At 50.8% G+C, this 111,908-nt stretch carries 121 protein-coding genes, 7 tRNA genes and 1 pseudogene (2 of these 129 only partly in view); 50 read left to right on the top strand and 79 right to left on the bottom strand.

Features of this window, described 5'->3' with window-relative positions; translation table 11 throughout:
- Positions 1-264, bottom strand: the start of a protein-coding gene (prmB, locus tag OGW16_RS20935) for a 50S ribosomal protein L3 N(5)-glutamine methyltransferase (protein WP_043017082.1). Its footprint begins 669 nt before the window's first position; the window shows 264 of its 933 coding nt (coding positions 1-264); its start codon is at positions 262-264; its stop codon lies beyond the left edge, outside the window.
- A 166-nt stretch (positions 265-430) separates the two neighbouring features.
- On the opposite strand from prmB, the gene smrB reads away from it, so the two are divergent.
- Entirely contained in the window at positions 431-982 is a 552-nt protein-coding gene (smrB, locus tag OGW16_RS20930) for an endonuclease SmrB (RefSeq protein ID WP_003839296.1), read from the top strand.
- 80 nt (positions 983-1,062) lie between these two features.
- Here the strand turns inward: smrB and sixA are convergent, their stop codons facing one another.
- The 4 genes from sixA to OGW16_RS20910 all read right to left on the bottom strand — a co-directional run bounded on the left by sixA (position 1,063) and on the right by OGW16_RS20910 (position 5,675).
- A complete protein-coding gene (gene sixA, locus OGW16_RS20925; RefSeq protein WP_003028179.1) occupies positions 1,063-1,548 on the bottom strand; it encodes a phosphohistidine phosphatase SixA in 486 nt (161 codons plus the stop codon).
- Positions 1,549-1,756: 208 nt separating this feature from the next.
- Positions 1,757-3,904, bottom strand: coding sequence for a fatty acid oxidation complex subunit alpha FadJ (gene fadJ / locus OGW16_RS20920; RefSeq protein ID WP_286518776.1), 2,148 nt, complete (start codon positions 3,902-3,904; stop codon positions 1,757-1,759).
- On the bottom strand, positions 3,904-5,214 hold the full coding sequence (gene fadI, locus OGW16_RS20915) for an acetyl-CoA C-acyltransferase FadI (RefSeq protein WP_043017084.1): 1,311 nt from the start codon (positions 5,212-5,214) through the stop codon (positions 3,904-3,906). Before fadI ends, fadJ begins: the two co-directional genes overlap by 1 nt.
- Positions 5,215-5,390: 176 nt before the next feature.
- Complete coding sequence (locus OGW16_RS20910) at positions 5,391-5,675, bottom strand: YfcZ/YiiS family protein (protein ID WP_003028186.1); 285 nt, start codon at positions 5,673-5,675, stop codon at positions 5,391-5,393.
- A 371-nt stretch (positions 5,676-6,046) separates the two neighbouring features.
- Between OGW16_RS20910 and fadL the strand changes: the two genes are divergently transcribed.
- Complete coding sequence (gene fadL, locus OGW16_RS20905) at positions 6,047-7,327, top strand: long-chain fatty acid transporter FadL (protein ID WP_043017085.1); 1,281 nt, start codon at positions 6,047-6,049, stop codon at positions 7,325-7,327.
- A gap of 59 nt (positions 7,328-7,386) precedes the next feature.
- On the opposite strand, the gene mlaA is transcribed toward fadL, so the two are convergent.
- A complete protein-coding gene (gene mlaA / locus OGW16_RS20900; RefSeq protein WP_043017086.1) occupies positions 7,387-8,142 on the bottom strand; it encodes a phospholipid-binding lipoprotein MlaA in 756 nt (251 codons plus the stop codon).
- A gap of 288 nt (positions 8,143-8,430) precedes the next feature.
- Between mlaA and OGW16_RS20895 the strand changes: the two genes are divergently transcribed.
- The 3 genes from OGW16_RS20895 to OGW16_RS20885 all read left to right on the top strand — a co-directional run bounded on the left by OGW16_RS20895 (position 8,431) and on the right by OGW16_RS20885 (position 10,852).
- A complete protein-coding gene (locus OGW16_RS20895; RefSeq protein ID WP_043017087.1) occupies positions 8,431-9,372 on the top strand; it encodes a formate/nitrite transporter family protein in 942 nt (313 codons plus the stop codon).
- Positions 9,373-9,447: 75 nt separating this feature from the next.
- Positions 9,448-9,522: transfer RNA gene (locus OGW16_RS20890), tRNA-Arg, on the top strand.
- 163 nt (positions 9,523-9,685) lie between these two features.
- Positions 9,686-10,852 carry a tyrosine-type recombinase/integrase gene (locus OGW16_RS20885; RefSeq protein WP_193145088.1) on the top strand — a complete coding sequence of 389 codons (1,167 nt, stop codon included), beginning with the start codon at positions 9,686-9,688 and terminating at the stop codon, positions 10,850-10,852.
- A 118-nt stretch (positions 10,853-10,970) separates the two neighbouring features.
- Here OGW16_RS20885 and OGW16_RS20880 read toward each other — a convergent pair whose 3' ends face one another.
- From OGW16_RS20880 to OGW16_RS20710, 35 genes and pseudogenes are all read right to left on the bottom strand, one after another.
- Entirely contained in the window at positions 10,971-12,029 is a 1,059-nt protein-coding gene (locus OGW16_RS20880; protein WP_172860820.1) for an acyltransferase, read from the bottom strand.
- Between the two features lie 115 nt (positions 12,030-12,144).
- Positions 12,145-14,145 (bottom strand): phage tailspike protein, encoded by a 2,001-nt coding sequence (locus OGW16_RS20875; RefSeq protein ID WP_286518775.1) that lies wholly within the window; start codon positions 14,143-14,145, stop codon positions 12,145-12,147.
- A 154-nt stretch (positions 14,146-14,299) separates the two neighbouring features.
- Positions 14,300-16,276: a P22-gp16 family phage DNA ejection protein gene (locus tag OGW16_RS20870; RefSeq protein ID WP_286518774.1), complete on the bottom strand. Its 1,977-nt coding sequence runs from the start codon at positions 16,274-16,276 to the stop codon at positions 14,300-14,302.
- Positions 16,276-17,631 (bottom strand): phage DNA ejection protein, encoded by a 1,356-nt coding sequence (locus OGW16_RS20865; RefSeq protein WP_286518773.1) that lies wholly within the window; start codon positions 17,629-17,631, stop codon positions 16,276-16,278. Before OGW16_RS20865 ends, OGW16_RS20870 begins: the two co-directional genes overlap by 1 nt.
- Positions 17,632-17,640: 9 nt before the next feature.
- Positions 17,641-18,333 (bottom strand): P22-gp17 family phage DNA ejection protein, encoded by a 693-nt coding sequence (locus OGW16_RS20860; RefSeq protein ID WP_193145092.1) that lies wholly within the window; start codon positions 18,331-18,333, stop codon positions 17,641-17,643.
- Between the two features lie 2 nt (positions 18,334-18,335).
- A complete protein-coding gene (locus OGW16_RS20855) occupies positions 18,336-18,797 on the bottom strand; it encodes a DUF2824 family protein (RefSeq protein WP_286518772.1) in 462 nt (153 codons plus the stop codon).
- Positions 18,797-19,540: a phage tail protein gene (locus tag OGW16_RS20850; protein ID WP_286518771.1), complete on the bottom strand. Its 744-nt coding sequence runs from the start codon at positions 19,538-19,540 to the stop codon at positions 18,797-18,799. Before OGW16_RS20850 ends, OGW16_RS20855 begins: the two co-directional genes overlap by 1 nt.
- A complete protein-coding gene (locus OGW16_RS20845) occupies positions 19,540-20,958 on the bottom strand; it encodes a packaged DNA stabilization protein (protein ID WP_286518770.1) in 1,419 nt (472 codons plus the stop codon). The genes OGW16_RS20850 and OGW16_RS20845 overlap by 1 nt, the downstream gene beginning before the upstream one ends.
- A complete protein-coding gene (locus OGW16_RS20840; protein WP_286518769.1) occupies positions 20,958-21,458 on the bottom strand; it encodes a packaged DNA stabilization gp4 family protein in 501 nt (166 codons plus the stop codon). The genes OGW16_RS20845 and OGW16_RS20840 overlap by 1 nt, the downstream gene beginning before the upstream one ends.
- Positions 21,394-21,683: pseudogene (locus OGW16_RS20835) on the bottom strand (hypothetical protein). Before OGW16_RS20835 ends, OGW16_RS20840 begins: the two are co-directional and overlap by 65 nt.
- A gap of 40 nt (positions 21,684-21,723) precedes the next feature.
- Positions 21,724-23,022, bottom strand: a complete 1,299-nt coding sequence (locus OGW16_RS20830; protein ID WP_286518768.1) for a P22 phage major capsid protein family protein — start codon at positions 23,020-23,022, stop codon at positions 21,724-21,726.
- A complete protein-coding gene (locus OGW16_RS20825) occupies positions 23,019-23,933 on the bottom strand; it encodes a scaffolding protein (protein WP_286518767.1) in 915 nt (304 codons plus the stop codon). The genes OGW16_RS20830 and OGW16_RS20825 overlap by 4 nt, the downstream gene beginning before the upstream one ends.
- A gap of 13 nt (positions 23,934-23,946) precedes the next feature.
- Entirely contained in the window at positions 23,947-26,112 is a 2,166-nt protein-coding gene (locus OGW16_RS20820; protein ID WP_286518766.1) for a portal protein, read from the bottom strand.
- Positions 26,112-27,572 carry a terminase gene (locus OGW16_RS20815; RefSeq protein ID WP_502873978.1) on the bottom strand — a complete coding sequence of 487 codons (1,461 nt, stop codon included), beginning with the start codon at positions 27,570-27,572 and terminating at the stop codon, positions 26,112-26,114. Before OGW16_RS20815 ends, OGW16_RS20820 begins: the two co-directional genes overlap by 1 nt.
- Complete coding sequence (locus OGW16_RS20810; protein WP_023230548.1) at positions 27,569-28,102, bottom strand: terminase small subunit; 534 nt, start codon at positions 28,100-28,102, stop codon at positions 27,569-27,571. The genes OGW16_RS20815 and OGW16_RS20810 overlap by 4 nt, the downstream gene beginning before the upstream one ends.
- A 2-nt stretch (positions 28,103-28,104) precedes the next feature.
- Positions 28,105-28,242: a hypothetical protein gene (locus tag OGW16_RS20805; protein ID WP_286518764.1), complete on the bottom strand. Its 138-nt coding sequence runs from the start codon at positions 28,240-28,242 to the stop codon at positions 28,105-28,107.
- A complete protein-coding gene (locus OGW16_RS20800; RefSeq protein ID WP_286518763.1) occupies positions 28,223-28,615 on the bottom strand; it encodes a hypothetical protein in 393 nt (130 codons plus the stop codon). The genes OGW16_RS20805 and OGW16_RS20800 overlap by 20 nt, the downstream gene beginning before the upstream one ends.
- Before the next feature lie 8 nt (positions 28,616-28,623).
- A complete protein-coding gene (locus tag OGW16_RS20795) occupies positions 28,624-28,860 on the bottom strand; it encodes a DUF2560 family protein (RefSeq protein ID WP_172860791.1) in 237 nt (78 codons plus the stop codon).
- A 394-nt stretch (positions 28,861-29,254) separates the two neighbouring features.
- Positions 29,255-29,716 (bottom strand): lysis protein, encoded by a 462-nt coding sequence (locus tag OGW16_RS20790; RefSeq protein ID WP_286518762.1) that lies wholly within the window; start codon positions 29,714-29,716, stop codon positions 29,255-29,257.
- Positions 29,713-30,207 carry a lysozyme gene (locus OGW16_RS20785; protein ID WP_286518761.1) on the bottom strand — a complete coding sequence of 165 codons (495 nt, stop codon included), beginning with the start codon at positions 30,205-30,207 and terminating at the stop codon, positions 29,713-29,715. Before OGW16_RS20785 ends, OGW16_RS20790 begins: the two co-directional genes overlap by 4 nt.
- Positions 30,179-30,373 carry an HP1 family phage holin gene (locus OGW16_RS20780; protein ID WP_455768328.1) on the bottom strand — a complete coding sequence of 65 codons (195 nt, stop codon included), beginning with the start codon at positions 30,371-30,373 and terminating at the stop codon, positions 30,179-30,181. Before OGW16_RS20780 ends, OGW16_RS20785 begins: the two co-directional genes overlap by 29 nt.
- Before the next feature lie 468 nt (positions 30,374-30,841).
- Positions 30,842-31,531, bottom strand: coding sequence for a bacteriophage antitermination protein Q (locus tag OGW16_RS20775; protein ID WP_286518760.1), 690 nt, complete (start codon positions 31,529-31,531; stop codon positions 30,842-30,844).
- Positions 31,528-31,674 (bottom strand): YlcG family protein, encoded by a 147-nt coding sequence (locus tag OGW16_RS20770; RefSeq protein WP_275368732.1) that lies wholly within the window; start codon positions 31,672-31,674, stop codon positions 31,528-31,530. Before OGW16_RS20770 ends, OGW16_RS20775 begins: the two co-directional genes overlap by 4 nt.
- Positions 31,675-31,855: 181 nt before the next feature.
- Complete coding sequence (locus OGW16_RS20765) at positions 31,856-32,443, bottom strand: recombination protein NinG (protein WP_286518759.1); 588 nt, start codon at positions 32,441-32,443, stop codon at positions 31,856-31,858.
- Positions 32,436-32,873 carry a recombination protein NinB gene (locus tag OGW16_RS20760; protein ID WP_286518758.1) on the bottom strand — a complete coding sequence of 146 codons (438 nt, stop codon included), beginning with the start codon at positions 32,871-32,873 and terminating at the stop codon, positions 32,436-32,438. The genes OGW16_RS20765 and OGW16_RS20760 overlap by 8 nt, the downstream gene beginning before the upstream one ends.
- A gap of 545 nt (positions 32,874-33,418) precedes the next feature.
- Positions 33,419-33,607, bottom strand: coding sequence for a hypothetical protein (locus OGW16_RS20755; RefSeq protein WP_172860778.1), 189 nt, complete (start codon positions 33,605-33,607; stop codon positions 33,419-33,421).
- Positions 33,600-34,562: a DUF551 domain-containing protein gene (locus OGW16_RS20750; protein ID WP_502873980.1), complete on the bottom strand. Its 963-nt coding sequence runs from the start codon at positions 34,560-34,562 to the stop codon at positions 33,600-33,602. Before OGW16_RS20750 ends, OGW16_RS20755 begins: the two co-directional genes overlap by 8 nt.
- Positions 34,563-34,871: 309 nt before the next feature.
- On the bottom strand, positions 34,872-35,381 hold the full coding sequence (locus OGW16_RS20745) for a hypothetical protein (protein ID WP_286518756.1): 510 nt from the start codon (positions 35,379-35,381) through the stop codon (positions 34,872-34,874).
- 297 nt (positions 35,382-35,678) lie between these two features.
- Entirely contained in the window at positions 35,679-35,972 is a 294-nt protein-coding gene (locus tag OGW16_RS20740) for a phiTE_015 family protein (protein ID WP_286518755.1), read from the bottom strand.
- 2 nt (positions 35,973-35,974) lie between these two features.
- Positions 35,975-36,373 carry a hypothetical protein gene (locus tag OGW16_RS20735; protein WP_286518754.1) on the bottom strand — a complete coding sequence of 133 codons (399 nt, stop codon included), beginning with the start codon at positions 36,371-36,373 and terminating at the stop codon, positions 35,975-35,977.
- 5 nt (positions 36,374-36,378) lie between these two features.
- Positions 36,379-37,149, bottom strand: coding sequence for a replication protein P (locus OGW16_RS20730; RefSeq protein WP_233638886.1), 771 nt, complete (start codon positions 37,147-37,149; stop codon positions 36,379-36,381).
- 2 nt (positions 37,150-37,151) lie between these two features.
- The gene (locus OGW16_RS20725) at positions 37,152-37,859 is read right to left on the bottom strand and encodes a helix-turn-helix domain-containing protein (RefSeq protein WP_286518971.1); all 708 of its coding nucleotides are present in this window, start codon (positions 37,857-37,859) and stop codon (positions 37,152-37,154) included.
- Entirely contained in the window at positions 37,828-38,037 is a 210-nt protein-coding gene (locus OGW16_RS20720; protein ID WP_286518753.1) for a ClpX C4-type zinc finger protein, read from the bottom strand. Before OGW16_RS20720 ends, OGW16_RS20725 begins: the two co-directional genes overlap by 32 nt.
- A 21-nt stretch (positions 38,038-38,058) precedes the next feature.
- Entirely contained in the window at positions 38,059-38,361 is a 303-nt protein-coding gene (locus OGW16_RS20715; protein WP_112778466.1) for a CII family transcriptional regulator, read from the bottom strand.
- 143 nt (positions 38,362-38,504) lie between these two features.
- Positions 38,505-38,723 (bottom strand): transcriptional regulator, encoded by a 219-nt coding sequence (locus tag OGW16_RS20710; protein ID WP_080096710.1) that lies wholly within the window; start codon positions 38,721-38,723, stop codon positions 38,505-38,507.
- 111 nt (positions 38,724-38,834) lie between these two features.
- Between OGW16_RS20710 and OGW16_RS20705 the strand changes: the two genes are divergently transcribed.
- From OGW16_RS20705 to OGW16_RS26395, 18 genes are all read left to right on the top strand, one after another.
- Positions 38,835-39,539, top strand: coding sequence for an XRE family transcriptional regulator (locus OGW16_RS20705; RefSeq protein WP_286518969.1), 705 nt, complete (start codon positions 38,835-38,837; stop codon positions 39,537-39,539).
- Positions 39,540-39,948: 409 nt separating this feature from the next.
- A complete protein-coding gene (locus tag OGW16_RS20700; protein ID WP_286518752.1) occupies positions 39,949-40,233 on the top strand; it encodes a hypothetical protein in 285 nt (94 codons plus the stop codon).
- Positions 40,234-40,276: 43 nt separating this feature from the next.
- Positions 40,277-40,513 carry a hypothetical protein gene (locus tag OGW16_RS20695; protein WP_286518751.1) on the top strand — a complete coding sequence of 79 codons (237 nt, stop codon included), beginning with the start codon at positions 40,277-40,279 and terminating at the stop codon, positions 40,511-40,513.
- Positions 40,514-40,683: 170 nt separating this feature from the next.
- Positions 40,684-40,995 (top strand): superinfection exclusion protein, encoded by a 312-nt coding sequence (locus OGW16_RS20690; RefSeq protein WP_286518750.1) that lies wholly within the window; start codon positions 40,684-40,686, stop codon positions 40,993-40,995.
- Between the two features lie 151 nt (positions 40,996-41,146).
- Positions 41,147-41,356, top strand: coding sequence for a cell division protein FtsZ (locus OGW16_RS20685; protein WP_286518749.1), 210 nt, complete (start codon positions 41,147-41,149; stop codon positions 41,354-41,356).
- Between the two features lie 71 nt (positions 41,357-41,427).
- Positions 41,428-42,399: a coiled-coil domain-containing protein gene (locus OGW16_RS20680; RefSeq protein WP_286518748.1), complete on the top strand. Its 972-nt coding sequence runs from the start codon at positions 41,428-41,430 to the stop codon at positions 42,397-42,399.
- Between the two features lie 8 nt (positions 42,400-42,407).
- A complete protein-coding gene (locus OGW16_RS20675; protein ID WP_071697797.1) occupies positions 42,408-42,596 on the top strand; it encodes a hypothetical protein in 189 nt (62 codons plus the stop codon).
- An 8-nt stretch (positions 42,597-42,604) separates the two neighbouring features.
- Entirely contained in the window at positions 42,605-43,312 is a 708-nt protein-coding gene (locus OGW16_RS20670) for a Rad52/Rad22 family DNA repair protein (protein ID WP_181633873.1), read from the top strand.
- A complete protein-coding gene (gene ssb, locus OGW16_RS20665) occupies positions 43,313-43,819 on the top strand; it encodes a single-stranded DNA-binding protein (protein WP_181633874.1) in 507 nt (168 codons plus the stop codon).
- Positions 43,820-43,832: 13 nt separating this feature from the next.
- Complete coding sequence (locus OGW16_RS20660; RefSeq protein WP_286518747.1) at positions 43,833-44,117, top strand: hypothetical protein; 285 nt, start codon at positions 43,833-43,835, stop codon at positions 44,115-44,117.
- On the top strand, positions 44,117-44,278 hold the full coding sequence (locus OGW16_RS20655; protein ID WP_286518746.1) for a hypothetical protein: 162 nt from the start codon (positions 44,117-44,119) through the stop codon (positions 44,276-44,278). Before OGW16_RS20660 ends, OGW16_RS20655 begins: the two co-directional genes overlap by 1 nt.
- The gene (locus OGW16_RS20650; protein WP_286518745.1) at positions 44,275-45,405 is read left to right on the top strand and encodes a DNA-methyltransferase; all 1,131 of its coding nucleotides are present in this window, start codon (positions 44,275-44,277) and stop codon (positions 45,403-45,405) included. Before OGW16_RS20655 ends, OGW16_RS20650 begins: the two co-directional genes overlap by 4 nt.
- 97 nt (positions 45,406-45,502) lie before the next feature.
- Positions 45,503-45,781: a hypothetical protein gene (locus OGW16_RS20645; protein WP_286518744.1), complete on the top strand. Its 279-nt coding sequence runs from the start codon at positions 45,503-45,505 to the stop codon at positions 45,779-45,781.
- On the top strand, positions 45,778-45,999 hold the full coding sequence (locus OGW16_RS20640) for a TraR/DksA family transcriptional regulator (protein WP_286518743.1): 222 nt from the start codon (positions 45,778-45,780) through the stop codon (positions 45,997-45,999). Before OGW16_RS20645 ends, OGW16_RS20640 begins: the two co-directional genes overlap by 4 nt.
- Positions 45,999-46,400, top strand: coding sequence for a phage protein NinX family protein (locus tag OGW16_RS20635; RefSeq protein ID WP_286518742.1), 402 nt, complete (start codon positions 45,999-46,001; stop codon positions 46,398-46,400). Before OGW16_RS20640 ends, OGW16_RS20635 begins: the two co-directional genes overlap by 1 nt.
- Positions 46,363-46,602, top strand: coding sequence for a DUF4222 domain-containing protein (locus OGW16_RS20630; protein WP_286518741.1), 240 nt, complete (start codon positions 46,363-46,365; stop codon positions 46,600-46,602). Before OGW16_RS20635 ends, OGW16_RS20630 begins: the two co-directional genes overlap by 38 nt.
- Before the next feature lie 8 nt (positions 46,603-46,610).
- Complete coding sequence (locus tag OGW16_RS20625; RefSeq protein ID WP_286518740.1) at positions 46,611-46,847, top strand: hypothetical protein; 237 nt, start codon at positions 46,611-46,613, stop codon at positions 46,845-46,847.
- A gap of 18 nt (positions 46,848-46,865) precedes the next feature.
- Positions 46,866-47,186: a helix-turn-helix transcriptional regulator gene (locus OGW16_RS26395; protein WP_321203136.1), complete on the top strand. Its 321-nt coding sequence runs from the start codon at positions 46,866-46,868 to the stop codon at positions 47,184-47,186.
- 153 nt (positions 47,187-47,339) lie between these two features.
- Here the strand turns inward: OGW16_RS26395 and OGW16_RS20615 are convergent, their stop codons facing one another.
- Together OGW16_RS20615 and OGW16_RS20610 are read right to left on the bottom strand one after the other, a co-directional pair.
- Positions 47,340-47,969 carry an ECs1377 family protein gene (locus OGW16_RS20615; protein ID WP_043017088.1) on the bottom strand — a complete coding sequence of 210 codons (630 nt, stop codon included), beginning with the start codon at positions 47,967-47,969 and terminating at the stop codon, positions 47,340-47,342.
- A gap of 174 nt (positions 47,970-48,143) precedes the next feature.
- Positions 48,144-50,042 (bottom strand): methyl-accepting chemotaxis protein, encoded by a 1,899-nt coding sequence (locus tag OGW16_RS20610; protein ID WP_047409736.1) that lies wholly within the window; start codon positions 50,040-50,042, stop codon positions 48,144-48,146.
- Between the two features lie 375 nt (positions 50,043-50,417).
- On the opposite strand from OGW16_RS20610, the gene OGW16_RS20605 reads away from it, so the two are divergent.
- Positions 50,418-50,957: a DUF2058 domain-containing protein gene (locus OGW16_RS20605; protein ID WP_043017090.1), complete on the top strand. Its 540-nt coding sequence runs from the start codon at positions 50,418-50,420 to the stop codon at positions 50,955-50,957.
- Positions 50,958-51,061: 104 nt separating this feature from the next.
- On the opposite strand, the gene pgtA is transcribed toward OGW16_RS20605, so the two are convergent.
- Genes pgtA through pgtC form a run of 3 tightly spaced genes read right to left on the bottom strand, consistent with a single transcriptional unit; the run spans position 51,062 to position 55,504 of the window.
- Positions 51,062-52,309 carry a two-component system response regulator PgtA gene (gene pgtA / locus OGW16_RS20600; protein WP_080626272.1) on the bottom strand — a complete coding sequence of 416 codons (1,248 nt, stop codon included), beginning with the start codon at positions 52,307-52,309 and terminating at the stop codon, positions 51,062-51,064.
- Entirely contained in the window at positions 52,299-54,293 is a 1,995-nt protein-coding gene (pgtB, locus tag OGW16_RS20595) for a two-component system sensor histidine kinase PgtB (protein ID WP_170928031.1), read from the bottom strand. The genes pgtA and pgtB overlap by 11 nt, the downstream gene beginning before the upstream one ends.
- An 11-nt stretch (positions 54,294-54,304) precedes the next feature.
- Positions 54,305-55,504, bottom strand: a complete 1,200-nt coding sequence (gene pgtC / locus OGW16_RS20590) for a phosphoglycerate transport regulator PgtC (protein WP_286518965.1) — start codon at positions 55,502-55,504, stop codon at positions 54,305-54,307.
- Between the two features lie 416 nt (positions 55,505-55,920).
- Between pgtC and pgtP the strand changes: the two genes are divergently transcribed.
- Positions 55,921-57,312, top strand: a complete 1,392-nt coding sequence (pgtP, locus tag OGW16_RS20585) for a phosphoglycerate transporter PgtP (protein ID WP_043017094.1) — start codon at positions 55,921-55,923, stop codon at positions 57,310-57,312.
- Positions 57,313-57,419: 107 nt separating this feature from the next.
- Here the strand turns inward: pgtP and OGW16_RS20580 are convergent, their stop codons facing one another.
- Positions 57,420-57,662 carry a YfdY family protein gene (locus OGW16_RS20580; protein WP_043017095.1) on the bottom strand — a complete coding sequence of 81 codons (243 nt, stop codon included), beginning with the start codon at positions 57,660-57,662 and terminating at the stop codon, positions 57,420-57,422.
- A 439-nt stretch (positions 57,663-58,101) separates the two neighbouring features.
- Here OGW16_RS20580 and lpxP point away from each other — a divergent pair, with 439 nt between their 5' ends.
- Positions 58,102-59,022, top strand: a complete 921-nt coding sequence (lpxP, locus tag OGW16_RS20575) for a kdo(2)-lipid IV(A) palmitoleoyltransferase (RefSeq protein WP_043017096.1) — start codon at positions 58,102-58,104, stop codon at positions 59,020-59,022.
- Between the two features lie 41 nt (positions 59,023-59,063).
- Here the strand turns inward: lpxP and OGW16_RS20570 are convergent, their stop codons facing one another.
- The gene (locus OGW16_RS20570; RefSeq protein ID WP_286518739.1) at positions 59,064-59,678 is read right to left on the bottom strand and encodes a lysozyme inhibitor LprI family protein; all 615 of its coding nucleotides are present in this window, start codon (positions 59,676-59,678) and stop codon (positions 59,064-59,066) included.
- A 343-nt stretch (positions 59,679-60,021) separates the two neighbouring features.
- Here OGW16_RS20570 and ypdK point away from each other — a divergent pair, with 343 nt between their 5' ends.
- On the top strand, positions 60,022-60,093 hold the full coding sequence (ypdK, locus tag OGW16_RS20565; protein ID WP_010723117.1) for a membrane protein YpdK: 72 nt from the start codon (positions 60,022-60,024) through the stop codon (positions 60,091-60,093).
- A 65-nt stretch (positions 60,094-60,158) separates the two neighbouring features.
- Here ypdK and alaC read toward each other — a convergent pair whose 3' ends face one another.
- On the bottom strand, positions 60,159-61,397 hold the full coding sequence (alaC, locus tag OGW16_RS20560; protein WP_286518738.1) for an alanine transaminase: 1,239 nt from the start codon (positions 61,395-61,397) through the stop codon (positions 60,159-60,161).
- 387 nt (positions 61,398-61,784) lie between these two features.
- On the opposite strand from alaC, the gene OGW16_RS20555 reads away from it, so the two are divergent.
- Genes OGW16_RS20555 through OGW16_RS20545 form a run of 3 tightly spaced genes read left to right on the top strand, consistent with a single transcriptional unit; the run spans position 61,785 to position 65,110 of the window.
- Complete coding sequence (locus OGW16_RS20555) at positions 61,785-63,482, top strand: sensor histidine kinase (RefSeq protein ID WP_087051437.1); 1,698 nt, start codon at positions 61,785-61,787, stop codon at positions 63,480-63,482.
- Between the two features lie 14 nt (positions 63,483-63,496).
- Positions 63,497-64,231: a two-component system response regulator YpdB gene (gene ypdB / locus OGW16_RS20550; RefSeq protein WP_043017099.1), complete on the top strand. Its 735-nt coding sequence runs from the start codon at positions 63,497-63,499 to the stop codon at positions 64,229-64,231.
- Between the two features lie 15 nt (positions 64,232-64,246).
- Positions 64,247-65,110: an AraC family transcriptional regulator gene (locus OGW16_RS20545; protein ID WP_286518737.1), complete on the top strand. Its 864-nt coding sequence runs from the start codon at positions 64,247-64,249 to the stop codon at positions 65,108-65,110.
- Between the two features lie 367 nt (positions 65,111-65,477).
- Here the strand turns inward: OGW16_RS20545 and ptsP are convergent, their stop codons facing one another.
- The 6 genes from ptsP to glk form a co-directional block, all read right to left on the bottom strand.
- On the bottom strand, positions 65,478-67,973 hold the full coding sequence (ptsP, locus tag OGW16_RS20540) for a phosphoenolpyruvate--protein phosphotransferase (RefSeq protein WP_286518736.1): 2,496 nt from the start codon (positions 67,971-67,973) through the stop codon (positions 65,478-65,480).
- Between the two features lie 23 nt (positions 67,974-67,996).
- On the bottom strand, positions 67,997-69,037 hold the full coding sequence (gene ypdE, locus OGW16_RS20535; RefSeq protein ID WP_286518735.1) for an aminopeptidase: 1,041 nt from the start codon (positions 69,035-69,037) through the stop codon (positions 67,997-67,999).
- Positions 69,037-70,122 (bottom strand): aminopeptidase, encoded by a 1,086-nt coding sequence (gene ypdF / locus OGW16_RS20530; RefSeq protein WP_286518734.1) that lies wholly within the window; start codon positions 70,120-70,122, stop codon positions 69,037-69,039. Before ypdF ends, ypdE begins: the two co-directional genes overlap by 1 nt.
- A gap of 17 nt (positions 70,123-70,139) precedes the next feature.
- Entirely contained in the window at positions 70,140-71,387 is a 1,248-nt protein-coding gene (locus OGW16_RS20525) for a PTS fructose transporter subunit IIC (RefSeq protein WP_286518733.1), read from the bottom strand.
- A gap of 20 nt (positions 71,388-71,407) precedes the next feature.
- On the bottom strand, positions 71,408-71,734 hold the full coding sequence (locus OGW16_RS20520; protein ID WP_003028254.1) for a PTS fructose transporter subunit IIB: 327 nt from the start codon (positions 71,732-71,734) through the stop codon (positions 71,408-71,410).
- 218 nt (positions 71,735-71,952) lie between these two features.
- Entirely contained in the window at positions 71,953-72,918 is a 966-nt protein-coding gene (glk, locus tag OGW16_RS20515; protein WP_043017106.1) for a glucokinase, read from the bottom strand.
- 204 nt (positions 72,919-73,122) lie between these two features.
- On the opposite strand from glk, the gene OGW16_RS20510 reads away from it, so the two are divergent.
- A complete protein-coding gene (locus tag OGW16_RS20510; protein WP_100194631.1) occupies positions 73,123-74,358 on the top strand; it encodes an ion channel protein in 1,236 nt (411 codons plus the stop codon).
- Here OGW16_RS20510 and OGW16_RS20505 read toward each other — a convergent pair whose 3' ends face one another.
- Positions 74,359-76,011 carry an alpha-keto acid decarboxylase family protein gene (locus OGW16_RS20505; protein ID WP_286518732.1) on the bottom strand — a complete coding sequence of 551 codons (1,653 nt, stop codon included), beginning with the start codon at positions 76,009-76,011 and terminating at the stop codon, positions 74,359-74,361.
- A gap of 181 nt (positions 76,012-76,192) precedes the next feature.
- Between OGW16_RS20505 and mgrA the strand changes: the two genes are divergently transcribed.
- Complete coding sequence (mgrA, locus tag OGW16_RS20500; RefSeq protein ID WP_047409686.1) at positions 76,193-77,182, top strand: L-glyceraldehyde 3-phosphate reductase; 990 nt, start codon at positions 76,193-76,195, stop codon at positions 77,180-77,182.
- A 137-nt stretch (positions 77,183-77,319) separates the two neighbouring features.
- Positions 77,320-77,646, top strand: a complete 327-nt coding sequence (gene ypeC / locus OGW16_RS20495) for a DUF2502 domain-containing protein YpeC (RefSeq protein ID WP_003834889.1) — start codon at positions 77,320-77,322, stop codon at positions 77,644-77,646.
- 32 nt (positions 77,647-77,678) lie between these two features.
- On the opposite strand, the gene OGW16_RS20490 is transcribed toward ypeC, so the two are convergent.
- Complete coding sequence (locus tag OGW16_RS20490; RefSeq protein ID WP_043017113.1) at positions 77,679-78,917, bottom strand: Nramp family divalent metal transporter; 1,239 nt, start codon at positions 78,915-78,917, stop codon at positions 77,679-77,681.
- The gene (locus OGW16_RS26485; RefSeq protein ID WP_418219455.1) at positions 78,914-78,988 is read right to left on the bottom strand and encodes a hypothetical protein; all 75 of its coding nucleotides are present in this window, start codon (positions 78,986-78,988) and stop codon (positions 78,914-78,916) included. The genes OGW16_RS20490 and OGW16_RS26485 overlap by 4 nt, the downstream gene beginning before the upstream one ends.
- A 273-nt stretch (positions 78,989-79,261) precedes the next feature.
- On the opposite strand from OGW16_RS26485, the gene nupC reads away from it, so the two are divergent.
- On the top strand, positions 79,262-80,464 hold the full coding sequence (gene nupC / locus OGW16_RS20485) for a nucleoside permease NupC (protein WP_042306965.1): 1,203 nt from the start codon (positions 79,262-79,264) through the stop codon (positions 80,462-80,464).
- A 143-nt stretch (positions 80,465-80,607) separates the two neighbouring features.
- Here the strand turns inward: nupC and OGW16_RS20480 are convergent.
- Positions 80,608-80,683 (bottom strand) — tRNA-Ala (locus OGW16_RS20480).
- 42 nt (positions 80,684-80,725) lie between these two features.
- Positions 80,726-80,801, bottom strand: a tRNA-Ala gene (locus tag OGW16_RS20475).
- A gap of 221 nt (positions 80,802-81,022) precedes the next feature.
- Here OGW16_RS20475 and OGW16_RS20470 point away from each other — a divergent pair.
- Together OGW16_RS20470 and OGW16_RS20465 are read left to right on the top strand one after the other, a co-directional pair.
- Positions 81,023-81,385 carry a YfeC-like transcriptional regulator gene (locus OGW16_RS20470; protein WP_006683575.1) on the top strand — a complete coding sequence of 121 codons (363 nt, stop codon included), beginning with the start codon at positions 81,023-81,025 and terminating at the stop codon, positions 81,383-81,385.
- 1 nt (position 81,386) lies between these two features.
- Entirely contained in the window at positions 81,387-81,779 is a 393-nt protein-coding gene (locus tag OGW16_RS20465) for a MerR family transcriptional regulator (protein WP_043017115.1), read from the top strand.
- A gap of 56 nt (positions 81,780-81,835) precedes the next feature.
- On the opposite strand, the gene gltX is transcribed toward OGW16_RS20465, so the two are convergent.
- Positions 81,836-83,251, bottom strand: coding sequence for a glutamate--tRNA ligase (gltX, locus tag OGW16_RS20460; protein WP_286518731.1), 1,416 nt, complete (start codon positions 83,249-83,251; stop codon positions 81,836-81,838).
- Positions 83,252-83,509: 258 nt separating this feature from the next.
- On the opposite strand from gltX, the gene OGW16_RS20455 reads away from it, so the two are divergent.
- The 4 genes from OGW16_RS20455 (at position 83,510) to OGW16_RS20440 (ending at position 83,910) form a co-directional block, all read left to right on the top strand.
- A tRNA-Val gene (locus OGW16_RS20455) sits at positions 83,510-83,585 on the top strand.
- A gap of 46 nt (positions 83,586-83,631) precedes the next feature.
- A tRNA-Val gene (locus OGW16_RS20450) sits at positions 83,632-83,707 on the top strand.
- Positions 83,708-83,754: 47 nt separating this feature from the next.
- Positions 83,755-83,830: transfer RNA gene (locus tag OGW16_RS20445), tRNA-Val, on the top strand.
- 4 nt (positions 83,831-83,834) lie between these two features.
- Positions 83,835-83,910, top strand: a tRNA-Lys gene (locus OGW16_RS20440).
- Positions 83,911-84,059: 149 nt separating this feature from the next.
- On the opposite strand, the gene OGW16_RS20435 is transcribed toward OGW16_RS20440, so the two are convergent.
- The 3 genes from OGW16_RS20435 to xapA form a co-directional block, all read right to left on the bottom strand.
- Entirely contained in the window at positions 84,060-84,944 is an 885-nt protein-coding gene (locus tag OGW16_RS20435; RefSeq protein ID WP_286518730.1) for a LysR family transcriptional regulator, read from the bottom strand.
- A gap of 98 nt (positions 84,945-85,042) precedes the next feature.
- A complete protein-coding gene (locus tag OGW16_RS20430; RefSeq protein WP_043017118.1) occupies positions 85,043-86,299 on the bottom strand; it encodes a nucleoside permease in 1,257 nt (418 codons plus the stop codon).
- Between the two features lie 57 nt (positions 86,300-86,356).
- Positions 86,357-87,190 (bottom strand): xanthosine phosphorylase, encoded by an 834-nt coding sequence (gene xapA, locus OGW16_RS20425; protein ID WP_043017119.1) that lies wholly within the window; start codon positions 87,188-87,190, stop codon positions 86,357-86,359.
- A 291-nt stretch (positions 87,191-87,481) separates the two neighbouring features.
- Between xapA and OGW16_RS20420 the strand changes: the two genes are divergently transcribed.
- Positions 87,482-87,823 carry a FlxA-like family protein gene (locus tag OGW16_RS20420; RefSeq protein WP_043017120.1) on the top strand — a complete coding sequence of 114 codons (342 nt, stop codon included), beginning with the start codon at positions 87,482-87,484 and terminating at the stop codon, positions 87,821-87,823.
- Here OGW16_RS20420 and OGW16_RS20415 read toward each other — a convergent pair.
- Complete coding sequence (locus OGW16_RS20415; RefSeq protein ID WP_043017121.1) at positions 87,814-88,740, bottom strand: LysR family transcriptional regulator; 927 nt, start codon at positions 88,738-88,740, stop codon at positions 87,814-87,816. The two genes, OGW16_RS20420 and OGW16_RS20415, sit on opposite strands and share 10 nt — an antisense overlap.
- An 89-nt stretch (positions 88,741-88,829) precedes the next feature.
- Here OGW16_RS20415 and OGW16_RS20410 point away from each other — a divergent pair, with 89 nt between their 5' ends.
- Positions 88,830-89,828 (top strand): bile acid:sodium symporter family protein, encoded by a 999-nt coding sequence (locus OGW16_RS20410; protein WP_047409665.1) that lies wholly within the window; start codon positions 88,830-88,832, stop codon positions 89,826-89,828.
- On the opposite strand, the gene OGW16_RS20405 is transcribed toward OGW16_RS20410, so the two are convergent.
- The 3 genes from OGW16_RS20405 to zipA all read right to left on the bottom strand — a co-directional run bounded on the left by OGW16_RS20405 (position 89,825) and on the right by zipA (position 93,145).
- Positions 89,825-90,043, bottom strand: coding sequence for a DUF3820 family protein (locus tag OGW16_RS20405; protein WP_003038102.1), 219 nt, complete (start codon positions 90,041-90,043; stop codon positions 89,825-89,827). The two genes, OGW16_RS20410 and OGW16_RS20405, sit on opposite strands and share 4 nt — an antisense overlap.
- Before the next feature lies 1 nt (position 90,044).
- On the bottom strand, positions 90,045-92,060 hold the full coding sequence (gene ligA / locus OGW16_RS20400) for an NAD-dependent DNA ligase LigA (protein WP_047409663.1): 2,016 nt from the start codon (positions 92,058-92,060) through the stop codon (positions 90,045-90,047).
- A gap of 71 nt (positions 92,061-92,131) precedes the next feature.
- Positions 92,132-93,145: a cell division protein ZipA gene (zipA, locus tag OGW16_RS20395; RefSeq protein ID WP_043017124.1), complete on the bottom strand. Its 1,014-nt coding sequence runs from the start codon at positions 93,143-93,145 to the stop codon at positions 92,132-92,134.
- Between the two features lie 230 nt (positions 93,146-93,375).
- Here zipA and cysZ point away from each other — a divergent pair, with 230 nt between their 5' ends.
- The 5 genes from cysZ (at position 93,376) to crr (ending at position 98,236) form a co-directional block, all read left to right on the top strand.
- Positions 93,376-94,137, top strand: a complete 762-nt coding sequence (cysZ, locus tag OGW16_RS20390; RefSeq protein WP_087052468.1) for a sulfate transporter CysZ — start codon at positions 93,376-93,378, stop codon at positions 94,135-94,137.
- A 163-nt stretch (positions 94,138-94,300) separates the two neighbouring features.
- A complete protein-coding gene (gene cysK, locus OGW16_RS20385) occupies positions 94,301-95,272 on the top strand; it encodes a cysteine synthase A (protein ID WP_003038091.1) in 972 nt (323 codons plus the stop codon).
- A 383-nt stretch (positions 95,273-95,655) separates the two neighbouring features.
- Positions 95,656-95,913, top strand: coding sequence for a phosphocarrier protein Hpr (gene ptsH, locus OGW16_RS20380; RefSeq protein WP_043017126.1), 258 nt, complete (start codon positions 95,656-95,658; stop codon positions 95,911-95,913).
- A 45-nt stretch (positions 95,914-95,958) separates the two neighbouring features.
- Positions 95,959-97,686: a phosphoenolpyruvate-protein phosphotransferase PtsI gene (gene ptsI, locus OGW16_RS20375; RefSeq protein WP_008785405.1), complete on the top strand. Its 1,728-nt coding sequence runs from the start codon at positions 95,959-95,961 to the stop codon at positions 97,684-97,686.
- 40 nt (positions 97,687-97,726) lie between these two features.
- A complete protein-coding gene (gene crr, locus OGW16_RS20370; protein WP_000522253.1) occupies positions 97,727-98,236 on the top strand; it encodes a PTS glucose transporter subunit IIA in 510 nt (169 codons plus the stop codon).
- Positions 98,237-98,445: 209 nt separating this feature from the next.
- Here the strand turns inward: crr and OGW16_RS20365 are convergent, their stop codons facing one another.
- Complete coding sequence (locus OGW16_RS20365) at positions 98,446-98,685, bottom strand: hypothetical protein (protein WP_043017128.1); 240 nt, start codon at positions 98,683-98,685, stop codon at positions 98,446-98,448.
- A complete protein-coding gene (pdxK, locus tag OGW16_RS20360) occupies positions 98,682-99,548 on the bottom strand; it encodes a pyridoxine/pyridoxal/pyridoxamine kinase (protein WP_087052467.1) in 867 nt (288 codons plus the stop codon). Before pdxK ends, OGW16_RS20365 begins: the two co-directional genes overlap by 4 nt.
- A gap of 82 nt (positions 99,549-99,630) precedes the next feature.
- Between pdxK and ptsJ the strand changes: the two genes are divergently transcribed.
- Entirely contained in the window at positions 99,631-100,923 is a 1,293-nt protein-coding gene (gene ptsJ, locus OGW16_RS20355; RefSeq protein WP_213733286.1) for a MocR-like B6 salvage transcription factor PtsJ, read from the top strand.
- 13 nt (positions 100,924-100,936) lie between these two features.
- Entirely contained in the window at positions 100,937-101,653 is a 717-nt protein-coding gene (locus OGW16_RS20350; protein WP_043017131.1) for a type 1 glutamine amidotransferase, read from the top strand.
- A gap of 90 nt (positions 101,654-101,743) precedes the next feature.
- Here the strand turns inward: OGW16_RS20350 and cysM are convergent, their stop codons facing one another.
- The 7 genes from cysM to OGW16_RS20315 all read right to left on the bottom strand — a co-directional run bounded on the left by cysM (position 101,744) and on the right by OGW16_RS20315 (position 108,315).
- The gene (gene cysM, locus OGW16_RS20345) at positions 101,744-102,655 is read right to left on the bottom strand and encodes a cysteine synthase CysM (RefSeq protein WP_043017132.1); all 912 of its coding nucleotides are present in this window, start codon (positions 102,653-102,655) and stop codon (positions 101,744-101,746) included.
- Between the two features lie 67 nt (positions 102,656-102,722).
- Positions 102,723-103,820 (bottom strand): sulfate/thiosulfate ABC transporter ATP-binding protein CysA, encoded by a 1,098-nt coding sequence (cysA, locus tag OGW16_RS20340; protein ID WP_047409650.1) that lies wholly within the window; start codon positions 103,818-103,820, stop codon positions 102,723-102,725.
- Positions 103,810-104,685, bottom strand: a complete 876-nt coding sequence (cysW, locus tag OGW16_RS20335) for a sulfate/thiosulfate ABC transporter permease CysW (protein ID WP_043017134.1) — start codon at positions 104,683-104,685, stop codon at positions 103,810-103,812. Before cysW ends, cysA begins: the two co-directional genes overlap by 11 nt.
- A complete protein-coding gene (gene cysT, locus OGW16_RS20330) occupies positions 104,685-105,518 on the bottom strand; it encodes a sulfate/thiosulfate ABC transporter permease CysT (protein WP_003038061.1) in 834 nt (277 codons plus the stop codon). The genes cysW and cysT overlap by 1 nt, the downstream gene beginning before the upstream one ends.
- Positions 105,519-106,535 (bottom strand): thiosulfate/sulfate ABC transporter substrate-binding protein CysP, encoded by a 1,017-nt coding sequence (gene cysP / locus OGW16_RS20325; RefSeq protein WP_043017135.1) that lies wholly within the window; start codon positions 106,533-106,535, stop codon positions 105,519-105,521.
- 158 nt (positions 106,536-106,693) lie between these two features.
- Positions 106,694-107,485 (bottom strand): SDR family oxidoreductase UcpA, encoded by a 792-nt coding sequence (gene ucpA / locus OGW16_RS20320; RefSeq protein ID WP_080626260.1) that lies wholly within the window; start codon positions 107,483-107,485, stop codon positions 106,694-106,696.
- 173 nt (positions 107,486-107,658) lie between these two features.
- Complete coding sequence (locus OGW16_RS20315; protein ID WP_043017137.1) at positions 107,659-108,315, bottom strand: FadR/GntR family transcriptional regulator; 657 nt, start codon at positions 108,313-108,315, stop codon at positions 107,659-107,661.
- Between the two features lie 144 nt (positions 108,316-108,459).
- Here OGW16_RS20315 and OGW16_RS20310 point away from each other — a divergent pair, with 144 nt between their 5' ends.
- Complete coding sequence (locus tag OGW16_RS20310) at positions 108,460-109,776, top strand: anaerobic C4-dicarboxylate transporter family protein (RefSeq protein ID WP_043017138.1); 1,317 nt, start codon at positions 108,460-108,462, stop codon at positions 109,774-109,776.
- Positions 109,777-109,900: 124 nt separating this feature from the next.
- On the opposite strand, the gene OGW16_RS20305 is transcribed toward OGW16_RS20310, so the two are convergent.
- On the bottom strand, positions 109,901-111,217 hold the full coding sequence (locus OGW16_RS20305) for an anaerobic C4-dicarboxylate transporter family protein (protein ID WP_047409640.1): 1,317 nt from the start codon (positions 111,215-111,217) through the stop codon (positions 109,901-109,903).
- Positions 111,218-111,279: 62 nt separating this feature from the next.
- On the bottom strand, positions 111,280-111,908 hold the 3' portion of the coding sequence (gene argH, locus OGW16_RS20300; RefSeq protein ID WP_043017140.1) for an argininosuccinate lyase. The gene runs 748 nt beyond the window's last position; the window shows 629 of its 1,377 coding nt (coding positions 749-1,377); its start codon lies beyond the right edge, outside the window; its stop codon occupies positions 111,280-111,282.

Genomic DNA, 111,908 nt, shown 5'->3' with positions numbered 1-111,908 from the left:
AATGCGCTCATTGACGCGGCGAATCACGCGTTCAACAATACGATGGCGCTCGCTGGAAGTCAGACGCGCGGTACGCATATCTTCTGGAATATCCAGCGGCAGATAAAGTGACGGCAGCACCAGCTGTACAGCTTCGTCCCATGGGTTATCCGTGCCATGGCCATACCAGATGTTCGCCGCGCTAAAACGGCTGACCGCCCAACGCAACATGTCCTGAATGGTATGCAGTTCACTCACTGCTTCATCGACGAAAATTTTATCCACGTATTCCTCCAGGGCATGCTCGTATTAAATTCGGCGGCTAGTTTGCCACGAAGACGGCGATAAATCAGCATTCACACAGGGCCTGAGAGCGAAAATTGCGTTTTAAGCGATCGGATGCCCGCCGAGTCGGGTTAAACTAGCGGAAAATAAAAGTTGAGACTCTCGAATGAAAAAGAAAACATCGCTCAGCGAGGAGGATCAGACGCTGTTTCGCCAGCTGATGACCGGTACGCGTAAAATTAAACAGGACACCATTGTTCACCGCCCCCCACGTAAAAAAATTGCCGAGGTTCCGGTTAAAAGGCTGCTACAAGAGCAGGCTGATGCCAGCCACTATTTCTCGGACGAGTTTCAGCCGCTGCTGAATACGGACGGCCCGGTAAGATACCTGCGTGCCGACGTGAGCCATTTCGAACTGAAAAAAATGCGCCGTGGCGATTACTCCCCGGAGCTGTTTCTCGATCTGCACGGACTGACCCAGCAGCAGGCCAAACAGGAGTTAGGCGCGCTGATTGCCGCCTGTCGTCGCGAACATGTGTTTTGTGCCTGCGTGATGCATGGCCACGGAAAGCATATTCTTAAGCAGCAAACGCCGCTCTGGCTGGCGCAGCATCCGCACGTGATGGCGTTTCATCAGGCGCCGAAAGAGTACGGTGGTGACGCCGCGCTGCTGGTACTGATTGAAGTGGAAGAGTGGCTGCCGCCTGAACTTCCGTGATGCAGAAAAACAGAAAGAGCCGCATTTGCGGCTCTTTGATTTTTCGGATGACGGCTGCGCCTTATCCGATTCCAGACTTTTTAAATCGCTTTTGCCATTTTCAGGTTACACGGGCTCATCTGCCAGTTAAAAGTCCCCTTCCCGCTCTCATCAAGCGTAACGCTGGCAATCGCTGATGTGGTAAACATCGGCGGTGTTTCGCCCGGGCAAAGCTCAGACACCAGATATCCCACTAAAGGCAAGTGAGAGATTACCAGTGCCGTGGCGATACCTTCATTGGCCAGAGCCTGTAAATAGGCGCTGACCAGACCGACATCGCCGCAGGGAGTCAACTCCGGCAAAACATCCACACCGGTTGGCAGGTTCATACACTCCCCCACCACATCCAGCGTTTGTTCGGCTCGTAGGAACGGGCTCACCAGAACACGTTCGATATCCACTTTTTGACCTTTCAGCCAGTTCGCCATCAGGCGAGATTCGTCACAACCACAAGAGGTTAAGGGACGAACCGAATCACTGGCGGCATCGAGGGCTGCGTCGCCGTGACGCATGATAAAAACTTGCATATTGCACCGCTTTTGTTAACCAGAATCACCGACACCTTTATCCGCAGCCCCTATTGACCGTGGTAACGATGTGGTGGCCGGCATTGTGCCTTATCCATTCACCGAATGAAACGCTGTTTTTTACCTCAACGACGTAAGTATAGTCAATCTCTGTTTACATTTTGAGCGAGACCCATACATTCAGTGCGGATTCATCCTACGTTTGACCTCATGAATTCAGGTCAGTTTCCCCAATATTCCAGAATTTTTCACCGCGTTCCGCCATCTGCAATAACTGCTCACACGGTGTAAACCGCGAGCCGTATTGCGTGGTCAGCCGTTGCAGAGTCGCAACCACTTCACCCGCGCCGAGAGAATCCATATACCGGAACGGGCCGCCGAGGAATGGCGGAAAACCAATACCAAATACAGCGCCGATGTCGCCATCACGCGCGCTGCGGACTATCTTCTCGTCGAAACAGCGTGCTGCTTCATTGAGCATTAACATGACGCACCGCTCAGCTATCTGCACGGCGGTAAGCCGGCCCTGACCCTGGACGCCAATAAGCGTATAAATTGCAGGGTCGACCTGTTTTTTGCTTTTACGCCCTTTCACTCCATAAAGATAGAAACCCCGACCATTTTTTCTACCTTTGCGATCGTCATTCAAAATTGAAGCAACAACATTTGCAGGCGCGCTAAAACGTTCTCCATATGCAGCCTCAAGCACTGGTATAATTTTAGTGCCCGTATCAATTCCGACCTCATCCAAAAGTTGGATTGGCCCGACCGGAAAACCAAACTTAACCAGCGCGGCGTCAATGGTTTCAACCCGCTCGCCTTCGGTTAGCATACGTATAGCTTCGTTGATGTAAGGCGCTAAAATGCGGTTAACATAAAATCCAGCCTTATCCCTGACCACTATCGGTGTTTTACCCTGTTTTTTCGCCAACTTAACGGTTGTCGCAATCGTCTGCTCAGAGGTCGTGGCATGCGGGATAACCTCGACCAGCGGCATCTTTTCCACCGGGCTAAAGAAGTGTAAACCAATGACTTGTTCAGGCCTGGCAGCGTTCGCTGCAATATCGCCAATCGGCAAAGAAGAGGTGTTTGAGGCAAAAATGGTATGAGATGCGCAATTCTGCTCAACTTCTGCCACCATCTGTTGTTTTAAGGCCAGATCTTCAAAAACGGCTTCAATAATCAGGTCGCGATGCGCAAAGCCACGGTAGTCGGTTGATCCCGAAATCAGCGCCAGCTGTTTATCACGCTCGCTGCCTTTGATATGACGGCGGCGAACCTTCGTTTCAAGCTGTTCCCAGCTGTACTTCAGCGCGTGGTTGATTCCCTTAGCGTTTATGTCTTTGATACGCACCGGTACGCCGCCTTTACAGGCCGTCACGTAAGCAATACCGCCGCCCATCAGACCACCGCCCAAAATGCCTACGCTGTTAAGCGGGCCGGGTTTCGCATCACTTCCCGGATCCTTTTTCACATCGGTGTTGGCAAAAAAGATGTGCCGCAGCGCCTGAGACTGAGATGTCATCGCCAGTTCACCAAACGCGCGGGCTTCTGCGTCGTAACCGCTGCTGCTACCTTGCGCCAGACCGGTTTCGATGACCTCAAGGATACGTTCTGTTGCAGGGTAGTTACCTTGCGTTTTTTGCGCCGTCTTTTTACTGGCCATGCGGAATAACAGCGCCCGCCCCAGCGGCCCCGCTAACACACGCTCTCGCACCGGCAGAGTTCGATGAGCGGAACTGTCCTTTTTAGCCAGTTCCACGGCGGCTTCCAGTAAAATGGTATGCGGTACAACTTCGTCCACTAAGCCAACTTTCAGCGCCTGTTTTGCGCGTAATTGTTTTCCGGAGAGGATCATATCCAGCGCGGTACTAACGCCAATCAGACGGGGCAGCCGCTGCGTACCGCCGGAGCCAGGCAGCAGACCAAGCTGCACTTCGGGCAAACCCAGTACGGTTTTAGCATCATCGGTACAAATACGGTTATGGCACGCCAGCGCCATTTCCAGGCCACCGCCGAGGCATGCGCCATGAATCGCGGCGATAACCGGGATCGGCAAGGCATTAATTTCCGCCATAATCTGTTGCCCCTGACGGGCCAGCGTTTCGGCTTCCTGTGCGCTGCGACAGCTACCGATCATGTTGATATCCGCCCCGGCGATGAAGTTATCGGGTTTAGCCGAAATGAACACTACGCCACGCAATGCTTTGTTATCGCGAATTTGTTTCAGAATGGCCCGCACCTGAGAAGCAAACTCCGCCTTCAGGGTATTCATTTTTTCTCCGGGTACATCAATGGTGACAACAGCAACGTTATCCAGACGTACGTTTAGCGTAAAAGCCAATGTCATTTCCATTATTCCGCCTCCAGAACCATTGCCGCACCCAAACCACCTGCCGCACAGGCTGTCACTAAACCAAAACCGCCGCCACGACGTCGTAACTCATGGAGGGTTTGGGTGATCATCCGCGCGCCGGTCGCCGCAAAAGGATGTCCATAGGCAATCGATCCGCCCAGCACGTTAAATTTGCTGTCATCAACCTCGCCAGTGGCATGCGCCCTGCCCAGCACGTCGCGGGCGAAACGTTCGCTGCCCAGCAGTTGAAGATTCGCCAGCGTTTGTGCGGCAAAGGCTTCATGCATATCGATCAGGGTTAAATCTGCCATCGTCAGACCCGCTCTTTCCAGAGCAAGCGGCGTTGACCACGCCGGTCCCAGCAGCATGTCCTGCCAGACATCAATGGCGGTAAAGGCAAAACTACGCAAGTATCCCAGCGGCACCAGTCCCAGCTCTTTCGCACGCGACTCCGTCATCATAATCACGGCGGCTGCGCCGTCAGTTAGCGGGGTACTGTTCGCCGCGGTCACTGTGCCATGCTTGCGGTCAAAGGCCGGACGCAATTTTGCGTAATCGGCCAGCGTAGAGTTGCCGCGAATATTGTTATCTTCTGCAAAAGGATCTTTAAACGGCGGTGCGTAGGTCGTCATCACCTCATCTGCCAGTTTTCCTTCAGCCCACGCCTGAGCGGCACGCTGATGAGAACGATGCGCCAGGGCATCCTGTTGTTCTCGCGTAATACCATAAGTTTTGGCCATTTGCTCGGCCGTATCCCCCATGCGTAAACCAGTAGAATACTCAGCGACGGCTGGCGGCACAGGCATCAGGTCACGTAAGCGCAGTCGGGAGAAAAGTTTAAGACGCTGACCGGTGGTCCGGGCCTTATTGACATCCACCAGCACCCGCGCCAGCTTTTTGCTGACGCCAATCGGCAGAACTGACGACGAGTCCGCACCGCCGGCAATTCCTGCGCGAATCGTCCCCGCCATCAGGCTTTCCGCGACATTCGCCACTGCCTGAAAGCTGGTGGCACAGGCCCGGCTTACGCTGTAGGCATCCGTGTGCACATTCATCCCGGTCCCCAGCACAATTTCACGAGCAATATTGGGGGCTTCAGGCATTTGCACCACCTGGCCAAAAACCAGTTGTTCAATCACATCTGCGGGTATTTCGCTGCGCGCCAACAGTTCGCCAACAACCATTTTCCCCAAATCTACGGCGGGAATGCCATGAAACGCGGTTGCCTGACGGGCAAATGGCGTACGCAATCCGCTTACGATGGCGATGCGATCGCCCTGGCGGGTAACCAGCGGTAAAGCCTGACTCATAACACTCCCCTGTAAAAAATAAAAATAAGTGGTCTGACCTGATCACAGTCTTAACCAATTTTTTACATTTAGCCAAGCGGAGAGAAAAGAAAGTGGGAGCTAAGACACAGTGAATAATCACTGACAGTTACGAAAAAGCCCTTGCTACCAGGCAGCAAGGGCTTTTTTTGAAGGGATTAACGCAGGCCCAGCTGGAAGATCAGCGTTTCAGCTTCACAGGCAAAAACAAAGTCGATATCCAGACGCACACCTTCAGACACTTCAGTAAAGGTCGAGGTGATTTGGCAAGGCTCAGATTCCACGCCACGCGCCTTTTCAGTCAGAGCAGCCAGCGTTTCTTCTGCTTCTGCGCGATTCGCGAACACACGGCTGTATGACGCGGTGCAATCGGAGTTGTCCATGATGGTGCCAACATCCATACAGCAGCAAACCGGGGTTTCATCAGCACTGCATTTACTCATTGTAGATTTCCTCTGTATTCGCACCTGAGGTGCCAGATAAACGATGGGGATATTTTACGCTCCCATTATTCGCCTCTCCAGTCGTTAATTGTATGAAATGAGATAAGTGACCGAAATCACACTTAAAAATGATCTAAAACAAAAATCACCCAAACAGGTGAGTGCGCATACCCGCAATTTTGCCAGCTGGATCGCGTTTCCGAGATCAGAATTGAAAATATTTATAAACATACTTGCAACATTTCAGCTGGTCCGACCTATACTCTCGGCACTGGTCTGATTTCTAAGTCGTACCTCAGACCCTACACTTCGCGCTCCTGTTACGGTATGTAACATTGTTTGTATAAAAATAAATCAATGAGGTTATGGTCATGAGCCAGAAAACCCTGTTTACAAAGTCTGCTCTCGCAGTCGCAGTGGCAATTATCTCCACACAGGCCTGGTCTGCAGGCTTTCAGTTAAACGAATTTTCTTCCTCTGGCCTTGGCCGGGCATATTCGGGTGAAGGCGCTATTGCAGATGATGCAGGTAACGCCAGTCGTAACCCGGCACTGATTATGATGTTCGACCGCCCTACTTTTTCTGCGGGTGCGGTGTATATCGATCCAGACGTTAATATTTCCGGTAGATCGCCATACACCGGACGCAGCACCGATGCGGACAACATCGCCCCTACGGCGTGGGTTCCCAATGCGCACTTCGTGATGCCTATTAACGACCAGTTTGGTTGGGGTGCTTCTGTCACGTCAAACTATGGCCTGGCAACCGAATTTAACGACAGCTACATCGTCGGCGAATACGGCGGTAAAACCGACCTTAAAACGGTCAACCTGAACCTGAGCGGAGCCTATCGACTGAATGATAGCTGGAGCTTTGGTGTTGGTTTTAATGCCGTTTACGCCGATGCAAAAATTGAACGTTATTCCGGCGAACAAACTGCTGCATTGCCGAAAGTGGACCAGAAAATTGCCAGCCTGAAGGGTGATGAATGGGGCTACGGATGGAACGCCGGTATTTTGTATGAGCTGGATAAAAATAACCGTTATGGCTTAACGTACCGCTCTGAAGTCAAAATCGACTTTGATGGCGATTATAAAAGTGGTATCCGTACTCAGGCCAACGCGTTACCTGGCGCAGGCACGGCGTTCCCGTGGGGAACAACCAATGCCACAGTCCCAGGTTCTCTGACGCTTAACCTGCCGGAAATGTGGGAACTGTCAGGCTACAACCGTGTAGACCCGCAGTGGGCGATTCACTACAGCATCGCATACACCAGCTGGAGCCAGTTCCAGGAGCTGAAAGCAACCGGCACCAACGGACAAACGCTGTTCTATAAAGAAGAAGGCTTCAAGGATTCTTACCGCATCGCGCTGGGTACGACTTATTACATGGATAAAAGCTGGACCTTCCGCACCGGTATCGCCTATGACGATAGCCCGGTTCCTGCGAGCAAGCGTTCCATCTCCATTCCTGACCAGGACCGCCTGTGGCTGAGTGCGGGTACGACTTACGCATTCAATGATGATGCGTCCATCGACGTTGGCGTCTCTTATATGCACGGTCAGAAAGTGACCGTCAAAGAAGGCCCGTATACTTTCGACTCTGAAGGTAAAGCCTGGTTGTTCGGTACCAACTTCAACTACGCATTCTGATTTTCTTCAGATATAAAAAAGGTGAGCTTTTTAGCTCACCTTTTTATTTTCATCAGTCCTTACTCGGAATCGATCTCTTTTAAATCGTCCTGAATGTCTTTCGCGTTCGGGTTTTCTTCTGGTTTGAGTTTCCCACCGTTCGCAATAAAGTCATGACGCTGGAAGTAAGCCTCACGCACCATGATGTAAGGATCGGAAGACTGACGCAGCAGACCGTCGGAATCGAGCAGTTGCGCGCGGGTTTCAATCCCTTCAACCGTCCATTTGCCTATCGACAACGGCCATGTCAGCCAGGACAGTACCGGATACAGCGTATCCACCATGTCGCCGCCATCATCACGCAACGTGAAGCTGCCATAGAATGGAAGCTGCATATACGGTCCGTAACCAACGTCATAATGGCCTAACGTACTACCAAAACGGTGCGGTTCAACGCGCTGTAACTTCGGATTAGCCATACCTGCCACGTCAATAAGGCCGCCCATACCTAACAGAGTATTCAGGAAGAAACGGGTAAAGTGCACCATTCCCTGATAAGGGTCACCTTGCAGGAAGTAGTTAACCATGACGGCCGGCTCTTCAAGGTTGCCGGTAAAGTTACTTAAACCATTACGTGCCGGCTGCGGGACATAATCACGCCAGGCTACGGCTACCGGTCGAACAACGTATGGATCTAAAACATTAAAGTTGAAGTTGTACATGGTGCGGTTGAACCCTTCAAATGGATCCGAACGCCCCTGCTGTTCAGTACCGGAGCTCGCACACCCCACCAAAAGTGTGGTTCCCAGCGCAAGCGCCGACAGGCGAAGCTTCATAAGTGTCTCCCTGTGTATTATGGCTATCGCTGATTGCCATCCATGACGGAACGAGGACGTATCCGCCTGTTTAGATGTGAGCGATTGTAACAGCACGTCAAATGATGTCTATATACCCTGTCTTACTGATTTGATCATAGCCTGGTAATACGCACTCCGCGGCGGTTCTATTCTAGCTAACCCGATAAAAACAAACGTTACCATTTTTGCTATCTCAGACTTTCTCCCGCTGATTTTCGGACAAAAGCCGCTACGCTTTAGCAATACGTGCTAATTCGGGATTCGGCTATGAATGACATTGAGAAAGAAAAGATTGATCGGCACAGCGACGAGCTTCAGGTCGAAAGTGATGAAAAGTTAGAGGGTAAAAAGATTGAGGTCGACGAGGACAGGCTCCCCTCCCGCGCCATGGCGATCCATGAACATATCCGCCAGGATGGGGAGAAAGAGATGGAGCGCGACGCGATGGCGCTATTATGGTCAGCCATCGCTGCAGGGCTGTCGATGGGCGCCTCGCTACTGGCTAAAGGGATTTTTCACGTACAACTGGAAGGCGTACCAGGGGGATTTTTACTGGAGAACCTCGGTTATACCTTCGGCTTTATTATTGTCATTATGGCCCGCCAGCAACTCTTTACCGAAAATACCGTCACCGCCGTACTGCCGGTGATGCAAAACCCAACCCTCGGCAATTTTGGCTTGTTGATGCGCCTGTGGAGCGTGGTTCTGCTGGGTAATATTATTGGCACCGGGGTTGCAGCATGGGCGTTTGAGCATATGCCGATTTTTGATGAAGAGACCCGCGATGCTTTCGTCAAAATCGGTATGGACGTGATGAAAAACAGCCCAACAGAGATGTTTTCTAACGCGATTATTTCTGGCTGGTTAATTGCCACGATGGTGTGGATGTTTCCTGCTGCCGGGGCAGCAAAAATTGTGGTCATTATTCTGATGACCTGGCTGATTGCGTTAGGCGATACCACGCACATCGTGGTCGGTTCGGTGGAAATTCTCTATCTGGTCTTTAATGGCACGCTGCACTGGAGTGATTTTTTCTGGCCCTTCGCGCTACCAACGCTCGCCGGAAATATCTGTGGCGGAACGTTTATCTTCGCGCTGATGAGCCATGCGCAGATCCGCAATGATATGAGCAACAAACGCAAGGAAGAAGCCAGGTTGCAAGCAAAGCGTGATGAGCAAAAGCAGAAAAACCAGAAAAAACAGGACTAAATGGTGACTGTTTGAGCAGTCGGGCGGCTTGAGACTTACCGTTGTGAGGAAAAAACGCTATACTCGTGCCGCTTCGTCCCCTTAGTTAAATGGATATAACGAGCCCCTCCTAAGGGCTAGTTGCAGGTTCGATTCCTGCAGGGGACACCATTTCTTCGTTACCCGCCATTTCCTCTCATTACCAAAATCCATGATATGACTGTCACACAAACATTTCGACGTTACCGCACATTACTCAACATGAATTGACTACGCCAAACTTTTGCGGGCATATTGTGGGCATACTGAAAAATGACCATGGATTTATGCCCACATGCTTACGGTAAAGCAAATCGACGCAGCAAAGCCTGCGGAAAAATCATATCGCCTGGCAGATGCCGGAGGACTATTCCTGTTCGTTCCCCCATCAGGGAAAAAGGTGTGGCGCATGCGGTACCGCTTCGAAGGAAAGGAAAAGACTCTCGTTATCGGACCATACCCTCAAATATCTCTCACAGAGGCCAGGTCAAAACAGTCAGAAGCAAAAATGAAGTTACTGGCAGGTGTTGATCCGGCAGAACAAAAGCAAGCTATTAAGAAGAAAGAGAAAGAGGCTGCAGCTGATTCGTTCGGTGACATTTTCCGCGAATGGCATGCTCACAAATCAAAGGTGTGGTCGAAAGGATATGCTGACGAGATGATGAGCATGTTCACGGATGACATATTGCCGATCATCGGTCACTTACGCATGGAGGAGGTCGAACCAATGACTCTTCTGAAGGTCATCCGGCTGTTCGAGGACAGGGGCGCAATGGAACGCGCTGATAAAGCCAGGCGGAGATGCGGTGAGGTTTTCAGTTATGCGATCGTAACTGGCAGGGCAAAATACAATCCCTCTCCAGACCTTGCTGGGGCCATGAAAGGATACCGTAAGAACAACTACCCTTTCCTTCCCATGCATCGCATACATGAATTTCAGCGGGCTCTTAATGCATACGGTGGCTGGATAGTAATGAAGATTGCAGCGCAGGTATTGCACTATACAGCCATGAGAACCGTCGAGATGAGATCGCTGGTATGGTCAGGAATAGATTATGAGAACAGGATTATCAGCATCGACCCGTCGGTAATGAAAGGCCGGAAGCTTCACATCGTCCCAATGTCAGATCAGGTCGTTGAGCTGTTTAAAGTATTGCAGCACATAACAGGTCAGTATTCGCTTTGCTTCCCGGGCAGAAACGACAGGAAGAAGCCAATCAGCGAGAACGCTGTACTTGGCGTGATTCGTAGCATTGGCTATGAAGGGCAGACAAGCGGTCACGGATTCAGGCACCAGTTCAGTACCGTACTAAACGAGAAACACTGGAATAGTGATGCAATAGAGATGCAACTGGCACACGTAAGTGGCGGAACTCGCTCTGTTTACAACCACGCAGCTTATCTTGATACGCGACGGGAAATGATGCAGTGGTGGGCAGACTGGCTTGATGAGAAGGTGTGATCGGCAACATTCATTGGAAGTTGCCGATGCTCATGATGCACAGTAACCAATACAATGCCTCTCATTGACCGCCATCTTTAAGCAAGGTAGATAGCTGGGAGGCAATTCTTAGCAATATTTAAATTATGCATTTTCTTAAATATTTAACTTTGCTAGTTAGATACGTGACGGCAACAGACGTAATATATAAAGCAAGTACACACACAATAAAATATGCAAGACTTAAATAATTACTTCCATTTGTATAATGTGAGACAATCGGGCGATATATATATACAAGCACAAAATATAGCAAGGCAGGATGCACAAGATAAACGCCAAATGACGCTGATGAATTGAACGTTATGAATTTTTTAAATGCAGCGCTATCTTTTATTTTTAGATTCATGATTCCGTTATAAAAAGCAAAAGCGGAAATCAACACGAATATTGAACCGCCATTTAATATAGCCTGTATCTTTACCCCGTTAAAATAATAAAAATACAGAACTATCAATGCCGAAATCAAAGCGTTTATCGTATAAACCACAAACCAAAATAAACTGGAGGTGAATATTTTACGTTTATTGACTTTGAATAAGATGCATGAGACCCCAGGAACAAAAGCATAAAACATTAGGAATCCAAATTTTGCTATCCCTGTAGCGTCAAAGAAATCAATACCAAGTCCTAACAGCGTGTTTAATGTTGGGATTAATGATGTGGCAATAACCAGTATTGAGAAGTATAAAACAAAGGCCTTTCCCGATCTTTCATGTAACAACTTAACAAATGGTATAAAGAAACTCAGGCCAATAAACCAGTACATGAAGTACAGGTGATACATAGATGAACCATCAAGCACTGAGTGGATAGCTCCAGAAATTGTTAAACCGTCGAATGAGTAGCTATAGAACACATAATAAAAAAGCGACCAGAAAATAACTGGAATGGCTATTCTGTTCAGTTTCTTCAAAAAGAAGGTATCTACATTTAGTTTGCCTGCAAATGATAGATGCGCAGTAACAATTAAAAATACCGGGACGTTAATTTTAATAAATGACCATATGAGAATCCCTAGATTCCAATTAACCTCATTAGAAAATGTAATAGTAATTTCACTTAATACGTGTTCAGAAATTACAAATAAAATTGCAACAAATTTTGCAATATCTAAATTAATATTTCTGCTTTCCATATCTTAATTCAGTTTGTTGTTTTGGCCTTAAATAACACAACGTCAATAGAATGTAAAGAAATATAATTGAAAGTGAGACTGACATCATGCCACCCTCACTTCCACAGGTCGTTTTTTAGTCTTGATTGCCAAGTCTGGACCCAACCACAGGAGTAACAGAAACTTGAAATGTTTTTGTTGTATCCGTGTTGGTGACTCTTATCTTGATAAATCCCTCAGAACTTCCGCTATTAGGAAGAGTGATCGATGTCCCATCATTTCCTAAAACACCGTACCTCTGCCCAAGCGTTATTGATATGTCTGTTCCAACAACTTTATGAGCTCCATCAACCCTAAATGATGACATGTCATTGGTTACAGTATTCCTTATTACAACCAGTAGACTAAATGGCCTGAACGCAAATGATGGTATGTTCTCAATAGGTATTGAGATGTCTGAAAAACCAAGAGGGGCAAGGTTTGGTAAGTTTATTGAAAGATATCGATAATCTCCCGGCATGTTCAGATAACTTTCATTTGGTATGAAAATATCATTTATCAACTGACTATTCATCCACCCGCTACTAAGAGAGACTGGAGTCAACCCATCGTTACCATAGCAAATGAGATTACCAGTTGTCCCTGATATGTTTATTTTCCCCGTACCTTTATTGAATCTGACAAGAAGCCTCATCCCATCTAATTTAGAAATGGAAAAGGCAACATCAGAACTAGAAACAGAGTTGCCTGATATCTCTCCTGTTTTTATAAACTCTGATAAAACGCTTGGACTTCCTGCAAGGCCTGTAACAAGATTTGCCCTGACGTTTACATCATAAAAATAACCTACTGGAGCAGTGCCAAATCTTTTTATCAGGATGCATCTTGATGTATTCCCGGTTACATTAAGTGCTTTTACATCTACTGTTTCCGTCGTCAAGATTATATCTTTTGCTGATATGTTTCCTGAAACCTGAATGTTACTGGTGTCATCAATCCAGATATCTGATCCGCACGTATTGTTTGCAACAACTGAGTTGCTTATGTAGCTGTTTTCAATCTCTATGGAGCCGTATGTGTTATTGGCATCATAGTTACCTATAACCCTTACATATCCATTTTGATTTATAAAATTGTAAGATGTGGCGTTTTGTCCATAGTAGGTACTGTTACCTATACATTCTGCATTATTCACGCCAATGTGTTGAAAATGTCCGGCATTAAGACCCTGTGGTGCTGATGAGGTACAGTTTACTATTTTAGTATTGGTAATCCGCCTTGAGGTGGGGTCGCCTGGAGTGGAATTATACCCAACAGCAAAGAATCCAACCGAGTAGAAATATCCTGAAAATCTATTCCCATCTATCAGGATATTTTCATAATCAACCTGATCGCTATGTGCATCACAAAAGAAAGCTATACTTCTATCAGGCTGGTAGTTTTTACAGGTCTGAGTTCCTGTTAATTTAGATATGATGTTGCTGGATTTAATCAGGAACCCGTTATGAGTTATGTTTGCATTGCCAGTGATTAAAACAGGCTTAGTCAAGCTGACTTGATCAAAGACAAAATTACCATTAACAAAAATAATCTGTGAATATGGTGGGATCTCGTCAAATGCTTTCTGAATGGCTAAGGTTTCATCTGTTCCATCCCCCTTTGCCCAATCAAGTATGCTATATACATCCGTGTTTTTTTCGTGCTGAGTCCTTGCTCTTGCCGATGTGAACGGTTGTCTAACGCCGACCAGCGCATCACCCAAACTGTCATCGTCTGTATTAGCCAACCTTAATTCAAGTTGATCTGGATCGTACTTAGCTACGTCTTCAAAATAAAACTGCTGTACATTGTATGCATCATAAATCGCCATGCTGTAATTCTGCACGGTAACAAATTTAGATATCTGACCATTGTAAACCGGATATCCTCCTGAGTTTATAACAATTGGCTGCGCCGTAGGAATGAGATTCCCTGTCTCGCTTTCGATATAAACTGGGATCTGGTTTGCTGGATTTGTAGGGTCAGTATCTGGAATCCCAATGTAAATCTTACCGTTTGCATTTGCCTTGAATGATCTAGCCAACGTAAAAAGTTGTGCAGGCATACCTACCACTAAGTTTGCGGTAATATCTGACATTTTTTTCTCCGGGCGCAGCAAAGCCACGCAAGATAAAACTTGCGCAGCATTGCCTTATATTTGGGTTATAATTAATTAAAAATTAGGAGGCTTTATGGAACGAGACTTGCTTAACTTTGCTTTGTTACTTTGCGGGGTTGTTGTTGGTAAATTGTTATTCGCTTAATGCGTCTGACTTTGCGCCCTGAGCGAATGAGTTAACCAATCTCTCTACATCAGACAATGCATTTTCGAAGGCGGTAGAACCGCGTGGCGTGTTCGCTAGGCGAAGCATCGCATTTCGTGCTGGCTCACTCTCATACAGCCTCGCCAGCAATCCATAACCACCACCAACCCCAACAACTGCCGGGTTAGTTGCAGAACCGATACCTAAAATAAATGGGATTGTCTGCTGCCCGGTTGGCGTTGTTACACCTGCCTGACCAGCGCGTTTCGTCGACTCAAGATAGTTCTTCAGTCCTTTCAGATATGCAGCATCCCGGCCTTTAAATGCGATACCAGTCTGGTTTGACATTAAATTAACCTGGCGCAGGAACTGGTCAGGAGAGCCGCCTGATTTCTCCATAGCCTTTCCGATGATACCGTTACGCATTTGTGCGCGGCCCACCTGACCGACTGACCGGTACAGATTCTGAACCTCTGATTTGTTCTTGCTGAAAAGCATGTTGTTGACCACCTCAGGCGTTAAATCACCTTTCATGATCACGTTCTTGAGGCGTGTATTCTGCAATTTGCTGGCTTCATCAGCGTAAACTGCATTAGCTTGCTTATATCTTCGCAGAGTGTCATTCCCAAGGTTTTGGCCTATTGAATTATCAATATCACCCGTCATCGCCTTGTATACGCGCTGAATAGCAGCATCAGAGCGGTTTGGCATAACCACCCTTTCCCCTTTTACATCCTGCCTGAACTGACTGCGCAGGTTGCTTAATTGCTGCAAATCAACGTTCCCTGCCGCCAATTCTTCGCGATAAGCCTGAAGCTTACTGATGGTGTCATTGTCAGCCACCTTTCCTAACTTTTGCAGGCTGGATATCTCATCATCTATTTGCTGCAAAGCGCGTGTTGGTTGAATGTTAACGCCAGCCATTGCGCTTTGCACTTGCTCTAGGCGGTTACCTGCAGCGCGTTTGATGCCTGATGTTTTAGCTTTCAGGCTACCAACCACAATCGACGGATCATACTCACCAAACCGCGACGAAAACTCATCAACCAACTGACTTCGAGCTTCTTGCTGATTAGCTCGCATAGTGCTTGTGCCAGCAAATGGGATGTTTTCAGCCGTGGTCTGCGCCATGCGGCCGACGCGGGAATTTGGTTGCAAAACGTCAGTGGTATGCAGAGGAACATCAGCAGCGTTAGCGAACTGAATAGCCTGCTGTGCTTCTGGTGCGATTGTTCCGCGAATCCCACGATAAGCGGCTCCAGCTGCACGGCCTAACTGGTTAATCGCTCCACCCAATGCAACGCCGGTCCCTAAGTCTGTTGCCAGAGCTTCTGGATTATCACGTTCACTATTAGCAGCAAGTGAACCAACGGCGTTTTCAGCAAGCAATCTTGATGCACCCTGCGCAACACGGCCGGCAATAGATGGTGCTTGCGATGCAATTCTCTCTGCACCAACAGGGGTCAAATATGGCAGCGCTTCAGAGAAGATTTTACCTTCTGTCGTCTGAGGGGTAAGCGCACCTTGTTGCAATCCAAAGTCCTGCTCAAGCCCCTGGGTCGTGACGCGAGTCGCTGGCTGATAAGTTCCGTCACCAATGCCAAGCTTCTGACCAGCCCATGCCCCGGCGCTGGCGACAGCGTCAGCCATTGATGCTGGGATATTTGCCAAATTAACACCAGCTTGTAGCAATCCACGCCCGGTTTCTGCAGCAGCATTGCCAAGGTCAGACATAAAACCACCTTGTTGCTGTGGCTGCGCCGACTCCTGTGGTTGTTGTGCTGGTTGTTGAGTCGTTGGAGGAGGATAAGCAGCATAGAAGGCCTGTTTAGCCTGTTCTGCATCGTTTCCAGCTTGTGGAGCTACTACTTCATTGAAGTATTGCTCCTGCGCCTGTGCTTTCTGCTCTGGTGCTAATGCCTGGTACTGTTGAGAGGCAATAACGTCTTTCCATGCCTTAGCCATTAATCACCCCATAGAGACTGGTAGCCAGATGTTTTCGGTTGCGTAGTTTGTGTTGCAGATGGCTGCTGTTGGCGCTGTCCGCCACTACCAACATCAACCTGATACTGCTGGTTGTAGTTGTCGGTATATTGCTGGATATCGCGCATTGATTGCTGCATTGCTTCTGGGCTCGAGTAATCAACCTGAGGCATACCCTGAAAGTACATCTTTGCTTCTGCAACGGTGTTGATGCCAGATGCACCCATATCGCGAGCTGCTGCAATACCCTGATTCTGCATCTTACCCTGGACGCGTTGAGCGGCGTTGTAGAGCTTTCTCTGATCACCACCAGATGCGCGGCTACGAATGTCAGCACCAAGCGCAGGTGATCCTGATGAACCTGTCACTCCAGTCATGAATCCAAGGTCGTCAGCGGATGCGCCAGAAATTGCATCCAGATCTTTCTTCATTGCGTAATTCTGTGCGCTGGCTGCCGATGTAGCCGGAGCGGCAATTGAGCCTGCAGGAACTCGAACGGTATTTCCTGCATTGTCTATTCCTTCATAAAATGCGTTTTGACCTGCTCCGTGAAGCTTGCCAACGATGCTAACAGTGCGTCCATCAGCCAGTTGTACTGTTCGACCATCACCACCGGAATTTCCTGAAGCGTTAGCGCGTTGGTTTGCCATATCCTGACCGCGGCGGGCGGTGGCTGACGAAATATCCTGACCGCGCATTGTGATGTTCTGACCGCGAGCCTGAAGTCCTTCACCGGCTTTATTACTTCGAACCGTCTCAGCCAATCGACCACGATCAATATCACGGCCAGCTACTTTATCCTGAATATCGAAATATTTTTCAGGACCCACAGCATGCATCCCTATCAGATCTGTTAACTGAGAAAATCCTTCAGGACTTTGCTGATATGTTTGCCATGCCTGTTCCGGAGATACACCAATTTGCTGCAACGTATTCTGATGAGTTGCAAGCTCTCTCATGACAGCATCTGGACCCTGGGCTGCGGCAATGTTTAATCGTGCCGACATATCGCCCATTGCCTGATTCCGATCAGCATCAACAAACCCCATACCCTGGCGAATTGTTTCAATCTGTTCTGGATTCGTGGCCGCGAGTTGACGCAAGGCATCGCGATCACCTGCGGCATAAGCCTGACCGAATGCCTGCTGGAATTCAGATAATCGCTTAGCCGCCTCACCCTGACCGATGGCCTGACCTACCGCACCAAGACCCTGAGCGAGTTGAACGCCTACATTTGGACGCTGGCTGAAGTCGTAGCTTGATAGTGATGGCTGCCCGGGCGCGTTTTGGTTTGCCACCTGCATTGATGGCAAGCCTGCGAGTTGAAATGTAGACACGATAACTCCTTAGAAGAGTGAGCCAAGCAATCCGATACCAGCACCGATACCAGCACCCCATGGCGTTGAGGTACCCAACAGGCTTGCAATGCCAGCACCTGCAAGCGCACCGCTCGTACCGCCGCTAATGGCGCTACCAAGAGTGGATTGACCAGAACCCTGAGAGCGGATAGCTGCCATCTGCTGTGCGAGGTTTCCGGCGTTGTTGGCGTAGTTCTGACCTGCTGACGCCTGACCAGCAGCCGCAGACTGACCAACATTTAACAGGTTTCCGTAATTCTGCATCTGCCCTGAAAGCCAGTTCTGTCCAAGCGTTGGAGCGATGGCTGCAAGCTGGTTTGACGTTGCGGTAGAGCCAAGTCCGCCAGTCGCTTCCGCTGCATTCAGTGACTGATAGCGAGCCTGATTAGCTAACTGGTTATATTGGTCCGAGTTGTAATACTGGTTGAGAGCATTACCCTGACCTTCAAGCGTGGATAATTGCTGGATTTGTTGGAGTGCTGGCAAACCGGCGGCGGCATATGGTGCTAATTGCTCCATTACACGATTGAATTGTTGATTCTGTAGATCGGCTGCGTATTGAGTTGCTTGTGCGGCTGCTTTTTGGCCACTACTTGAAGACCCACCCTTTCCACCGCCGCCTTCAGGCCAAAGAGGTTCTTCACCGCGCAGTTTCCTGCCCAGTGCAAAAATGTTGCTCATGGTTAGCTCCTGGAGTGTTTCTGGAGGAAGTCGATTAGTTCTTCTCGGGTTGCTGAATAGAAAGTGACGTCGTCTACGCCTTTGAAATACTTCTTGATGGTTCCTACACGAGTCATGCCGATCATCGCGCAGTAAATCTGTCCGTGACGGAACTTACGTGCCGCATAGGAGATGACACATGCGAAATTTGTCGTGGAAATGATGTGTCGCCAGAATGCCAGGCCAATGTCTTTGCTGAATCCTCTGGCGTGCGGCAGATACATCGCGTGACAGTCGAATGTTAACGGCTGCGTTTCGTGGTAATAGACGATACCGCCGAATTCACCATGCACGTGAACCTCTAAGTATTTCGTGTCAGGTTTGTAGTCGTAGCCGTCACCGTTATTACTACCGGCGATGATGTCGGGATGATTGCCTACAGCCTCAACCAAATCGGCATCTCTCGTTGGCTTGAATTTAATCATCAGTTAATCAATCCATGTGTGCGCATTGCATCTTCAAGAGCTTTAGTGCGCTGACGTTCTGCGGTGAGAGCGCTGGCGATCGCCTGTATTTCTGATTGCGTGTAAGTCGCACTAACCGTGAATGCAAGGTCAGCGTTAAACGACCCCTTATTTGGCGTGCCTGTAGAGGCAGTCCATCCAGTCTGGCGAGCGCCGACAACCTGCAAGCCAGCAACTTTGTACGAAACAGAAACGTTTTCGCTGCCTGCCACCTGCAACTTGTCTGCCGTTGGCGTAGAGATGGTACCGATAAGCAAAGATCCGCTAACCGGCTGAACGGTCTGGTTTGCTGTTTCGGCTTTAGATACGTAGTCATCCTGAATTGCTGTCACATCATTCTGAAGCGTGACAATGTCAGCCTGGATGTCGATCACTTCATCAAGCAGGTAATCAACGTCACTACGAAGTACGACAATCTTTCCTTCAGCAGTGGTTAGCCTGACCTCAAGAAGATTAATAGCATTGGTGTTGGCGGTAATTCTTCCCTCGTGATCGGCAAGCGTTACATCCTGCTCATCGTTTTTAACCTGAGCATCGTATGCACCTTGCCCTGCTTCGTTAGCCTTTCCAGCAACACTAGTGAAGTCTGCGGCCTGAGACAGAATATATTGCTCATACGCCGGGCTATAACCAGCTGGTAATGATTTTGCACTTAAGCTAATTGCCCTAATCATTACCGGGTTATTTAGGGACGGATCAGCCATCACTCAATCCTTATCTGTGCGCCTGATAATGTGACAGGTGACTTGGTGATAACCCTGATTTTAAATCCGACGTTTTTACGGATGCGGCCGACACGCTTCCAGATGACGCGCTTGTCGTAAACGAATGGCTCGTTCTGCTCAATCATCTGCTCGCGGCCATAGTTGATGCCGTCAGTGGTGGCTGAAAGGAATAACCGGTCAGCGTATTGGGCAACTCCGGTTGATGATTCAACCTCAAAGTCGAACACCCGGGCGTTATCAGCTTTGAAAAGCGGCGTGAATAACATGTGCTCTTGCTGCTTTTCGTACTGACTGGATATGTCGAACTGAAGAGCCCCCTTCACCGCTTCAAGTTTGTCTCCGCAGGTGATCGTGTTTCCTTCATACATGAAGTCGATAGCACGGTAGACGTCGTCATACAGCCCGGTTTTCAGGATGCACCACTGTGGCCCGTTCTGTGATGCTGTGCCGTCATATACCAACACGTGCCGCGGAAGATGAATCATCAGCAACTCGTGAGAGTCGAAGCGCAGAGATTCCATTACGGCTGCAGCCAACTCATCAGCGGTGTATTCGCGAAGTATCTTTTCGATGCTTGCTGTTGCGATCGGAGTGGCCCGCCCAGAGTCGATGATATACACCGACGGCGCACCTGTTGCCGGGTTGCTGACGATGGCGTAGGCGTCCATGAAAACGCATTTGCAGAACGTACCGGCGATACCTTTTGGCACCATGTACGCAGGGTTAGCAACGTATAGCGCCGCTCCGACTGTCGATGTGCCTGTCAGCGTGAAATACTCAATGGTTGATGAACCAAAGCAGACGATAAAGTCCCGCCATGTACCGATACCTATGATTCCATCCGGCTGTGATTCGGCTCGATACTCAGCACTGTACCGGTCAGGATGCGATTCATCTTCAAGGTCAGTAATAAACCAAGAATCTGAGTTATCCTTCGCCCAAGCATAGCGCCCACGAAGCCGGGTTACATCACGCGCAGACCCCAATTCGTATTGCGTATAGCCAGTATCAACAGGCCAGTTGGCAATCGTCTTGGTTGCTCCGTCGTATCGGTACTCGACGACACTGCCATTAACACAAACAGCCTGAGACGTGCGTCCATGGGCCAGAGATACGCGAGAAGAACCTGCTACATCACCAACGGAAGAATCGCCCTTGTACATCTTTCCACCCATTACGCGATATACGGCATTCTGAGAGGTGTTGTACTCAGCCCCGCGAGATGTACCAGCAACGTCTGATAGTTTCTTTACGCCGGGGAATGAGCGCAAATAACCCGATGAGTTGAGCACCTCTTTAGGAGTCGCCAGCATGTTGACCGGGAGATAGTCGATATAGTCGGCGGTTTTGAAGTTTTTCCCAACGCCTTTTATCAATGGAAGCTGCTGAATCGGCATTAGTCGCTCCCGTTATCACATGGACCTTTGCGGTGGAAATAGTTCCATCCGTTGTACGTGGCAAGTCGGTTCCCGCTGCCAATCGGCATGCGGTTTGGATACCCGGCCTTACATTTAGCATCACGAGCGCGAGACATGGCAGATAGCTTGACGAGTTGCTCTTTACCGTAACGCGCGGTCGTAATGAGTTTGCCGGATGCTTCCATCACGTAATCTGGCGCAATTCTGCATGCGAGATTGGTAATCACAGCATTGAGCGCATTGTTTGCCAGCCCGTGGTCATCACCAGTTGCAGGGGGAATATCTGGGTCAGCGAAGATATATCCCACGCTAATTCCTGGTGAGTCATCCCCACCGAGCCACTCAGCCATCATCATCTCGAGGTCGTTAACTCCGTCTTCCATAGACTGAGGTTCGACATCGGTTAATGTGGCGTTAGATGCGACACCGAGTTTGCGCAGCGCAGCGAGAACGAGATCGCCCTTCGTTGTGAGGTTCATCTGCTACCCCTTTGGTTTTGGCCCCGGCTTCTTGCGTTCTTTTACTTCTGGCTCTGGCTCTGGCTCTGGCTCTGGCTCTGCAGAATCATTCAGCAGGTCATCGGGATGTGCAAACCAGCCAGCATCGAGATATTCCTGCAACTCATCTTCGCTAATAATTTCGAAATCGTAGCCAACACCCTTCCATTTCTTGGCGTTACCGTGACGAAATACCATCTGTGTCATAACATCCTCCAAAAAAGATGGGGCCGAAGCCCCACCCTCATTACGGCGCAGTCTGATTAGGCAGACCGACGACAATCGCTTCCGGGCGAACAGCGCAAGCCGAATACCACACGGCGATACGGCACAGTCCGGTGAGTGTGTTGATGTCACCCTGGGTAGCGAAGATGCCGTTGATGCCAACGCCTGGAATGCTGAATGTCTGGGTTTTCATGCCAGCAAACAGCTCATGCGTTACCGGGATTGGCTGAGAAAGCAGACGAATTGAGTCGTCAGCCCAACCAATGTTCGCGGTAGTGGTTGCCACGTTAAGCAGCGTTACCGGAGCGGATGCCGCCAGTGAAGTGTTGACGTTAGCATACGCCTTCTCTTCTGCGGTCAGGGTTGCATCGTCCAGCGCTACCGGCTTAGGAGTGATCTCGATGTGGGTGCCGTCAATGACGCGAGTGATGGAGAAGGTAGCGTCATCGGTAAGCACGTTCTTAGCCATCTGCGACAGGTATTTCACGCCAGCAAAGCTGATTTTGTCGCCACGCTTCAGGCCAGTAGTCGAGGAAACAACAACCGTTGCCACACGGTTATCAACGTTCTCGTTGTTGCCATCAGTGTCAGTGGTAAACGCCTGAGGCTTGAACTTCTGAGCACCAGTGACGGTCACGCCAGTAACGGTAGAACCGACGACGGTTGGCAGTTTTGGAGAGCGCAGAACGTCATCAAAACCAGCGACTTGACGCTGGATTGTACCGTTGTGATAAGCATCCTCAGGAACGCGGCCAAAGATGTCGCCAGCAGTCAGATCGCGACCTGCCTTACGGTAGTCAGACGGGTTAAGGAAGTAGCTGATACCCATGTCACGGTTGAGTTCGCGGGCAAACATCAGTTCTTCAGCAGAGGACAAGAAGTCCCATCCAGTCAGACCGGTTGCAGGTCCGATTGAACGAGCGTCATGAACAACCAGAGAGCCCATCTCAGTTGCCTGTTTGGCAATGGCGGTCTCGATGTTGTTCGCCAGCTTCTTCGCCGATGCCTGAATGCGACGACGGTAGGAACGCTCATCACGCAGATCGTCAGCCCGCAGTTGGAAGAAGTCGTTATCCGGATCGCCCATGTTGCACTTAACTGACAACTCCAAAACGTTGGTCTGCTTGTTGGTCAGGTCCCATCCTGTCTGGGTTGGTGCTTCCTGCTCAACTGGCATCCAGACAGTGTTGCTTGAACGCTGCATGGAAGCGGCCGGAGGAGTGTACTTTGAGGTTTTAGACGCCATTGGCGTCAGGTTTTGCACAGTCTCGATAATTTCATCGATAGCGTAGGTGACCAGTTGGCCTTCTTTTAAGCTCATTTACGAGATCCTTTATTCAATTGCGCCTTGAGCTTGCGATATGTCTCTGTATCACCTCTTTCGGCTGCGGCGTTCATCTGCTTTTCAAGTGCAGAAATGTTGGCTGCAACAGCCTGACCCTGAATTGGTTCGTCAGGGTTAGGGGCTTCTGAAACTGGCTTGCTACGAGGCTTGAGAGTTAAACGTTCAGATAGTCGAGTGAGTTCAATCAGCGCTTGCTGCCCGTCCATCGCCAATAACTGGCGAGCTTTCTCTGGGTTTGCCCCCAGGTGATACATGAGAGCTGCGGATTTCTCTGGGAAAAGGCGCATGATGTCAGTTGCTACCGGCGCTGGAACAACTTGCATGAATGCGTCTTCTTTCTCCTGGTAATCAGGGATGTTGAGCTTTTCCGCAGCGTCATAGTGCTTACGTGCAGCATCGACGTATTGCGCTGATTGCTGGGTGTACTCCTGAACCTTGCGCCCCTGTTCTGCTACTGCGTTGCTACGCACATCCTGAGCCTTTAACAGCCAGTCATTTGTAGCTTGCTGGAAAGCGGCCTGTGCACGAGCGTTATCCCACCCGTACTTCTCCAATGCTTCATCAGTGAAGAAGTCGTTGTAATTGGGTTGTGGTGGTAGGTCAGGAGTAACCCGGATACTCTCCGGTAACTCTCCGCGCTTTACTGCCTCAGCCTGCTGCTCGAGCTCACGCTGGCGCTTTCGCTCAATGCGACGCTGTGCAAATTTCGCGTTAGTTTCCGGGTCTTGCTTTGGTTTGTTCTCATCGTCTTTCAGGACAATCTCGAAGCCTTCTTCCTGTCCAGTTTCGCTATTGGCATTTAGCGAAGGATCGACTGCGGATGCCGCCGCGTTATCGACGGGCAGGAGTTGTTCTTCAGTTGCCTGAATTTCGGTGGTTTGATCCATGATTAACTCTCTCTTATTGAGGATTCTCGGCTACGCCGCCGGAGGGGTTTTGAACTTGTCGCAATAGATTCGCGAAATCCATGCGTTGTGAATGTGTTTGGTCTGCGTCTTTTAGAAGCAGGTCAGCGTTAGCTCGAGCATCATCACTGCGCTGTTGTTGGAATTGACCCATAAGCTTGAGGAATTCTCTGAACTCCGCTTGCTTATCGATATCCATGTTGTTGAATATTTCTGCAACCTTGGCTGCGTTAAGCTGGTTCTGGCCTTCAACCTTGGCTGCATCGACCTGAATCTGAGCCTGTTGGTTCTGCGCCTTAATCAACTCAGCCTGACCCATTAGCATCTGGCCTTGTGCGGCGATCTGCTCAGGTGATGGCTCTTTAGGCTGCTGCTGTGCCTGCTGAATCATCTGCATTTCTTCAGGTGTTTCAGGTTTCTTCAGGCCCATCATCACCAGTTGCTTATTAGCGTACTCGCGCATCATCTCAACGCCTTTTCCGTCAAGCAGCGTGAAGTATTGCAGCAAAAGCATCTGCCACTCTGGCGTACCTTGCGGAACCTTGGTGAGCAACTCCTGAATCTCTGCTCGGTTCTGCTCCTTCATACTCTGGAATGATGGACCGGTATCGGTGTAGCACTCGTAACGTCCACGAATGTCGTTGAGCGTTACGACGTCACCAGACTGCAAATCAACCATCTGGGTCATCACCTGCACATCTTTCTCGGTACCGTCCTCAAGCGTCACGGTGACATTGCGCGGCACGTCGTAGATGTCATTGACCATCGACTGGTAAATCTCACCATCGCGGCGAAACGCAGTAGCGAGGTTGTCCTGAAACACGTATGTCTCGAGGTCGGCCCGCATGTTCAGCTGATTGACGGTATCGAAAGCCACCTGCCCATTTGCAGCCTCAGTATCAACACCAAGGCTGGCAACCTCTTTCACTGCAGCGGTAGCAGCCTCAAGCATGTAAGCATTAGCCTGTGGGACCTCTGGATTCTCCATGTACGCCATAGGGCCGATTGGCAGGTCGTTACCGTTTTCATCTGTTCGGTTCTGAAGGTAGTACGGGTAATCGTCATTGCCGCCGTACATGTACTCGTATCCTTCAATCTGCTCAGGAGCGAAGATTGGCTTTTTACGTGGGTTACGGGCGACGATGTCAGCGTTAAATGACATGATCATGTTACGCAGTCGCTGACCGTCCTTAGTCAGGCGCACGACACCTTCATAAACCTCTTTGTCGCCAGCAAATCCCCACTCACCATAGGCCGGCACAATTGGAATATGCTCACCTGCGATTAACTCACGGTCTTTCAGGATTTCTGAGCAGGTGATTAACGACTTGTAGACACGGCGGCGCTTAACTTTCTTCTCAGCAACTTTGACGAAGCCTTTATCAGCGAGATCATCAATAACGTCTTTGATGTCGCGCTGGTAGTAACTAACCGGCTCTCCGGTAAGTGGATCCAGATAGATGAATACCTTTTCGCTCTTCTCTTCGACTTCGTAATACTCACCGACGTAAACGACATCTTTCGAAACCCATGGGAACATCCATCCCATGTCCGGACTCTGAAACGTTGGGAAGATATCAGGGTCAATGCCGTTTTCTTCCGCAAACACCTTCCAGCCTTCTGTGCTGAATGGCTGAATAACGGTGCAGTGTTTAGCGTCGCTCTTATCCTGCTCTTTGCTGTTGCAGTCCCAGACAACGTGAGAGCATGACTCGTGAAGTGGTCGGCGGCGGATAACCTGATTGCGGCTTGTGAGGTTGTTATCCTCGTACTCTGTGACCAGTCGCCAGTGACCAACTCCGCACTCAATCTGCTCGCGCACAGCGACGTTAACCGCAGAGCGTGCAGCGTTGTGGCGCATATCGGTACGATACATCCCCATCAACGTATCAGCAGCGTCAGGACTTGCTCCGTCTTTAGGTCGGTACAGAACATCAATCGGATTGCGACGCATCTCTGCGACAAGTTTACGCACTACCGGGCGGACTACATCGAACTGGCCGCGATACTGCAAGGTTGTGTATTCGCTTAGCCAGTCATCCCACTGTGACACCCGACTAAAATATAAATCGTTTGTCGCTTCAGTTCTGGCTTCATCGCCCGACGCCCAGTCTATGTCGAACTGGCACAGAATGGCGTTGAGTCGTTCGTTATCTGCCATCATCTTCTCCGTGCGACAGGTTTAATCGGTGCAGGTGCTGTAGGTTTTGGTTTGTTTTTAACGACAGGGAACGCGAATGTAAGAGCAAGCGCATCAGCCCTGTTTGGTGATGGTATGCCTCGGCGCTTCATTTCGTCCTTGGATTCAAGGACTATCTTGCCGTCGAGTTTCACCTTGTATTCAGGAGCTACAATCTCATCAGAGGTTTGCTGATCATCAATGCTTCCTCCTTCATTCAGCCAACTCTTCAGCGCGTTCCACATTTCACCGCGCTTATTAAGCATCTGAGGGTCTTTCGACTCTCCGGCAAAGTTAACCAGGCGCCATCCCCTGCCCCATGACTTGCCGATAGAGTGAATTCCGGTGCCATAACCAAAGTCGATGAACACTGCATCTGCCTTATGCTCATCTTCAAACCCGGCAACAATCTGCGCGAACTTAACGTCATCATCAGTTTTCTGGTATGTTCCCAACAATCTGGAATGCAATCCCTGCCTCATGTATATGGATGCCTCGTCACTTCCGGTGTATGCCGGGTCAACGCCGATTATTTTCGGAGCAAATGAATACTGGCTGTGCTCAAGTTGTCGATTCATTGCAGCATCAGCGTAATGCTGAGGGATAAACTGGATTTCAGATGATGAAGGGAACAGTCCACGAACACGCACCTTGAAGAAGTCGCTATCTTCTCCATAGTCGCTGGCCCACTCGGCGATCAGCGCTTTGTTGGTCATCTTGGCAAGACGGCTATCAATCTGGCGACGACGCCATCGATGTTTGAACTTACGGAAGCACTCACGGAAGCGCCCGGTGTTACGCGTCGGGTTACCGAATGCAAACCAGAACGGCTCTCCGTCAGTCAGGCCGCCTTCAGCAACTTCCCATATTTTGTCCGGCACCGCCGATGCTTCATCGAAGATATAGAACGGGCTAGAAGTGGCTGCGTGGAGACCAGCAAAGGACTCGCTGTTTTCCTCTCGACAAGTCTGCCCATCACAGCGCCATGACTCCATGTGATCCACATGGTAGATGTTCATGTTGCCTTTGCCGTTGTTGTACTCGAACCAATGCCCAGTAATGCAGCGTTTTTTCCACTTTCCAAGCTCACCCCACGTTTTAGTGCGGAGCTGTTCAGAGGTGTTTGCTGTGACCACACCCTTACATTGTGGGCGGGTGCTCATGATGTAGAGGATGATCCATGCGGTTAGTGCCGACTTCCCGATGCCGTGCCCTGAACTGGTAGCACATCGATACGCCTCAACTGGCAGAATGCCGTCAAAGTCATTAGCGCTTATTGCCTCACCCCAGTCTGACAGAAATTCTCTCTGCCATTCATCGGGACCGTCATATCCAGAAAGCTCACCTTTACCCCAATCAAACGCATACATAACCCATCCGAGCGGATCATAGAAAAACTCTCCCATATCCTCGGCAAGCATTGCCTCAAAATCTGACATCACTTACCTCTCGCTCGTTTACGGGCCTCCTGAATGCGATCAATCAGACTGATTTCTCCGGAGTGCTCTACTTTCTCTTTGAATGCCTGTACATCGATATGCTTACCAAGAAGCTCGAGGTTCTTAACCTTGTCAGGCCATTTGATTTTCTTCAGGATGCCGACCATTTCGCGGTCTTCTCCCCGACCTTCAAACATATCAGCCAGATCGAACCCGCTCAGATAACGACGCCATGATGCAGGCCATTCAGAAACTGGCTTGATGCTCATGTCATCGGTCATGATGTCGAGAACATCCATTTGGTCAATTTCAACAAGTCGACGTAGCACGTAGGCTGCGTCAATCTCCACTTTAGCGTTACGTTCGCCTTTTAATTCTGCAATACGATCCTGCACATTAGGTTTAGTAAGGTTTTCGCTTCCAATTACCGGGGCCGTCTTCTCGCTGTACCCCGCCCTAATAGCCGCTTGCGTGGCGTTCAAATCAACGAGGTACTCACGACAAAACATTTCCTGCTTGTCAGTGAGTGCCATAATTATTTTCCTTTCTTTTTCTTCTTACCGGCCTTGCTAATAGCAATGGCGATCGCCTGGTCTTTTGGCTTACCAGCTTTGATTTCGGTTGAGATGTTCTCACCGATAACCTTTTTGGACTTACCCTTCTTTAGCGGCATTTTGTTGCTCCTGAATGAATGGCAGGAAGTGACTGAACATTCGGTCAAGCATGTAGCAGTAAGTTTCGTTTGCGTCGCCTGGGTAGGTTGTTACGCCAACATCACGGCATACATAGAATGCAACGTGAGCGCACTCATGAACCAGTGTGGCTGCATCACCATTGAATACACCAAGCAAGTAAAGATTCTCGCCAGTTTCTGTATTGCAATAGGATTGCGTTGCTCCGGCCAGCATTTCATTGCCACCGCTATCAACGCCAAGATGGATGCAAGCCTGATCCCACTCTTCTTTTGACCGACATAGGTATACGTTGGCGCTATGGAACAATGGCACGAAGAACCGGGGAAGTTTAGGCCACTTCGTCTTTGCCATGGTCATGCTCAAGTAGTGAACAGATCCAGCGCTTCTTTCGATTTGCGCACAGCCTCAATCGTTCGAGTAGTGACATCTGAATTAGCGCCACCTGCCTGAAAGTGGATTTTGAACAACTCCAGTTTCAATTGGTCAGTGCCGATAAAGGAGAAAGCTTCTTCAGCGGCCGCATTCTGGCTCATGACCAGCTTGTAAATTTCTAACTTGAATGTCTGTTCGTCGGTCATGGTGTTTAGCTCTGCCATTGTTGGCTCCGGTTGTTGTGTTGCATCGACTCACAGAAATGTCGATGACCAGATGAAGAATGCGAATCCTGACGCCGCTATAACAAGCGCAGATGCGATGTAGAAGAAGTGATGAATGAAGGTGATGATTCTGTCTGCCAGCGTTGGCTTTATCTCAGGATGATTGAGAACGTCATCGCGTATGAGTGATATTCCGTAGAGCAATGTTATTTCACGCTCTCGTTTTCGCATAACCCTTCCATAAAGCCCTTTTCGCGGCTGAACTTGTAGCTATTGCATTTTCTGCAGTGAAGCTCATAGCGCTTATAGTCACGCCCTATGATTTCGTCACCGTATAGGATTCGATGCAGGTGGTATTCATGCCTACAAAACAGACGCTTGATTAATCCACTGACTACCTTAGGCATTGCGACCTCACGTATTCCTGCAGATAGCCTACCTGCTTCGTCACTGTGACGATTCGCTCTCTGAGGGTGAAATAATCCCGTTCAGCGGAGTCAGTAAGTCGGGGGCTGGAAGCATCGCCCAGGCTGCCGGAGCCGGTCGTTCCGTTCGCGGGACATTTTGCGTTGATGCGCAACCCACACTTGCCATCACGAACGCAACGCTGCAAATCATCAAGCTGCTTTTTCGCATCAGCTAAGTCCTGAGTGTATTTGGCATCCAGAGCAGCAACATCTCGCTGCCTGGTTGTCATGTCGGTGATGGTGGCGTTAGCCAGATTCAGCGCCTGAGTTTTCTCATCGCGCTGTTTTTTGTATTCGGTGGCATTATCGCGATAGTGATTAACAGCCCAGCCAAGCGACACGATGATGCAGGCGACAACGGCAATGATGATTGCGGTTAACCGTCTCATTTCTGACTCCAGGTACAAACCTCATACTCAACGTCGCGTCGATTCATCAGTCCTTTCCACTTCTTTCCACCGGCATATACCCAGCGCTTTAGCTCAGAGCATGCTCCGGCGTAATCTTTAGCGTTGAGTTTCTTCAGCAGAGTTGAGTTGATGGTTGCGGTAGCGCCGACGTTGTAAGCAAAGCTGTAGATTGCTGCTCGCTGAGTTTCCGATATCTGCACTTTGATATGCGGATCAACCTGAGCGGCGATGCGCGTCATATCTTTTTGTGTCAACGCATCACATTCTTTGTCGGAGTAATATTTACCCCAGACAATATCGTTTCCTGTGTGTCCATCGCAGACGGTGACAATTCCCACTACATCTTTGTAAGGGTAATGTTCTCGGCCTTCCAGCCCCGTCTTTCCAGATACCATTACCGTGGCAATACTAACAGCCCCGGTTCCTAGTGCTGCGATAATGCTATTTCTGAGCGCCGGAGACATTGCCATTTAGCCGATCCTCTCGCTCTTTGCGTTTGTAGTACCAATTGACACCAAATGTGCCTATGGTGCAGGTGATGCCAATAATTACCGCCCAGTCGTTAAGGGAAAGAACGCCACCCATAGTTGTTAGGCCTCCAAACCAGTAACTGAGCCATTCTCTGATTTTATCCATACGGATCATGCTCTGCCCCCAACCTGACTACATGGGGATCTGTTCAAATTAGGAATAGGGATGATGGTCGCTTGAACAAATCCAGGATACATTTTCGGTAACGTGGTTTGTTCGTGACTAAAGGCATGAGCAAATCAGGCAGGAGGCTGTTAGCGCAGTCTCTTGCCGCCCATCTTCACGAAGCCCAGCCATGTGCTGGGTTTTCTTTTTTGAAGCGCACTAGACCACCGTAGCCACAGATATTCAGCAATGAGTTGGTAGGGTCTGGTTCTTGGTGGTAATGCGCTTTAAAAAAGCCAGCGGCGATGCTGGCAAGATGAGGGTAGTGCGTTGAGCTTTCGCTCTTATGGTCCTGGTAGGTATCCAGATACGAAAAAGCCCCAGCGATTAACCGGGGCTATTTTGTGTAATTCGGTCGACAACCAAAGCTATGGCGACGATATCAGATTTATATGAAATATATGCTTTTCAATCCAGTTTTGCAAGACTTACGTCTAAATTTGTCGCCTTTTGTTGTGAACGTGATCGCGTTACTTGCAATAAAGCACTGCTATCAAGGCGCATGAATGTGCGTTTCATCTCCAGCCACCGGTCAGTAAATGTCTCAGACCAGTTCTTTGGTGTGACGCCAACAAGTTCTGCCAGTTGCTGATATTCGTAAGTTTCGCGCCCTGCCAGTTCTGCTTTAACGTCCTGCGCCGCTAACCAGATAAGGGCCTTCAGCCTATCCAGCGTCTTCCCTGCTACCTTCTTTGTGCCAAGGGAGGATTTGAACTCTGTCCATGCCCATTGAGTGATCGAAACCTGATTTTCCCATCGCACATTCTCGCTATAGTTCCAGAGAAGCCATGCTTTCTGATGCTCATCGAGCGATAGCACAGCGCGACGCCATGATGCTGTTGAATACTCAACCGGTTGCACCAGTGCGATAGATGAACCTTTGGCGCGTGATTGCTGCCCTGGTATTGGTGGGCTGGTTGGATTCATCAGGCGACCGTTAGCCGGATTAACTACCTTCAGGCGCGAACGGCTACGCGGTGTCGCTTCAAACATCGCATTCTCGGCAAACGCCACCAACTGGCCTTTCGTTGCGCCGCTCAGGTCAGCAGTCGCTACAATGAGCTGCTCGCGTACAAACTGCAGGTATTGAGTATTCATGATTCTGCTCCTGATGGTTTATAGCGGCTGATGTAATTGCGTAAAATTCGGTAGTCCGTAGCAAATGAACCCGGGCGACGATAGATTCGTAACCGAGTCCAGCGCAGACGAAGGTGATCAGCAAAGTAGGATTCGAATGTCATGCGGACTCCCTCATGTGCTCTTTGAGTAATGCATCGATATGCTCATGAAGCCTCAATCCTTCATAGGCCAGCTGAAAATCTGTGTGATACGCCTTGCATACACGCCATATTTCTCGCCTGTCCCATAACAGCCATGATTGACATTTCCATGTGTCTGGTATGTACATGCTAAAAATGAAAATCATGCGGCCTCCTGCTGTTTCAGTTCTTTGAGCTTTGCGCGGTAATGCGCTGCCAGTGCGTCGAGTTCTTCACGGGTCCATTTCTTGGTTTCGTGCGGTCCCATCAGGCGATCGTAAGCTTCCTGGCCAATCTTGGCGATCAGCCGCGGGCGGTATTCACCGATATTCCCTGACAGATAGGAGTTACAGGCCTCACACTGGATATGGCAGTTGGTTTCGTCGTAGCGGGTTTCTGGCGATGCGCCGACAGTACGGAAGTGACCAGCGTTCATCTTCGCGCCGGAGTTACGACCACAACTGATGCACGATTGCCCCGCATCACGCTGGCGAATAAACGCGTTAAACGCTGTCTGAGCGCGTTTGTGGTATTGGCTTAGTGGTTGCAATGCTTTCTTGCGAATCTTCAGCTCACGGCGTTCCTGCTGCGCTTCCTGCTTGCGTTTGCGATCGGCTGCCAGCTTCTTCTTAGCTAACAGCAACTGGCTGTACTCGAAGCCATGCTCAGGACAGCACCACCAGACGTTGTCGTAGGTAGCGGTGAATTTGGTCTTGCAGATTTTGCAACTGCGGCGGGTTGGTTTACGCATGGGATCCTCCGAAGCGGGAAGCCCATTCCATAGCCAGGCGGGATTCATCGCCCCAACGGACATTACGCTCTGCGCCAAAGGCGTGGATCAGTTCGATAAGGTCGCGCATCTGGCCGACTGTCATCTTGCTGGTTGACTGACCCAGCACCACGAAGCCATCACCGGTCAGGTTAGGCACCACCTCCTGCTTAATCAGCGCGGCGGTGAAGATATGCTTCCATGATTCGGATGAGAGCTTTCGTCCATGCCATTCAACCTGACTGCTGACGTCGCCCAAAATTGCCCAAAGCTTGGAGTTCTGGTCAATGGAGCGGGTCATCTCTTTTATCTCGATGACGACCGGGCGTTTCTCATCAATCTGCAACTGGTTAATCGCATTGATGGCATTGGCGCGAATGTTGGTATTTCGAAGGAGGAATTGTTGCTTCATACGCCACCCCCGAGAGGTAACGCAGAATGCAGAAAATCGCAGGTGCATTTCTGCATCTGTGACAAGTGGTTTGAAGTACTCTTTGTGTTTCGCATCTAATTTCCCAATCAGATGCAGAGGTCACAACCAGTTGCTCAGACTGGCTGCGACATAATTATAACATTAATTTTGAGAGTGGGTAATGTTGCTTGACGTTGCGCGGACTAATATTTGTAGCGGTTTTCCGGGAGGAAAGCGTATTCGTATGTGAAGTTGAACGCCTCGTTTTCAGTGTTAAATCGGCGCTCGGTGATATCGCTCCAGCGCCCTCCCCTGAAATACTTCTGAGCTACCCACTTTCCCTCAAATGGGAATACCGCATAAGCTCCGACATACCGATTATCAGCATGCGGATCCGGATACGACTCTCCTTCTGCCAGAGTGTAAAACTTGATGCCGCCAACAATGAGACAACTCACTGATGAATCCCCCTCGATGCTTTGAGAGGGATTATACATCACGACCATGATGCTTTGCGCTCTGCTTCGGATTTAGCCATCGCCAACCTACCGCTCAATGTCGGGAAGCACTGCTTTAACGGCTTCGCGGACCTCTTTCATTGAACGATCAAACCAGTTTACCGAGGTTACATAACCGTCGAACTTTGCGCCTTTGGCATTAATTTTTGCTACCGCAATATCTCTGGCTGCATTAATCATCGCTACGGCTACAGCCTCTGGGATGCTGTTATTCACTCTTCACCTCCTGCTGCGGCGCTGCTGGAAGTGGCATCCAGTGGGTTATCTTCCTAACCGTTTCGTCATCTACGGTCCACCACTTGTTTCTGGTTGCATCGTAGTAAGCTTCAAATCCATCTGATTCTGTCCATCCAGAGACGTATCCCCAGCACCATACAAAGTCTTTATCGTTTGGCTTCCGCTCGCTTACCGGAATCCAACCATCCGGAGTTACCGGAGAGTTGCCAGCCAGCGCTGCCGACTCTCTACCTGCCCTATAGGCAAATTCAGCCATCGTACCAAGCATCTGTTTTGCAGATGTTGTGTAATTATTTTTCTGATAATTTTCATACCAGAACCTGCCAAACCACGAGTAGAAGTTATCATCCTCATCAACAGATACTGATTTAAATTCAGGCATATCAGGACCTTTGCGAATCGCTCTGGCAAGCTCGATTGGGTCATCGTACAACCAGTCACCTGTTTGCGGATGATTTGCTTCTGCCAGTTGTGCAGCCCACTCTAACCCGTCTTTGTGGCCTTGAAGATAGTCCAGCGGCAACTCATCATGATTACTTACAGGTTCTGCCTGAAGCCTGGCGGCGCGGCAGGCGTCTTTGTTATCGCCAAATATAGCTGATTCCAGCACATCGATAGCCTGAGACGGCGAGTGCGCGTATTTGTCGAATGACGGACCCTTGATGCGCTGAGCAAGTTTGAACAAGCGTTTTTCCTGTGCGTGATACAACTCGCTCAAGTGACGATATTCATCTGGCACTACCGGCGCTGATTGGGCGGTGACATTGGCAAAGGCAGCACGCAAACCAGTCTTAATTTCCTCTACCTCATCAGCGCCTAAGGATGAATCAGATAGTGCGTGATGGAATGCGTAAGCCATATCGTCGTTGACTGCCACAGGCTCAGTGCCAAACGCTGCAATAGCCCCATCAATCACTTTCACAGCATCAGCCATTGCGTAGCCGAGATTACCGCCGTCGCTTTGTGCTGAGGCTTTGCTGAGTATTTCGCGTATCTGGTGCAGGCACTTGAGTGATACAGGACCGTGCGCCGGGTGGTTAGTTGTCATTGAGCCTTTATTCATTACTGTTGTCCTCGCAGCAATGGTGTCGTCCTTCATGGTCTGTGCTTATATGTCCGCAGATGTCACATTCGATTTCAGGCCCCTTGCATTCATGATCATCAGGTTCGTCTGCCTTGTAAAAACCACCACAGATGCCGCACATAGCTTCAGGGACATCATCATAATTTGCAGTTCCGGTAATCACGATTGCACCTCACAACATTTACCCTCACGCAACTCATCGGCAAACTCACAGGCTTCAGTTGCTGAAATACTGCAATGACGAGAAAACTCATAATCCCCGGCTTTCTCCTGCTCTGCCGCAATCTGGCTCTGCTGGAGCGCAAACATATCCACACCCTGCGCCCGCACTTCAGCCAGGAAAGCGTCGGTGGCTGGGGTTTTCAGTGAGCGATATAACGCAACGATATCGTCAGTTTCGCTTGGCTCTTCGTGTGAGCAGTTAGGACATACAGCGATAGAGCCTGCATGTTGTTCAATCAGTGATTTTAAATCAGCGTTCTCAGCAACTACCCCAGCCAGCTCCCTGCACTTGCTCTCGGCGTTAGCGAGCTGTACTGCAAGGTCTGTGAGTTTTTGCTCGAGCTCTGCGTAATCGCTATGCCGAACCATGTCAGTGCAAAATGATTCGCCAATAACTGGAGGTGAAAGCTCGTCACTTACCACTGTATAAATTTTTACTTCGCTCATAATCCTACCCTCATAAAAAAGGCCCGCTTATTTGCAGGCCTGTTAATCGATTATTTGTGATTCGAACTTTCCGCAATGAGCACATTGCATTCGCAAGACAAACCTAATTTGGTATGGCCTTGTGCTGGAGGAATATTCGTAATAGTGCTGCTCTCGCTTCTCTTTTAGCTGCCATTGGTGCATTCCGAAGAAGCACTTCCATTTTCGTGTGTCGTTCACCATTTCCTCCGGGCATAAAAAAGGCCGACTATCACGGCCACGCTTGCAGATAGCTCTGCTATATAGATTTCAGTCATGTCAGCAATCCTTCACCTTGATTCCCGCTTGGCGTAGCGCATCGTCTACTTCTTTTTCGTAGTAATAACTTAATCCGCTAGTTGAGTTAGCCATCTGGAATGGCTCCGGCATCATGATTTCAATCTCAGACCTTGATGCTTTCCATGCCATCCACATAGCCTGAAGCATGATGTACAGTTGGTCGTCGTATACTTCACCTGCGATATATTCACCATTTTCAAAATCAGGGAAGTTAACATCGGCTCCAACAACGTCATTTGAAAACCACTCTTCGAACTGCTCTCTGCTTGTCATGCTCACCTCCCGTAAACCATCATCAGCCGCTTACGCGCATCGCTTTGCATAAACTCAGTCACAACTCCGTTCTTTTCTGGGTTATACGGCGCGAACATCTTCACATCGTCTTTTCCTGATGGCTTCTTAGTGCCCTTCGCTTCCTGGCTGCTCAGGTTAGCCTCAACAGCGCGTCGTCTGATTTCTTCGTAGCCACCACTTTTCAGCCAGTGCTGATAAGCATCTTCTCCGGGGAATACACCGATACCCGGTACGCTGCGCAGCTTGCCCATGAAGCGGAGTTGTTTTGCCTCTTCGTAGTACCGGTTGCGGCAGATACCAAGCTCCTTGTGAATCAGATCAACCTTTGCGGGCTGGTTAGCTGATACGTAATCGAGAATGCGTTGCTTTAAGCTGTCCATCGTCTTCACCTGATAAGGCCAGCGGCCTTCCCTTTGAGATATTCATCCCATAGCCACTGCGCTGGAGTAAGCGCCCCCAAAGTTGCAGCGTTAGGCATGCAGCCAAATGTTTTTCCTTCAGGGTGGTAACCGATATTTCGGCTCTCATGGGTTACTGGAATGACATCAGAGTTGCACTCAATAGCCATAACGGGTGGTGGGATTTGTTCGCCTCCAGCTACTTTTAGCGCCCATTCCTCGAGCTTTTTAGCTGCGAACTTTTCAGTTTCAACTTCGCTAAGTTGCCTTTGATACATGGCCCGTCGCGTATCTGTGATAATCCAGTACATGACAGGATGTGACCATGGGAACCTCTCCGCGCCGCCAGTGTGAACGCCTTTTTCTCTGCTGTAGCGATGAAACTCATTCATCACATCAGACAGGTTAATTCCAAGAACTGTACTGCTGTCCTTGCACCACTTGATGAATTGCCCGGGGGAAGGCCAGAAAGGTGACTCGCTAGCTCTGGCGTGTCTCACCCCTGCGGAAAGCTGTTCTCTGCTGCGTATTCCGTTTTCAGAGAATGCGGCGATCCACTGGCGCTTTGCCGTTTTCTCGTCAGAATCTGACTTCAGGTTGGTCTGCGATGCCGCTGGGAAGATTTGCTTCAGTTGGCGAAACAGTGAGTCGACTAGGTTCTCGGCTTCGATGTTGATTACGTTTTTCGGATCGTGGCTTCCGGACATCCGGGCCATTGCTTCTCCATCACGGTTCTGAATGGCTGTCATCAGTTGCATTGTCACAGGAAGTCCTCCCAGCCCTCTCGGCTGTTCCAGTGTGGAGTTTCGGGTTCACTACGTTGCTTTCTGGTGAGCGGGTTAACACGTGCGTTTCTGATCCAGACGCGGAATGCTGAATTCCAGTCAAGAAGCATGGTTCCTCTCGCAGTGTGGTAATCCTTGAAGTTGAGCAACTCAGTTTCAATGCTCACTCCCTTCTCTCTCGCCATCGCTATGTGTTCTTCGTTTGGCTTGAACATCGGTGGAAGAGGAATTTCGCCTCCGGGTGATATGCCAATACGACGCTTTGCAGCTTCGCTCATAAATCCTTCGCGCCCAGAGAGAGAGTTAGGTTCATTGACTGGTTCAAAAGAGTGACTGATTCTGGGTGCAGCTCCTGCACTACCCCCTAGTGAATCTCCTGCACTAGGTAGTGAATCTCCTGCACTAGGTAGTGAATCTCCTGCACTAGGTAAAGTGAGGATGTAGATGTTTGTAGAATTGCCTTTCGGCCCCTTCCTGAAGACTTTTTTCAGCAATCCTGATTGGCAAAGATCATCAATGTGACTCATGACTGAACGCTTGCTGATTTCGCACTGGTCAGCGATATATTGATAGCTAGGCCAGCACTCTCCCTGATCGCTGGCATTGTCAGCTAGCTTCAGGAGAACGAGCTTACGTAATGGGTTGCCGACCTTAATTTGCATGGCTTTCACCATTAACATCATGCTCACTATGAGTTCTCCTGTTCTGCTTGAAGATGATTTCCACACACACATACACGCACTCATCACAGATACATGCGCTACCTTCTGTGATGATCGTTGCAACGTCGTTATTGGTTTTCCCGCAAAACGAACATTTGTGAGTGGGGTGTGGGTTTGCTTTTCCTGACTGGTTTGGCATAATTAACCCCGCAAATAGTTGTTAAAAATCCATCGTGATTTGGTCAGATCGCTCGGTTGCCGCCGGGCGATTTTTCTTTGTGAGCACCGCAGCTACTTCTCTTGCCAACCGCGCCATATCGTCATCAACAACACCCCATTCCAGAACTGCCAGCAGCATTGCCATCTTCGGCAGCCACGTTTCTTTCCAGCGGGTTATCTGTGCCTTATCGACGCCGATCTCTTTAGCTACGTTGTTGCCACCTTTCATAGCGATACGGTTAAGCAACCAGGACTCAATGCGACGGGCATTGACCTTGTTGCGGTTAATTGAGTTGATTTCCATATATATTTTCCTTGGTGTTAAATAGTTAATTGATAAATCGTTTGTTCTTTTTATCGTGCACCATTGACAGTCATCCATGACTACGCCGGGCACCCGACCATATACCGGGCCGTTCGGTTATTACTGGCGGTACATCAGGCGTTTTATGGCGCCGGATGAGGGAACAACTCAGGGAGATCAGGTCTGATTTCATGCGCCTTAATCTCGCCACCTGTGGCATTGACGATTGCATTCACCTTCTCTGGTGAGACAGAACCGCCATTCAGCCATTTGTGTACCGCTGGCTGGCTGACACCGCAGACGTCTGCGAGTCGCTTTTGGCTGCCAACGATTTTCAAAGCTCGTTGAATAACTAAGTTCATGGATTTTTCCTATCCGATTACTGGATTAATGAAAAGATAACTCAAGTTATGAGCAATGTCCATAACCTTTGTTATTTTACTCTGCATAACCTCGGTTATATATTTGGTGACATGAAAACATTTGCAGAAAGACTGAATGCGGCAATGAGCGCCGCTGGCATATCCCAGGGTCAGTTGGCAGAAAAGGTGGGTATCTCTCAACCTGCCATTCAGAAGATGACTTCAGGAAAAACTAACGGCAGCCGTAAAATGGTTGAGCTTGCGCATGCCCTAAATGTTCGTCCTGAGTGGTTAAGTTCTGGTGTAGGTGAGATGCGCTACGGAAGCCGTGGTGACTCCTCCATTCCTCCAGAGAGTGAATGGGGAAGTATTGATGCTTGGGATAGCAAAACAGATCTTCCTGATGACGAGGTCGAAGTGCCATATCTGAAAGATATTGAGCTGGCTTGCGGTAACGGTTCTTGCATTGAAGAAGATTACAACGGCTTTAAATTACGATTTGCAAAATCCACGCTACGTAAAGTTGGAGCCCAAAAAGACAGCGTGCTTTGCTTCCCGGCATCCGGAAACAGCATGGAGCCGATGATCCCAGAAGGAACGACGGTTGCCATAAACACAAACGATAAGAAGATCGTGGATGGAAAGGTTTATGCAATCAGCCAGGACGGATGGAAGAGACTAAAATCAATTTACCGCGTCAGCCCTACACGCATCGTGATACGCAGCTTCAACTCTGATGAGTACCCAGATGAAGAGGCCGACATTGAAGATGTAGAAATACTCGGACGCATGTTCTGGACATCTACTATCTGGTGATGTAACAGCCTTCCCCTCATAACCAAACCCGCTTCGGCGGGTTTTTTATTACCTAAATACCGCCAACCCCGATTCTTTACAAAAATAAATTAACTTAGTTATCATGAACATATAACTTATGTGATTATAAATATAAATTAGGTTATTGCCATTACTCATAACTAAGGTTATCTTTATCCCATCGAAACAACACAGCGTTTCGGTCAGTCGAACGGCGCGACAGTAAACCATGCGTCGGGCACCAGGCGGGTTCAGGATGAACGGCAATTGGATGCAAACGGAATGTTTTGTAGTGCGGTGAAATGCAACTGCCAGACAGTAACCGGGAAGATAAGCACCCCGGCACCGCACCACAAAGAATTCCGAGAAAATCGGTTACGGCGCGTTAATTAACTTATGAGGTGAGGAAATGGAGAGATGGGCAAAGCTTTTTGAAGCCAATGGACGGCAAGTTTTAATCACAAAGGATGTAGATGACGACGATAAGCCGAAATTGAGTATCAGCATTCGCATTGATGGCGCAGAGCTAACGCTTGGTCCAGTTTTTGGCGGTTCTAATGGTGATGAACTGCTTGAAAAGGCATTTAACTCAGCCGGTCAAGACGTAGCTGACGCTTTCACTGAGCCATTGACTGGATGCGAATCAGTGATGGATGCAGCACGAATTTTAATGGAAAGAAACCAGGTCGCTTAGGCGGCCTTTTTATTAGCTCACGATGCAAACAGAGGGTAAGGCGATGGTCACTGATAAATTAATAATAATTCGAGTCAAGTCCACCGGCAATGAATACGCATACCCGGCGAGCAAGTTTAGCGAATTGCCCACAGTTAGGATTGAAGATGGAGCGCCCGGGCATACCAATTTCAGCCGTCACGAACTGAAGCACATGGAAAGTCATGGCAGCGCAACAAAAATTGGCTTCGCAACGCTGGCGTTGAACATCACTTATGATGAAAACCAAACATCGAATTGAAGAAATCAAACAGACCCGCTCCGGCGGGTTTTTTATTGCTCATACCTGGAGTCATTTACGAGTGTCTCAAGTTATGAATGGCGGCTATCCACCGCTTAACAATGTGCAGCGATGAAAATTGCATGCAGAGGTCTTTAGCTCAGCAGCGCGGCTTAAGCGCGGAGATGATTATGAATAAATTACGTGTATGGCATATCCCACAGATTCCAGGCAAACCCTTCTTTGTTGATGTGAGCAGCGTCGAAGAAGGTGTGCGAATGATGAGCGCGTTGGCTGATTACGATGCTTTCCAGTATGACAACAACATCAAGCCAGATTACAGCAATGCAAATGGACTTCAGATGTTTGACGAAAGCCTTACCGACCAAGACCTTGAGGAGATGGAACTTAACGATCGCTGGGTTGATTGGTACAGCGAATGCCAGCGCTACGACGACCCGCATGAGTATCTTGAAAGTCTGAAACAGGACGATCCTTCATGACAGTCACCCACAATGGAAAGCAGTACACCATCCGACAAACCACAGAAAATGTTTGGCGACTTACATCTGTAGATAGACCAAGAGAGTCATTCACATTAAACCGCAGACAAATGGAACTTGCCGGGTTATTGCAGCAGGTGGAGGGTAAATCATGATTTCACATTACGGAACGACGCCAATGATTCGCCAGTGCGTAATGCCTGGAATGATGGCGTTGCATGAGGGCCGCACATATCGCGTATCAGCAGTCATTCAGGAGCGCAGATGGGTGTACCTGCACACCGATGCAGAGATTATCCGGCTCACTGACTGTGTGATTGACGTCCTTCTAGACGGACGCGGAAACCCTATTCAGCACTAATTCCAACCCATTCCCCCTACTCGTCCGGCTATCGCAGACGGGAAGCGCACAACCAAATTTCAGGAGAGACCATGAGTGAAGTAACGGATTTAGTCGTTATCGAAAAATCGAGCGCAATGGCTGTATTCACCAATAACGAGCAACTCGATCCCATCATTGAAAAAATTGAGAAAGAAGCTCGCAGCCTGGTGCCGGATGTATCCACCAAGAAAGGTCGTGATGCTATCGCCTCCATGGCCCACAAGGTTGCGCGTTCAAAAACGTACATCGACAACGCCGGTAAAGACCTTGTAGCAGAACTGAAAGCATTGCCAAAGCAGATTGATGAAAGTCGCCGCATTGTTCGTGAACGTCTGGACGCTCTGAAAGATGAAGTGCGCCGACCGCTAACAGAGTGGGAGGCAGAACAGGAACGAATTAAGGCAGAGGAAGCCGCCCGGATTAAAGCCGAGGAAGACCGGAAGCAATTCGAATCCGATCATGAAATTGCTTTGCTGATGAACGACGCATTCGACCGTGAACTGGCAGAGAAAAAAGCGGAAGCGGAACGCCAGCGAATTGCTCATGAAGAGGAATTGAAGCGTCAGGCAGCAGAACAGGCCAAGCGCGAAGCCGAAGAGAAAGCAGCGGCTGAACTGGCGGCAGCGAAGAAACGTGAAGAGGATGCGATTGCAGCAAAAGCTCAGGCTGAATTGCTGGCTAAACAAGCACAAGAACGCGCAGAGCAGGAAGCTAAAGACGCCGCAGCGAAAGCTGAAGCAGAGAAGAAAGCAGCCATTGAAGCGGAACAGCGTAAAGCTCAGGAAGAAGCAGATCGAATTAAGCGTGAAGCAGAAGCGAAAGAAGCCGCACGTCTGGCAGAAGAGAAGCGTATCGCTGACGAAAAGGCAAAGCGTGAAGCAGATGTTAAGCACCGCAAGGCCGTCGGCACTGAAATCGTAAACGCACTCACTGCTAATACCAGCATCTCACGTGATCAGGCGATCGAAGTCCTGAAAGCGCTGATGGATGGCCTGGTACCGAGAACACAAATTAACTACTGAGGTGAAAGATGATCCCAGTTGATTTAGCAACAACACCAGAACTAAGCCGGATTAAGCGCCAGTACCACGTCACAGAGGCGCTCTACTGGCGCAAGTCAGGTAACAAGTCGATGAAAAGCTTTTGCCTGTCCATGGCTAAACGTGAGCGCATGAATAAATGCGAGTTCCTGGCTAACCCTTCCGAACTTCCATTCTGAGGTGTCATATGGACCTGAGCAAATTAGATGAGCCATTCCATACGTGTGATATCGAATGGCGAATACAGCAAAGCGGAAAGACTGGCGCTGGCAAAGTGTGGGCCATGGTTCTGGCCTACGTTACCAACCGGGCGATTATGAAGCGTCTGGATGATGTTTGCGGCAAGGCTGGCTGGAAGAACGAATACCGAGACATTCCGAATAATGGCGGCGTCGAGTGCGGTATATCAATAAAAGTTGGTGACGAATGGATCACCAAGTGGGATGCAGCAGAGCAGACTCAAGTCGAGGCTGTTAAGGGTGGTCGATCAGGGGCGATGAAACGCGCCGCTGTGCAATGGGGGATCGGAAGATATCTATACGAACTGGAAGAAGGGTTTGCTCAGGTATCTACCGAAAAATCACAAGGATGGAACCGAGCGAAACTTAAAGACAACACAACATTTTACTGGTTCCCTCCTTCCCTGCCAGCCTGGGCAACTCCAGACGAGCATAACCAATCAACAACATCAGAAAGCAATAAAAACTCCGAACCGGTTGATGTGGAAAAAATACTGAGGGAGTTCAGTGAATATGCAGCCTCGGAAACGGATAAGAAAAAACTAATTGAGCGGTATCAACATGACTGGCAACTGATGGCTGGTAATGAGGATGCTCAGAACAGATGCGTTCAGACAATGAACATCAGGATAAACGAACTCAAACAGGCGGCATAAATGGCAAGTAGAGGCGTTAATAAGGTGATCATCTTAGGCCGGGTCGGACAAGACCCGGAGGTTAGGTACTCACCATCAGGAACGGCGTTCGCGAATTTGACAGTGGCAACATCAGAGCAGTGGCGGGATAAGCAGACTGGCGAACAAAAGGAGGTAACTGAATGGCATCGCGTGGCGGTTGTCGGGAAACTTGCTGAGGTAGTCGGTCAGTATGTCAAAAAAGGCGATCAGCTTTATTTCGAAGGGATGCTACGCACTCGGAAATGGCAAGACCAGTCAGGCCAAGACCGCTACACCACGGAAGTCCACGTTGGCATTAATGGCGTGATGCAGATGCTAGGAGGCGCTGGTGACAGCAAACAGCAAGCAGCCAGCAAGCAAGCCCCGAAAGCACAGCCGCAAAACGCACCTGCGCAGCACAGCGAGCCGCCCATGAATTTCGACGATGATATTCCCTTTGCACCGGTAACTCTTCCATTCCCTCGTCACGCTATCCACGCCATTTAATCAGGAGCATCAAATGTCATCACCTCTTCATGGGGCGGGATATCTGCGCCCACCAAAGCGATCCGGCACTAAAGAAGAGGTGCTGGCTCGTTGCTTTGCAGCTATCGCTAATGACGATTTCCAGAAGCCAATCATGGAAGACAGGATTCTGGAATTGCACGAAAAGGAAGTCTGGTTCGCCAACTTAGAAGCGTCATTCAGGCCGGGATGGATGGTAGTTGGACCTGTAGAACCTGATTACGTTGATGACCGTATGCGTAAATATCGCGGTCGTTACGGACAAATAAGGAGCGACTGATGAAAGTCTGGAGCATAGAAGAACTATCAGCGCTCATGCGCTACACCAACGCAGAAGTAGCAGAGATTACCGGTCGGAGTATCGAAGAGGTCGGAGATAAGCGGCTGCAGGTGAATATTGAGCGGAATGGATGGGACAAGCATAAACCGGAGGACGCATGACCTATCAACTTCACGTCGGGCGTTGTGAGGACGTTCTGAAAACGCTGCCTGATAACTCAGTTGACGCCATCGTGACGGATCCACCGTACGGACTGAGTTTCATGAACCACAAATGGGATTACGAGGTCCCGACCGTTGAACAGTGGCAGGAATGCCTGCGCGTTCTGAAGCCTGGCGGACACCTGCTGGCCTTCGGTGGGTCCCGGACCTATCACCGCCTTGTCGTTAACGTTGAGGATGCTGGTTTCGAAATCAGGGACCAAATCCTCTGGATTTACGGTAGCGGATTTCCCAAGTCACATAATCTTGATGGTGAATTTGATGGATGGGGTACCGCGTTAAAACCAGCCCATGAGCCGATCGTCATGGCTCGCAAACCTTTCAAGAAGACTGTTTCAGCCAACATGACCGAGCATGGTACCGGCGCAATAAATATCGACTCCTGCCGGATAAAAACTGATGAGTCGCTTAGCGGTGGCGCTGGAGTCCTGCTTTCACATCAGCGTGACGGTACCGACCCGGTTAGTGGTTACGAACAGGCACCAGAGGGTCGCTGGCCGGCAAACATCATTCACGACGGAAGTGATGTTGTCGTGTCAGCGTTCCCGGATGCGAAAGGTCAGCAAGGAGCATTAACCGGTAATGAGCCAAGCTCAAAAATGGGATCAGCTAACTGCTACGGGCAAATGGACCGACGTCATGAATCAACGCCACGAATCGATAGCAGTAAGAGCGCAGCGCGGTTCTTTTACTGCGCTAAGGTAAAACCGAAGGAGCGCGACGAAGGCCTCGAGCGATTCATAGCTACTTCAGCCAGTGACATGACCGGTGGACGCAAAGAGGGAAGCGTCGGAATTAACGACCCGCGCGCCGGTGCTGGGCGTACCAATGGCGCGAAGAACAATCACCCAACTGTTAAGCCGATCGCCCTGATGAGCTACCTATGCAGGTTGATTACTCCGCCCGGCGGTACCGTTCTGGATCCGTGGATGGGGAGCGGAAGCACCGGCCGGGCAGCCATTGAGGAAGGTTTTAACTTCATTGGCATCGACCTAAACCCCGATTACGTGACAATCGCATCAGCGCGAATAGCTCACTCCTTCAAAAAGACGACGGAGGCAGCATGACGCTAACCAAACGAATTACAAGGTCGCTATGTCGGCCTTTTTATTTTCTCGCGTTCACCTTCAACCGAATTAACCGACAGTTCATGGAGTACTGATTATGAGCAAGGTAACAATCGATTTACTCGTAATGGATGATGCTTGCGAGCCATATATCTGTGGAGTTCGCGGCGCTTGCACCATTAGTGATTTACAGGCTATTGAGAAGGAAATCATCGAAAACCGCGATGACCATCTACCAACTGATGGAACCTACGCCATTGAATGTAGTTGGTTCAAAGGGCAGTACGACGAATATGGTCGTTGCGAGATTGCGCCCGGATGGGAGTGGGAGATTGTTGAATTTTCCCCATTTGAATTCCCAGAGGAGCAATCATGACATCAGAAATCATCGACCAGGCCAGCGCTCTCGAAGAGATGATGCGCGACCATGCTATTCAGGCACACAGACTCAACCACTCAGCAGTATCAGCAACGCACTGTGAGGAGTGCGGTGACAAATTACTTGATGAGCGCAGGAAAGCGTATCCGGGATGCACGATGTGCGTTGATTGCCAGAGCAATATGGAATTGCGTAAGAAGATTGGGAGGATGTGATGGATTACAGCAAGCTGAGTGATTTCGAGATAAACACCGCGGTGTTTGAGGCTATTCATGGCGGCGCTCCAGACTACAAAGAAGGAGATGGCGGCGCGATGGTTCTTATCTCATATGAAGGTGATGTTGTTGGCGGTGATGCCGTAGAAGTGGAAGTTGAACGTGGTGTATTCAACCCATGCAACAACCCGACAGACGCATGGCCCATTATCGAAGCAAATAATATCGCCGTCATTCCATACCGTCACACGCTACCACAGGCATGGCCTACCGCATTCGGGGTCATTTCCAGATTCACTACTGAAGATGAAAAACCACTCCGTGCAGCAATGATTGTCATCCTTAAATTACAGGAGACTGCCAATGTTCCAGCTAATTCAACGGGGTCAGATATACGCTGACAATGCCGGGTGGCCGGTAATAATTCACTCCGTCACATCACAGATAGTCCGCTACTGGCGACAGGGACGGATCAACACCGCTTCAATCGACCGCTTTAACAATGACTTTGAGCACCTCGACCCACACGAGGCGGCACAGATACGCGCCGAACTTGAAACAGCAGAACACTTAAAAAGCCTCCGCGCTATGCGGGCGGCATGAGGAGAGATATGAGCACCATTCAGGATATTCGCAACAAGTTAGCCGAGCTAGCTCCAGAAGCTCATCAGGTAGCTTGCTCTCTCGAAATAGGTGATGAGAGAACTGAAGCCTTCGAATTATATGAGGCGCTACGCCGCCTTCAACGCAGAGGCGCAGCAAGTGACATGCTATCAGCTACAAATCCGCTTCTCTCCGATTGTCACGAAGGTGATGACGAAGAATGGTGGGACGATGAAGACGCATGACGCAACTGATAGCCAGTTATGAGCTGGCTATTGGGTGCGAATGCACTGCCACGTTATCCCCCATTTGCCCTACATTGTGAGGGCATTCTTTTTGCCTGGCTTACAGGTTCGATTTCCAAACCGGAGATGAAACCAATGCGAGAACTACGCGACGACTCTCTTATTGACATGAAGTTCATGATCGAAGATGCTGGCTACACAGCGAAATACTTTTATTCGCAAATAAACGCAGGAAAACTCCCCAAGCCAATCAAACTTGGTCGCACATCACGATGGATGTATGCCGACTACCAGAACTGGAAACGCAGCTACCAATCCCCTCTGAAAAACGCCTCATGATTTGCCTTTGTGGGCATAAATGCGGGCATAAAATTCTTCACTTCTGCAAATCCTCTTATCTTCCCTGTAGTTACGTCTATTTTGTGATGTCTGCAGGGGACACTCTGAAATTAATGCTTCCTGCTTAAATCCAATCATTTACCAGTCAGTTCATCACAGGGCCTGGCGATAAAACGGCACATTCCTCACTGTTGCAGTCAGATTGTCGGACACTATCGTCTGCTCTGTAGCTATCCGCATCCCCGATTTTCTCAGCCTCAGTACGTCAGCAGCTATACGTTGGCTGCCAAACCAGAAAAGCCCATCCAGAGCCGTGACATCAAGACCAGACTCCAGAGCCAGCTTCAGTCGTTCACGCGGCGCTTTTACCGCTTTAGCAATCTGCTGATATGGCGCTTCGCTTGAACCTGCAGGGCCAATGCGTCGGATACGATGCGACAGACGGTATTGAAATTCATCCGGGATCCCGTCGAGATTCGCTTTCAGGCTGTAAACACAACCAAAGCGTTTGCCGTTAAAGATGACGTTTTTCTGACTAAGCTGCAACTCTTCACGCACGCTGGCAATCAGTTGTGGAGTACGGAGTAATAACAAGCGGAAAGGCAGCTCAAAACTGGTCACATAGTCTACATTCAATAAAGCAATACGCAGACGTTCTTGCGGCCCCGCCTTCAATTCCCGACATTCAGTAATAACATCAGCCCACTGGCCCCTAAGGCGGGAACTCTCAGTCGCCTCAGTAAAACTGTATTTTTCAGTCTCATAATCAATACGTTCAGTCACACGGAATTCCCTTCTGGCCACATCTCGGTATCGGTTGCTCACTTTACCAGCGACAAGATTGCTATGTCAGGAATCTTTTCTTAACCCGCCCAATATTTGCTTCATATCATCACACAAAGATGAAGACAACTGACCGATCCGACGCGATTACCGGATCGGTACAGCGGCGTCATGTCAGACAACAAAACGATTGACCAGCCCCTTCATGGTGACCGACAGATTGTCCAGCCGCTGGCTGTCGCTCGCAGCCTGAGAAACCAGCGCCGCATTTTGCTGAGTAACCTGCTCCATCGGTCGCAGCGCCAGGTTTATTTGGGTTACCCCTTGCGACTGTTCCGTCGCCACACGCGCGATATCCGCAATATATTGCTTCATACTGGTGGTATTGTCCGCCGCCGCTTCCAGCGCGGTAGCAGACGCCGTGACACGCTCAACGCCCTCACTAATTTTGACCATATTCTGCGCAACCAGCTCGCGGATCTGGTTAGCTTCTTTGGCGCAACGTTGCGAAAGATTCCGCACTTCACTGGCCACAACCGCAAATCCCCGGCCCATCTCTCCCGCCCGCGCTGCTTCCACTGCCGCATTCAGCGCCAGCAAATTGGTCTGAAACGATATATCATCAATTGAGGTGACAATATTCGATATTTTCTCACTGGAAGCGCGAATATCCCCCATACTCTGGTTCGCCGCACTGGCAACGTTGCTCGCCTGCCGAACTTCTTTTTCCAGCCTGATTGTCAGATGCTCCGCTTCACGGGCATTATCCGCCGTTTGCGTAATCGTCGTTGATAGCTGCTCCATACTGGCCACGGCTTGTACTATTGATGCTGCCTGTTCATCCGTGCGTTGGGCCAGATCCTGATTACCCGCCGTAATACTGCTGCTGGCATCGGACAAAACCACGGAGCCTTGTTTAATCTCCTGTACGATATGCTGAATACTTTCCAGCATGGTGTTATAGGCACGATTAAGTGAGGAAAGCTCATCTTTACCCGGCGTCGCCAGACGTTGAGTCAGATCGCCATTCATACCCGCAATCTTGCGCAGCGTGTCGCTGAATTGGCGATGCATATTGACTGCGATGGCTCCGGCAAAGGTCAATGATGCCAGTAGCGCTAACAAGCTGACGACCATATATATTTGCCAGTTTTTTCGTGCATCCTGTGCAAGTTTTTCCGCATTCGCCAACAGAAGATTCGCCGTCACATTTTCTATCTGCCGCATCACTTCAATACGCTGGGTTTGTACTTTAAACCAGACAGTTGGATCGACATCAAATCCACCGTTGGCGGCATGGCTAAACGCGGTTTCACGAAATGAGAGGGCTTTTGACGCTTCTGCAGATTGTAAGCGATTTTTCAACATGGCCGCCTGTTCCGGCGAGCTCAGGCGCAACGATTGTGCCAGCCAGACGTTCTGTTTACTGACGACATCACTGAGCTGATGTAACTGTCCTTCGGCGAAATGACCGGAGGAAAAAATATTTGATAACAGTGCTCGTTCAATACCTGCTTGTTCTTTCAAATTCAGCAGGTTGTAGTAGGCGGCGAATGCGTTTGCCATTTCGCCAGAATCCGTCAACTGTCCCAACTTGCCGACAAAACTCAGCACATCAGCAATGACGTTGGTGTAAAACTTCACCACATCTGCGGCTGGAAGCCCCAACTGCGTGACATTTTCCCGGATGGTGGCAAGCGAAAGAATGTTTTTCTTAAACGCAGCGACAGAGGTAGCAACATCCCCTTCCGGTAATGCAGTATCGGACAACGAGCGCACGAAAACCTCAATCTCGCGATCGGTCAAAGCCCGTTGTGCATTTAACTCATCTTTGAACGTTTTCCCTGCAGCGCCCAGAAATCCGACACTCATTCCCCGTTCTTTTTGCAGTTCATGCACCACATTTCCGGCACTGCGAGCGAGCGCTGTCAGCTGGGCAATATTCTCCATCTGCCGTTCTGTCTCAATGCGCGTCAATATTCCTGAACCTGCAAACCAACATAACGCCAGTAATAGTGGTTGTAGCGCGATTATTAACTTCATTTTCATCGGCATTCGATAAACCCACCACATGCTACTCCCCTCCATTGTCCATATTTTCATTATGGTTATCGGCGTGAAGAGGCTGCACTTTAAATTTTATCAAGAAGCAAGTGGTTGTTTTATAGATTGAATATCTGCCAAAATAACTCTATTTGATTATAACCGACAATACAAACATCTGTAACACAAAGCCTCATTGAATCTTTATCTCATTTTTTCAATTTATTTAGCATATTATTAAAGTTTGAGAAATTGGGTAACTATCAACACGATTCATAAAAAAGAGTCAGCCCCATAACAGTTACAATTGCTGGAGGTAACTGTTGTCACACGGCCATTATCTGGCATCCCGCCGAACGTTGAGGTTATAATCCTTACAACGATTTTTTTGGATTAGAAGCGACAATGACAAAACTTACCCTACAAGAACAGATGCTTAAAGCAGGTCTGGTCAGCAGCAAAAAAATGGCGAAAGTGCAGAGAACGGCGAAGAAATCGCGCGTTCAGGCTCGTGAAGCCAGAGAAGCGGTTGAAGAGAATAAAAAAGCGCAGATCGAGCGTGATAAGCAACTCAGCGAACAACAAAAGCAGGCCGCGTTGTCTAAAGAGTATAAAGCGCAGATCAAGCAACTGATTGAAATGAATAAAATCACCATTACCCGTGGCGATATTGGTTACAACTTTACTGACAATAATCTGATCAAAAAAGTCTATGTTGATAAGGTGACCCAGTCTCAGTTGATCAAGGGCCGTCTGGCCATTGCCCGTCTGACGGCTGAAAGTGGTAGCGAGAGCGAATACGCCATCATTCCGGCAGTCGTCGCCGACAAGATTGCCCAGCGCGATGCAAGCTATATCGTGCTTAATTGCGAACTGAGCCAGGAAGCGAAGGATGAAGACGATCCGTATGCTGATTTTGTCATTCCTGATGATCTGATGTGGTAAGCGAAACATCCCAATAATCACCCGGAATTTCATCGCATATTTCGGTGAACGCTAACGCCGCCACCGAAATACTGTCAACGTCTCCTCCTCCCCGATCCTGGCCACTAAAACTTATAGTGTTCTTTGCTCAACCCGTATTTTCTCATGCGTAAATAGAGTTTTTTACGCGGGATTTGTAAATACTCCGCGACTTCATTAATACGTCCCTGATGGATATTTAGCGCTTCAGTAATGATCTGCCGCTCGTACTCTTCAACCCGACGGTCAAGCGGTGTCGGTTCGGGCAGATGCAGCTGCGGATTCGCTGTTTCAGCCAGTGGAAGCAGACCAACGGCAAAAAGCTCGGCGGCATTCGCCAGTTCACGGACATTGCTTAACCACACACGACGCCGCATGCCTTTCAGTAAATCTCCTTCAACCTCGGGCACGGGATGGTTCAGGCGCAGACAGGCTTTCTGCAGATAATGTCGAAACAGCGGCTCAATATCATCCGGGCGCTGTGACAGAGGCTGGCAGCCGATTTGCGTCATCGCAAAACAGTAGTAGAGTTCGGCCACAATCTGATTGGTTGCCGCCAGTTCCACCAGCGATGTAGCGCCAATACCTATCAGGCGAAACGGACGCCGTTCCTGGCTTTGCAGATGTACCAGATGGTGCTGTTGTTCACGCGTCAGGCACTCAATATGGCTCAGGACCAGCGTTCCCCCTTGCGCTTGAGTAATAAGGTCATTCAGTTGCCCCGCATTCTCTAACGTCAATTCCCCACGGATAAACGGCCCTTCGGTATTACGCCCAAGCTGGTGTAAATAACGAGCGCCAGTCATACGCCCCGTTCCCGGCTCGCCATAAAACCAGACGGCAATGTCCGTTTCAGCCAGGTGCTGGAGGCGCTGGCGATACTGATTGACCCAGTCACTGTAGCCAAGCAGTTCAACCTGGAGCTTTTGCTGGCAATAGTGGCGACGAGCAATCACGGATTTTCTTTGGCGCAGCGCATCTTCTACCAACGACAGCAGTTTGCCGGGATCGATCGGCTTTTGCAGAAAATCCCATGCGCCTTTCTTCACGGCCTCTACCGCCATAGGGACGTCGCCATGTCCGGTGATCAATAGGATCGGCAGCTGATTATCATCCTGATGAAACAACGTCATCAAATCAATTCCATTGCAGCCAGGCATGCACACGTCGCTCAGCACAATTCCCGGCCAGTCGGCCTGCAGCCAGTTTCGGGCGTCAAAAGGGTTACTGCATGCGCAGACACGATACCCCTCCTGTTCAAGCAACAGGGTGTAAGCGTCGAGAACATCGGCATCATCATCAATCAGCAGAACAGAATATTCATCACTCAACATCGTTTACATCCGTCAGATTAAATTGCAAAACGACGCAGGCATTATGACCCGGCGTCGAGGCCAGGCGCAGTTCGCCGTCCATTTGCGTCATTAACGATACACAAATCGATAAGCCAATACCGAGACCCACATCCTTACTGGTGGTAAACGGTTTTAACAGTGATGGCAATAACGCCTCTGGCCAGCCGGGACCGTTATCACAGACAAAGACGCACAACTGGCTGCCCTCAGCCTGCCAGTGAACGTCTATGCGCGCGGCAGTCGGACATGCATCCAGTGCATTTGCCAGGACGTTTACCAACACCTGCTGAATACGCACTTCATCACCTGCCACCCACACGCTCCGGTCTGGAAGCGTCAGCGTGCCCTGCTGCGGCTTATGCCGCATAGCCAACAGTTCCCAGGCAGCGCTGAACGTTTGTCGTAGGTCGACCGGATGCAAAGGCGCGCCCGGTTCGGCCCGACGCGCAAACTGACGCAGTGAACGAATAATGGCATCGATGCGGGTAATCAGCCCCTCTGCTTTAGCCAACGTACTTCTGGCCTGAGCGGATTGGCCCTGCTCAATTGCCCTTCCCGCCGTAAACAAGTACATCGACAGCGCATTTAGCGGTTGGTTAATTTCATGCGCCAGCGTGGTCATGGTCTGACCGACCACCGCCAGCTTTGCCGTCTGGATCAGTTCATCCTGCATCGCCCGGAGATCGGACTCAATCTCCTTACGCTCCGTCACTTCTTGCTCCAACTGATTTTTTTGCGCACTCAACTGACCCAGAGTATGGCGCAGCAAGCCTGCAATACGCCCCAGCTCATCGCGCCCATAAACCGGGATAGTAGCATCCGTTCTGCCAAGACCAATTTGCACCACGGCCTGGTTGAGCGCGGTAAAACGCTTCACCAGCCGAGAACGAATGAAGTAGTGGTTAAGCCCCCAGGCAAGAAGTAGCGCGAGCAGCGTAGCCAGCAAAATAAGTCCGCCGCTGACGCGAACAATCTGTTCCAGCCGCTGGTTAAACATCTGCATTTGCTGATGGCTACTTCCCAACTGCGCTTCCAGCAGCGTTCGAAAGCGCCCGAGCGTTGCCTCTCGGGTATGGTTGGCATCAACCAGCGCTTTTTGCGCGGCGACATAATCGCGCATGGTATCGGGCATTTTATTTTTCATCATGCCGATTTCCAGCAGCTCGTCGATAGTTTGCCGCAGGGTTATCGTACTGGGCCAGTCATCGAGGGTACGGATATTTTCATCCGCCGTTTTTTTCAGGTTCTCCAGATAGCGGATGTGATTTTCCACCAACATGCCGTCGTCACTACCCGACTTCAGTTCATTGAGCCTGTCGCGTAAATCATCAACGATCTGATTTTCAATTCTTGCCAGGGTGTAGACCTGCTGCTGCTCGTTTTGCACCTCTCTGGCACGTTTGAGATACAGCGCAGCATCACCATTTTTGGCCTCGATTTGATCCAGCAACGTCCCCTGCTGCCAGGTAAAATCCTGCACCAGCGAATTCAGCTCGGTAGTAAAATCATCATGAAGCCAGTCTATGCGCGCGGAAAGTTCGCTCACTTTTTCACGTACAAGGAACAGGTTGTAGAGCACCCGATCCAGTTCCGCCATCAGCGCCCGGCTGTCTTGCAAAAGCACTGCCAGTTGCTGCTGCTCTGTCGGTTGCAAGCCCCGGCTCAGCACCTCAATCTTATCCAGATGGGAGATTATTTGATTGCGTAGCTGCAACCTTACCGTGGTGTTGGGGGCCAGCAGGAACTCATTCAGTTGATCCACAACCAGGTTGAGATTCCCTTCAATCAAAAAAGCGGAATGCACGCGCGGGAAGTAATCATCAAGCGAATAACGTATCTGCGAGCTTTGCTCATGCCAGGAGTACAAACTGACGCAGCTTACGCTCAGCGTCAGTAATGCGCCGGTAAGGAAAGCGCCCCGCAGGCTGCTGCTGATGCTGAGCTGACGCAGGCGTTGCAGTATCGATCCACCTTTCATTTTAACTCTTCCAGTTTGGAAATCGCCTGACGCTGATTTTTAAGAAACCACAACTGCCACTCCATCATCTGCTGTTCGGCCACGCTTTTATTATCAAATTGCGCAAGCCAGGCCTCATCTTCACTGTTCCTGGCATCTATCGGAACGCTGGTCAGCAGCGCTCTGATTTCGGGTAGTGGGCGTTTCAGGCGCGCTTCGGCACTGTAGAGCGCCCGCCATGCATCTTTCAGTTGCGCGAGTCGAAAACTGATCGCGGTATCAAACATCCGCTGTACCAGCTGTTGTCGCTTAAGGATCAGGCGATAATTAAGCGCTGGCTGGCTCATCAAAATTGCCTGCTGAGCCGCGCGTGGGTTATCAGGCGCGAGCTGAGTAACCGGATATTTTCCCGTGTTCGCATCGGCAAGGATCCGCTGCCCTTCAGGGCTTAACAGATAACGGATAAATCGACGCGCTTCATTGGGGTGCTGGCTGTTCTTAAGAACGGCAACGTAAGTAGGCGAAACCGCCGAGCGAGGAAAATAGGTAAAAGCCAGGTGCGGATCGTATAGCAACAGGTTGGCATAGTTATCAATGACCGGCCCCGCCACGCCCAGACCGCTCTTAATTTTGTCGGCCACACCAAAACTGCGAGATGAAATAGTGACCAGATTACCGGCACTGGCCAACAGCGTCGCCCAGCCCTCTTCCCATCCTTTTTGCTGCAGCAGCGACTCAACCATCAGGTGGTTGGTATCGGAACGCGACGGGCTACTCATTAACAACGCGTTCTGATATTTAGGTTGCGTTAAATCCCCCCAGTCAGCAGGAGGCGACAAATGACGCGCCGCCAGCGCAGAACGGTTAATTAGCAGACCAAAACCAGATATCGCAACTGCCACGGAGGTAGAACGAATCGAGTCAGGCACCAGCCGCTGGCTTTCCGGCAGTACATTATCGAAGGGCGCCAGCTTCTGATGCTCCTGAAGATGCTGCAACAGCATGGGCGACGAGGTCAGAATCAGATCGACGTTTTCCGCATTGGCAGTATCAAGCAGTTGTTCCAGTGAACTGCTGGTCCGGTTTAACGTGCGAATCATCACTGACCCTGGCTCCGTCTGCCAGCGCTGGATAATCCAGGCCGTTGCCCCTGGGGAAAAAGTAGTCGCCATCACCAGTTCTTTCCCCAAAGCCAGACTACTCACCGACAGCGACATAAAACAGAGCAAGATCGCCCAAAAGCGCCCCCGACCCAAAAGTCTGTTTGTGATCCCGTTCATAAATACCAACATGTGCAAAAAATAATATTGAGACAAAACTTACCCGTTTATCACCGCAGGGGGAGAAGAATAAGGTTATTCGTACAATAACCAAACGGAAAGTGACGACATCAGTAAAGAATACCCGAAAATGCGGTCTGAATTTGTTAATATCCGCACACACCGAAGATAAAAATTCCCGTAAAAGAATAGATTTTAAAATCCTTTATTTAAAAAGAGTCAAAATCAGCTACGCAACACACAATTTGTGTCAATAGTGACTCATTTCATCAACTTGAGTTTCTCTGCCATCTATTTCACTCTTCACTGCGAAAAATCCTGATATTCACATCAATATAAATTTAGGTGATGATATGTTATCAATATTTAAGGCAGGGCCAGCGGCAAATAAAGTCCCGGCGGAGAAAGTCCAGGCTACTTATAGCCGATACCGCATGCAGGCATTACTCAGCGTATTTCTTGGCTATCTTGCGTACTATATTGTGCGCAATAACTTCACGCTCTCAACTCCATACCTGAAAGAGCATCTGGATCTCAGTGCTACGCAGATTGGCTTACTTAGCAGTTGCATGCTTATTGCCTATGGGATCAGTAAAGGCATAATGAGCAGTCTGGCAGATAAGGCCAGCCCAAAAGTCTTCATGGCATGCGGCTTGATCCTGTGTGCTATCGTCAACGTAGGCCTGGGGTTCAGTACCGGATTCTGGATTTTTGCCGCTCTGGTCGTTTTCAACGGTTTGTTCCAGGGGATGGGCGTCGGCCCTTCATTTATTACCATCGCTAACTGGTTTCCACGTAAAGAGCGTGGACGCGTTGGCGCATTCTGGAATATCTCACATAACGTTGGCGGAGGTATTGTCGCGCCGATTGTTGGTGCCGCCTTTGCCATTTTGGGGAGCGAACACTGGCAAAGCGCCAGCTATATTGTCCCAGCCGGCGTTGCCGTACTGTTTGCTTTTATTGTACTGCTGCTGGGGAAAGGCTCACCGCGTCAGGAAGGCTTACCGGCACTAGAGCAAATGATGCCGGAAGAAAAAGTCGTATTAAATACCCGACACGTTGTCGAAGCGCCAGAAAATATGAGCGCCTTCCAGATCTTCTGCACCTATGTCCTGCGCAATAAGAATGCCTGGTATGTTTCACTGGTAGACGTCTTTGTTTATATGGTGCGTTTTGGCATGATAAGCTGGCTGCCAATTTATTTATTAACCGAAAAACATTTCTCGAAAGAACAAATGAGCGTAGCGTTCCTGTTTTTCGAATGGGCGGCAATTCCATCCACATTACTGGCGGGTTGGCTCACTGATAAACTGTTTAAAGGCCGCCGCATGCCGCTGGCTATGATCTGTATGGCGCTGATTTTCGTCTGCCTGATCGGCTACTGGAAAAGTGAATCGTTAGTGATGGTCACTATTTTTGCCGCCATCGTGGGTTGCCTGATTTATGTTCCGCAGTTCCTCGCGTCCGTTCAGACGATGGAAATTGTCCCCAGTTTCGCGGTAGGTTCTGCGGTCGGGTTACGCGGATTCATGAGCTACATTTTTGGCGCATCCCTGGGAACCAGTCTGTTTGGCGTGATGGTCGACAAAATGGGATGGCATGGCGGATTCTATCTGTTGATGGGTGGGATTGTCTGCTGCATCCTGTTCTGCTACCTCTCTCATCGTGGCGCGCTGGAGCTTGAACAACAGCGAAAAAATGCTCAGCAAGAGGAAGCCTCACTCCAGTTGGCAGATGCCCGGTAATCGATGTAGGTTTCGCAAAAAAGTGCCAGCGATGCTGGCACTGCAATAACTCAGATAAATATAAGTCGCTCTGTGTGATAATGTATTGCTAATAGTAACATTCCTAATTATCGCTTACCGTAGCCAACCATAAAGCGAATAATCAAACCGCATGCAGGGGCAAGAAAAAGGAATAATCCGGTTACCATTTCGTTACCATTGGTCAACCGCATAGTAAAAACGTAAATTAATGCCGTAAGGATGGCCATACCGAGAAAAGCGCTGATTGACGCCGCAGCGCCCATAACCTGCCAGATATAGCAACTGACGCACAAAATGCTCAGTGCAAGAAAGATCCAGAAATAGAACATAGCGATACCTCCTGTCTGCCATAAACTTAACCTAAGTCCTTACACTCCCTTAACTTTATATTCTAAGATAGTTCCTATCTTCATGCAATTTAAGCAACATCTTAGTTACATATGTCATTCGCCTGCGTACTGTTAACTCTTCAACAGACTGTTATTTAATCTGCATAAAAACAACGAATTATATATAGGTTAATTTTTGTTCTTAATCGCCCTAAAAACATTTACGAATCTTGAGTAATTATTTCTGGCTGACATTAATCTTCGGGTGTACATTGTGCGTCCGATCATTCATGCCCCCTCGTGGTTTTGTCCTGACTCAGTTTTACACTCTTTACAGGAACCAATGTCGTTCATGGCGGCCTAACGATCAGTGCAGAGTGTAAAGCGACTGACAAAGAATCTTCGCGATACATCTATTTCGTATCAACAACAGGTGCTTATGTTCCCCCAATGTAAATTTTCACGCGCGTTTTTGCATCCGCGCTACTGGCTCACATGGTTTGGTGTTGGTGTGCTCTGGTTACTGATACAACTTCCCTATCCCGTATTGTGTTTTCTTGGTACCCGTACAGGAACGCTTGCTCGTCCATTTTTGAAACGCCGTGAATCTATTGCACGTAAAAATCTCGAACTCTGTTTCCCGAATCTGTCGCAAGATGAAAGAGACAAGCTGGTCGATGAGAACTTTCGTTCACTCGGCATGGGACTGCTTGAAACAGGTATGGCCTGGTTCTGGCCGGACCGCCGGGTGCGTAAATGGTTTGACGTAGAAGGGCTCGACAACCTGAAACGCGCCCAATTGCAAAACCGTGGCGTGATGGTTGTAGGCGTACACTTTATGTCGCTCGAGTTAGGTGGTCGCGTAATGGGGCTTTGCCAACCGATGATGGCAACCTATCGCCCGCACAACAATAAGTTGATGGAGTGGATCCAAACCCGCGGTCGTATGCGCTCTAACAAGGCCATGATCGGCAGAAATAATCTGCGTGGTATTGTCGGTGCCCTGAAAAAAGGCGAGGCCGTATGGTTTGCCCCCGATCAGGACTATGGTCGCAAAGGGAGTTCATTCGCCCCGTTCTTCGCAGTCAAAAACGTTGCGACCACTAACGGCACTTACGTATTGTCACGGTTATCGGGCGCAGCAATGCTGACGGTAACCATGGTGAGAAAAGCAGATAACTCCGGTTACCGCCTGTTCATCACCCCGCAAATGGAAGGTTATCCGACAGATGAAAGCCAGGCTGCAGCGTATATGAACAAAATTATCGAAAAAGAGATCATGCGCGCACCCGAGCAGTATCTCTGGATCCACCGCCGCTTCAAAACTCGCCCGATGGGTGAAGCCTCGTTATATATCTAAAAAGAAAGGCCGTAAGGCCTTTCTTTTTTTCCGCAGTTGAATTACTTAACGCCCCACTTGTTCTGGAGTTCAGTCATTCGCTCATTATAGTTACGGGCAATACAGGCTGGCTTGTCCTGCTCTTTCCAGCACTCATTACGCCCTTTCACCCAGCCGCGCTGCTCTGCTTTGAGCGTCGGGTTATTACCCGATTTCACCAGCGCCTGCTTGTAGGCCCCATTTAGCGCCATATCCATAGCTGAGAGCGCAGGGCTCTGGCAGATAGCCTCTTCGATACTGCCTTTTGCTACCGCAGCGCAGGAAAAAGAAGGCCCGTTGCTGGCCGGTTTTTTTGCCCCGGAAAAGTCAATATTGTCTTCAGGCAGGCATACCCCATGCTTTCGATTCGGCCCGCTCCAGGAAATATCCGGATTCCCGTCATCTTTGCGGGAGATAGAAACGGTATTGTTACCGCTTCTTGCTTCCCAATAGTTTTCATTAAAAGCCTTCACCGTCGCCTTCGTGCCATCAATCCAGACATTGCCTTTACCATCACTATTCACACCACCAATACTTGCGCAACTGAAATTGAATGCCAACGGCGAGGCCGCCATCGACGTCAATGGCGTAAGTACGAGTGCTAACATCATTAATCTGGTCATTTTTAACCTTTTCATTATCTAATTCCGCGAAAAATTAACCGCATTAACATCATGGCGATATGAGAATTCTCCGAGTAACCATTACGTCGCTCAATAGCAATTTATTACCGGCAGAAATTAAACTGTCGCCGAATCACGACACTTGTAAGTTATTAAAATCAAATAAAAAAATGCCTCTTGTCTCGCCTCATTTTTAGGCGTACATTAGCGCCGTCTGGAGCATGAAAGCTCAGAATTCTGAGGTGATGCAGCCAAGCAAACGAGGGGAATTCTCCCTTTCGTTTACGCGTGCATCAGCTCTCTGTCAGGTAAGCATATGTTCATTTAGACGTACCTCAGGTACGCGGAGAGATGAAAAGTGAAATATTTCTTTATGGGCATTTCTTTTATGGTCATCGTTTGGGCCGGTACTTTCGCCCTGATGATCTAAATTAAAAGACGCAGCAAAAAAACAGGAGCCATCAGGCTCCTGTTTGCTTTTGGGGAATCGGGTTGTTAGTCGGTAGTTTCAGTAGCCGATTTTGCACTGGCAGGCAGTAAGCCATCGGCGCGAAACATCGCTTTAATACCGCGAATCGCCTGGCGAGTACGGTCGCGGTTTTCAATTAGCGCAAAGCGCACGTGCGTATCGCCATAATCACCAAATCCAATCCCCGGAGAAACGCAGACCTTCGCTTCGTTCAGCAGCTTCTTGGCAAATTCAAGTGACCCCATCCCGGCGTAATGCTCTGGAATTTTCGCCCAAACGTACATCGAGGCTTTTGGCATCTCGACCATCCAACCGGCTTCATGCAGCCCTTTTACCAGTACGTCTCGACGGCGTTTATATTGCTCCGCAATATCCCGTACGCACTGCTGATCGCCTTCCAGCGCGGCGATAGCTGCAACCTGCAACGGCGTAAAGGTTCCGTAATCGTGATAGCTCTTAATTCGTGCCAGCGCGTTGACCAGCGTTTTATTACCCACCATAAAACCGATACGCCAGCCCGCCATGTTGTAGCTTTTCGACAGGGTGAAAAATTCAACCGCAACATCGCGAGCACCCGGTACCTGCATAATCGACGGCGCTTTCCAGCCATCGTAGACAATATCGGCATAGGCCAGGTCATGAACCACCAGCACGTCATAGCGTTTCGCCAGGGCCACGACTTTTTCGAAGAACTCCAGCTCGACGCACTGCGCAGTCGGGTTAGAAGGGAAACCTAAGATCATCATCTTCGGTTTAGGATAGCTTTCGCGAATCGCGCGCTCCAGCTCATTAAAGAAATCGACGCCGTCGACCAGCGGCACTGAACGTACCTGCGCGCCAGCAATCACAGCACCATAAATATGGATCGGATAGCTCGGGTTCGGTACAAGGACAGTATCACCGTGATCGAGCGTAGCCAGCATCAGGTGCGCCAGTCCTTCTTTAGAACCAATCGTCACAATCGCTTCGGATTCCGGATCGATCTCAACGTCATAGCGTTCCTGGTACCAGCGGGAAATCGCCCGACGCAGACGCGGAATGCCGCGCGAGGTGGAATAACCGTGAGTATCCGGGCGCTGCGCCACGGTACACAGTTTTTCAACAATATGAGGAGGCGTGGCCCCATCCGGGTTCCCCATGCTGAAATCGATAATATCTTCGCCGCGCCGACGCGCAGCCATCTTCAGCTCAGCAGTGATGTTAAAAACGTAAGGGGGAAGGCGATCAATACGCGTAAAGCGACGTTCAGGGCGGGAGTCAGCCATAATATCCTCAGATTAACGTTAGCGCCCGGACCGTCCGAGCGACGCTACCACGATGGTGGCACGTTTAGAAAATAGCCTGAATAATTTCCTTCTGTCGAGAGGCAAAGCAAAATATTTTTAATTGACGTAAAAGAGGAACAACAAGAAAAAATAGGGAAATAACCTTTTTCACAGCCCGCTTAAAATTACCATCATTTAACATTTTGTTGTTAACTACATTACTTTGAACGCGGCACTGACAGGACAGGTATTGTAAATACAACAATCATGCAACAATCCCCTTTTAATATTAAGGTTTTTCCTCATTAGACCCAGGTTGCGGGGGTGCTGGTCATCCAGCCTCAGGTTACCTATCATAGAGGTTTAACCCTTGCGCAAGAGTCACCCGTGCACGAAATATTCAATATGCTGCTGGCGGTATTTGACCGGGCAGCGCTGATGCTGTTCTGTCTGTTTTTCCTGATTCGTATCCGCCTGTTTCGCGAACTGTTGCACAAGTCAGCCCACTCCCCAAAAGAGCTGCTCGCCGTTACCGCGATTTTCTCAATGTTTGCCCTGTTCAGTACCTGGTCCGGCGTACCGGTTGAAGGCTCACTGGTTAACGTACGTATTATTGCGGTCATGTCAGGAGGAATTCTGTTCGGTCCGTGGGTCGGCATCATTACGGGCCTCATCGCGGGCACCCATCGCTACCTGATCGACATCGGCGGCGTAACCGCTGTGCCCTGCTTTATCACCAGCATTCTGGCAGGCTGTATTGCCGGGTGGATCAACCGTAAGATCCCCAAAGCGCAGCACTGGCGCGCAGGTATTTTAGGCGGAATGCTGTGCGAATCCCTGACCATGATCCTCGTCGTCGCATGGGCGCCCACCACTGAGCTGGGGCTGGATATTGTCTCGAAAATCGGCATCCCTATGATCCTGGGCAGCGTCTGCATTGGCTTTATCGTCATGCTGGTTCAAAGCGTGGAGGGTGAGAAAGAGGCCAGCGCCGCGAAGCAGGCCAAGCTGGCGCTGGATATCGCCAACAAAACCCTGCCGCTTTTCCGTCAGGTTAACAGCGAGTCGCTCCGCCAGGTGTGCGAAATTATTCGCCATGACATACATGCAGACGCCGTCGCGATTACCAACACCCAGCACGTACTGGCCTACGTTGGCGTGGGTGAACTTAACTACCGCGATAACGATGACTTCGTCAGCCCGACCACCCAGCAGGCGATCAATTACGGAAAAATCATCATTAAAAACAATGATGAAGCGCATCGTACGCCCGAAATACACTCCATGTTGGTGATCCCGCTCTGGGAGAAAGGCGTTGTCACCGGTACGCTAAAAATCTACTACTGCCATGCCCACCAGATAACCTCCTCACTGCAGGAAATGGCGATTGGTCTGTCGCAAATTATCTCGACACAGCTTGAAGTTTCCAGGGCTGAGCAGCTTCGTGAAATGGCAAATAAGGCAGAACTGCGCGCACTGCAAAGTAAAATAAATCCCCATTTCCTGTTTAACGCCCTGAATGCGATTTCATCGTCGGTGCGGCTTAATCCGGACACCGCACGCCAGCTCATTTTTAATTTGTCGCGCTATCTTCGCTATAATATTGAATTAAAAGACGATGAGCAGATAGATATCAAAAAGGAGCTGTATCAAATCAAGGATTACATCGCCATCGAGCAGGCTCGTTTTGGCGACAAGCTGACGGTTATTTATGATATCGACGAAGAGGTAAGCTGTTATATCCCCAGCCTGCTGATTCAGCCGCTGGTAGAGAACGCGATTGTCCATGGGATTCAACCCTGCAAAGGAAAAGGCGTGGTCACTATCAGCGTGGCAGAATGCGGTAACCGGGTAAGGATTGCCGTGCGGGATACGGGCCACGGTATTGATCCAAAAGTCATTGAACGGGTCGAATCCAATGAAATGCCGGGTAATAAAATTGGCCTATTGAATGTGCATCATCGCGTTAAGCTGCTCTACGGCGAGGGCTTACATATCCGCCGTCTGGAGCCAGGCACTGAGATTGCCTTTTACGTGCCTAATCAGCACTCGCCCGCAGCCGCACCGGCCACATTGTTGCTTTAACCAGGAGCGAAGTCGTGAAAGTCATCATTGTTGAAGATGAATTCCTGGCCCAACAGGAACTTAGCTGGCTGATAAAAGAGCACAGCCAGATGGAAATTGTCGGCACATTCGACGACGGCCTGGACGTGCTGAAATATCTCCAGCACAACCGCGTTGACGCCATTTTTCTGGATATCAATATTCCCTCGCTGGATGGCGTGCTGTTGGCGCAAAACATCAGCCAGTTTGCGCACAAGCCTTTTATTGTCTTTATTACCGCGTGGAAAGAGCACGCCGTTGAAGCCTTTGAACTGGAGGCCTTCGACTACATCCTGAAGCCGTATCAGGAATCGCGGATCGTCGGCATGCTGCAAAAGCTGGAAGCCGCCTGGCAACAACAGCAAACGGGAACTTCACCCATCAGTCCGGTAGCACGCGAAAACGACACGATCAATCTGATCAAAGATGAGCGAATCATCGTGACCCCGATCAACGACATCTACTACGCAGAAGCCCATGAAAAGATGACGTTTGTCTACACCCGACGCGAATCGTACGTGATGCCGATGAACATCACCGAATTTTGCAGCAAATTGCCGGCTTCGCATTTCTTCCGCTGCCACCGCTCGTTCTGCGTGAATCTGAATAAAATTCGCGAGATCGAACCCTGGTTTAACAACACCTACATTTTGCGCTTAAAAGATCTGGAATTTGAAATCCCGGTTAGTCGGAGTAAAGTGAAAGAGTTCAGACAGTTAATGCACTTATAGCGCAGAGAAAGAGCGATGAAAGAACCAGGCCTACCCGCAGACCAACAGTTTTTCGCCGATCTGTTCAGCGGCCTGGTATTAAACCCGCAGCATCTGGGGCGCGTGTGGTTCGCGACCCAACCCACCACATTACCAACCGGAAGTTTATGTATTGACCTTCCGCGCCTCGATATCGTGCTGCGTGGCGAATACAGCAACCTCCTGGAAAAACAGCAGCACAGCCTGCCAGAAGGCGACATGCTGTTTATCCCGACGAAAGCGGCAAATCTGCCCGGCAGCGACAGGCCCGTGATGCTGTTGAGCCTGGTGTTTTCTCCGGCCTGGCTGGGACTCTCTTTTTACGATAACCGAACCGCATCGCTGTTACGTCCGCTCCGCCGTATTGAGTTACCCCATCCGCAGCGCGGCGAAGGCGAGGCAATGCTGACCGCATTAACCCATTTAAGCCGCACTCCTCAGGCCCAGGATATCATTCAGCCGCTGGTGCTTAGCCTGCTGCATCTGTGTCGTAGCGTGGTGAATAACCGCCCTGACACAGAGCGTCCTCGCGCTGAATTTCTCTATCACAGTATGTGTAATTGGGTACAAGATAACTATGCCCAACCGCTGACCCGGGAAAGCGTGGCACAGTTTTTTAATATCACGCCCAATCACCTGTCAAAAGTGTTTGCCCAGCACGGTACCATGGGATTTGTCGAGTATCTGCGGTGGGTCAGAATGGCGAAGGCGCGCATCATCTTACAGAAATACCATCTGTCGATTAGCGAAGTCGCACAGCGGTGTGGATATCAGGACAGCGATTATTTCTGCCGCCTGTTCCGACGTCAGTTTGGCCTGACGCCGGGAGAGTACGGCGCGCGCTTTCAGTCAGCGCGTTAAGTGAGACAACACCAACGGTGTTAGTCATATCCGTTTGCCTCGTTGTAAAATAGCGGCCTTTAGCCCAATCCTACTGGCTTACTCAATAAAGTGAATATGCGATGAAAAACAGACGTGCACTCTCCCTGATGTGTTTTCAGATGCTGGAATCAGGTGCGGATCGTCAAACCGTGAAAAGAGCCCTTACCTCCCGCCGAGTTAAAGGTCGTCAGGCGGTGGTTCTGCTCTGCAAGCAAGAGATGAAACTGTTAAGAGCCGGGAAACTACCGGGGCACAACGCGCCGCATTGATGATTTCGCTTTCCAGTAGCCTTTATCCCGCCTGCAACCACAGCGCCACAGGCAGGATAGCGCTTTTTCAGTGAAGCTTAAAATGTCAGTTCCGCCTCCAGCAGCGCCAGAATGCTCTCGGCATTTTCAGCGGCGAACAACGACTGGCGGAACTGCTTGTTAACGAGCTTACGCGCCAGCTGCGAGAAGACCTTCACGTGGTTAATGCCTTCGTCGGCACCCAGCGTCAGCATGATCACCAGCTCTACCTCGCCCATCTCAGACTGCCAGTCAACGGGCTGTGCAAGCCGGGCAATGCTGATGCTGGAATGGCGGATCCACTGGGATTTCGTGTGTGGGATAGCTACCCCAAAACCAACGGCGGTAGTGACTATCTCTTCGCGCTGCCAGACATCCTCTTCCAGCTCAAACGGATGTTCAGTTCGCCCGTTAACGCCAAGGTTGCCGCACAGAAACTGAATCACCTGCTCTTTGTTGCTCAGAGATTCACCAACAAAGATATTCTCCAGCGCCAGCAGCGGACGTACATCTTTCTGCGGTGCAAACTGGTTGAGCAGATCTTCAATCTCCTGAGCGCTACGGCACTCGCAGGCCTGCAAAGCGAGTTCGCGGCATGCCTGACCGTCCAACTGACGGAGTTGGCTTTTTACCGCCGGAATACGAGGACTGCTCATACTCAGTTCATCGAGCCCTAAACCCAACAGCAACGGTAAATAACGCCCTTCGCCACCCAGTTCGCCGCAAATGCCGACCCATTTTCCGCGCTCGTGCGCCACGCGAACAATTTGCTGCAGCATACGCAGGAACGACGGCGTAATCGGGTTGTACAGCGGCGAAACGCGCGGATTATTACGATCGACGGCATACAGGTACTGGGTCATGTCGTTTGAACCAATACTGAAGAAATCCACCTCATCGCAGAAATGGTCGATGATGTAACACACCGACGGCACTTCAACCATAATCCCCAATGAAATCGTCGGGGCATGGCGTAAACCGTCCGCTTTCAGCGCCGCCAGCGCTTTTTGCAGTTCACTTTTCACCCATAAAATCTGGTCGAGGCTGTGCACCATCGGGATCATCAGCTGTGCGTTACCGAAGGTCGCCGCCCGTAAAATAGCGCGCAGTTGGGTGCGAAACAGTCCGGCAAACTCTGGATAAATCCGCACCGCGCGGTAGCCCAGGAACGGATTCTCTTCCTGCGGAATATTGAGATAGCGGATATTCTTATCACCACCAATATCCATGGTACGAAAGATAACCGGCTTATCACCCGCAGCCAATAAGACCTGCTGGTAGGCTTCAAACTGTTCCTGCTCGTCGGGGGCGCTGTCGCGGTCCATAAACAGCATTTCAGTACGAAACAGCCCAATTCCTTCCGCGCCGTTGGCAAACGCTCCCGGCGCTTCCAGCGCGGTACCGATATTCGCCGCAACGTCAATACGCTGATTATCTTTGGTCAGCGCGGGCTGGGCGGCATCAAGCGCCTGTCGACGCTGGCATTCATCGGCCAGCTTCTGCGCAATCGCGTAATAACCGCGAACCGCTTCGTCTGGGTTGATGGCCAGCACCCCACAGCGGGCATCCAGTACCGCATATTGCCCGGTATAGCGGCTAATGGCCTCCAGCGGCAAGCCGCTAAGCACCGGAATCGCGGACGCGCGAGCGAGGATCAGGGTATGCGAGGTGCGCCCCGTTTTTTCCAGGATCATGCCAGACAGATGCTGCAAATCGAGGCTTAAAAACTGGCTGGGCGTCAGATCTTCAGCGACCAGAATCGTCGGTTTTTCCAGTACCAGCGCATTGCGCGGGCGTCTTTCAGGCCAGGTGATGTGCAACAACTGTTCGCTGATATCACGGATGTCGCTGACGCGTTCGCGCAGATAATCGCTACCGGAGGCCGATAGCCTGGCGCATACCTGCTCCATATTGACGATAATCGCCGCCCCCAGCCCCAGATGCTGACCCTGCATTAAACGGCGAATATTCCCGGCAAACTCATCATCCTGAATCAGAGACAGATGCGCGCTGAGAATGGTTTTACTCTCGCCGTCGCGCTCGCGCAACTGTTGATTGAGCTGCTCGGCAAGCGTCGCCAGGCTGTGCTCCAGCCGGGCGTTATCTTCCGCACTCGCCGCTATCGTGCGATAACTTTCCAGATTATCGCTTTGCCAAAGCGTGAGCAAACCGGTCCCCACGCCTCCTGCCAGCACGGTACCGTACAGCAGGTCCGGGTTGAGGCGAATCAGCGAACGCGGCAATGGATGTGCCGCCAGTTCCGCCGGCGTCGGCTGAACGCTGTCGCTGTCAATAAACCGGTGCTGGAGATACTCCTCCAGTGTTCGCCGGGCTTGTTCTTCATCGCGACCGGTAATGGTCAGGCTACAACTGTCGTTAAACAGCGTCCCGGTGCCAATCAGCGCCAGCGAGCTTTTCGCATCCGCCCTCGCGTTCTGGCGATGATTAATAAATATCACCTCACTTTGCCACTGGCTGCACTGCTCTTTCAGCTCCCACGCCGGACGCGCATGCAGGCCATTGGGTAACGGGCAAAGAAATTGAATCGTTAACATAACAACTCCTGATTAGCGCGAAATCAGCACCTGAAATCCGTCAGATGAGCCACGGTTTCGCACGTTAGATGTGAAATAAGAGCTGACAACAACTGCTGTGTCTGGATGATGTCACGACAGTCGGCAATCGATGCCGCGCAGTGTCCATGCCGTGTGGCAGGCCCTATGACAACCGTTGGGATCCCCGTGCCGCTGACGTGCACCGCACCGCCGTCGGTGCCGCCGTTACTGAACATGTCGAGCTGCAGGGTAATACCCGCATCAGCGGCCACGTTTTCAACCCACGTCGTCAGCTTCGGCGGCGCAATCAGTGATTTATCGCTCAACACCAGCATCGGGCCTTTACCGAGCTGTCGGTGGTTGGCCGCACTGTAATCAAAGTTTTTGGCCCAGCAGGCCGTATCCAGCACAAACGCCACATCCGGTGCGACCGCGCGTGCTACGGTTTGTCCTCCGCGCAATCCCACTTCTTCACTGGAACTGGCCACCAGCCAGACCTCGCAAGGGAGAATGGCGTCATGCCATTCACGCAGCAGCGCCACCAGCAAATAACATCCAAGTCGGTCATCAAAGGCTTTTCCCATGACTCGCTGGTGCGGCAAAACCTGAAAGGTTGTGTCAAAGGTGACGCGATCGCCCGGGCGCACACCGGCCTGCAGTACCTCGTCATAGGACCGCGCGCCAATGTCCACCCGCAGCGCACTAACTTCATTACCGCTGCGCTCTCCGTCAAGCAGACCAGGGATCTTGCTCTCTTCGCGGGTGGTGATCCGCACCGGCTGCAATTGCCTGGCCGCCATACGCACATTTCCCACCGGCAATACATCGATCGCCCCTTCGCTGGAAATACTGCGCACAATAAATCCTACTTCATCCATATGCGCGCAGATCATCACCTTCGGACCGGTTGATTCATTGAGCCGGATCTGCACCGATCCCAGTCCATCGAAGCGCACCTCTTTATTGAGACGATCCGCCTCTTCAAGCAGGATCTGACGCACTTCCTGTTCAGAAGAGGCGATCGCGTCCGCCTCGCTCAGCGCCTTCAGTAGCGATAAATCCATTACGCCTCTCCCGTGTGTAACAATGTTTTCGCCATGGTATAGAGCACCTCGCCGCCGTCTGGCGTAACCAGCACCACATCCTCAATACGCACTCCGCCCTGGCCCGGCAGATAAATACCCGGCTCAACGGTGAGCAACATGCCAGCCGCCAGAGGTGTTGTATCTGTGGGGGAAAAACGTGGGTTTTCATGCACCTCAATACCGATAGCGTGTCCGGTATTGTGACCAAACGCATCGCCATAGCCCGCCTGCATAATGACCCGCCTGGCTGCAGCGTCTACCTCATTGCAACGCGCGCCTGGTCGAATTGCCGCCACCGCGGCACGTTGCGCCGCCAGGACAATCTGATACACGGCAAACAGCGCGCTTTCTTCCGCTGGCTGGTTGGCGTCGGGGATGCGAAAGGTTCGCGTCATATCAGAACAATAGCCCTGATACTGTGCGCCAAAATCCAGCGTAATGAACTCACCTGCCTCGACACGCTTGTCGCTGGCTTTACCGTGCGGCAGAGCGCCGCGCCAGCCGCTGGCGACAATGGTGTCAAAAGAGGCTTTATCTGCGCCGAGCGTACGCATATACCACTCCAGTTCGGCGGCAATTTCGCGCTCACTAAGACCGGGTTGAATATAGCGGCGTATATGTTCTGCGCTCAGGTCAGCTATCCGGCAGGCTTCGCGGATGCAGGCTATCTCCTGCGCGGTTTTCACCTGTCGAAGCACGTCCGGCACAGCGCTCACCAGTCGGGCATGCAGTTTGCCCGACCAGACCTGCGCGGTATCCCAGCTTACCTGCTCACCTTCGAATCCCACCGTCTGCAGCTTTTCGAGCGCAATAATGTGATTCACCTGCGAATACAGCGTCTGCGTTCCATCGAGTCGATGGATTTGGTAGCCCTGAGTGCGCGTGGCGACATCGGTGTAGTAACGGCCGTCGACCAGGATATGCGCGCTTTCATGGCTGATAAACACAAACCCTGAACTGCTGGAGATCCCCATATGCGGCTGTTTATTCTGCCGCGATGACAGCAGCATCGCGTCGAGATGTTGCTCCGTCAGCCAGTCGCGCAGCGAGACGAGTAAGCTCATGGTTACAATCCTTTTAATCAGAGGCTTTCAATCAGCAACTTGCCTTTTCGGTACATAAGATGGCGCAGGAACACCACCATCAGCGCCGTAATCACCGCGCCTAACAGGATCCCCGCCATATAGACGCCGAGATTAGTGACCAACGGCCATGCCCAGATAGCCGATTCCGGGAACCACTGCACCGCCCCCAGCCAGACGGCAGCCGTCGACCCGACAATGGCGCCAACCATATAGGAAGGAATTGCCGTGATGGGGCTTTCCAGCGCAAACGGGATCGCTCCTTCGCTGATACCCATAAACGCGAGGAACATTGCCGTTTTCCCCTGCGGGTAGAGCTGTGCGCTGAACAAGCGTTTGCCGGTTAAGCGACGGTCAATAAGTGTGGCCAGCCCAAGGCCAATCGGGGGAATGACAATAGCAATAGAGCGCGCGGTTACCGGCAAAACGTGATCGGTGGTAAAGCTGAAGGCGACAAATCCTGCGGCTTTATTAATCGGACCGCCGAGGTCAATCGCCGTTGCCGCGGAAATCCCCATCGCGTACATCAGCGTGCCTTTCTCTCCGGCTGCCGTCAGCAGTGTACGAATTCCGCCGTTAATCCAACCGCCAAACGGCGTAATCACGTAATACATCGCCAACATGACGAATATCGCGGAAAGAATGGGCAGTAAAAAAGTGGTTTTGAACGCCAGCAGGAAATCCGGCAACTGGATTTTTTGATTCATCCACTTCACCAGATACCCGGCGACAATCGAGATAATCAGCGCGCCAATAAAGGTTGACGGAACGGGAGCACTGGTAACCCATTGCAGCGTTGCGGGGTCAAAATTCAGTATCTGCGTGGGCTGAGTGGACATCAACCCACCGATAAACCCCGCCGGAAACGCCAGCTTGCCGCCGATAGAGTTGGCGACAAATGCGGCAAACATCGGGATAGCAAATCCAAACAGCACGCCGCCAAAAGATTGCGACAGCCAGGCAAACTTCAGTAATGAGAGATTAAAACCGGTGAATTTTCCGCTGTTCAGCGCATCCATGATGCCGGTGTCAGCAGGAATATCGAGCCAGCTATAGGCGATCAGTTGCGAGAAGGCGAGAATGACCCCGCCCATAATTAACGTCGGCACCATGCGCGAAATACCCGACATCACATGTTGCGGAAGTTCGCCCCAGAAGCTATTGCGGGAGGCCGGTGGATTTTTTATTACCGCTGCCGCACCAGATGCGCCAGGCACAACGGTTGCACTGCGTTTTTTAATGGCCATAAGTAATTCCCTGTCGATGATTATTGTTGTTCAGCGGCAACCATCTCTTCGATCTCTTTAATGATGCCGGCCGCATTTTTTATCGCGTCCTGTAACGTAATTTCGTAGACGTCACGCGACTCAAAACGCTCGTTATCCTCCGGGGTAACGGCAACAGAGTGGATGATTAACGTTGCCTCTGCGATATCCTGCGCCGTCAGTCGATTTTGAATTCCGTCCGCGCCCTGGGTTTCAATTTTTACTTCATAACCCGCTTCAACTGCGGCTTCTTCCAGCGCCTGAGCCGCCATAAAGGTGTGGGCCAGACCCATTGGGCACGCGCAAACGGCAATCAGTTTTTTGCTCATAATCATTTCCTCTTAATCGTTGACGAGTGAAATTATGGTCCGGGGAAAGTAACGACCGTTATCAGACAAATAATGCTTTTACTGGACAAATAATTCCGTCACTCGGAAATGTGACGAAGGTCGGAAAGGCGGTTAACAGGCATAAAAAAACCGCGTCAGGAGCGCGGTTTTGTGGGAATGCAGGCCGGATGACCGCTAAATGCCATCCGGCATTGGTCTTACAAAATATGGCCCAGCGTCTGGCGCAGATGGGCACCAGAACCAAGCAGGCCCGGGTTATCATGCACGATCAGATACACAGGAATATCCTGTACATAGGCTTTAAAACGCCCTTTATCTTCAAAACCACCGCGGAAACCGGAAGCTTTAAAGAATTCGAGGAAGCGCGGTACGATGCCGCCTGCGATGTACACACCGCCAAACGTGCCCAGCGTCAACGCCAGATCGCCGCCAAAACGCCCCATGATGACGCAAAACAGCGACAGCGCCCGACGACAGTCGATACAGGAATCAGCCAGCGCACGGGCGGTGATATCCTTTGGCTGCAGATTTTCCGGCAGGCGCCCGTCTGACTTGACGATGGCGCGATACAGGTTCACCAGCCCCGGGCCGGACAGCACGCGCTCTGCAGAAACGTGACCAATTTCCGCGCGCAGAACCTCAAGGATAATCCCCTCTTCTTCGCTGTTAGGCGCAAAATCCACGTGGCCGCCTTCACCTGGAAGGCTTACCCAGCGTTTATCCACGTGCACCAGATGCGCCACACCGAGCCCGGTTCCTGCGCCATACACAGCAATAGGTTTGCCTTCCACAGGTTCCGCGCCGCCAAACTGGATCAAATGCTCTTTTTTCAGCATCGGGATCGCCATCGACACGGCGGTGAAATCATTAATGATTTCCAGATGGCTGAAGCCCAGATTTTTTTTCATCTCAGCAATAGAGAATGCCCAGGTATGGTTAGTCATTGCCACCCAGTCGCCGGTGATCGGGCAGGCAATGGCAATGCAGCCATCTTCAACGCTGACGCTATGCTCATCCAGGTACACGCGCACCACTGCCTCGAGGCTTGGGTAATCCAGCCCGGAATAGGTTTTTGCCTGCGAAATCTCGCCGCTGGCAATGTCGCACAGAGCAAGACGCGCGTTGGTGCCGCCAACATCACCTACTAAAGCATATTTTGTCATTCTTCCACTGCTCCGCTAAAGTCAGAATAAATCTTTGCCACACTGTAAATTCATGGGGGCATAACAACAACGGCCTGAAGGCTGATGCCCGTGGAAAATCGATCCAGATCACATAATTACTTTATCGTTTCAGCACCATTTGCAGCGATGCGGTTACGCAGGCTGTGCAAACTATGTCTATGACTCTGTTTTAAGGAATAGAAAATGCTCCATCCGCGCGCCAGAACGATGCTCTTGCTATCAACTCCAGCGCTAATCATTGGCATAGCGTCCAGCCTGGTGTTGATCGTTGTGATGAAAGTGGCTTCCGTTTTACAGCAATTTTTGTGGGAGCGCCTACCCGTTAGCATTGGTATTGCCCAGGACTCTGCGCTGTGGATTATCGGTATGCTGACGCTCACGGGGATCATGGTCGGGTTAGTTATTCGCTACAGCCAGGGCCACGCGGGACCGGATCCTGCCTGTGAACCGTTAATTGGTATGCCGGTGCCAACATCAGCAATACCGGGCCTGCTGTCCGCGCTCATCCTTGGCCTCGCGGGAGGCGTCAGTCTGGGTCCGGAACACCCGATTATGACCGTGAACATCGCACTGGCTGTGGCACTCGGCAGCCGCATGTTTCCGCGCATTGCGAAGCTGGACTGGACTATCCTTGCCTCTGCCGGCACCATCGGCGCGCTATTTGGCACCCCCGTTGCCGCCGCACTGGTATTTTCGCAAACGCTGAATAGCTCGAACGAAGTGCCCTTGTGGGATCGCCTGTTTGCACCGTTAATGGCCGCCGCCGCGGGTTCACTGACCACCAGCCTGTTTTTTCACCCCCATTTTTCATTACCCATTGCACACTACACGCAGATGCACTTGATCGATATCCTCAGCGGTGCGGTCGTTGCCGCCATCGCCATTGCCGCCGGGATGGTGGCCGTCTGGTGTCTGCCGCGTTTACACCGTTTAATGCATCGATTAAAACACCCGGTTCTGATCCTTGGCGTTGGCGGCTTTATCCTCGGTATTCTGGGCGTTATTGGTGGACCGCTCACCTTGTTTAAAGGGCTGGACGAAATGCAGCAAATGGCGTTCAGCCAGACGCTGGGGACATCGGATTATTTCATGCTCGCCGTGATCAAACTGGCGGCATTGGTGGTTGCAGCTGCGAGCGGTTTTCGCGGCGGGCGAATTTTCCCGGCAGTGTTCGTTGGCGTCGCGCTTGGCCTGATGCTGCACGCCCACGTTGAAGCGGTGCCAGCGGCCATCACGGTCTCCTGCGCGATCCTTGGACTGGTGCTGGTCGTTACCCGTGACGCCTGGCTGAGCCTGTTTATGGCAGCAGTGGTGGTGCCAGACTCCACCCTGCTGCCGCTACTGTGCATCGTCATGCTACCCGCCTGGCTACTGCTGGCGGGCAAACCGATGATGGTCGCCGAGCGCCCGGATAAATAACTATCCTCCGTTACGCGTTTCCAGCGCACGGGTTACCGTGCGCAATAACTCAGGAAGATCGGCTTTCGGTAGCACTACCTCAATTAACGACAATCGTTGCGGACGGGCCAACCGTGCCAGCACTTCTTCCAGCTGTACCGCCTGCTTTACCCGCCAGCATTCGGCCTGACATTCACGACTAAACGCCTGCGGCACCTGCGTCCAGTTCCAGGCGGCGATATCGTTATAACGCTGATTTTCCCCATGTATGGCCCGCTCCACGGTATAGCCATCATTATTGAGCAGCAGAATAACGGGAGAGTGGCCGTCCCTGAGCATAGAGCCCAGCTCCTGAATGGTGAGCTGCGCCGCGCCATCACCAATAATCAGGATCACCCGGCGTTCGGGGCAGGCAGTTTGCGCACCGAATGCAGCCGGGAGCGCGTAGCCGATAGACCCCCACAGCGGCTGAACCAGCACTTCCGCTCCGCCGGGTAGCGTGAGCGCAGCCGCGCCAAAGGCAGCGGTTCCCTGGTCGACGAGGATAATGTCATTGGGCGCGAGAAACTGCTGCATCGTATGCCAGAAATTTTCCTGCGTCAGAGGCCCCTTCTCAACCTGAATACGTCCTGTTGGCGGGCGTTCTGGCGGTAGTGAAAAGGACATTTCCAGACACAGTTCCCGCAAGGTGGTGACTGCCTGCTCCATTGGGATGTTAAACCATCTGGTTCCAATCCGTGAGGCATGTGGCTGCACCTCAATCGTGCGTTCCTGCGGTAGTTGTTGCGTAAAGCCGGCGGTCAGGGTGTCGACAAATTGTGTGCCGACACACATTATCGTGTCGGCATCTTCTATCGCCTGACGCACATAGTCGCTGCTGGCTCCAGCGCTGTACGTGCCAACAAACGCCGGATGACGCTCATCGAACAGCCCTTTGCCCATCAACAGCGTGGCGTGAGCCATCGGCGTTTCCGCCATCCAGCGTTGCAAAACTGGCTGCAGGCCAAAGCGCAACGCAAGAAAGTCTGCCAGGAGCGCTACGCGCGGGCTATCCAGCAATCGCTCGCGGGCATGATAGCGAAACGCTTCTGCCACACTGCTTTCCGGCTCGCTCAGAGGAACAATCAGAATGTCATCCGGCGGCGTAGCGGGCTGTTTTGCCACATCCGCAGGTAACATCAGATAGCCCGGCCTGCGTTCGATAAGCATTGTTCGCAGCACACGGTCAATCTCATAACAGGCGTTTTGTTCATCCAGCACCGCGCTGGCCGTCGTCACCGCCTGCTGCATACGATAAAAATGCAGAAAATCACCGTCCCCAAGGGTGTGATGCATTAACTCCCCACGACGTTGCGCTCCGCGACAGGGCGCGCCAACAATATGCAAAACTGGAACATATTCCGCATAGCTTCCAGCGATACCGTTAATTGCGCTTAACTCCCCAACGCCAAACGTAGTGAGCAGCGCCCCCACCCCGGATACCCGGGCATAGCCATCCGCAGCATAAGCCGCATTCAACTCGTTCGCACACCCGACCCAACGTACGCTGGGATGTTCAATCACATGGTCAAGAAACTGCAAATTATAATCGCCAGGCACACCAAAGAGATGGCCGACGCCACAGCCTGCCAGCCTGTCCAGCAGATAATCAGCAACGGAATACGGGGTTTGCATGACAGCTATCCTTCTGACGGTAACCTCATGTTGAGTATCGAAGAACTGTGATGACTGTCCAGGAAAGTCGCAGTGAAGGGGTGGAAAGCAAGATGTACAGTTTTCACCCGAAAATTTCATTGTTACCCACCTTGTGTAAACGTATACACTCAGAGATACACGTTATCCGACAGGAGGCTACATGGCTTATCAGGCTGATGAAAATCGTTATCAAACAATGGAGTATCGCCGTTGCGGTCAGAGCGGTCTTAAACTGCCGATTATCTCTCTGGGCTTGTGGCACAATTTTGGTGATACCACGCAGGTCGAGAACAGTCGGGCGTTGTTACAGCGCGCGTTCGATTTAGGGATCAGTCATTTTGATTTGGCGAATAACTATGGTCCGCCGCCAGGTTCAGCGGAACGGAATTTTGGTCGCATCCTGCAGGAAGATTTTTTACCGTGGCGGGATGAGCTTATTATCTCCACCAAAGCGGGTTACACCATGTGGGAAGGCCCTTACGGGGACTGGGGCTCACGCAAATACCTGATTGCCAGCCTCGACCAAAGCCTGAAGCGTCTGGGACTGGAGTATGTCGATATCTTCTACCACCATCGCCCCGACCCTGAAACCCCGCTCAGAGAAACCATGCGCGCGTTGGATCATATCGTCCGTCAGGGCAAAGCGCTGTACGTCGGGCTGTCTAACTATCCGGCCGATCTTGCAAAGCAAGCGATTGAAATACTCGACGATTTAGGTACGCCCTGCCTCATCCACCAGCCCAAATATTCTATGTTTGAACGTTGGGTCGAAGAGGGATTGCTGTCGCTATTAAAAGAAAAAGGCGTCGGCAGTATCGCCTTTTCACCGCTGGCTGGCGGGCAGTTAACCGACCGCTATCTGAACGGTATTCCTGCGGATTCTCGCGCGGCAAGCACCAGCCGTTTTCTGAACCCAGACCAGTTAACCCCACAAAAACTGGAAAAGGTGCGGGCGCTGAACGCGCTGGCAGAGCGACGCGGACAAAAGCTTTCTCAAATGGCGCTCGCGTGGGTGCTCCGGGATGACAACGTCACGTCGGTGCTGATTGGCGCCAGCAAACCGGCGCAAATTGAAGATGCCGTTGGGATGCTGGCAAACCGTCACTTTACGCCTGCAGAGTGCGCGGAGATTGATGCCATCCTGAGTTGATTGAAATAAAGACACATTTATTAACAAAAAGTGCTCTCACTTGCGATTTAAGAGTTGTGGCGATGAAACGGGGCTTTACTGCCCCGTAATATTACCTTAACAGGCCGGCTACGGCTCGATCGTGAAGGAGAGAAAACATGTTCAGGTCACTGATTCTGGCGGCAGTCTTATTGGCTTTTACACCGCTGGCCGCGAACGCCGGCGAAATCACCCTGCTGCCATCCATAAAATTACAAATTGGCGATCGCGATAATTACGGTAACTACTGGGATGGCGGTCGCTGGCGTGACCGGGATTACTGGCACCATAACTATGAGTGGCGCAAAAATCGCTGGTGGCGTCATGACAACGGCTACCATCGTGGCTGGGACAAACGCAAAGCTTATGAGCGCGGTTATCGTGAAGGCTGGAACGATCGCGATGACCATCGCGGTCGTGGACGCGGCCACAAACATCATCATTAATGTAACAAAAGAGCCTGCGGGCTCTTTTGTTTTTACAAACCGAGCGCGGTTCCCACCAGTAGCCAGATATTGAGTGCCACCACCAACACAACAATCACCCAGCCCAGTTGTTTTACCCAGCGGGTATTTACCAAATCGCCCATCAGTTGACTGTTGCTGGTGAAGATCAGCAGCGGCACCAGTGCCAGCGCAATACCGAAACTAAGCAATACCTGGCTCATCACCAGAATGCGGGTCGGATCCAATCCCATCAAAATCACAATAAATGATGGCATCATGGTAACGGTGCGGCGTACCCATAGCGGAATGTGAAAGCGGATAAATCCTTGCATCACCACCTGCCCCGCCAGCGTACCGACCACGGTAGAAGAGAGCCCAGCAGCCACCAGGCTTAAACCAAACACCGTCGCCGCAGCGTGACTCAACAGCGGTTCAAGGGTCAGATACGCCTGATCGAGATCCGCAATACCGGTATGCCCGCTAAAATGAAATGCTGCGGCAGCCGTCGCCATCATCGCCAGATTGACAAATCCGGCAATCGTCATGGCGATAGCCACATCCCATTTCGTGGCCGCATAGCGCTGTTGACGCGTTCCGCCGTGCAGATGTTGGGTTAAGGAAGAGTGCAGATAAATGACGTGCGGCATGATAGTCGCGCCGAGCACCCCGGCTGCCAGGAACACCGCCTCGGAATTAGGCAGGCTTGGGATCACCATTCCCTTACTAAGCTGCGCGAAGTTCGGTTGCGAAAAAACCAGCTCCACAATGTAAGCCGCAGCTACAAACAGCAGCAGGCCGCCGATGACTTTTTCCAGCGGCTTTTGCCCGCGACGCTGCAGCATCAGAATTAAGAACGTCGCAATCCCGGTGAGCACGGCCCCTTGTAATAAGGAAACGCCGAGGATCAGCTTGAAGCCAATCGCGGCGCCAATAAATTCAGCAAGGTCCGTCGCCATGGCGATAATTTCGGCTTGCACCCAGTAGAACCACACCACCGGGCGAGGATAATGATCGCGAATTTGCTCCGCCAGGTTTTTACCCGTAGCAATACCCAGTTTTGCCGACAGCACCTGGATCAACATCGCCATCAGGTTTGCCCAGACCACTACCCACAGCAGTTTGTAGCCAAAGCTGGCCCCGGCCTGGATATTGGTGGCAAAGTTACCTGGATCGATATAGCCGATCGCCGCGATGAACGCAGGTCCCATTAATGCGAGCTTCAACTTGCGCGCTGCCCGTCCACTGCTACTCTCAACGCGATCGTTAGTCATTTTAGTGCCTCAGAAACATAGCCTTTGCTATGTTTCAAGCTACGCCTGTTGAGAATGATTATCAAATTCATTTTAATGGGTGAAGTTGATTTCTCTGATAGCGTTTGTCTATGGATCGATAAGGATTCTGGAAAAACCGGTGAAATGTTTAATTATTGTTATGAGATTAGCACAATGACATAACTTTTCACTTCCATACTAAACATAACAGAAGTGTATCACCGATCACTAATTTTGAATCTCGTCACAGGTCCTTATTATAGTGTGTGTTTGATCTCGTTTTCTTTATGGTTGTTACATAGAATGTGCACGAAAACTAAACCTGCCTCATATTTGGAGCAAATATGGACCGTGTTCTTCATTTTGTCCTGGCCCTTGCCGTGGTTGCGGTACTCGCACTGCTGGTAAGCAGTGACCGTAAAAAAATCCGCATTCGTTATGTTATTCAGTTGCTTGTTATTGAAGTGTTACTGGCATGGTTCTTCCTGAACTCTGATGTTGGTCTGGGCTTCGTGAGAGGCTTCTCCGAGATGTTTGAGAAACTTCTCGGATTCGCTAATGAAGGAACAAACTTTGTCTTCGGCAGCATGAACGATAAAGGCCTGGCATTCTTCTTCCTGAAAGTGCTTTGCCCGATCGTCTTCATTTCCGCGCTGATCGGTATTTTGCAGCATATCCGTGTTCTGCCGGTTGTCATCCGCGCAATTGGTTTCCTGTTATCCAAAGTGAACGGTATGGGCAAGCTGGAATCCTTCAACGCCGTCAGCTCGCTGATCCTGGGTCAGTCCGAGAACTTTATCGCCTATAAAGATATTCTCGGCAAAATGTCTCGCAACCGTATGTACACCATGGCTGCAACGGCGATGTCGACCGTTTCCATGTCTATCGTCGGCGCGTACATGACCATGCTGGAGCCGAAGTACGTTGTTGCGGCGCTGGTTCTGAACATGTTCAGCACCTTTATCGTACTGTCGCTTATCAACCCGTACACCGTTGATGCCAGCGAAGAAAATATCCAGATGTCTAACCTGCACGAAGGCCAGAGCTTCTTCGAAATGCTGGGTGAATACATCCTGGCGGGTTTCAAAGTGGCAATTATCGTTGCGGCGATGCTGATTGGTTTCATCGCGCTGATCGCTGCCCTGAACGCCCTGTTCGCGACCGTGACCGGTTGGTTTGGCTACAGCATCTCCTTCCAGGGCATCCTGGGTTACATCTTCTACCCGGTTGCATGGGTAATGGGTGTGCCGTCCAGCGAAGCGCTGCAGGTGGGCAGTATCATGGCAACTAAGCTGGTTTCCAACGAATTCGTTGCGATGATGGACCTGCAGAAAATCGCCTCCACGCTCTCTCCGCGCGCAGAAGGCATCATCTCTGTATTCCTGGTCTCTTTCGCTAACTTCTCTTCTATCGGTATTATCGCCGGTGCGATTAAAGGCCTGAATGAAGAGCAAGGTAACGTGGTTTCCCGCTTTGGTCTGAAGCTGGTGTATGGCTCTACGCTGGTGAGCGTACTGTCTGCATCTATCGCAGCACTGGTGCTGTAAGCGTAAGACAACGTCGTAGTGAAAAGGCCGGGGATTCCCCGGCTTTTTTATGCCTGCTATTTAGCAATCCAAAGAGATACAGGCACAGACTGTGCAAGATACAGAAACAAAAAACCCCCGCTTTTCAGCGAGGGTTTCAATTTTGGTGGAGCTAAGCGGGATCGAACCGCTGACCTCTTGCATGCCATGCAAGCGCTCTCCCAGCTGAGCTATAGCCCCACGATGCTTTTACGTATGTACCAAATTTATTGGGATTAAATTTGGTGGAGCTAAGCGGGATCGAACCGCTGACCTCTTGCATGCCATGCAAGCGCTCTCCCAGCTGAGCTATAGCCCCACAACGTAAAGCTTGTCGAGTTGACGGGCGGCATCATATGAATTCCCTTCGCGTGTGTCAACGGCAAAATTAACTCAAAGAATTCAATCGCTGAAAAAGCAGTCAAATGAAGAACATTGCGTAACAACTCGCATTCAGTAGTTAAACGCGTCACGGTTTCTACTAAAATGGTGCTATAAAATGAGCCACTAATTAACCCCACGACTATTCAGGGAATCGTTATGTTCAAGGAACGGATGACGCCAGAAGAACTTGCTAATCTGACCGGATACAGCCGACAGACCATCAATAAATGGGTGCGCAAGGAGGGTTGGGCTACATCACCGAAACCTGGCGTACAGGGCGGTAAAGCCCGACTGGTTCACGTCACCGAACAAGTTCGTGAATACATTCGCAGCGCTGAGCGTTCAGCCGAAGGTTTATCAGATAACTTATCGTTATCCGGCGATACTTCTATTGAGGCACTGCTGATTAGACTCGCCAAAGAGATGACGCCGTCAGAACAGAAAATGTTTACGTCTCTGATCCTGCGTGAAGGCATTACGGGTTTATTACAACGCTTAGGGATCCGCGAAAACAAATAATATGAAAAAATTACGCAGCAAAATGACGACCGAAGAACTGGCGGAATGTCTCGGGGTTGCCAAACAAACCGTCAATCGTTGGATCAGGGAACAAAACTGGACCACCGAAAAATTTCCCGGCGTTAAAGGTGGTCGTGCAAGGCTGATTCATATCGACTCCAGCGTCCGCACGTTTCTGCTCAATATTCCGGCTTTTCGCAAAGTCCCTGAGGTTTATCAGGCTGAAGAATCGCTGGCAGAATACACCCCCGTGGTGCGCAGCCACGCCTGTCGCCAGATAATTAGCTCTTTGGACAACATGTCCCCTACGGAACAAGAAAAGTTGTGGCAGTTTATCTCGCGCGAAGGTATTCGTAATTTTCTTGCCCGGTTGGATATTGATGAGTCTGAATAACAGGCAAAAACAACGGCAGGATGCACTCCTGCCGTTGTTTCATCGGTCTATCGGTCTTACTGCTGGCTTTCACGCTCAGCAATAAATGCCAGCGCTTTATTAATACGCTCAATGCTGCGGGATTTACCAATCGCATGCACCGTAACGTCTAATCCCGGAGACTGACCTGCCCCGGTAACGGCTACGCGCAGCGGCATCCCAACTTTACCCATACCCACTTCCAGCTCATCAGCGGTTGCCTGAATCGCGTGGTGCACGTTTTCTACCGTCCACTCGCTAATCGCAGCCAGCTTGTCGCGAACCACTTCCAGCGGCTGACGCGCTACCGGACGCAGGTTTTTCTTCGCCGCGTCAGCATCGAACTCAGCAAAGTCTTCGTAGAAATAGCGGCAGCTCTGCGCCATTTCTTTCAGCGTTTTGCAACGCTCGCCCAGCAGTTTAACCAGCTCTGACAGCTGCGGACCAACGCGGGTATCGATATTTTCCTGCTCAATGTGCCATTGCAGATGCGTTGCCACATATTCCGGCGCCAGCGCATTAATGTAGTGATGGTTCAACCACTGCAATTTTTCGGTGTTGAACGCACTGGCAGATTTGCTCACTGCACCAAGGGAGAACAGTTTGATCATCTCTTCACGAGTGAAGATTTCCTGATCGCCGCTGGACCAGCCCAGACGCACCAGATAGTTCAGCAGCGCTTCCGGCAGGTAACCGTCGTCGCGATACTGCATAACGCTGACCGCACCGTGACGTTTGGAGAGTTTTTTACCATCGTCGCCGTTGATCATCGACACGTGCGCGTAAACCGGTACCGGCGCATTCAGCGCTTTCAGGATGTTGATCTGACGTGGAGTATTGTTGATATGGTCTTCACCACGAATGACGTGAGTGATTTCCATATCCCAGTCGTCAACCACAACGCAGAAGTTGTAGGTCGGGGAACCGTCGGTACGGCGGATGATCAGATCGTCCAGCTCCTGGTTGCTGAATTCGATCGGCCCACGGATCTGGTCGTCAAAAATAACGGAACCTTCCTGCGGGTTGGCAAAACGCACCACGCAAGGTTCATCAGCAGCGTGATGTTCGTGGCCGTGGCGGCAGCGGCCGTCGTAACGCGGTTTTTCACCGTTCGCCATTTGCTCTTCGCGCAGCGCGTCCAGACGCTCTTTGGAGCAGTAGCATTTATATGCAGTACCTGCTTCCAGCATCTCATCAATCACAGCGTTGTAGCGATCAAAACGTTTGGTCTGGAAGTACGGGCCTTCATCCCATTCCAGATTCAGCCAGTTCATGCCATCCATAATGGCTTCAATAGCTTCCGGCGTGGAGCGTTCGAGATCGGTGTCTTCAATACGCAGCACAAACTCACCGCCATGGTTACGTGCAAAAAGCCAGGAATAAAGAGCAGTACGCGCACCGCCGACGTGCAGGTAACCTGTCGGGCTTGGCGCGAAGCGAGTTTTGATTTTCATGAAATGGCCTTACGTTTATAAAGATGCCGACAACCGGCAAATCCAGGGAAGATTATCAGGCTCGTATTCTATCACTGTGGTCTGATTCCTCAATGTTGATCGGGTTGGAACATCACGCTTTGCCATTTTCGTATACAAATCATGCCGCATGGATTGTTTTGCGATCGTTTTGTTTAAATTTACGACGAACGAACAATTTCTTTAGAAAATGCGTTGACTCATTTTCAACTCTCCCTATAATGCGACTCCACACAGCGGGGGTGATTAGCTCAGCTGGGAGAGCACCTCCCTTACAAGGAGGGGGTCGGCGGTTCGAACCCGTCATCACCCACCAACTACTTTATGTAGTCTCCGCCGTGTAGAGTAAGAAATTGAGAAGTGGGTGATTAGCTCAGCTGGGAGAGCACCTCCCTTACAAGGAGGGGGTCGGCGGTTCGATCCCGTCATCACCCACCACTTTCTCGCCAGCTGGATTTCTTACGATAAAATTGAAGTACCGAAGTGGGTGATTAGCTCAGCTGGGAGAGCACCTCCCTTACAAGGAGGGGGTCGGCGGTTCGATCCCGTCATCACCCACCACTTCGGGGCGTTAGCTCAGTTGGTAGAGCAGTTGACTTTTAATCAATTGGTCGCAGGTTCGAATCCTGCACGCCCCACCAATGTAAAAAGGCGCCCTAAAGGCGCCTTTTTGCTATCTGCGATTTATAAGATTCGAACCTGCTTGCCTGATGCGCTGCGCTTATCAGGCCTACAGACAATACCGCACGCGTAGGCCGGATAAGACGTTAGTCGCCATCCGGCACAGATATCATACCGTCAATGCGGCCACCAGTTTCTCCAGCGCGGGCGTCGCCTGCTGTTCGTCATACACAATATACAAATCCGCCGGAATACGTTCCTCTAACGGTCGGAATACCACACCCGGCCAGCTCATCTGCGCATAACTGTCAGCAATCAACGTAATACCAATCCCCATGCTGATCATCGCCAGCACCGTTTGCGGCTCCCTCACCTCACGAATAATCATCGGTGAAAATCCAGCGCTCAGGCATACGCGCTGCAAAAATGCCCAGTCGGTATGAATGGAGGGCATCGTGACAAAATATTCATTTCTCAACGCCTCCAGAGGAACGAATTCACTGGCGGTAAGAGGATGTTCTTCAGGCATAGCAACCAGAAAAGAGGACTCATGCAAACGCAAACTGGTAAACCCGGGAGAAAGCTCCGTAGCCATCCGCCAAATTCCCGCATCCAGTTCACGGCGTTCCAGCATCGTCATCTGCATCGCGGGCATGTTCTCGCGAAAAAGCACCTCCACGTTGGGATTATCTTTCAGAAAACGCCGCATTACCGGGCGCATTTTTCCCCACATCGCAGTACCGATGACCCCGAGTTCAATTCGCCCTGCCTCACCGCGACCAATCTGCTCCACTCTCGCCAGCGCCTGATTGGCGCTGGATAACAGTCGGCGCGACTCTTCCATCAATATCTTTCCAGCGTGAGTTAACGCTACGCTGCGGGAATGACGGATAAATAGCAAAGTCCCGAGCTGCTGTTCCAGCTCTTTAACATGAGTACTGAGCGGCGGTTGCGACATATTCAGGCGAGCAGCAGCGCGTCCAAAATGCAGTTCTTCTGCAACAGCAAGAAAATAACGCAGTAACTTCAGATCGATGCGGTGCGTGCGTTCCATGGATAATGCGCTCCTGAAATAAGGGTAATGCGCAAAGTTACCATATTGGCTCGCAGAAAATGAAACGACGGGTATCGGAACCCGCCGCTAATGGGACGTTAATGTGCCGGTGATTTCTGTACCCGTCGTTCAGGCTCATGATTGTATTTAAAGAACAATGCAAAGATAACTGCCAGGGCCAGCGCATAGGCGGCAAAGACCAGCCAGATTGTCTGCCAATCTTTAACACCATCAACAGAAAAATAGTCCACCGCTATACCGCTCAGGATTGAACCCACCCATGCGCCAACGCCGTTTACCATCGTCATAAACAGCCCCTGCGCACTGGCGCGAATAGTTGAGCTAACCTCCTGCTCAACAAATACCGACCCTGAAATATTGAAGAAATCAAACGCGCAGCCGTAGACAATCATCGACATCAGCAGCAGCACAAAACCAAACGGTGACGGATCGCCAAAGGCAAAAAAGCCAAAGCGCAGCGTCCATGCCAGCATGCTCATCAGCATCACCGTCTTAATGCCAAAGCGTTTGAGGAAGAACGGGATTGTGAGAATAAAGCCTACCTCAGCCATTTGCGAAACCGAAAGCAAAATGGAGGGGTACTTCACCACAAAACTGTCGGCGAATTCTGGGTTACGGGCAAAATCATGCAGGAACGGATTACCAAAGACATTGGTAATTTGCAGCACCGCCCCCAGCATCATCGCAAACAAAAAGAAGATTGCCATCTGTGGTTTTTTAAACAGGACAAAGGCGTCCAGCCCCAGTTTGCTGGCAAGCGTGGCGGACTCTTTTTTCTCGGCAACCGGAATTTTGGGTAATGTAAGAGCGTATAACGCCAGCAGCAATGAAGCACCTGACGCGATATACAGTTGCGCGCTACTCAACTCCAATCCCATCAGGCTGACCGTCCACATCGCCACAATAAAACCTATCGTGCCGAACACACGAATTGGCGGGAACGCAATGACCGGATCCTGACCCGATTGCGCCAGGCACGAGTATGAAACGCTGTTCGATAACGCTATTGTCGGCATATACGCCATCGCGTTAACCAACATCACCCAGAACATTGTCTGGGGATCGGTAACGGTTGTGGCGTAAAGCAACACGCCAGCACACACCAGATGGCAGAGCATGTAAGCGCGCTCGGCACGTAGCCATTTATCGGCAATGATACCCATAATGCCCGGCATGATAATCGCCGCCAGCCCTTTCGAACTGTAAACCATACCGACGTTGGCACCGGTAAAATCCAGGGTGTTAATCATGTAAGAACCCAGGGTTACCAGCCAGCTTCCCCAGATGAAATATTGCAAAAACGACATGAGCTTTAAGCGAGATGCGATACCCATTTTTCCGTTCCTTGCCAAAAAAGTAAGACCCCGCAAGCGGGGTCATTTTTTAATTATTCAGGCCAGTTTGCGCAAGAAGCCGCAGATCAGATTGATGAAATTCTGCCGGGACAGTTCCGCTGCCGCCAGCGTCTGTGCGTGAGATAATTTCACATCACCCAGACCTTCCGCCAAATTCGTGATGGCTGCCACCGCAACGACTTTCAGACCGCAGTGGCGCGCAGAGATAACTTCCGGCACCACCGACATCCCCACCACGTCACCACCGATAATTTGCATCATGCGGATTTCTGCCGCGGTTTCAAAGTTCGGTCCCGGATAAGAGACAAAAACCCCTTCACTCAGTGGGAACCCTTCCTCAGCGGCAACGGTTTGCAGGACCGCGCGGTAGTCAGCATCATAGGCATTCGCCAGTGAAAAGAATCGCTCACCAAAACGCTCATCGTTTGGCCCTACCATCGGCGTACCCGGCATCGTATTGATGTGATCGCTAAGCGCAACGAGACTACCTGGTCCGACTTCGGGACGCAAAGAACCTGCGGCATTCGTGCAAAACAGCAGCTCACAGCCCAGCAGCTTCAGCGTACGAATGGCATCCGTCATCACCGTCATGCCCCGCCCTTCATAGAAATGTCCACGTCCTTTCATACAGGCCACCGGTACGCCTGACAGATTTCCCAGCACCAGTTCACCGGCATGACCGTGTACGGTACTCACCGGGAAACCCGGTAGTTTCTCGTAAGAGATGGCCACCGCATCCTCAATTTGATCCGCCAGCGCGCCCAGACCAGAACCAAGGATAAACGCTACACGCGGCGTGAAATCCGGTTTGTAACCACGAATAATATCGGCGCTGTACCATGGGTTTTGCGAGAAAAGAGAGTGGCTCATAAGATGTCCTTAACACTGAGTAATCGAAAATGACGTAGCGTACAGCACAGTTATAGCGAGACTACGCAATCGATTACCAATACCGTTTATCCCGACAACCGATAGTAAATCGGTATCGATGAGGTGCGCTAAATCAGCCTGAAATCACATTATTTTCGAGCCAGAAATGGCACAGGAAAACAGATACATTAAGGTTTGGGATTTTTATGATTAAACTCCACTCGGCCGTATTATTGCTGAAGTTCTGTTCGCTGATGCCGATACTCATGTTTTATGGCACGAGGGATCCGTATGACAACTATCAACGTTTCCACCCCAACTGTTCAAAGCAGTAGCGGCGGTGGAAAAGCATCAGCCGGGAATGATATCTCCGCACAGATTGCACAAATCACCCATAAGATAACCAAGCTAACCCAGCAGCTCAAAGATATCCCCAATAGCAGTGGCAGTGTTGAGCAGAAGCGCGAGCAGCAGGAGCTTATTCAGACTCAAATCAAGATGTTACAAGCACAGCTGGCTCAATTGTTGCGCCAGCAGACCGAGGAGTCACAGCAAAAGCAAAGCGCCGATCAAAGAAAAGCTAGCGGCGTCAACAATGCTACCGACCCACATCGAGTCGATATTTATATCTGATACAAAGGATCGCTAGCACGACCGGCGGTTAATTCACTGGCCTGCATCCGCACCACGTCCCATAACGCCTGAGCCGCGGTCGATAAAGAACGATTTTTACGTCGCGCCAGCATCAGTTGCCGTTCAACCACCGGTGTCAGACGCTTCACCTGCAGATGACTGCCCTGCGGTAAAGGGAGCGCCAGCGCGGGGAGTACGCTAATACCAATTCCCGCCTCAACCATCGGGAACAGCGTGGCCGGGTGACCAATCTCCTGAACAATATTGGCATCAATGGAAAAGTGGGCCAGCGCCGCATCGATCAGCGGCCGACTGCCGGAAGCATAATCCTGTAGCACCAGACGCTCATGGTAGAGATCCTGCCAGTTTACCCATTCCCGCTGGGCTAAAGGATGGTCCTGCCGACACAGCAACAAGAAAGGTTCGGACAGCACGGCTTCACACTGCAAATCAGTCACGGCGCCGGGATCAATCACAATGCCAAAATCGACTTCTCCCTGGCGAATACTTTCCAGTACCCATTGCTGTGGCCGGTCGTGCAGCACAAAATCGATCGCCGGATAAAGCTGATTGCTCTGGGCAATACACTGGGGAATAAGGTGCGCCGAGATAGTCTGACTGGCAGCCACTCTGACCGTCCCGGTTAACTGCGTCCCTACCTGGCCTGCTTCACGCAAGGTGCTGTGCAGTTCGTCCAGAATGCGTTCCAGACGCGCCGCCAGCTGATGGCCGGCTTCCGTCAGCACCACTTCCCGCGTCGTTCTGTCCAACAGGCGCACACCCGTCTGCGCTTCAAGCTCTTTAACGCTATGGCTGACCGCCGACTGGCTTAAGCCAATGATATCCCCCGCCCTGCTAAAACTTTTGGCCTGAGCGACGGTAACAAAGATACGCAGCTGACGCAGAGAGTAATTCATCTATTCGATTCATATATGGATGCAATAAATCAATTTTATTTCTCAAACGGAAAAACGCAAAATGTTACTACCGAATTTCAGGAGCTTTTATGAAACTTTTTCGTATCCTTGATCCGTTCACGATAACGCTGATTACGGTTGTTTTGCTAGCGTCCTTTTTCCCGGCCGAGGGTGGCTTTGTGCCTTTCTTTGAAGGCTTAACCACCGCCGCCATTGCCCTGCTGTTTTTTATGCACGGGGCGAAGCTCTCTCGTGAGGCCATTATTGCTGGCGGTAGCCACTGGCGTTTGCATCTGTGGGTAATGTGCAGCACGTTTGTTGTCTTCCCGGTTCTGGGCGTTCTTTTCGCCTGGTGGGCGCCAGTCAACGTTGACCCAATGCTCTACACCGGTTTCCTGTACCTGTGTATTTTGCCCGCCACGGTGCAGTCAGCCATCGCCTTTACATCGCTGGCAGGCGGTAACGTTGCCGCCGCCGTATGTTCTGCTTCCGCCTCCAGCCTGTTGGGTATTTTTCTTTCGCCGCTTCTGGTCGGGCTGGTGATGAATATGCACGGCGCAGAAGGCAGTCTGGAGCAGGTAGGAAAAATCATGCTGCAGCTGCTGCTGCCGTTTGTGCTAGGTCACCTTTCGCGTCCGTGGATTGGAAACTGGGTAGCACGACATAAAAAATGGATCGCGAAAACGGATCAATCCTCTATTTTGCTGGTGGTGTACTCCGCCTTCAGTGAAGCCGTGGTTAACGGGATCTGGCATAAAGTGGGGGTGGGTTCATTGCTGTTTATCGTGGTGGTCAGCATCATCCTGCTGGCCGTCGTGATTGGTATAAACGTCTTTGTTGCGCGTAAATGCGGCTTCAACAAAGCCGATGAAATCACCATTGTGTTCTGCGGTTCGAAAAAGAGCCTGGCGAACGGGATCCCAATGGCAAATATTCTGTTCCCGACGTCGGTGATTGGGATGATGGTGCTGCCGTTGATGATCTTCCACCAGATACAGCTGATGGCGTGCGCCGTGCTGGCGCGTCGCTACAAGCAGCAGACGGATGCATTACAGGCGCAGCAGAAAAGCCGCGCCGCGAAGGCTTAAAGCGGGCGTTTCAGGGGCTGCACCAGTTGCGTCAGCCCCTCAGTTTTAATCAGCAGCGTGATTTGCATCAGTTCGCCGAGCTTGCCCGGCGGGAACTCATCCTTTCGGGCAAACCACAGCAGATACTCTTCCGGTACATCAATCAGCCGACGACCTTTATACTTGCCAAAGGGCATCACGGTATTGGCGATTTCAACCAGCTGCTCTTTTTCCATCTCAGGCACCCAGCAAGCGGATCATTTCAGCTTCATCGATCACGGCAATCCCAAGCTCCTGCGCTTTCGCCAGTTTCGAGCCCGCCGCTTCACCGGCAATCACCAGATCGGTTTTCTTCGATACGCTGCCCGCCACTTTTGCGCCCAGCTCGGTGAGTCGCGCTTTGGCGTCATCGCGTGACATCTGGCTCAGACTCCCGGTCAGCACCACTGTTTTACCCGCGAAGGGACTGTCGATTTCTTCAGCGTTAATGACCACCGGCGCTGGCCAGTTAATCCCCTGCGCCAGCAGTTGCACGATCACCTCGCGGTTGCTCTCTTCGGCAAAGAAATTAAATACGTGGGTCGCTACCACAATGCCGACATCCGGCACTTTTTGCAGCTCTTCAATAGAGGCTGCTTCCAGCGCCTCGAGGGTGCCGAAATGCGCCGCCAGACCTGCCGCCGTGGCTTCGCCGACTTCGCGAATTCCCAGCGCGTAGAGGAAACGGGCAAACGTCGTTGCCTTCGCTTTTTCCAACGCATTCACCACGTTTTGTGCCGATTTCGGCCCCATACGATCAAGACCAGTCAGTTTACCTGCGGTCAGGGTGAAGAGATCCGCTGGGGTATGGACATACTCTTTTTCGACCAGTTGATCGATTATTTTGTCGCCCATACCGTCAACGTCGAGCGCGCGGCGGGAAACAAAGTGTTTCAGCGACTCCTTCCGCTGAGCCCCACAGATTAAACCACCGGTGCAGCGAGTGACCGCTTCGCCTTCGACACGTTCAACGTCAGAGTGACAAACCGGACAATGCTCTGGGAACACAATTTCGCGAGTATCTTCCGGGCGTTCGGAAAGCACGACGTTCACCACCTGCGGGATAACATCACCCGCGCGGCGAATGACGACTTTATCGCCGATACGCAAACCTAACCGCTCGATTTCGTCAGCGTTGTGCAGCGTTGCGTTACTGACGAGCACCCCGGCAACCTGGACCGGCTCAAGGCGGGCAACGGGCGTAATCGCCCCGGTACGTCCGACCTGAAACTCAACATCACGCACAAAGGTCATCTGCTCCTGCGCCGGGAACTTAAAGGCCACCGCCCAACGCGGTGCGCGGGCAACAAAGCCCAGTTGTTCCTGCAACGCCATAGAGTTGACTTTGACAACCACGCCGTCGATATCAAATCCCAGCGTTGGTCGGTCTTCTTCAACTTTATGATAGTAAGCGAGTACTTCCTCCGGAGAGTCGCAAAGCATGACCCTGTCGCTTACCGGCAATCCCCACTCTTTAAATTGCAGCAGGCGGCCCAGGTGAGTATCAGGCAGCACGCCGCCTTCCAGCACACCCACGCCATAGCAGAAGAAAGTAAGCGGTCGCTTCGCTGTGATACGCGGATCAAGCTGACGCAATGACCCGGCCGCCGCGTTACGCGGGTTAGCAAAAACTTTGTTACCCGTGCGACGGGCCTCTGCGTTAATTTTTTCAAATCCGGCCTGCGGCAGGAACACTTCACCGCGCACTTCCAGACGCGTCGGAATGTTATCGCCACGCAGTTTTAACGGGATCGCGCGAATGGTGCGCACGTTAGAAGTAATGTCCTCACCCGTGGTGCCATCACCACGCGTAGCGGCACTGACCAGCACACCGTTTTCATACAGGATACTGACCGCCAGCCCGTCCAGCTTCAGCTCACAGCACCAGGTCAGTTTATCGGTACTCTTCAGCCTGTCCTGAACGCGCTTGTTGAAGGCCAGAAAACTCTCTTCATCAAATACGTTATCCAGCGACAGCATTGGCACTTCATGGCGAATCTGGCTAAACGCCGTTAACGGAGCGGCGCCAACGCGCTGGGTTGGCGAGTCGGGGGTAATAAGGTCCGGATGCTGTGCTTCCAGCTCGCGCAGTTCACGCAGCAGGCGATCGTACTCCGCATCAGGAATTTCCGGCGCGTCCATCACATGGTAGAGATACTCATGATGGCGAAGCGTGGTTCGCAGTTCTGTCAGTTGTTGTTCGATTGATTCCATATCGCACCATCAATGATAAAAAACCCCCGACAGGCGGGGGTTTAGCAAGGAGATGTCACGCCAGAGGAAAATCAGGCGTGAGATTCTTTAACTTCGCGGATGCGGTCCTGATACTCGCGCAGTTTCTGCGGCGTCATCATGCGACGTTGATCGTCGAGCACCACACCGCCCACTTCATCGGCAATGTGCTGTGCGGACTGCAGCATCAGCTTAAAGTTTTGCAGCTCGTCCCCGTAGGACGGAACCTGCATAAAAATGGTCACGCCAGGAGTGCTGAAGTCGCCCGTCATTTCTGGGTCAAACGTTCCCGGGTTAACCATATTGGCAAGGCTAAACAGCGACGGACCGCTGCCATCCGGGCTCAAATGGCGATGGAAAATATTCATATCACCAAATTTGAAACCGGCCTGCTGAATGCTGTTGAGCAGCACTTCACCGTTGAGCTCGCTACCGTGATGCGCAGCAACGTTCATAATGATGACCGCTTCTTTACGCTGCGGTTTTTCAGCAACAGGCGCTTCTTCTACTACTGGCTCAGGCTGCGGTTGATGTTCAACGACAGGCTCAGCTGGCTGGAAGGTCTGCGGCGCAGGTTGCGGGGCTTGCTGCACGGGTTGCTGAACCTGCGGCGCAGCGGGTTGATGCTGCATCGGCTGTTGCGCAGGTTGCTGCTGAACAGGCTGATGTTGCACCGGCTGCTGCGGTTGTACAGGCTGCGGCGGCTGCTGAACATGCGGCGGCGGTACCGGCGCTTGTGCAGGCTGCTGCGCGGATTGACGCGGCTGAGCAGACGCATAAGGCGGCTGGTACTGGTGTTGCGGCGACTGAGGAGGAACCCCATGTTCCTGCGCATTACCGGGAGCATGATTCACACGATGAACGCGAACTTCGCCCACGCCTTCGTCTTCCTCGACGTTGTCGTCGAACGAATCCTCGTCTTCACGTTTAGACTTCATGCGTTTCAGTGGGCGATCGCGGAATATAGAAGACCGCTCTTTACGGCTAGTCCAAAAACCATGTACCAGTAAAGCGATTATGGCGATCGCGCCAACAATGATTAATATCAGACGCAAATCCTGCATCATTATATTCTCTGTTGTTCTAACACCTTGCCACCACGGCAAACATTTACTCACTAAGAGTATTTGTCGATTACGCCAAGTGCAAGTGTACTCTTGGCTTTCACAGCATAAAGATGAACAAAATTGTGCTTTTTGCTGTTTTTTCGAACATTTCCGAACAGCTTAACGCTCAACAACCCGGTAAGATACGCAAAGTTTACCAGAGCTTATATAACAAGGAGTATGTCCTGACCATGGTTTCATCATCTGCAGTTGTACCTCGCAGCGGCCTATATTACTTTTCTCAGGGATGGAAGCTCATCACTCAACCGGGCATTCGTCGGTTTGTTATCCTGCCTTTACTGGTGAATATCCTGCTGATGGGCGGCGCATTCTGGTGGTTATTTACACAACTCGATAGCTGGATCCCCGCGCTGATGAGCCACGTCCCTGACTGGCTTCAGTGGCTCAGCTATTTACTGTGGCCGATTGTGACTGTCTCCGTGCTGTTGGTATTCGGCTATCTGTTCTCGACTATTGCTAACTGGATTGCCGCACCGTTTAACGGTCTGCTGGCGGAACAGCTGGAAGCACGCTTAACGGGCGCCACGCCGCCTGACACCGGCGTTCTCGGCATCATGAAAGACGTTCCGCGCATTATGAAACGCGAATGGCAAAAGCTTGCGTGGTATCTCCCGCGCGCCTTCGTGTTGCTGATCCTCTATTTTATTCCAGGCATTGGGCAGACCGTTGCCCCAGTGCTGTGGTTCCTGTTCAGCGCGTGGATGCTGGCCATTCAGTACTGCGATTATCCGTTTGATAACCATAAGGTGCCTTTTAAAGAGATGCGCGTCGCGCTGCGCACACGCAAGGTAACCAATATGCAATTTGGCGCGTTAACCAGTCTGTTCACCATGATTCCGGTGCTCAACCTGTTCATCATGCCGGTCGCGGTTTGTGGTGCCACGGCGATGTGGGTAGACTGCTATCGTGCTAAGCACGCGTTATGGAAGTAATGCAAAAATGTGTAAAAGCGGGCTGGCTTATGCCCGCTCTTATTCCATACTGCTACGCATTATTTCTCATCAGCATATAGATATGCGAATTCCTTACTTCCCCATACTTTCTCAACAGGTATGCTGAAGCGGTATCCCAATTTCATACAGTTAAGGACAGGCCATGAGTAAGATTTTTGAAGATAACTCGCTGACTATCGGTCATACGCCGCTGGTTCGACTGAACCGTATCGGTAACGGACGCATTCTGGCGAAGGTGGAATCACGCAACCCGAGCTTCAGCGTCAAATGCCGTATCGGTGCCAATATGATTTGGGATGCCGAAAAACGTGGTGTGCTGAAACCGGGCGTTGAGCTGGTAGAACCGACCAGCGGTAACACCGGTATTGCACTGGCTTACGTCGCCGCCGCTCGCGGTTACAAACTGACGCTGACCATGCCGGAAACCATGAGCATTGAGCGCCGCAAGCTCTTAAAAGCGCTGGGCGCGAACCTGGTACTGACCGAAGGCGCAAAAGGCATGAAGGGCGCAATCCAGAAAGCGGAAGAAATCGTCGCCAGCGATCCGGAAAAATTCTTGTTGCTGCAGCAGTTCAGTAACCCGGCGAACCCGGAAATCCATGAAAAAACCACCGGCCCGGAAATCTGGGAAGATACCGATGGCCAGGTTGATGTCTTTATTTCCGGCGTAGGTACCGGCGGTACGTTGACTGGCGTGACCCGTTACATTAAAGGCACCAAAGGTAAAACCGACCTGATCACCGTTGCGGTTGAACCTACCGACTCCCCTGTTATCGCCCAGGCCCTGGCGGGTGAAGAACTTAAACCAGGCCCGCATAAAATTCAGGGCATCGGCGCAGGCTTCATTCCTGGCAACCTTGATCTGAAGCTTATCGATAAAGTCGTTGCCATCACCAATGATGAAGCGATTTCTACTGCACGTCGCCTGATGGAAGAAGAAGGTATTCTGGCGGGGATCTCTTCCGGCGCAGCGGTTGCTGCCGCGCTTAAGCTCCAGGAAGATGAAACCTTTACCAATAAGAATATTGTGGTTATCCTACCGTCATCGGGTGAGCGTTATCTGAGCACTGCACTGTTTGCCGATCTCTTCACAGAGAAAGAACTGCAACAGTAATGCCAGCATGTTAAAAACGCGTAAAAAAGCACCCTTTTGGGTGCTTTTTTGTGGCCTGCTTCAAAGTTTCACCTCTCCTGGCATTGATTCAACCCGCCGGAACTGGTATTTAACCAAACTAATTATTTTGATGCGCGAAATTAATCGTTACAGGAAAAGCGCTAGCTGAATCGATTTTATGATTTGGTTCAACTCTTCCTTTCGCGGCATAATGTTTAATGACGAACGAAACGTCAGCGGCAAGAAGTTGCCAGCAACGGATTGCACCGAACTCCTTTTGTGTCGCGTCCAGTTTACGCCGATGCTAACAATACAGGCTAAAGTTGAGCCGCCAGGCTAGACTTTAGTTCCACAACACTAAACCTATAAGTTGGGGAAATATAATGTTCCAGCAAGAAGTTACCATTACCGCTCCGAACGGTCTGCATACTCGCCCTGCTGCTCAGTTTGTTAAAGAAGCAAAAGGCTTTTCTTCTGAAATTACTGTGACTTCCAACGGCAAAAGCGCTAGCGCCAAAAGCCTGTTTAAACTGCAGACTCTGGGCCTGACTCAGGGTACCGTTGTCACCCTGTCCGCAGAAGGTGAAGACGAGCAGAAAGCAGTTGAGCATCTGGTTAAACTGATGGCTGAACTCGAGTAAGTTCAACGAGTTCTTTTAAATATCAGTCACAAGTAAGGTAGGGTTATGATTTCAGGCATTTTAGCATCCCCGGGTATCGCTTTCGGTAAAGCATTGCTGCTGAAAGAAGACGAGATCGTCATTGACCGGAAAAAAATTTCTGCCGACAAGGTTGATCAGGAAGTTGAACGTTTTCTGAGCGGTCGTGCCAAGGCATCTGCGCAACTGGAAGCGATCAAAACTAAAGCTGGTGAAACGTTCGGTGAAGAAAAAGAAGCCATCTTTGAAGGGCATATTATGCTTCTCGAAGATGAGGAGCTGGAGCAGGAAATCATAGCCCTGATTAAAGATAAGCACATGACGGCTGATGCAGCTGCGCATGAAGTTATCGAAGGTCAGGCCACAGCCCTGGAAGAGCTGGATGATGAATACCTGAAAGAACGTGCGGCTGACGTACGTGATATCGGTAAACGCCTGCTGCGTAATATCCTGGGTCTGGCAATTATCGACCTGAGCGCGATTCAGGACGAAGTTATCCTGGTAGCCGCTGACCTGACCCCGTCAGAAACCGCACAGCTGAACCTGAACAAGGTGCTGGGTTTCATTACTGACGCGGGCGGACGTACCTCCCATACCTCTATCATGGCGCGTTCTCTGGAACTGCCTGCCATCGTAGGTACGGGTAGCGTCACCTCTCAGGTGAAAAACGACGACTATCTGATTCTGGATGCCGTAAACAACCAGGTTTACGTCAATCCGACCAACGACGTTATTGAGCAACTGCGTGCCGTTCAGGAGCAGGTTGCTACCGAGAAAGCGGAACTCGCTAAGCTGAAAGATCTGCCGGCTATCACGCTGGACGGACATCAGGTTGAAGTTTGCGCCAACATCGGTACCGTTCGTGACGTTGAAGGCGCTGAGCGTAACGGCGCTGAAGGTGTGGGTCTGTACCGTACCGAATTCCTGTTCATGGACCGTGAATCGCTGCCAACTGAAGAAGAACAGTTTGCTGCGTATAAAGCCGTCGCTGAAGCCTGTGGCTCTCAGGCGGTCATCGTCCGTACCATGGACATCGGCGGCGATAAAGAGCTGCCGTACATGAACTTCCCGAAAGAAGAGAACCCGTTCCTGGGCTGGCGTGCTGTGCGTATCGCCATGGATCGTAAAGAGATCCTGCGTGACCAGGTTCGCGCTATTCTGCGCGCCTCTGCTTTCGGCAAACTGCGCATCATGTTCCCAATGATCATCTCTGTTGAAGAAGTGCGTGCACTGCGCAAAGAGATCGAAATCTACAAACAGGAACTGCGCGACGAAGGTAAAGCATTTGACGAAAGCATTGAGATTGGCGTGATGGTGGAAACACCGGCAGCGGCAACAATTGCGCGTCATTTAGCCAAAGAAGTTGATTTCTTTAGTATCGGCACTAATGATTTAACGCAGTACACCCTGGCAGTTGACCGTGGTAATGATATGATTTCACACCTTTACCAACCGATGTCACCATCTGTACTGACGCTGATCAAGCAAGTTATTGATGCTTCTCATGCGGAAGGCAAATGGACTGGCATGTGTGGTGAGCTTGCAGGCGACGAACGTGCTACACTTCTGTTGCTGGGGATGGGTCTGGACGAATTCTCTATGAGCGCCATTTCTATCCCGCGCATTAAGAAGATTATCCGTAACACGAACTTCGAAGATGCGAAGGTGTTAGCAGAGCAGGCTCTTGCTCAACCGACAACGGACGAGTTAATGACGCTGGTTAACAAGTTCATTGAAGAAAAAACAATCTGCTAATCCACGAGATGCGGCCCAATTTACTGCTTAGGAGAAGATCATGGGTTTGTTCGATAAACTGAAATCTCTGGTTTCTGATGATAAGAAAGACACCGGAACTATTGAGATTGTTGCTCCGCTCTCTGGCGAGATCGTCAACATCGAAGACGTGCCGGATGTAGTTTTTGCTGAAAAAATCGTTGGTGATGGCATCGCTATCAAACCAACCGGTAACAAAATGGTCGCCCCTGTTGATGGCACCATCGGCAAAATCTTTGAAACCAACCACGCTTTCTCTATCGAATCCGACAGCGGCATTGAGCTGTTTGTTCACTTCGGTATTGATACCGTTGAACTGAAAGGCGAAGGCTTTAAACGCATCGCTGAAGAAGGTCAACGCGTGAAAGTGGGCGACCCGGTTATTGAATTCGATCTGCCGCTGCTGGAAGAAAAAGCCAAGTCTACCCTGACTCCGGTTGTTATCTCCAACATGGACGAAATCAAAGAGCTGATCAAACTGTCCGGTAGCGTGACGGTGGGTGAAACTCCGGTTATCCGCATCAAGAAGTAATTCTTGTTGCAGAGAAAGATGGCGCCATCAGGCGCCATTTTTTTATATACTTCATCCTTCAGATTGCCTCTGTGTTGGCTGCAGTCGCTCACCCCGTCACGTACTCATGTACGCTCCCGGGGATTCTCTCCTTTGCCGCCTTGATGCAACCTGAATGATTTTGTATATACCCCGATAACGATTTTTATTTTTGGTAGGTCTGAAAAGCGTTAAATTTGTGAGATGACAGGTCGGTAACACGCTTCGCGCATCAGGATTTTCATTCCTTCCGGCCCGCTTTCCAACATCCGTCGTTCCGAATCCGCCACTAACAGTTCACAATCGTAGCCACCCGTAATACCAAACATCGCCCGCGCCACGCAGATATCTTCCAGCGCTGCAGCCCCGCTGGTGTCAAAATGTCCAACCATACGCCCATTCTGGCGAACCACCAGCCGGTAACTTTTCATCGAGCCTCCCCTGCCGGTGGCAGAATTAATTCATCACAACCGCACAGGTTGGTCCACGTCATCACGTCCAGCACCCGCTGTGCGGCGTCGTGCGTCGCGGTCGTCAGCGCTTTACCCAACACAATACCGCTCACCAGCTCAGCACAGAACAGATCGCCAGTCCCCTTCAGATCCGTTTTCACCCGCGGATGGGCCAGCACCTCAACCGTTTCAGCCGTCACCACCGCAACGTTAATAATCTCTTCGCTATCCCCCGGCGCGCTGGTAATCACCACCCATTTCAGCGTGTCGGTGAGCAGCGATTGTGCCGCCGCGATAGCTTCATCAAGCGTACGACACGGTTTTCCGCTCAGCATTTGTAGCTCAAACACGTTCGGCGTCAGCCCCTGAGCCAGCGGCAACAGGTGCTTGCGATAAGCTTGCGGAATTTCAGCTTTCACATACATGCCGCTGTCCGTATCGCCAATGACCGGATCGACCAAAATGCACAGTGCCGGATGCGTAGCCCGAACTGTTTCCAGCCACTGCGCCAGCAAGGCGATTTGCTCCGCGCTCCCCATATAGCCCGTGGTCACCGCCTTTAACTCGCGTAAAGCATCACGCTCATTTAAGGCGCGGAGATAACCGCTAAACCAGTCGGGCGGAATAACGCCGCCGTAAAAGGTTTCATAATGCGGGGTATTACTGAACAGCACCGTAGGGACTGCCGTCACGCGTAATCCCTGCGCCTTAATGGCCGGAACAGCGATGCTGTTGCCTACGCTGCCATACACCACTTGTGACTGGACGGCGACGATATCGGTCTGTAACGCCCGATGCTTGTCGTCGAAGAGCACCGACTGAATATCATTCCCCTGCTCCATAAATTTCTCCTCTCGCTGGACAGCGGGCTTACACCTCACTATTATCGTCATATGCTAAAATTCATTTTGTCATAGGTCAATAATGATCGACGGAAAAACCGCTAGCGAAATTTTTGACAGTATTCGTCAACATGTCGCTACAGGCACGCTGGCAGCGGGCGAAACGTTACCGCCAGTACGTGAACTGGCAACGGCATTAAACGTCAACCGCAATACTGTCGCAGCGGCTTATAAACGCCTGGTCACCTCCGGGTTGGCACAAAGTCTGGGACGCAATGGCACGGTGATCAAAGAAATTTCTGCCCCCGTTGCGCTGGAAGGCGGTGATCCGGATACCCCGCTTATCGATCTTTCCGGCGGTAATCCTGCGCCCTCGCGTCTTCCCGATCTGAGTAGTTATTTCGCGAAGATAAATAAGAATCCGCGGTTGTATGGTGATGCTGCCGTCTCGCCAGGACTTAAAGCATGGGCCGCGCAGTGGATGCAGGATGTAATGCCTTGCAAGGGTGAAATTGATATCACCAGTGGCGCCATTGATGCCATTGAGCGGCTGCTGTGCGCCCATTTACTGCCTGGCGACAGCGTTGCCGTAGAAGATCCGTGCTTTTTGAGTAGCATAAACATGCTGCGCTATGCCGGTTTCTCCGCCAGTCCGGTCAGCGTTGACCGCGAAGGCATGCAGCCAGACATGCTGGAAACCGCGCTTCAGAAAGGCGCGCGGGCGGTGATTCTGACGCCGCGTGCGCACAACCCCACAGGATGCAGTCTGAGCGCATCCCGTGCGGCGCAATTGCAGGAAATCCTGGCTCGCTATCCGCAAACGCTGGTGATTGTTGACGACCACTTTGCGCTGCTGTCCGCTTGCCGCTGGTATACGGTAATAGCTAAGGAAACCACGCACTGGGCGGTTGTCCGCTCGATGTCAAAAACGTTAGGCCCGGATTTACGCCTGGCCATTGTGGCCAGCGATCCGCTCACTTCCGGAAAACTGCGTTTACGGCTCAACTCCGGCAGTCAGTGGGTCAGCCATCTGCTCCAGGATTTAGCCTGCGCCTGCCTGAGTGACGAGACATATCAACACACGCTGGCACAAACTCAGCAGTTTTACGCTGCCCAGCAACAAAAACTGGCAGCGGCTCTGCGCCAACATGGCATTGATCTGCCCGCCGGTGACGGGCTGAATCTATGGCTACCGCTGGAAAATAACAGCCAGGCGACCGCTTTTGCGTTGGCAAAATCTGGCTGGCTGGTACGTGAAGGCGAAGTGTTTGGCGTCAATACGCCTGCGCACGGCCTGCGCATTACGCTGTCAACCTTAACTGACAGCGACATTAACAAGCTGGCGGCTGATATTCATCAGGCGCTAAAGCGCTAACAGGAGAGAAAAAGTGCGAGTTCATTTTGTTATTCATGAGTCTTTCGAATCTGCTGGCGCGTACCTGCCGTGGGCCGAATCACGCGGCTATACCATCACCTGGTCACGCGTTTACGCCGGAGAAACAGTCCCCGCTAATGCCGATGGCTTCGATATGCTGGTGGTATTTGGCGGCCCGCAGTCCCCCCGCACCACGCTGGCAGAGTGCCCATACTTTGACTCTCAGGCCGAGCAGCATCTGATTAACCAGGCGATTTCGGCACGAAAAATCGTGGTGGGGATCTGTTTGGGGTCGCAGTTAATCGGTGAAGCGCTGGGCGCGAAGGTGTGCCAAAGTCCGGAAAAAGAGATAGGTCACTACCCGATCGTCCTCACCGAGGCAGGCCAACAGCATCCGTTATTTAACCATTTCGGCTCACCGCTCACCGTCGGTCACTGGCACAATGACATGCCAGGGTTAACCGACCAGGCGACAATTCTTGCCGCAAGCGAGGGCTGCCCGCGACAAATCGTGCAATACGGTAATTTCATCTATGGTTTTCAGTGCCATATGGAGTTTAACGCCGAAGCGGTAGAAGGATTAATTCAGCACTCAGAGCAAGAACTTGCCGAAGCCAAAGGGAAACGCTTCATCCGCTCTGTGGAAGAGATGCGCGCCTGTGATTACCAGCAGATGAATGAGAAGCTGTGGCAATTCCTTGATAAGCTGGTAGAAAAACGTAACGATTGAACATGGCAGGCCGGATAACACGCTTTGCGTCATCATCCGGCATAGTGTCGTACCTTTGCCTGATAGCGCTACGCTTATCAGGCCGACAAATTAAATCCCTGCGCCCTGGTTGAAGTGCTCCTCACCAAAAACGCCGGTCGAAAGGTAGCGATCGCCGCGATCGCAGATGATCGCTACCACCACTGCCCCCGGTGTCGCGCGCGCCACGCGTAACGCGCCCGCTACCGCGCCGCCAGAACTGACACCGCAAAAAATACCTTCACGCACGGCCAGTTCACGCATGGTGTTTTCCGCATCGTTCTGATGAATATCCAGCACCTCATCCACCAGCGAAGCGTTAAAAATACCCGGCATATATTCTACTGGCCAGCGGCGAATGCCAGGAATGCTGCTGCCCTCTTCCGGCTGCAGACCGACGATGGTGACCGGTTTTTCCTGCTCGCGCAGAAAACGCGACACGCCGGTAATCGTGCCTGTCGTTCCCATACTGGAAACGAAATGCGTGATACGGCCTGATGTCTGCTGCCAGATTTCGGGTCCGGTGGTGGTGTAGTGCGCGTACGGGTTATCAGGATTATTGAACTGATCGAGCAGTTTACCTTCTCCACGCTGCGCCATCTCAAGGGCTAAGTCGCGCGCCCCTTCCATCCCCTGCTCTTTGGTCACCAGAACCAGTTCAGCCCCATAAGCACGCATCGCCGCACGGCGTTCCTGACTCATGTTGTCTGGCATCAGCAGCTTCATGCGGTAACCCTTCAACGCGGCGATCATTGCCAGCGCAATTCCGGTATTACCGCTGGTCGCCTCAATCAGCACGTCGCCAGGCTTAATTTCTCCGCGTTTTTCCGCTTCGACGATCATCGACAACGCGGCACGGTCTTTCACCGAACCCGCGGGATTATTGCCTTCCAGCTTGACCCAAATTTCACTGCCGTTATCCGGCACCAGACGTTGTAATTTCACCAGAGGCGTATTGCCAATTGTTTGTTCTAATGTGTTCACGTTTTCAGCTCATAAAAAAGCCCGGTAAGCGTAGCGCCACCGGGCGATAACTATGCAAATTAACCTATCAGGCAGATTGCGCCAGGGCAAGTTCCTCTTCACGCGTTTCAATACGCTGGTCGCCGTTATACAGACGCGCATTTTGCAGTCCAACGAACAAACGTTCGCCGCGGCTCGGGGAATTATCGCCCTGCATGACCACCGTCAACGGTTCGTTATACCACCCCAGTGGTTGCACAACTAATTGGGTGTAGTGTCCTTTTGGGCTGGCTTCCAGCACCTGAACCGGCAATGGCGAATCCAGGCTGGTACGACGGCTGACATCCACTTCCCACGGGCGCAGGAACAGATCCACCGGTCCCTGATAGCCTGGCGTGTAGCCCAACGGCCAGCGATGTGCGCCCACGTGGAACTGTCCACCGCGAATCGTCCCCTGCAGGCGGTTAACCTCACCCATAAATTCCAGGACGAAACGAGTAGCCGGTTCGCGCCATACCTGATCCGGCGCATCGGCCTGTTCGATATGGCCCTGACTCATCACCACCACACGGTCTGCAACTTCCGTCGCTTCTTCCTGATCGTGGGTCACAAACACGCTGGTAAACTTCAGCTCTTCATGCAACTGGCGCAGCCAGCGACGCAGCTCTTTACGCACCTGAGCATCGAGCGCGCCAAACGGCTCGTCGAGCAGCAGGATCTGTGGCTCTACCGCCAGCGCACGCGCCAACGCCACACGCTGCTTTTGCCCGCCGGAAAGCTGTGCCGGGAAACGGTCCGCCAGATGAGCCAACTGAACCATTTCCAGCAGTTTGGTCACTTTTGCTTTGATGGCCGCCGCATTCGGGCGCTCACGCCGTGGCAGGACCGTCAGGCCAAAAGCGATGTTGTCGAAAACGGTCATATGACGAAACAGCGCATAGTGCTGGAACACGAACCCCACCTTACGGTCGCGGGCGTGCAATCGGCTGACGTCGGTACCGTGAAAACGGATATGCCCGCTGGACTGATGCTCCAGTCCGGCAATAATGCGCAGCAGCGTGGTTTTGCCCGAGCCGGATGGCCCCAGCAGCGCGACCATCTGACCTGAAGGAATATCCAGCGAGATATCGTTCAGCACCTGGGTGCGACCAAAAGACTTCTTAATATTGGCAATCTCAATGCTCATGGTTTTCCTCCTGCTGCGCGCGTTTCTCCTGGTTCTCCAGACGCCATTGCAACATGCTCTTCAAAAACAGGGTAATAATCGCCATCAGCGTTAATAGCGCCGCGGCGGTAAAGGAGCCGACCGTGTTGTAGTCCTGCTCCAGTAATTCAATCTGTAGCGGCAGCGACAAGGTTTCGCCCCGAATCGAGCCGGAAACCACCGACACCGCGCCAAACTCGCCAATCGCACGCGCGTTGGTCAACACCACGCCGTACAGCAATGCCCAACGAATATTTGGCAGCGTAACGCGTCGGAACATCTGCCAGCCGGACGCGCCCAGCAACACAGCCGCTTCATCTTCATTGCTGCCCTGGCTTAACATCACCGGCACCAGTTCGCGCACCACAAACGGACAGGTCACGAATACCGTCACCAGTACCATCCCCGGCCAGGCAAACATAATTTGCAGGTTGTGCTCATCCAGCCATCCACCAAGCGGACCGTTAGAGCCGTAAAACAGCAGATAGACCAGACCGGCGACCACCGGCGAAACGGCAAATGGAATGTCCAGTAGCGTCAGCAACAGCTGACGGCCGGGGAAGTTGAAGCGAGTCACCAGCCAGGCCAGCAACACACCAAACACCAGGTTCACCGGCACCGCAATCAGCGCAATCAGTACCGTCAGCCAGATGGCATGCAGCATGTCCGGGTCAGCCAGGTTATTTAATACCGGCATCAACCCCTTGCTGAACGCCTGCACGAAGATATAAATCATCGGCACCAGCAAAATAAAGGCGGAGACCAGCATGCCCGTGCCGATCAAAAACCATTTACCCCAGTTGATGCGGGGTGCGCCATAGCGTTTCAATTGGGTAATGTCTGCCATCAGTGACCTACCACGCGTCGACCAAAGCGACTTTGCAGGGTGTTAATTGAAAACAGCAGCAGCAACGACGCCCCGAGGATCACAGAAGCAATCGCGCTGGCGGCTGGGTAGTCAAACTCCTGCAAGCGAACAAAAATCATCAGCGAGGTCACTTCCGTTTTCCATGCGATGTTCCCGGCGATAAAGATAACCGCGCCAAACTCACCGAGGCTTCGGGTAAACGACAGCGCAACGCCCGCCACCAGCGCGGGAGACAACTCCGGCAGCACCACTTTACGAAAGCTCTGCCAGCGGGTGGCACCAAGCGTTTCCGCCGCTTCTTCATATTCCGGGCCTAACTCTTCCAGAACCGGCTGTACAGTACGCACCACGAACGGAATGCTGGTAAACGCCATCGCCACTGCGATGCCGAGCCAGGTGTAGGTCACCTTAATATCCAGCTTCGCCAGCCACTCGCCGTAGAAACCGTTGACTGAAAACAGCGATGCCAGCGTCAGGCCTGCCACAGCCGTAGGCAGCGCAAACGGCAGATCCATTAACGCATCCAGCAGCGTACGGCCCGGAAAGCGATAGCGGGTTAAGATCCACGCCATCAGCAAACCAAACACGCCGTTAAAAATCGATGCCACAAACGCTGACAGCAGCGTCACTTTATAAGCCGCTACCACCTGCGGATTGGTAATTACATCCCAGTATTGCGCCCAGCTCATTTGCGCCAATTGCATCACCAGCGCGCTTAGCGGCAGCAGCAATATCAGGCAGACAAACAGTAAGCTGGTGCCCAGGCTTAAGGTAAAGCCGGGCAGCACGCGTCGGGAAGAAACAGCAAACATTTACTTACGCCCCGCCGCCAACAGTTTGTCCAGCTCACCGCCGCTGACAAAGTGCGTTTTCATTACCTCAGGCCACGAGCCAAACTTGTCTTCCACGCGGAACAACTCGGTCTGCGGGAATTTGTCTTTCAGCTTGTCCATCACCTGCGGGTTATTCACCCGGTAGTAGTAATCCGTGATGATGGTCTGCGCCTGCGGGCTGTACAGCCAGTTCAGGTACGCCTTTGCCGCTTTTTCAGTACCGTTGGCCTGCACATTTTTATCTACCCAGGCCACCGGGAACTCCGCCAGAATGTTGACCTTCGGCACCACGACTTCGAAGCCCTGGTCTTCATACTGTTTACGGATGTTATTCACTTCCGATTCAAACGTGATCAGCACATCACCCAGACCGCGTTCAACAAAGGTGGTCGTTGCACCGCGACCACCGGTATCAAACACTTCCACGTTCTTCAGAAACTGGGTCATAAACTGTTCGGTTTTGGCTTTATCGCCCCCATCCGCTTTATCTGCCGCACCCCACGCTGCCAGATAGGTATAACGCGCGTTCCCGGAGGTTTTCGGATTCGGGAAAATCAGCTTCACGTCCGGGCGAACAAGGTCGCTCCATTCGTGGATATTTTTTGGGTTACCCTTACGCACCAAAAACGCCATGGTGGAATAGAATGGCGAACTGTTATTCGGTAGACGGCTTTGCCAGTCGGCGGGGATCAGTTTGCCCTTGTCATGCAGGATCTGTACGTCGGTCACCTGGTTATAGGTCACCACATCGGCTTTCAGTCCCTGCAGAATCGCCAGCGCCTGTTTTGATGACCCGGCATGAGATTGTTTAATCGTCAGTTTGTCACCGCCGTTATCCTTCGCCCATTGCTGTTCGAACGGCGGGTTAAGGGCGGCAAACAGTTCGCGGGAAACATCGTATGAACTGTTCAGCAGTTCCGTTGCCTGCGCCTGACCCACCAGCAACAGCATTGCTGCCAGCGTCAGGGTTCTTTTTTTCAGTAAGTTAACGGCCATTGCGCACCCTTATAAATTAAATGACTTTCTTATGGTCATCATATTTATAACCAGTGCTAAAGGAGTAACGGTTTTATATACCGTTTGATGATTTGAAAGTTGAAAAGAGAATAAGGGGGGCACCTCCCCAGGTTCACCAGGGAGGAGACCGGCATCAATCAGACGCCAACGCTAACGCTTTCAGGCAGGGTGCTGCCGCCATCAATCACATTTTGCGTGCCAGTTAAGTAACTGGACTCATCCGACGCCAGGAATGCCGCCAGTTCACCGACCTCAAGCGGGCAGGCCAAACGGCGCATCGGAATAGCTTTCGCCATTTCGACTAATACGGATTCCGGATCCTCCGGATTAGACTGACGAGCGATGTTTTCCGCCATCGGCGTACGAACGTAGCCCGGGCAAATGGCATTCACGCGAATGCCGGACTGCGCGTATTCGACCGCCAGGGATTTGGTCAAACCGATAATTGCGGCTTTCGACAACGCATAAGCCGTTTCGCCCGGATCGGCAACCATATCTCCAGTCACAGATGACATCATCACGATGCGCCCGTCTTTGCGCGCAATCATCTCCGGCAGAACGGCTTTCGTCACGTTCCAGACGCCTTTAATGTTAATATCAATGTGGAAATCGCGATCTTCATCGCTCATATCAAGGAAGTTGCCGAGGCGACAGACGCCCGCATTGTTGACCAGAATATCGATTTTGCCTTCGATTTTCTTCGCGCGTTTTACCGCTTCCGCTACCGACGCAAAATCTCTGACGTCAGCATGAACGGCTGTGCAACGGTGTCCACGCCCAGCCAGTTCATCCGCCAGTTTTTCAATCTCATCGGAGATATCCAGCAGGATTAAGTTCGCGCCATGGCGGGCAAACGTTCTGGCAATCCCTTCGCCAATACCCTGAGATGCGCCCGTAATCAATGCTGTTTTGCCCGTGAGTTTTCCCATTTCAATATTCTCCTTTTGAATATGAAGCATTCACTTCATTCACGCAGAAGATACAGCAATAACAAATTAGTGCTGAGGAATAGCTCACTAAATCAGGTTAATCTCAGGTAAAAAAATCCCCGACGATGCGGGGACCCAACAGCAAACATGTTCTGACTACGTTATCAGAAGATTTACAGCCGTTTTTCCAGCAAATGTGCTCTCATCAACTCCGACGCCATCTGCGCGTCCCCTTTCTTAATATGAAGCAATATTTCCCTCTGCTTTGTCGCCGTATCAAGAAAATACTGACGATCGTTCGCAGGTAACGACTCCCTTGTTTTCTCAAAATAAGTAATCAGGACATCTGAGAAAACCTGCAGCACTCGATTGCCACTCGCCTGTAGCAAGAGCAAATGAAAATCTCTATCGTGACGATCGGCCACCAGGGGGTTATCCGCATTTTCTTCAATAAGCCTTAGCTCATTTTCAAGTTTGGAGAGCATTGCCGGGAAGATTCTACGCGTTGCCAGAGGGATAATCGCACACTCAATCAGGATCCTTGCCTCTGTAAATTCCGTGATATCAAACCCGGACAAATCAAACTGCATTAACAACTGGTGATTTATATTGTGCTGTTCCAAATTTTTCAAGACGCTACCACGACGGGGAGAACGTTCAAGCATTCCCATCTGTACCAGCGTACTGAGCGCCTGACGAACTTTATATCTTGATGTATTAAAACGAACAGCAAGTTCAGTTTCAGTTTCAATGCGCCCATCAGCATTGCGGTTAGCATCATCAAGCAGATAATTTTTAATACTTTCAAACAGTTCGTTTTTGTTATCCATAAACACTCTCTGATTAAAGTGCTGTAAAAATCATGAGTATAAATAATCTAATAAGTTAGATTGCTTAATATACTGTTATGGTAAGATTATAGCTCCTATTATTCAAATTATATCAGGTCATTTGTTAATAAAAAGGAATTAATTATGGTGTTATTCGTAACTCAGTTTGCGATAGTACTGATATGTATCGGTATAGGCGGGCGTTTTGGCGGGATTGGCCTCGGGGCTGCTGGCGGGTTGGGACTCGCTATCCTGACTTTTGGTTTTGGGCTCCCCCCCGACTCACCTCCTATTACTGTTATTTCTATTATCCTTGCGGTTATCACATGCATCACAATCCTCCAGGCGGCTGGTGGGCTTGATTTATTCGTTACGATGGCAGAACGGATCCTCAGAAAGTGGCCAGGCGCTATCACTTTTCTCGGCCCAGCTGTCGCTTACCTTTTTACTGCTATCTGCGGAACAGGGTATGTTGCCTTTTCCGTTTATCCAGTAATTGCTGAAATTGCAGCAGATGCCAGGGTACGGCCAGAAAGGGCCATGTCTATGTCAGTAATCGCTGCCAATTTTGGGCTCATTGCCAGCCCAGTCAGTGCGGTCGTTACAGGGACAATTGCTGTCCTTGCTGGCTTACATGTCTCTGCTTTAGATATCTTATTGGTCACCGTTCCCGGAACGTTCCTGGGCTGTATTGTCGGCTGCCTTTTCGTCTTTAAAAGAGGTCATGAGCTTAAAAACGATCCGGAATTCCAACGCAGGGTTGCTGAAGGTGAGTTTGAATCAGTAAAAGCTGAAGAGCGAACCGCCAATATAGTGACAAAAGAAGCGAAGAGAGGATTGCTGATTTTCCTTACCGGTATCATTCTGGTGGTGCTTATGGGTTCAATTCCTGAGTTACGTCCACAGTGGAATAACGGTAGCGGAATGGAACGTATGAGTATCCCAACCACACTGCAAATAGTTATGCTGACAACAGCATGTATTATTATGATGGTGTGCCGAATTTCTCCATCAAAACTTGATTCAGGTTCAGTTTTTAAAGCAGGTCTTGTAGGTGTCGTCGCCATATTTGGTCTGTCATGGATGATGAACTCCTTCTTTGAGGCATGGCACGAATTATTTAACACTGCCTTCCACGGTTTTCAGAATCCCGTATTGTTTGGCATTATTGTTTTTGGCCTTTCTGCCGTAATTTATAGCCCAGCTGCAACTGCTGTAGCGCTACTCCCCGCTGGCGTGTTAATGGGATATCCGGCAGAAACCCTGGTCGCCCTGCTCCCGCTTACTTGTGGATCGTTCATTATTCCTGGAGGGGCACAGATCGGCTGTGTGGCGTTTGATCGAACCGGGACAACTCGAATTGGCAAGTATGTGGTTAATCACAGCTACATGCTACCAGGCCTTGTTACCGTTGTAGCATCAACCCTTTTTTGCTTCCTTTTTTCCAGAATGCTGATGTAGAGCGAGAGAGCTCGTTAATTGTGGTAATACCTTTTCTTCATGGCATCCCCCCTGAACGAGCTCAGAGAGGATGCCCATTACTCATTATTGAATATCGCCACTGCAGTTTTCCACAGAACGCACTTTACAGAACAACTTGAGCAATTAGATAAGCAAAAATTACCTGAGAGATGACCATGACAAAGCCCGGACGAATATAGCTATGGTTGACAACAAAGCGTCCAATCTTTGTGGTACCTGTTCGGTCAAATGCAACACAACCGATTTGATTTGCTCCCGGTATAATGAAGTCACCACAGGTACAGGCAAAAATAGCAATAAGAAACGGGGCTGGTATACCTAAGGTAACACCAAGTGGCATGATGGCAGCTACCGTCGCCGCAGGACTCATAATGACCAGAGAGAACAAGAATACAACCACACCAAATAGCATTGGAGCGCCATTTACAATGCCACCAAAGACCTTAATCAATTCTGGCTGATAGGCATCAAAAAACGTCGCAGTCATCCATGAAACGCCAAGGATTGCCACCACCCCCATTAAACCAGCACGGAAGACTGAGCCGCTATTCAAGCTACTGCTTGGTACTTTACTGACGATCATAATAAACAAAGCTGCTGTCAACATAATCATCTGTATAACCATTGGGGTTGACAGTCTTTTTCCATCCCAGGAAGGGAGTAACCCTGTAAAAGAACCTAAAATAAGCACCAGTACTACGCCAATCGCAAAGATCACAACGCCTTTTTTAGCGCCGGCCGTAGCAACATATTCTTTTTTCTGCTCAGTATGCATGAACTCATATTCGCCAGCGGCTACTCTCCTCTGAAATTCCGGATCGTCCTCCAGCTCTTTTCCGCGTTTATAAACCGAAAAGCTGGTAACAATAGCAGCCAAAAAGAATGAAGGGAGAGCAATTGTCAGTATTTGCCCAAGAGTAATCCCAGCATATTCATGCAGGATTGCCAGCATCCCCGCGGTTGCCGCACTCATCGGACTGGCTGCAACCGCGACACTGGCCGCAATAACCGTTGCGGACAACGCTCGCTCCGGACGGACCTTTGCTTCAGCAGCAACTTCAGCGACAACCGGATACAAAGAGAAAGCAACGTAAGTAGTGCCACAGAATAGTGTAAATATGGAAGTTAATATTGGGGCAACAAAAGTAATAGCCTGTGGTTTTTTACGCAGTAATTTTTCAGCCACACGCACAAGATAATCAAGTCCTCCAGCGGCCTGTAATACGCTGACAGCGCCAATCACGCAAATAATAATTAACATTGCAGTAATAGATGGTGTGGAGGGTTTAAGTCCAAAGCCCAGAACTAATATTGCAACGCCAAGTCCTCCACCAGCACCAAGCCCCATTCCACCATAACGCCCACCTATACCAATACAGGCGAGTACAATTAATAATTGTATAAAAAATAAAGCATCCATTTTTCACCTCTAAGCATCTCCCGGATATTGCATCCGGGAGATATTAATTATTATGCTCAGGATTAGTTTAAATATGATTTAGCAACTTCGATCTGTTTTTTAACAGCGTCAGTGCCAGTTCCACCATAAGACATTCTTGATTTAATACATGCTTCGAGAGATATACTCTCATAAATATCATTATCAATCTTATCATCAAATGAATGGAATTCATCCAGGGTAAGTTCTTCCAACATTTTTCTATGTTTTATACAGTAATTAACAGCACTGCCAACAATATGGTGAGCTTCCCTGAAAGGGATTCCTTTTCGAACCAGGTAGTCAGCCATATCGGTCGCGTTTGAAAAACCTCTCGCTGCTGCGCTGCGAGTATTCTCTGAGAGAATAACCATTTTTTCGAGCATCGGCGCCATAATTTTCAAACTGGTCTGTAAGGTATCCATAGAGTCATAGACCTGTTCTTTATCCTCACTCATATCAGTATTGTAGGCGAGAGGAATACCTTTCATGATGGTCAGCATCGCCATTAGATTTCCGTACATACGCCCACCTTTACCACGCATTTTTTCGGCCACATCGGGATTTTTCTTCTGTGGCATAATGCTGGAGCCGGTACAGAAATCATCTGAAAGCTCAATAAATTTAAAATCCTGACTTGAGAATAAAACCAGCTCTTCAGACAAACGGGTAA

This window comes from Citrobacter sp. Ce104 (assembly GCF_030334595.1).
Classification (GTDB): Bacteria; Pseudomonadota; Gammaproteobacteria; order Enterobacterales; family Enterobacteriaceae; genus Citrobacter; species Citrobacter europaeus.
Note: the sequence above shows the minus strand (reverse complement) of the source record. Positions and strands in the feature narration are given on the sequence as shown.

Excerpts from the sequence above, each read along its gene's own strand:
- OGW16_RS20795 (WP_172860791.1), bottom strand. The coding sequence starts at position 28,860 with ATGGCAGAGCTAAACACCATGACCGACGAACAGACATTCAAGTTAGAA.
- glk (WP_043017106.1), bottom strand. The coding sequence starts at position 72,918 with ATGACAAAATATGCTTTAGTAGGTGATGTTGGCGGCACCAACGCGCGT.
- OGW16_RS20910 (WP_003028186.1), bottom strand. The coding sequence starts at position 5,675 with ATGAGTAAATGCAGTGCTGATGAAACCCCGGTTTGCTGCTGTATGGAT.
- OGW16_RS20610 (WP_047409736.1), bottom strand. The coding sequence starts at position 50,042 with ATGTGGTGGGTTTATCGAATGCCGATGAAAATGAAGTTAATAATCGCG.
- lpxP (WP_043017096.1), top strand. The coding sequence starts at position 58,102 with ATGTTCCCCCAATGTAAATTTTCACGCGCGTTTTTGCATCCGCGCTAC.
- OGW16_RS20860 (WP_193145092.1), bottom strand. The coding sequence starts at position 18,333 with ATGAGCAACATTTTTGCACTGGGCAGGAAACTGCGCGGTGAAGAACCT.
- OGW16_RS20855 (WP_286518772.1), bottom strand. The coding sequence starts at position 18,797 with ATGATTAAATTCAAGCCAACGAGAGATGCCGATTTGGTTGAGGCTGTA.
- ptsJ (WP_213733286.1), top strand. The coding sequence starts at position 99,631 with ATGATCGACGGAAAAACCGCTAGCGAAATTTTTGACAGTATTCGTCAA.
- OGW16_RS20830 (WP_286518768.1), bottom strand. The coding sequence starts at position 23,022 with ATGAGCTTAAAAGAAGGCCAACTGGTCACCTACGCTATCGATGAAATT.
- OGW16_RS20880 (WP_172860820.1), bottom strand. The coding sequence starts at position 12,029 with ATGGAAAGCAGAAATATTAATTTAGATATTGCAAAATTTGTTGCAATT.
- OGW16_RS20730 (WP_233638886.1), bottom strand. The coding sequence starts at position 37,149 with ATGCAACTGATGACAGCCATTCAGAACCGTGATGGAGAAGCAATGGCC.
- OGW16_RS20850 (WP_286518771.1), bottom strand. The coding sequence starts at position 19,540 with ATGGCTGATCCGTCCCTAAATAACCCGGTAATGATTAGGGCAATTAGC.
- OGW16_RS20695 (WP_286518751.1), top strand. The coding sequence starts at position 40,277 with ATGGTCACTGATAAATTAATAATAATTCGAGTCAAGTCCACCGGCAAT.
- OGW16_RS20510 (WP_100194631.1), top strand. The coding sequence starts at position 73,123 with ATGCTCCATCCGCGCGCCAGAACGATGCTCTTGCTATCAACTCCAGCG.
- OGW16_RS20820 (WP_286518766.1), bottom strand. The coding sequence starts at position 26,112 with ATGGCAGATAACGAACGACTCAACGCCATTCTGTGCCAGTTCGACATA.
- zipA (WP_043017124.1), bottom strand. The coding sequence starts at position 93,145 with ATGATGCAGGATTTGCGTCTGATATTAATCATTGTTGGCGCGATCGCC.
- OGW16_RS20750 (WP_502873980.1), bottom strand. The coding sequence starts at position 34,562 with ATGGCTGATGCTGTGAAAGTGATTGATGGGGCTATTGCAGCGTTTGGC.
- OGW16_RS20545 (WP_286518737.1), top strand. The coding sequence starts at position 64,247 with ATGAAAGAACCAGGCCTACCCGCAGACCAACAGTTTTTCGCCGATCTG.
- cysW (WP_043017134.1), bottom strand. The coding sequence starts at position 104,685 with ATGGCAGACATTACCCAATTGAAACGCTATGGCGCACCCCGCATCAAC.
- OGW16_RS20660 (WP_286518747.1), top strand. The coding sequence starts at position 43,833 with ATGTCATCACCTCTTCATGGGGCGGGATATCTGCGCCCACCAAAGCGA.
- OGW16_RS20785 (WP_286518761.1), bottom strand. The coding sequence starts at position 30,207 with ATGGCAATGTCTCCGGCGCTCAGAAATAGCATTATCGCAGCACTAGGA.
- OGW16_RS20840 (WP_286518769.1), bottom strand. The coding sequence starts at position 21,458 with ATGAACCTCACAACGAAGGGCGATCTCGTTCTCGCTGCGCTGCGCAAA.
- cysP (WP_043017135.1), bottom strand. The coding sequence starts at position 106,535 with ATGGCCGTTAACTTACTGAAAAAAAGAACCCTGACGCTGGCAGCAATG.
- smrB (WP_003839296.1), top strand. The coding sequence starts at position 431 with ATGAAAAAGAAAACATCGCTCAGCGAGGAGGATCAGACGCTGTTTCGC.
- OGW16_RS20895 (WP_043017087.1), top strand. The coding sequence starts at position 8,431 with ATGAATGACATTGAGAAAGAAAAGATTGATCGGCACAGCGACGAGCTT.
- OGW16_RS20885 (WP_193145088.1), top strand. The coding sequence starts at position 9,686 with ATGCTTACGGTAAAGCAAATCGACGCAGCAAAGCCTGCGGAAAAATCA.
- cysT (WP_003038061.1), bottom strand. The coding sequence starts at position 105,518 with ATGTTTGCTGTTTCTTCCCGACGCGTGCTGCCCGGCTTTACCTTAAGC.
- ptsP (WP_286518736.1), bottom strand. The coding sequence starts at position 67,973 with ATGTTAACGATTCAATTTCTTTGCCCGTTACCCAATGGCCTGCATGCG.
- cysA (WP_047409650.1), bottom strand. The coding sequence starts at position 103,820 with ATGAGCATTGAGATTGCCAATATTAAGAAGTCTTTTGGTCGCACCCAG.
- OGW16_RS20580 (WP_043017095.1), bottom strand. The coding sequence starts at position 57,662 with ATGTTCTATTTCTGGATCTTTCTTGCACTGAGCATTTTGTGCGTCAGT.
- ptsI (WP_008785405.1), top strand. The coding sequence starts at position 95,959 with ATGATTTCAGGCATTTTAGCATCCCCGGGTATCGCTTTCGGTAAAGCA.
- ssb (WP_181633874.1), top strand. The coding sequence starts at position 43,313 with ATGGCAAGTAGAGGCGTTAATAAGGTGATCATCTTAGGCCGGGTCGGA.
- ypdF (WP_286518734.1), bottom strand. The coding sequence starts at position 70,122 with ATGAGCTTACTCGTCTCGCTGCGCGACTGGCTGACGGAGCAACATCTC.
- OGW16_RS20775 (WP_286518760.1), bottom strand. The coding sequence starts at position 31,531 with ATGAATACTCAATACCTGCAGTTTGTACGCGAGCAGCTCATTGTAGCG.
- OGW16_RS20765 (WP_286518759.1), bottom strand. The coding sequence starts at position 32,443 with ATGCGTAAACCAACCCGCCGCAGTTGCAAAATCTGCAAGACCAAATTC.
- pgtA (WP_080626272.1), bottom strand. The coding sequence starts at position 52,309 with ATGTTGAGTGATGAATATTCTGTTCTGCTGATTGATGATGATGCCGAT.
- OGW16_RS20405 (WP_003038102.1), bottom strand. The coding sequence starts at position 90,043 with ATGGAAAAAGAGCAGCTGGTTGAAATCGCCAATACCGTGATGCCCTTT.
- OGW16_RS20805 (WP_286518764.1), bottom strand. The coding sequence starts at position 28,242 with ATGCCGCTAAAGAAGGGTAAGTCCAAAAAGGTTATCGGTGAGAACATC.
- ucpA (WP_080626260.1), bottom strand. The coding sequence starts at position 107,485 with ATGGGAAAACTCACGGGCAAAACAGCATTGATTACGGGCGCATCTCAG.
- OGW16_RS20365 (WP_043017128.1), bottom strand. The coding sequence starts at position 98,685 with ATGAAAAGTTACCGGCTGGTGGTTCGCCAGAATGGGCGTATGGTTGGA.
- OGW16_RS20710 (WP_080096710.1), bottom strand. The coding sequence starts at position 38,723 with ATGAACTTAGTTATTCAACGAGCTTTGAAAATCGTTGGCAGCCAAAAG.
- OGW16_RS20420 (WP_043017120.1), top strand. The coding sequence starts at position 87,482 with ATGACAACTATCAACGTTTCCACCCCAACTGTTCAAAGCAGTAGCGGC.
- OGW16_RS20800 (WP_286518763.1), bottom strand. The coding sequence starts at position 28,615 with ATGGCAAAGACGAAGTGGCCTAAACTTCCCCGGTTCTTCGTGCCATTG.
- cysK (WP_003038091.1), top strand. The coding sequence starts at position 94,301 with ATGAGTAAGATTTTTGAAGATAACTCGCTGACTATCGGTCATACGCCG.
- ypdE (WP_286518735.1), bottom strand. The coding sequence starts at position 69,037 with ATGGATTTATCGCTACTGAAGGCGCTGAGCGAGGCGGACGCGATCGCC.
- OGW16_RS20415 (WP_043017121.1), bottom strand. The coding sequence starts at position 88,740 with ATGAATTACTCTCTGCGTCAGCTGCGTATCTTTGTTACCGTCGCTCAG.
- OGW16_RS20870 (WP_286518774.1), bottom strand. The coding sequence starts at position 16,276 with ATGGCTAAGGCATGGAAAGACGTTATTGCCTCTCAACAGTACCAGGCA.
- OGW16_RS20490 (WP_043017113.1), bottom strand. The coding sequence starts at position 78,917 with ATGACTAACGATCGCGTTGAGAGTAGCAGTGGACGGGCAGCGCGCAAG.
- OGW16_RS20790 (WP_286518762.1), bottom strand. The coding sequence starts at position 29,716 with ATGAGACGGTTAACCGCAATCATCATTGCCGTTGTCGCCTGCATCATC.
- OGW16_RS20770 (WP_275368732.1), bottom strand. The coding sequence starts at position 31,674 with ATGACATTCGAATCCTACTTTGCTGATCACCTTCGTCTGCGCTGGACT.
- OGW16_RS20310 (WP_043017138.1), top strand. The coding sequence starts at position 108,460 with ATGGTGTTATTCGTAACTCAGTTTGCGATAGTACTGATATGTATCGGT.
- OGW16_RS20505 (WP_286518732.1), bottom strand. The coding sequence starts at position 76,011 with ATGCAAACCCCGTATTCCGTTGCTGATTATCTGCTGGACAGGCTGGCA.
- OGW16_RS20875 (WP_286518775.1), bottom strand. The coding sequence starts at position 14,145 with ATGTCAGATATTACCGCAAACTTAGTGGTAGGTATGCCTGCACAACTT.
- mlaA (WP_043017086.1), bottom strand. The coding sequence starts at position 8,142 with ATGAAGCTTCGCCTGTCGGCGCTTGCGCTGGGAACCACACTTTTGGTG.
- OGW16_RS20520 (WP_003028254.1), bottom strand. The coding sequence starts at position 71,734 with ATGAGCAAAAAACTGATTGCCGTTTGCGCGTGCCCAATGGGTCTGGCC.
- OGW16_RS20430 (WP_043017118.1), bottom strand. The coding sequence starts at position 86,299 with ATGGGTATCGCATCTCGCTTAAAGCTCATGTCGTTTTTGCAATATTTC.
- ypeC (WP_003834889.1), top strand. The coding sequence starts at position 77,320 with ATGTTCAGGTCACTGATTCTGGCGGCAGTCTTATTGGCTTTTACACCG.
- crr (WP_000522253.1), top strand. The coding sequence starts at position 97,727 with ATGGGTTTGTTCGATAAACTGAAATCTCTGGTTTCTGATGATAAGAAA.
- OGW16_RS20655 (WP_286518746.1), top strand. The coding sequence starts at position 44,117 with ATGAAAGTCTGGAGCATAGAAGAACTATCAGCGCTCATGCGCTACACC.
- OGW16_RS20685 (WP_286518749.1), top strand. The coding sequence starts at position 41,147 with ATGATTTCACATTACGGAACGACGCCAATGATTCGCCAGTGCGTAATG.
- alaC (WP_286518738.1), bottom strand. The coding sequence starts at position 61,397 with ATGGCTGACTCCCGCCCTGAACGTCGCTTTACGCGTATTGATCGCCTT.
- OGW16_RS20760 (WP_286518758.1), bottom strand. The coding sequence starts at position 32,873 with ATGAAGCAACAATTCCTCCTTCGAAATACCAACATTCGCGCCAATGCC.
- OGW16_RS20525 (WP_286518733.1), bottom strand. The coding sequence starts at position 71,387 with ATGGCCATTAAAAAACGCAGTGCAACCGTTGTGCCTGGCGCATCTGGT.
- OGW16_RS20735 (WP_286518754.1), bottom strand. The coding sequence starts at position 36,373 with ATGGACAGCTTAAAGCAACGCATTCTCGATTACGTATCAGCTAACCAG.
- OGW16_RS20625 (WP_286518740.1), top strand. The coding sequence starts at position 46,611 with ATGAGCACCATTCAGGATATTCGCAACAAGTTAGCCGAGCTAGCTCCA.
- OGW16_RS20845 (WP_286518770.1), bottom strand. The coding sequence starts at position 20,958 with ATGCCGATTCAGCAGCTTCCATTGATAAAAGGCGTTGGGAAAAACTTC.
- OGW16_RS20435 (WP_286518730.1), bottom strand. The coding sequence starts at position 84,944 with ATGGAACGCACGCACCGCATCGATCTGAAGTTACTGCGTTATTTTCTT.
- gltX (WP_286518731.1), bottom strand. The coding sequence starts at position 83,251 with ATGAAAATCAAAACTCGCTTCGCGCCAAGCCCGACAGGTTACCTGCAC.
- pgtC (WP_286518965.1), bottom strand. The coding sequence starts at position 55,504 with ATGTCGCTGTCGGTGAGTAGTCTGGCTTTGGGGAAAGAACTGGTGATG.
- OGW16_RS20410 (WP_047409665.1), top strand. The coding sequence starts at position 88,830 with ATGAAACTTTTTCGTATCCTTGATCCGTTCACGATAACGCTGATTACG.
- OGW16_RS20740 (WP_286518755.1), bottom strand. The coding sequence starts at position 35,972 with ATGACAAGCAGAGAGCAGTTCGAAGAGTGGTTTTCAAATGACGTTGTT.
- OGW16_RS20680 (WP_286518748.1), top strand. The coding sequence starts at position 41,428 with ATGAGTGAAGTAACGGATTTAGTCGTTATCGAAAAATCGAGCGCAATG.
- fadL (WP_043017085.1), top strand. The coding sequence starts at position 6,047 with ATGAGCCAGAAAACCCTGTTTACAAAGTCTGCTCTCGCAGTCGCAGTG.
- cysZ (WP_087052468.1), top strand. The coding sequence starts at position 93,376 with ATGGTTTCATCATCTGCAGTTGTACCTCGCAGCGGCCTATATTACTTT.
- OGW16_RS20605 (WP_043017090.1), top strand. The coding sequence starts at position 50,418 with ATGACAAAACTTACCCTACAAGAACAGATGCTTAAAGCAGGTCTGGTC.
- OGW16_RS20705 (WP_286518969.1), top strand. The coding sequence starts at position 38,835 with ATGAAAACATTTGCAGAAAGACTGAATGCGGCAATGAGCGCCGCTGGC.
- pdxK (WP_087052467.1), bottom strand. The coding sequence starts at position 99,548 with ATGGAGCAGGGGAATGATATTCAGTCGGTGCTCTTCGACGACAAGCAT.
- OGW16_RS20650 (WP_286518745.1), top strand. The coding sequence starts at position 44,275 with ATGACCTATCAACTTCACGTCGGGCGTTGTGAGGACGTTCTGAAAACG.
- OGW16_RS20745 (WP_286518756.1), bottom strand. The coding sequence starts at position 35,381 with ATGAGCGAAGTAAAAATTTATACAGTGGTAAGTGACGAGCTTTCACCT.
- OGW16_RS20635 (WP_286518742.1), top strand. The coding sequence starts at position 45,999 with ATGGATTACAGCAAGCTGAGTGATTTCGAGATAAACACCGCGGTGTTT.
- OGW16_RS20640 (WP_286518743.1), top strand. The coding sequence starts at position 45,778 with ATGACATCAGAAATCATCGACCAGGCCAGCGCTCTCGAAGAGATGATG.
- OGW16_RS20810 (WP_023230548.1), bottom strand. The coding sequence starts at position 28,102 with ATGGCACTCACTGACAAGCAGGAAATGTTTTGTCGTGAGTACCTCGTT.
- OGW16_RS20715 (WP_112778466.1), bottom strand. The coding sequence starts at position 38,361 with ATGGAAATCAACTCAATTAACCGCAACAAGGTCAATGCCCGTCGCATT.
- ptsH (WP_043017126.1), top strand. The coding sequence starts at position 95,656 with ATGTTCCAGCAAGAAGTTACCATTACCGCTCCGAACGGTCTGCATACT.
- OGW16_RS20700 (WP_286518752.1), top strand. The coding sequence starts at position 39,949 with ATGGAGAGATGGGCAAAGCTTTTTGAAGCCAATGGACGGCAAGTTTTA.
- OGW16_RS20670 (WP_181633873.1), top strand. The coding sequence starts at position 42,605 with ATGGACCTGAGCAAATTAGATGAGCCATTCCATACGTGTGATATCGAA.
- OGW16_RS20780 (WP_455768328.1), bottom strand. The coding sequence starts at position 30,373 with ATGGATAAAATCAGAGAATGGCTCAGTTACTGGTTTGGAGGCCTAACA.
- OGW16_RS20690 (WP_286518750.1), top strand. The coding sequence starts at position 40,684 with ATGAATAAATTACGTGTATGGCATATCCCACAGATTCCAGGCAAACCC.
- nupC (WP_042306965.1), top strand. The coding sequence starts at position 79,262 with ATGGACCGTGTTCTTCATTTTGTCCTGGCCCTTGCCGTGGTTGCGGTA.
- OGW16_RS20630 (WP_286518741.1), top strand. The coding sequence starts at position 46,363 with ATGTTCCAGCTAATTCAACGGGGTCAGATATACGCTGACAATGCCGGG.
- OGW16_RS20725 (WP_286518971.1), bottom strand. The coding sequence starts at position 37,859 with ATGATGTTAATGGTGAAAGCCATGCAAATTAAGGTCGGCAACCCATTA.
- pgtP (WP_043017094.1), top strand. The coding sequence starts at position 55,921 with ATGTTATCAATATTTAAGGCAGGGCCAGCGGCAAATAAAGTCCCGGCG.
- OGW16_RS20825 (WP_286518767.1), bottom strand. The coding sequence starts at position 23,933 with ATGGATCAAACCACCGAAATTCAGGCAACTGAAGAACAACTCCTGCCC.
- ligA (WP_047409663.1), bottom strand. The coding sequence starts at position 92,060 with ATGGAATCAATCGAACAACAACTGACAGAACTGCGAACCACGCTTCGC.
- OGW16_RS20315 (WP_043017137.1), bottom strand. The coding sequence starts at position 108,315 with ATGGATAACAAAAACGAACTGTTTGAAAGTATTAAAAATTATCTGCTT.
- OGW16_RS20720 (WP_286518753.1), bottom strand. The coding sequence starts at position 38,037 with ATGCCAAACCAGTCAGGAAAAGCAAACCCACACCCCACTCACAAATGT.
- OGW16_RS26395 (WP_321203136.1), top strand. The coding sequence starts at position 46,866 with ATGAGCTGGCTATTGGGTGCGAATGCACTGCCACGTTATCCCCCATTT.
- OGW16_RS20645 (WP_286518744.1), top strand. The coding sequence starts at position 45,503 with ATGAGCAAGGTAACAATCGATTTACTCGTAATGGATGATGCTTGCGAG.
- OGW16_RS20470 (WP_006683575.1), top strand. The coding sequence starts at position 81,023 with ATGTTCAAGGAACGGATGACGCCAGAAGAACTTGCTAATCTGACCGGA.
- OGW16_RS20675 (WP_071697797.1), top strand. The coding sequence starts at position 42,408 with ATGATCCCAGTTGATTTAGCAACAACACCAGAACTAAGCCGGATTAAG.
- xapA (WP_043017119.1), bottom strand. The coding sequence starts at position 87,190 with ATGAGCCACTCTCTTTTCTCGCAAAACCCATGGTACAGCGCCGATATT.
- OGW16_RS20305 (WP_047409640.1), bottom strand. The coding sequence starts at position 111,217 with ATGGATGCTTTATTTTTTATACAATTATTAATTGTACTCGCCTGTATT.
- OGW16_RS20465 (WP_043017115.1), top strand. The coding sequence starts at position 81,387 with ATGAAAAAATTACGCAGCAAAATGACGACCGAAGAACTGGCGGAATGT.
- mgrA (WP_047409686.1), top strand. The coding sequence starts at position 76,193 with ATGGCTTATCAGGCTGATGAAAATCGTTATCAAACAATGGAGTATCGC.
- fadJ (WP_286518776.1), bottom strand. The coding sequence starts at position 3,904 with ATGGAAATGACATTGGCTTTTACGCTAAACGTACGTCTGGATAACGTT.
- sixA (WP_003028179.1), bottom strand. The coding sequence starts at position 1,548 with ATGCAAGTTTTTATCATGCGTCACGGCGACGCAGCCCTCGATGCCGCC.
- OGW16_RS20570 (WP_286518739.1), bottom strand. The coding sequence starts at position 59,678 with ATGAAAAGGTTAAAAATGACCAGATTAATGATGTTAGCACTCGTACTT.
- fadI (WP_043017084.1), bottom strand. The coding sequence starts at position 5,214 with ATGAGTCAGGCTTTACCGCTGGTTACCCGCCAGGGCGATCGCATCGCC.